80 protein-coding genes, 1 other RNA gene and 1 riboswitch (2 of these 82 running past the window's edge) are annotated in these 115,343 nt (G+C 64.3%); of the genes, 38 read left to right on the top strand and 43 right to left on the bottom strand.

Annotation, left to right across the window (positions count from 1 at the left end):
- Positions 1-1,384, bottom strand: partial view of a glycosyltransferase gene (locus NMB96_RS22590; protein ID WP_023904783.1) — the 5' portion only. It extends 719 nt beyond the left edge of the window; only the first 1,384 of its 2,103 coding nucleotides appear in the window; the start codon lies at positions 1,382-1,384; the stop codon falls past the left edge of the window.
- Positions 1,385-1,479: 95 nt separating this feature from the next.
- Between NMB96_RS22590 and mrcB the strand changes: the two genes are divergently transcribed.
- From mrcB to NMB96_RS22565, 5 genes are all read left to right on the top strand, one after another.
- Positions 1,480-3,927 carry a penicillin-binding protein 1B gene (mrcB, locus tag NMB96_RS22585; protein ID WP_183086685.1) on the top strand — a complete coding sequence of 816 codons (2,448 nt, stop codon included), beginning with the start codon at positions 1,480-1,482 and terminating at the stop codon, positions 3,925-3,927.
- 14 nt (positions 3,928-3,941) lie between these two features.
- Positions 3,942-4,469, top strand: coding sequence for a hypothetical protein (locus NMB96_RS22580; RefSeq protein ID WP_023904782.1), 528 nt, complete (start codon positions 3,942-3,944; stop codon positions 4,467-4,469).
- 278 nt (positions 4,470-4,747) lie between these two features.
- A complete protein-coding gene (yoaA, locus tag NMB96_RS22575; protein ID WP_255085778.1) occupies positions 4,748-6,754 on the top strand; it encodes a DNA repair helicase YoaA in 2,007 nt (668 codons plus the stop codon).
- Between the two features lie 28 nt (positions 6,755-6,782).
- On the top strand, positions 6,783-7,502 hold the full coding sequence (gene tsaB / locus NMB96_RS22570; RefSeq protein WP_255085777.1) for a tRNA (adenosine(37)-N6)-threonylcarbamoyltransferase complex dimerization subunit type 1 TsaB: 720 nt from the start codon (positions 6,783-6,785) through the stop codon (positions 7,500-7,502).
- Positions 7,503-7,507: 5 nt separating this feature from the next.
- On the top strand, positions 7,508-8,416 hold the full coding sequence (locus NMB96_RS22565; RefSeq protein WP_023904779.1) for an ADP-ribosylglycohydrolase family protein: 909 nt from the start codon (positions 7,508-7,510) through the stop codon (positions 8,414-8,416).
- An 81-nt stretch (positions 8,417-8,497) separates the two neighbouring features.
- Here NMB96_RS22565 and NMB96_RS22560 read toward each other — a convergent pair whose 3' ends face one another.
- Together NMB96_RS22560 and gshB are read right to left on the bottom strand one after the other, a co-directional pair.
- On the bottom strand, positions 8,498-9,373 hold the full coding sequence (locus NMB96_RS22560; protein ID WP_023904778.1) for an energy transducer TonB: 876 nt from the start codon (positions 9,371-9,373) through the stop codon (positions 8,498-8,500).
- Positions 9,370-10,320 (bottom strand): glutathione synthase, encoded by a 951-nt coding sequence (gene gshB, locus NMB96_RS22555; protein ID WP_006450733.1) that lies wholly within the window; start codon positions 10,318-10,320, stop codon positions 9,370-9,372. The genes NMB96_RS22560 and gshB overlap by 4 nt, the downstream gene beginning before the upstream one ends.
- A 236-nt stretch (positions 10,321-10,556) precedes the next feature.
- Here gshB and pilG point away from each other — a divergent pair, with 236 nt between their 5' ends.
- From pilG to NMB96_RS22515, 8 genes are all read left to right on the top strand, one after another.
- Entirely contained in the window at positions 10,557-10,958 is a 402-nt protein-coding gene (gene pilG / locus NMB96_RS22550; RefSeq protein WP_023904776.1) for a twitching motility response regulator PilG, read from the top strand.
- A 17-nt stretch (positions 10,959-10,975) separates the two neighbouring features.
- Positions 10,976-11,338: a response regulator gene (locus NMB96_RS22545; protein ID WP_006450735.1), complete on the top strand. Its 363-nt coding sequence runs from the start codon at positions 10,976-10,978 to the stop codon at positions 11,336-11,338.
- Positions 11,338-11,868, top strand: coding sequence for a chemotaxis protein CheW (locus NMB96_RS22540; RefSeq protein ID WP_006450736.1), 531 nt, complete (start codon positions 11,338-11,340; stop codon positions 11,866-11,868). The genes NMB96_RS22545 and NMB96_RS22540 overlap by 1 nt, the downstream gene beginning before the upstream one ends.
- A 39-nt stretch (positions 11,869-11,907) precedes the next feature.
- Positions 11,908-13,944, top strand: a complete 2,037-nt coding sequence (locus tag NMB96_RS22535; protein ID WP_255085774.1) for a methyl-accepting chemotaxis protein — start codon at positions 11,908-11,910, stop codon at positions 13,942-13,944.
- A gap of 115 nt (positions 13,945-14,059) precedes the next feature.
- On the top strand, positions 14,060-21,280 hold the full coding sequence (locus tag NMB96_RS22530) for an Hpt domain-containing protein (RefSeq protein WP_255085773.1): 7,221 nt from the start codon (positions 14,060-14,062) through the stop codon (positions 21,278-21,280).
- Between the two features lie 7 nt (positions 21,281-21,287).
- Positions 21,288-22,475: a chemotaxis protein CheB gene (locus tag NMB96_RS22525; RefSeq protein WP_043889361.1), complete on the top strand. Its 1,188-nt coding sequence runs from the start codon at positions 21,288-21,290 to the stop codon at positions 22,473-22,475.
- A 34-nt stretch (positions 22,476-22,509) separates the two neighbouring features.
- A complete protein-coding gene (locus NMB96_RS22520; RefSeq protein WP_006450740.1) occupies positions 22,510-22,986 on the top strand; it encodes a chemotaxis protein CheW in 477 nt (158 codons plus the stop codon).
- A 51-nt stretch (positions 22,987-23,037) separates the two neighbouring features.
- Complete coding sequence (locus tag NMB96_RS22515; RefSeq protein ID WP_023904772.1) at positions 23,038-23,610, top strand: GNAT family N-acetyltransferase; 573 nt, start codon at positions 23,038-23,040, stop codon at positions 23,608-23,610.
- A gap of 205 nt (positions 23,611-23,815) precedes the next feature.
- On the opposite strand, the gene NMB96_RS22510 is transcribed toward NMB96_RS22515, so the two are convergent.
- The 3 genes from NMB96_RS22510 to NMB96_RS22500 form a co-directional block, all read right to left on the bottom strand.
- Complete coding sequence (locus NMB96_RS22510; protein ID WP_225970116.1) at positions 23,816-24,190, bottom strand: hypothetical protein; 375 nt, start codon at positions 24,188-24,190, stop codon at positions 23,816-23,818.
- Between the two features lie 1,415 nt (positions 24,191-25,605).
- Positions 25,606-26,178: a sigma-70 family RNA polymerase sigma factor gene (locus tag NMB96_RS22505; protein WP_023904770.1), complete on the bottom strand. Its 573-nt coding sequence runs from the start codon at positions 26,176-26,178 to the stop codon at positions 25,606-25,608.
- Positions 26,179-26,207: 29 nt separating this feature from the next.
- Entirely contained in the window at positions 26,208-27,692 is a 1,485-nt protein-coding gene (locus tag NMB96_RS22500) for a vWA domain-containing protein (protein WP_374728744.1), read from the bottom strand.
- Positions 27,693-28,602: 910 nt separating this feature from the next.
- Between NMB96_RS22500 and NMB96_RS22495 the strand changes: the two genes are divergently transcribed.
- On the top strand, positions 28,603-29,667 hold the full coding sequence (locus tag NMB96_RS22495) for a glycosylasparaginase (RefSeq protein WP_255085772.1): 1,065 nt from the start codon (positions 28,603-28,605) through the stop codon (positions 29,665-29,667).
- Positions 29,664-30,395 (top strand): copper homeostasis protein CutC, encoded by a 732-nt coding sequence (locus tag NMB96_RS22490; protein WP_255085771.1) that lies wholly within the window; start codon positions 29,664-29,666, stop codon positions 30,393-30,395. Before NMB96_RS22495 ends, NMB96_RS22490 begins: the two co-directional genes overlap by 4 nt.
- A gap of 774 nt (positions 30,396-31,169) precedes the next feature.
- Here the strand turns inward: NMB96_RS22490 and NMB96_RS22485 are convergent.
- Positions 31,170-32,255, bottom strand: a complete 1,086-nt coding sequence (locus tag NMB96_RS22485; RefSeq protein ID WP_255085769.1) for a sialidase family protein — start codon at positions 32,253-32,255, stop codon at positions 31,170-31,172.
- Between the two features lie 393 nt (positions 32,256-32,648).
- On the opposite strand from NMB96_RS22485, the gene NMB96_RS22480 reads away from it, so the two are divergent.
- The gene (locus tag NMB96_RS22480) at positions 32,649-32,978 is read left to right on the top strand and encodes a RebB family R body protein (protein WP_255085767.1); all 330 of its coding nucleotides are present in this window, start codon (positions 32,649-32,651) and stop codon (positions 32,976-32,978) included.
- Between the two features lie 68 nt (positions 32,979-33,046).
- Here NMB96_RS22480 and NMB96_RS22475 read toward each other — a convergent pair whose 3' ends face one another.
- The 16 genes from NMB96_RS22475 to NMB96_RS22400 form a co-directional block, all read right to left on the bottom strand.
- Positions 33,047-33,262: a hypothetical protein gene (locus NMB96_RS22475; protein WP_255085766.1), complete on the bottom strand. Its 216-nt coding sequence runs from the start codon at positions 33,260-33,262 to the stop codon at positions 33,047-33,049.
- A gap of 518 nt (positions 33,263-33,780) precedes the next feature.
- Positions 33,781-33,856, bottom strand: a non-coding RNA gene (locus tag NMB96_RS22470) — sX9 sRNA.
- Between the two features lie 81 nt (positions 33,857-33,937).
- The gene (locus NMB96_RS22465) at positions 33,938-35,779 is read right to left on the bottom strand and encodes a glycoside hydrolase family 35 protein (protein WP_255085765.1); all 1,842 of its coding nucleotides are present in this window, start codon (positions 35,777-35,779) and stop codon (positions 33,938-33,940) included.
- A 56-nt stretch (positions 35,780-35,835) separates the two neighbouring features.
- The gene (locus NMB96_RS22460) at positions 35,836-38,181 is read right to left on the bottom strand and encodes a GH92 family glycosyl hydrolase (RefSeq protein ID WP_255085764.1); all 2,346 of its coding nucleotides are present in this window, start codon (positions 38,179-38,181) and stop codon (positions 35,836-35,838) included.
- Between the two features lie 137 nt (positions 38,182-38,318).
- Positions 38,319-39,770 carry a glycoside hydrolase family 125 protein gene (locus NMB96_RS22455; RefSeq protein WP_023904761.1) on the bottom strand — a complete coding sequence of 484 codons (1,452 nt, stop codon included), beginning with the start codon at positions 39,768-39,770 and terminating at the stop codon, positions 38,319-38,321.
- Between the two features lie 204 nt (positions 39,771-39,974).
- Positions 39,975-41,399 (bottom strand): 6-phospho-beta-glucosidase, encoded by a 1,425-nt coding sequence (locus NMB96_RS22450; RefSeq protein WP_023904760.1) that lies wholly within the window; start codon positions 41,397-41,399, stop codon positions 39,975-39,977.
- A complete protein-coding gene (locus NMB96_RS22445) occupies positions 41,396-42,313 on the bottom strand; it encodes a carbohydrate kinase family protein (RefSeq protein WP_043889359.1) in 918 nt (305 codons plus the stop codon). Before NMB96_RS22445 ends, NMB96_RS22450 begins: the two co-directional genes overlap by 4 nt.
- On the bottom strand, positions 42,310-43,677 hold the full coding sequence (locus NMB96_RS22440) for an APC family permease (protein WP_255085762.1): 1,368 nt from the start codon (positions 43,675-43,677) through the stop codon (positions 42,310-42,312). The genes NMB96_RS22445 and NMB96_RS22440 overlap by 4 nt, the downstream gene beginning before the upstream one ends.
- Positions 43,671-45,584, bottom strand: coding sequence for a beta-galactosidase (locus NMB96_RS22435; protein WP_255085761.1), 1,914 nt, complete (start codon positions 45,582-45,584; stop codon positions 43,671-43,673). The genes NMB96_RS22440 and NMB96_RS22435 overlap by 7 nt, the downstream gene beginning before the upstream one ends.
- A gap of 78 nt (positions 45,585-45,662) precedes the next feature.
- Positions 45,663-48,551 carry a TonB-dependent receptor gene (locus NMB96_RS22430; RefSeq protein WP_255087009.1) on the bottom strand — a complete coding sequence of 963 codons (2,889 nt, stop codon included), beginning with the start codon at positions 48,549-48,551 and terminating at the stop codon, positions 45,663-45,665.
- Positions 48,552-49,292: 741 nt separating this feature from the next.
- Positions 49,293-51,962, bottom strand: coding sequence for a glycoside hydrolase family 3 C-terminal domain-containing protein (locus tag NMB96_RS22425; protein ID WP_255085758.1), 2,670 nt, complete (start codon positions 51,960-51,962; stop codon positions 49,293-49,295).
- Positions 51,963-52,174: 212 nt separating this feature from the next.
- Positions 52,175-54,856, bottom strand: coding sequence for a beta-mannosidase (locus tag NMB96_RS22420; protein WP_255085757.1), 2,682 nt, complete (start codon positions 54,854-54,856; stop codon positions 52,175-52,177).
- Between the two features lie 21 nt (positions 54,857-54,877).
- On the bottom strand, positions 54,878-57,307 hold the full coding sequence (locus tag NMB96_RS22415) for a family 20 glycosylhydrolase (RefSeq protein ID WP_255085755.1): 2,430 nt from the start codon (positions 57,305-57,307) through the stop codon (positions 54,878-54,880).
- A gap of 253 nt (positions 57,308-57,560) precedes the next feature.
- Complete coding sequence (locus NMB96_RS22410) at positions 57,561-58,616, bottom strand: glycosyl hydrolase family 18 protein (RefSeq protein ID WP_023904749.1); 1,056 nt, start codon at positions 58,614-58,616, stop codon at positions 57,561-57,563.
- A 14-nt stretch (positions 58,617-58,630) separates the two neighbouring features.
- Positions 58,631-60,313, bottom strand: a complete 1,683-nt coding sequence (locus NMB96_RS22405; RefSeq protein WP_183086687.1) for an alpha-L-fucosidase — start codon at positions 60,311-60,313, stop codon at positions 58,631-58,633.
- Between the two features lie 208 nt (positions 60,314-60,521).
- Complete coding sequence (locus tag NMB96_RS22400; RefSeq protein ID WP_023904746.1) at positions 60,522-63,200, bottom strand: TonB-dependent receptor; 2,679 nt, start codon at positions 63,198-63,200, stop codon at positions 60,522-60,524.
- 720 nt (positions 63,201-63,920) lie between these two features.
- Between NMB96_RS22400 and NMB96_RS22395 the strand changes: the two genes are divergently transcribed.
- A complete protein-coding gene (locus NMB96_RS22395) occupies positions 63,921-64,919 on the top strand; it encodes a glucokinase family protein (protein WP_255087008.1) in 999 nt (332 codons plus the stop codon).
- A gap of 165 nt (positions 64,920-65,084) precedes the next feature.
- On the opposite strand, the gene NMB96_RS22390 is transcribed toward NMB96_RS22395, so the two are convergent.
- Both NMB96_RS22390 and bioA read right to left on the bottom strand, forming a co-directional pair.
- Entirely contained in the window at positions 65,085-65,819 is a 735-nt protein-coding gene (locus NMB96_RS22390; RefSeq protein ID WP_023904744.1) for a 16S rRNA (uracil(1498)-N(3))-methyltransferase, read from the bottom strand.
- Positions 65,810-67,228: an adenosylmethionine--8-amino-7-oxononanoate transaminase gene (gene bioA, locus NMB96_RS22385; protein WP_255085752.1), complete on the bottom strand. Its 1,419-nt coding sequence runs from the start codon at positions 67,226-67,228 to the stop codon at positions 65,810-65,812. Before bioA ends, NMB96_RS22390 begins: the two co-directional genes overlap by 10 nt.
- A gap of 41 nt (positions 67,229-67,269) precedes the next feature.
- On the opposite strand from bioA, the gene nudE reads away from it, so the two are divergent.
- The 8 genes from nudE to NMB96_RS22345 all read left to right on the top strand — a co-directional run bounded on the left by nudE (position 67,270) and on the right by NMB96_RS22345 (position 73,274).
- A complete protein-coding gene (nudE, locus tag NMB96_RS22380; protein WP_043889357.1) occupies positions 67,270-67,818 on the top strand; it encodes an ADP compounds hydrolase NudE in 549 nt (182 codons plus the stop codon).
- Complete coding sequence (gene cysQ / locus NMB96_RS22375; protein WP_023904741.1) at positions 67,815-68,615, top strand: 3'(2'),5'-bisphosphate nucleotidase CysQ; 801 nt, start codon at positions 67,815-67,817, stop codon at positions 68,613-68,615. The genes nudE and cysQ overlap by 4 nt, the downstream gene beginning before the upstream one ends.
- 8 nt (positions 68,616-68,623) lie before the next feature.
- Positions 68,624-69,598 (top strand): nucleoside triphosphate pyrophosphohydrolase, encoded by a 975-nt coding sequence (gene mazG / locus NMB96_RS22370; protein ID WP_023904740.1) that lies wholly within the window; start codon positions 68,624-68,626, stop codon positions 69,596-69,598.
- Positions 69,595-69,930, top strand: a complete 336-nt coding sequence (locus tag NMB96_RS22365; protein WP_023904739.1) for a YnfA family protein — start codon at positions 69,595-69,597, stop codon at positions 69,928-69,930. Before mazG ends, NMB96_RS22365 begins: the two co-directional genes overlap by 4 nt.
- Positions 69,931-70,126: 196 nt before the next feature.
- Entirely contained in the window at positions 70,127-71,236 is a 1,110-nt protein-coding gene (gene gcvT, locus NMB96_RS22360; protein WP_023904737.1) for a glycine cleavage system aminomethyltransferase GcvT, read from the top strand.
- 141 nt (positions 71,237-71,377) lie between these two features.
- Complete coding sequence (gene gcvH / locus NMB96_RS22355; protein WP_023904736.1) at positions 71,378-71,773, top strand: glycine cleavage system protein GcvH; 396 nt, start codon at positions 71,378-71,380, stop codon at positions 71,771-71,773.
- Between the two features lie 378 nt (positions 71,774-72,151).
- Positions 72,152-72,817 (top strand): hypothetical protein, encoded by a 666-nt coding sequence (locus tag NMB96_RS22350; RefSeq protein ID WP_152025572.1) that lies wholly within the window; start codon positions 72,152-72,154, stop codon positions 72,815-72,817.
- A complete protein-coding gene (locus tag NMB96_RS22345) occupies positions 72,807-73,274 on the top strand; it encodes a hypothetical protein (protein WP_023904733.1) in 468 nt (155 codons plus the stop codon). The genes NMB96_RS22350 and NMB96_RS22345 overlap by 11 nt, the downstream gene beginning before the upstream one ends.
- 153 nt (positions 73,275-73,427) lie before the next feature.
- Here the strand turns inward: NMB96_RS22345 and NMB96_RS22340 are convergent, their stop codons facing one another.
- Positions 73,428-74,807, bottom strand: coding sequence for a serine hydrolase domain-containing protein (locus tag NMB96_RS22340; protein WP_485130459.1), 1,380 nt, complete (start codon positions 74,805-74,807; stop codon positions 73,428-73,430).
- Positions 74,808-75,140: 333 nt separating this feature from the next.
- Here NMB96_RS22340 and NMB96_RS22335 point away from each other — a divergent pair, with 333 nt between their 5' ends.
- Positions 75,141-76,505 carry an NTP/NDP exchange transporter gene (locus NMB96_RS22335; protein ID WP_023904731.1) on the top strand — a complete coding sequence of 455 codons (1,365 nt, stop codon included), beginning with the start codon at positions 75,141-75,143 and terminating at the stop codon, positions 76,503-76,505.
- Between the two features lie 981 nt (positions 76,506-77,486).
- Positions 77,487-77,840, top strand: coding sequence for a DUF1304 domain-containing protein (locus NMB96_RS22330; protein WP_104549834.1), 354 nt, complete (start codon positions 77,487-77,489; stop codon positions 77,838-77,840).
- 227 nt (positions 77,841-78,067) lie between these two features.
- Here NMB96_RS22330 and NMB96_RS22325 read toward each other — a convergent pair whose 3' ends face one another.
- Both NMB96_RS22325 and NMB96_RS22320 read right to left on the bottom strand, forming a co-directional pair.
- A complete protein-coding gene (locus tag NMB96_RS22325) occupies positions 78,068-80,542 on the bottom strand; it encodes an acyl-CoA dehydrogenase (RefSeq protein ID WP_255085749.1) in 2,475 nt (824 codons plus the stop codon).
- Complete coding sequence (locus tag NMB96_RS22320) at positions 80,539-81,462, bottom strand: alpha/beta fold hydrolase (RefSeq protein WP_255085747.1); 924 nt, start codon at positions 81,460-81,462, stop codon at positions 80,539-80,541. Before NMB96_RS22320 ends, NMB96_RS22325 begins: the two co-directional genes overlap by 4 nt.
- Before the next feature lie 137 nt (positions 81,463-81,599).
- On the opposite strand from NMB96_RS22320, the gene NMB96_RS22315 reads away from it, so the two are divergent.
- Entirely contained in the window at positions 81,600-82,208 is a 609-nt protein-coding gene (locus NMB96_RS22315; protein WP_255085745.1) for a TetR/AcrR family transcriptional regulator, read from the top strand.
- 106 nt (positions 82,209-82,314) lie between these two features.
- On the opposite strand, the gene NMB96_RS22310 is transcribed toward NMB96_RS22315, so the two are convergent.
- The 3 genes from NMB96_RS22310 to hslO form a co-directional block, all read right to left on the bottom strand.
- Positions 82,315-85,086 carry a TonB-dependent receptor gene (locus tag NMB96_RS22310; protein ID WP_043889354.1) on the bottom strand — a complete coding sequence of 924 codons (2,772 nt, stop codon included), beginning with the start codon at positions 85,084-85,086 and terminating at the stop codon, positions 82,315-82,317.
- 242 nt (positions 85,087-85,328) lie between these two features.
- On the bottom strand, positions 85,329-86,168 hold the full coding sequence (locus tag NMB96_RS22305) for an XOO1806 family protein (RefSeq protein ID WP_043889850.1): 840 nt from the start codon (positions 86,166-86,168) through the stop codon (positions 85,329-85,331).
- A 153-nt stretch (positions 86,169-86,321) separates the two neighbouring features.
- Positions 86,322-87,212 (bottom strand): Hsp33 family molecular chaperone HslO, encoded by an 891-nt coding sequence (gene hslO / locus NMB96_RS22300; RefSeq protein WP_255085744.1) that lies wholly within the window; start codon positions 87,210-87,212, stop codon positions 86,322-86,324.
- A 74-nt stretch (positions 87,213-87,286) separates the two neighbouring features.
- Here hslO and mtgA point away from each other — a divergent pair, with 74 nt between their 5' ends.
- The 3 genes from mtgA to NMB96_RS22285 are packed head-to-tail and all read left to right on the top strand — an operon-like array spanning position 87,287 to position 89,464.
- A complete protein-coding gene (gene mtgA, locus NMB96_RS22295; RefSeq protein ID WP_023904724.1) occupies positions 87,287-88,027 on the top strand; it encodes a monofunctional biosynthetic peptidoglycan transglycosylase in 741 nt (246 codons plus the stop codon).
- 2 nt (positions 88,028-88,029) lie between these two features.
- Positions 88,030-89,076 (top strand): glycosyltransferase family 2 protein, encoded by a 1,047-nt coding sequence (locus tag NMB96_RS22290; RefSeq protein ID WP_023904723.1) that lies wholly within the window; start codon positions 88,030-88,032, stop codon positions 89,074-89,076.
- On the top strand, positions 89,036-89,464 hold the full coding sequence (locus tag NMB96_RS22285) for a CBS domain-containing protein (RefSeq protein ID WP_006452685.1): 429 nt from the start codon (positions 89,036-89,038) through the stop codon (positions 89,462-89,464). Before NMB96_RS22290 ends, NMB96_RS22285 begins: the two co-directional genes overlap by 41 nt.
- A gap of 388 nt (positions 89,465-89,852) precedes the next feature.
- On the opposite strand, the gene NMB96_RS22280 is transcribed toward NMB96_RS22285, so the two are convergent.
- The 5 genes from NMB96_RS22280 to NMB96_RS22260 all read right to left on the bottom strand — a co-directional run bounded on the left by NMB96_RS22280 (position 89,853) and on the right by NMB96_RS22260 (position 96,681).
- Entirely contained in the window at positions 89,853-90,833 is a 981-nt protein-coding gene (locus NMB96_RS22280) for an IS5 family transposase (RefSeq protein WP_183086603.1), read from the bottom strand.
- A 444-nt stretch (positions 90,834-91,277) separates the two neighbouring features.
- Positions 91,278-93,242: an AsmA family protein gene (locus NMB96_RS22275; RefSeq protein WP_152025571.1), complete on the bottom strand. Its 1,965-nt coding sequence runs from the start codon at positions 93,240-93,242 to the stop codon at positions 91,278-91,280.
- A gap of 67 nt (positions 93,243-93,309) precedes the next feature.
- Complete coding sequence (gene trhA, locus NMB96_RS22270) at positions 93,310-93,954, bottom strand: PAQR family membrane homeostasis protein TrhA (RefSeq protein WP_023904694.1); 645 nt, start codon at positions 93,952-93,954, stop codon at positions 93,310-93,312.
- A gap of 75 nt (positions 93,955-94,029) precedes the next feature.
- Positions 94,030-95,634 (bottom strand): peptide chain release factor 3, encoded by a 1,605-nt coding sequence (locus NMB96_RS22265; protein ID WP_023904693.1) that lies wholly within the window; start codon positions 95,632-95,634, stop codon positions 94,030-94,032.
- A gap of 135 nt (positions 95,635-95,769) precedes the next feature.
- Positions 95,770-96,681: a M23 family metallopeptidase gene (locus NMB96_RS22260; RefSeq protein ID WP_183086688.1), complete on the bottom strand. Its 912-nt coding sequence runs from the start codon at positions 96,679-96,681 to the stop codon at positions 95,770-95,772.
- A gap of 129 nt (positions 96,682-96,810) precedes the next feature.
- Positions 96,811-96,931, top strand: a riboswitch (SAM riboswitch).
- A 71-nt stretch (positions 96,932-97,002) separates the two neighbouring features.
- Here NMB96_RS22260 and metX point away from each other — a divergent pair.
- The 3 genes from metX to NMB96_RS22245 are packed head-to-tail and all read left to right on the top strand — an operon-like array spanning position 97,003 to position 100,333.
- The gene (gene metX, locus NMB96_RS22255; protein WP_043889348.1) at positions 97,003-98,034 is read left to right on the top strand and encodes a homoserine O-succinyltransferase MetX; all 1,032 of its coding nucleotides are present in this window, start codon (positions 97,003-97,005) and stop codon (positions 98,032-98,034) included.
- On the top strand, positions 98,031-99,248 hold the full coding sequence (locus NMB96_RS22250; protein WP_023904690.1) for an O-succinylhomoserine (thiol)-lyase: 1,218 nt from the start codon (positions 98,031-98,033) through the stop codon (positions 99,246-99,248). Before metX ends, NMB96_RS22250 begins: the two co-directional genes overlap by 4 nt.
- The gene (locus tag NMB96_RS22245; RefSeq protein WP_183086689.1) at positions 99,245-100,333 is read left to right on the top strand and encodes a homoserine dehydrogenase family protein; all 1,089 of its coding nucleotides are present in this window, start codon (positions 99,245-99,247) and stop codon (positions 100,331-100,333) included. Before NMB96_RS22250 ends, NMB96_RS22245 begins: the two co-directional genes overlap by 4 nt.
- Positions 100,334-100,539: 206 nt before the next feature.
- Here NMB96_RS22245 and NMB96_RS22240 read toward each other — a convergent pair whose 3' ends face one another.
- Complete coding sequence (locus NMB96_RS22240) at positions 100,540-101,535, bottom strand: alpha/beta fold hydrolase (protein WP_023904688.1); 996 nt, start codon at positions 101,533-101,535, stop codon at positions 100,540-100,542.
- A 271-nt stretch (positions 101,536-101,806) separates the two neighbouring features.
- A complete protein-coding gene (locus tag NMB96_RS22235; protein ID WP_023904687.1) occupies positions 101,807-103,189 on the bottom strand; it encodes an L-serine ammonia-lyase in 1,383 nt (460 codons plus the stop codon).
- An 85-nt stretch (positions 103,190-103,274) separates the two neighbouring features.
- Between NMB96_RS22235 and NMB96_RS22230 the strand changes: the two genes are divergently transcribed.
- Positions 103,275-103,508, top strand: a complete 234-nt coding sequence (locus NMB96_RS22230) for a glutaredoxin family protein (protein WP_023904686.1) — start codon at positions 103,275-103,277, stop codon at positions 103,506-103,508.
- Positions 103,509-104,294: 786 nt separating this feature from the next.
- On the opposite strand, the gene NMB96_RS22225 is transcribed toward NMB96_RS22230, so the two are convergent.
- The 4 genes from NMB96_RS22225 to NMB96_RS22210 form a co-directional block, all read right to left on the bottom strand.
- A complete protein-coding gene (locus NMB96_RS22225; protein WP_343237620.1) occupies positions 104,295-104,858 on the bottom strand; it encodes an excalibur calcium-binding domain-containing protein in 564 nt (187 codons plus the stop codon).
- A 150-nt stretch (positions 104,859-105,008) separates the two neighbouring features.
- Positions 105,009-105,578 carry a YceI family protein gene (locus tag NMB96_RS22220; protein ID WP_023904684.1) on the bottom strand — a complete coding sequence of 190 codons (570 nt, stop codon included), beginning with the start codon at positions 105,576-105,578 and terminating at the stop codon, positions 105,009-105,011.
- 10 nt (positions 105,579-105,588) lie between these two features.
- Entirely contained in the window at positions 105,589-106,152 is a 564-nt protein-coding gene (locus NMB96_RS22215; RefSeq protein ID WP_006450665.1) for a cytochrome b, read from the bottom strand.
- Between the two features lie 2 nt (positions 106,153-106,154).
- The gene (locus tag NMB96_RS22210) at positions 106,155-106,811 is read right to left on the bottom strand and encodes a YceI family protein (protein WP_023904683.1); all 657 of its coding nucleotides are present in this window, start codon (positions 106,809-106,811) and stop codon (positions 106,155-106,157) included.
- A gap of 95 nt (positions 106,812-106,906) precedes the next feature.
- Here NMB96_RS22210 and NMB96_RS22205 point away from each other — a divergent pair, with 95 nt between their 5' ends.
- From NMB96_RS22205 to NMB96_RS22195, 3 genes are all read left to right on the top strand, one after another.
- Positions 106,907-110,476, top strand: a complete 3,570-nt coding sequence (locus NMB96_RS22205) for an ATP-binding protein (RefSeq protein WP_255085741.1) — start codon at positions 106,907-106,909, stop codon at positions 110,474-110,476.
- Between the two features lie 85 nt (positions 110,477-110,561).
- Positions 110,562-114,116 (top strand): ligand-binding sensor domain-containing protein, encoded by a 3,555-nt coding sequence (locus NMB96_RS22200; RefSeq protein WP_425520933.1) that lies wholly within the window; start codon positions 110,562-110,564, stop codon positions 114,114-114,116.
- Positions 114,113-114,916 carry a ligand-binding sensor domain-containing protein gene (locus tag NMB96_RS22195; protein WP_255085738.1) on the top strand — a complete coding sequence of 268 codons (804 nt, stop codon included), beginning with the start codon at positions 114,113-114,115 and terminating at the stop codon, positions 114,914-114,916. Before NMB96_RS22200 ends, NMB96_RS22195 begins: the two co-directional genes overlap by 4 nt.
- Before the next feature lie 84 nt (positions 114,917-115,000).
- Here NMB96_RS22195 and NMB96_RS22190 read toward each other — a convergent pair whose 3' ends face one another.
- Positions 115,001-115,343: the final stretch of an IS5 family transposase gene (locus NMB96_RS22190; RefSeq protein WP_183086593.1), read on the bottom strand. Its footprint extends 638 nt past the window's final position; only the last 343 of its 981 coding nucleotides appear in the window; the start codon falls outside the window, past its right edge; its stop codon occupies positions 115,001-115,003.

The following is a 115,343-nucleotide window of genomic DNA, read 5'->3' as shown; positions in this document are numbered from 1 at the left end:
CGGCCAGCTCGGCGCCGCGGCGTTCGCGCAGGTAATGCAGATCGACGGTGTCGAACAGGGTGCGCGCCTGGGGGGCGTATTGTTTGAGCAACGGTAGGCAGGCATGCGCAACGTGATGGCGTACCAGCAGCACCACCGCAAAGCGCGCGCCATGTGTGCGTAGCCAGCTGCCGATGCCCTCCAGAAACGGCGCATACCAGACTTCCACCCCCAGTTGCTGCAGTGCCTGCGTATGTCGCCCGGCGTGTTCGCGGCGGGTGGGCACGAACACCACATGCGCGCCTTCTTCGCACAGCAGGCGGATCAGATTGAACTGCCGCAATGAGCCGGAATCGCGGTCCGGCTGCGGCACGCTCTCGTCCAGGATCAGTACCTGGCGTTGGCCGCGATGCAGCAGCGCAGGCGCAGGCACCGTGCCGACCGGCAACTGCATGGCCAGCGCCTGCTGCCATTTTTCGGCGAACACGGCTTGATTGCGGACCTGATACGCCTTCACTCCGGTGCGTGTGTCGGTGCCGTTGCTGGTGCCTTCGTCATGCACCACCACACTGGCCGGCTGCACCAGCACCCGATACCCGGCCGCACGCACCGCAAACGCCAGATCGGTGTCTTCGTAGTACGCAGGCATGTAACGGCGATCCAGCCCACCCAGCGTCTGCAGCAATGCGTGTGGCAGCGCGATCGCCGCGCCCGAGCAATAGTCCATCGCACGCACATACGCGTAGCGCGGATCGTCGGCCGATTCGAAGCGGCCGTAGCTCCAGGCGCTGCCATCGGCGAACACCACGCCGCCGGATTCCTGCAGGCGTCCGTCCGGATACACCAGTTGCGCGCCGACCAGGCCGGCGGTGGGATGCTGCGCGAACGTGTCGATCAGCCGATCCAGCCAGCCGGGTTGCGGAATGGTGTCGTTGTTGAGCAGCACCACGTAGTCGCCACGCGCCAGCGCGATGCCGTCGTTGCACGCCGCAATGAAGCCGCCATTGCTGGTGCGGCGGTGGTAGTGCAGGCCCTGCACCTGCAGCAGCTGCGTTTCGGTGGCATCGCTGCTGCCGTCGTCCACCACCACAATCTCCACATCCAGTTGCGGTGGATGTGCGGCCAACGCGCGCAAACAGCCAAGCGTGTGTGCGATGTGGTTGTAGACCGGAATCACCAGCGTCACGCGCGGCGTGGCGCTATGTGGCACCGCAAACGCGGCAAACGGTGCGGGGTCCGGCAACCACAGCGGCGTGCCGAGCGCGACCGGCGGCGCCTGCGTGTGCACGCGAATGCGCTGCCAGGTGGCGCGCCAGCCGCGTGTGCGCATGCTTGCCACGCTGCGGTGGATCAGCCCAAGCACGCGATTGAACAGATAGCGTGCATCGGCCAGGGACATCGACATCGCGTTGAAACTCCAGCTTAAGTCAAAGGGTCCGGCTGACCACAACCACCACAGCGCTGCGCTAGACTCGCCGGACTCTACATTCTCGCATCCCTGTGCCCCGACGCCACGACGACCACGACGCTCCCGACGATTTCGAGGACGACACCAACGAGCAAGGCTCCCGCTGGCAACGCAGGCTGATTGTCTGGGCCTTTGCGGCATTCGCGCTGGCGCTTGGTTTTCTGATTCCCTACACGGTGTATCTGAACAAGCAGGTCACCCAGCGTTTCGGTGAGCTGCGTTGGCAGATCCCGACCCGCGTGTATGGGCGGCCATTGGTGCTGGTGCCCGGCGATGCGCTGGATGCGGCCACCTTGAAGACCGAGCTGGATGCGGCCTCGTACCGTGACGATGGTCAGGCCAAACTGGCCGGTACCTATCAGCAGGACGGCAGTCGCTTCACCATCGCCAGCCGCGGCTATATCGATGTGGACGGGCGCGTGCCCGCGAAGCGCGTGGAAGTCAGCCTCTCCGGTGGGCGTGTGGCCAGCCTGCGCGATGCCGGCGACCGCAAGGCGCTGAAGAGTGCGCGGCTGGACCCGGCGCGCATCGCCACGCTGTACGGGCAGAAGCAGGAAGAACGCCGTCTGGTGCGCATGGAAGAAGTGCCCGAGCTGCTGGTCACCGGCCTGCAGGCGGTCGAGGACCGCGACTTCAACAGCCACCACGGCATCGATCTCAGCGGCATGGTGCGCGCGGCCTGGATCATGGCGCGCTCCGGCGGCCAGGTGCGACAGGGCGCCAGCACCTTGACCCAGCAGCTGGCACGCAGCGGCCTGCTCGGTATCGGCAAGGAACAGACGGTTACCCGCAAGTTCAACGAAATTCTGTATGCCGTGATCATGGAGGCGCGCTACGACAAGCGCACCATCTTGGAGGCCTATCTCAATCAGGTGTATCTGGGACAGCGCGGCGGGCAGGCGATCCACGGCGTGTCCTCCGGTGCGGAGCTGTGGTTCGGCCGCGAGCTCAACTCGATGACCACCGAGCAGATCGCGCTGCTGATCGGGTTGGTCAAGGGGCCGTCGTATTACGACCCGCGGCGTAACCCGGAACGGGCGCTGGATCGACGCAATTTCGTGCTGGGCAAACTGCACGAGAACAACCTGATCGACGCGGCCGAGTACAAGCGCGCACTGGCCGAGCCGTTGGGTGTGCCCAAGGAACCCGGTCTGGTCGCCGCCAACCGCTTCCCGGCCTACGTGGATCTGGTGCGGCGCCAGCTGGCGCACGATTACCCGGAAGGCGTGCTGCAAGGCGCCGGCATGAGCGTGCTCACCGGCATGTCGCCGTCCGCGCAGGCGTACGCCGAAGGCGCGGTGACCGGCACCATCAAGCGGCTGGACAACAAGAAGCGCCCGCCGCTGCAGGCCGGCCTGGTGCTCACCGACGTGCATAACGGCGATGTGCTGGCGGTGGTCGGCAGCCGCGATGTGGCCAAACCCGGCTTCAATCGCGCCGTCGAAGCACAGCGGCAGGTCGGCTCGTTGCTCAAGCCGTTCGTGTATTTGCTGGCATTGGCCTCGCCGGATCGCTGGGCGTTGTCCAGCTGGGTCGACGATGCGCCGGTGACGGTGCAGCTCAGCCGTGGCAAGACCTGGTCGCCGGGCAATTCCGACAACCGCAGTCACGGCACGGTGCGGCTGATCGATGCGCTGGCGCATTCCTACAACCAGGCCACGGTACGCGTGGGCATGCAGGTCGGCCCGGAGCGCATCGCGCAGCTGATCCAGGTGCTGGCCGGCATCAAGGCAGAGACCAATCCCTCGCTGATTCTGGGTGCCACCGATCAGAGTCCGTACGGCATGGCGCAGCTGTATCAGTTCCTGGCCGCCGGTGGCGAGATCCAGCCGCTGCATGCGGTGCGCGGCGTGCTTGACCCGCAGGGCAAGTTGCTCAAGCGCTACGACAAGACCCCGGCTCCTGCGCAGGAAGGTGATTCGGTGGCTGCCAACCTGATCAGCATCGCCTTGCAGCAAGTGGTGAGCGGCGGTACCGCGCGGCAACTGCTGGGCGATGGCCTGGGCCGGTTGTCGCCGGCCGGCAAGACCGGTACCTCCAACGACGGCCGCGACAGCTGGTATGCCGGCTATACCGGCGACCATCTGGCGGTGATCTGGATGGGCAACGATCAGAACGAGCAGACCGGCCTGTACGGCGCCACCGGCGCGATGCGGGTGTGGTCGAGCATCTTCGCGCGGCTGCCGAGTGCGCCGTTGAAGGTCAGCGGCAAGGGCCTGGATTGGCAGTGGGTGGATGCGGCCGGCACCGGCGTGACCGACCCCGGTTGCCCGGGCGCGCGCCAGTTCCCGTTCGTGGTCGGATTCACGCCGGCCTACGCCCCGTGTGCCGGCAGTGCACCGTCGATCGAAGGCGCGCCCGGCGATCCTGCAACGCCTGCCGAACAATCCGGCGGGGGTGGCTGGCGCCGCTTCTTCGGTCTGGACAAAAAGCCGGAAGAACCCGCGCAAGCGCCTGCCTCGCCCCCGCCCGCGCATTGAATTGGAGTGACCTCATGAACCGACTGCACCGCCTCCTTGCCCTTTTTGGCGTGCTTGCCGCGCTGTCTGCCTGCGTCAGTGCGCCGCCCGCGCCGCCGCCGCCGGCACCTGTGGACCCGACTACCCCGACACAGCGGCTGTTGCTGATCGAACGCGAGGCCGGCGTCGACGACACCGAACTGTCGGTGCAGCCGCTGCGCGACCCGCAGGTGGACGATCTGCGCGAGACCGCCAAGGCCAAGCGCCAGGCTGGCGATCTGGCCGGCGCCGCTGCAGCACTGGATCAGGCGTTGGGTCTGGTCGCCGGCGACCCGGCGGTGCTGCAGGAGCGTGCGGAAGTTTCCGTGCTGCAAGCCGATTGGCCGGCCGCCGAGCGCTTCGCCAAACAGGCCATCGAACTGGGTTCCAAGACCGGCCCGCTGTGCCGTCGTCACTGGGCCACCATCGAGCAGTCGCGGATTGCCCGTGGCGAAAAAGAAAATGCCGCCTCGGCCAAGGTGCAGATTGCCGGGTGCACGGTGCCTGGTGTGAAGCGGTACTGATTGCAGTAATCAAGCCGGCTGCGCTCACCGTCAGGCGGGCGTGGTCGGCGCTTGGTGCGGCTGGTGTCACTGGCGCGCATCGGTCTGGAAAGGCTATCCCTGCCGATGTGAATGCTGCTCGCTGCGTTATGCAGGCCGTCTGAGGTGATGCAGGCACGGGAGGGTGGCTGTTGCTGGCGCAATGGCGCTAGTCCGCACTCCATAAAGCGCAATCCAGGCAGCATCACCGCACACGCGCTAGGCTGTCGCGCTTCTGTATCCCGCATCCGTTCGATCCCATGTCCCAACTTGCCACTGCCAGCATCGAGGCGCTCAGCGAGGGCGGGGCGCTTGCGCGTCAGCTCGATGCGTTTGCGCCGCGTGCCGCGCAGTTGCGCCTGACCGGCGCCATCGCCGAGGCGTTCGAGCAGCGCGATGTGCTGTTGGCCGAGGCCGGCACCGGGACCGGCAAGACCTACGCCTATTTGGTGCCGGTGCTGCTGTCCGGGCTCAAGACCATCATCTCGACCGGTACCCGCGCGCTGCAGGACCAGTTGTTCCATCGCGATCTGCCGCGCGTACGTGCCGCGTTGGGCATCGGCCTGCGCAGCGCGCTGCTGAAAGGGCGCGCCAATTATCTGTGCAAGTACCGCACCCAGCAGGCGCGCGGCGAACCGCGTTTTTCTACGCCCGAACAGGTCTCGCAGTTCCATCGTATCGTTGCCTGGAGCGGGCGTACCCAGTTCGGCGACATGGCCGAGATGGAAGCCCTGCCAGACGACTCGCCACTGCTGCCACTGGTGACTTCCACGGTCGACAACTGCCTGGGCACCGAATGCCCGTTCTACAGCGAATGTTTTGTGGTGCAGGCGCGTCAGCGCGCGCAGGCGGCCGACCTGGTGGTGGTTAATCATCATCTGCTGCTGGCCGATCTGGCGCTCAAGCAGGAAGGCTTCGGCGAGATCCTGCCCGGCGCGCAGGCCTTCGTCATCGACGAAGCGCATCAGCTGCCGGAACTGGCGGCGAACTTCTTTGGCGAAAGTTTCGGCATGCGGCCCTGGCAGGAGCTGGCGCGCGATTGCATGGTCGAAGCGCGTCTGGTGGCCGGTGCGCAGGCCAGCCTGCAGGAACCGATTCTCGCCTTGGACGAAGCGTTGCGCGGCCTGCGCTCAGGCATGGAAGGCCTGCCGCCACGCGGCACGCAATGGCGCGCGCTGGCCAAGCCGCAGGTGCGCGAGGGCTTCGATGCGGTGCTGTCGTCGCTGGCACGGTTGGGCGAGTCCTTGCTGCCGTTGCGCGAGGCATCGCCCGGGTTCGATGGCTGCTCTGCACGCGCGCAGGAAGCACTCGCGCGGCTGTCGCGGTGGCTGGGCGAAGACGCGCCGGTGCTGGATTTTGCGCAGGATTTACCAGACACCGTCGACAACGATGTGCTGTGGTACGAGCTGAGTCCGCGCGGTTTCCGCTGCCAACGCACGCCGCTGGATGTCTCCGGCCCGCTGCGCGAACACCGCGAAAAATCGCACGCGGCGTGGGTGTTCACCTCGGCCACGTTGGCGGTGGGCGGCGAGTTCGACCACATCGCGCAGCGCCTGGGCTTGAGCGATCCGGTGACCTTGCTGCAGCCCAGTCCCTTCGATTGGGCGCGCCAGGCGCTGTGCTATCTGCCGCCGAATCTGCCCGATCCGGCAGCGCGCGGCTTCGGTACGGCGCTGATCGCCGCATTGACGCCGGTACTGGAAGCCTCCAACGGCCGCGCATTCCTGTTGTTCGCTTCGCACCGCGCGCTGCGCGAAGCCGCCGAGGCATTGCGTGGTGCGCCGTGGCCGCTGTTCGTGCAGGGCGAAGCGCCACGCGCCACGTTACTGCAGCGTTTCCGCACTTCCGGCAACGGCGTGCTGCTGGGGTCGGCCAGCTTCCGCGAGGGCGTGGACGTGGTCGGCGATGCCTTGAGCGTTGTGGTGATCGACAAGCTGCCGTTTGCCGCGCCCGACGACCCGGTGTTCGAAGCGCGCCTGGATGCGATCCGCCGCGAGGGCGGCAACCCGTTCCGCGACGAACAATTGCCGCAAGCGGTGATCACGCTCAAGCAGGGCGTGGGCCGGCTGATTCGCAGCGAGACCGATCGCGGCGTGCTGGTGCTGTGCGACCCGCGGCTGTTGAACAAGGGCTACGGCCGCACCTTCATGAATTCGCTGCCGCCGTTTGCGCGCACCCGCGAGATTGGCGATGTGCGCGCGTTTTTTGGCGTCGCCGAGCCGGTGGGCGACAATGGCGTGCTCGCGTTGCCGTTCGGCGACGCGTGAGCTTCCCCTTCCTGCCTGCGGTCCTGTCATGAAAGTCCTCGCGTTCGAGACCTCCACCGAAGCCTGTTCCGTCGCGCTGCATGTGGATGGCCGCGTGCTCGAGCGCTTCGAACTGGCGCCGCGCCGCCATGCCGAGCTGGCGCTGCCGTGGGCCGAGCAACTGCTGGCCGACGCGGGTATTGCGCGCCGCCAGCTGGATGCGATTGCGGTCGGTCGCGGCCCCGGCGCCTTCACCGGCGTGCGCCTGGCGATCGGCATCGCGCAAGGCATCGCCCTGGGCCTTGACGTACCGGTGCTTGCCGTCTCCACGTTGCAAGTATTGGCCTTGCGCGCACCCGCCGATGCGACGCAGGTACTGGCCTGCATCGATGCGCGCATGGGCGAGGTGTATGCCGGCGTGTTCGAGCGCCGCGGCGACACGCTGCTGGAACTGGCGCCGGAAGTGGTCTGTGCACCGGATGCCTTGGTTCTGTCGAATACGCTTCAACGTTTTGCCGGTGTGGGCACCGGATTCGCCGCTGCCGATGCACTGCTGCAACAGCGATTCGCAGCGCAGCTGACCAGCGTCGATGCAGCCGCGCTCCCGCACGCCGCCGATCTGCTCACACTCGCCGTGCCGGCGCTGTTGCGCGGCGAAGGCGTGGCACCGGAGCGGGTCGAACCAGCCTATCTGCGCGACAACGTTGCGCTGACCCTGGTCGAGCAGCAGGCCGCACGCGCTGCAAAGGCCGCCGGTGCAGCGCCGTGACGACAATGGATCCCCAGCGCGCACGTTTTCGTGGCTGCCTGCTCGGTCTGGCGGTGGGCGATGCGCTCGGCACCACGCTCGAATTCTGCGCGCCGGGCAGTTTCACGCCGATCGACGACATGCGCGGCGGCGGCCCGTTCGCACTGCGCGCCGGGCAATGGACCGACGACACCTCGATGGCCTTGTGCCTGGCGCACAGCCTGCTGTATCGGCAAGGCTTCGACGCCGCCGACCAGATGAATCGCTATTGCAATTGGTATCAGCACGGTTACCTCAGTAGCACTGGCGCCTGCTTCGATATCGGTGGCACCGTGCGGCAGGCGCTGGAGCGCTATCTGGATGGCGGCCCGGCCTTCAGTGGCAGTGCCGATCCGCGCTCGGCTGGCAATGGCTCGTTGATGCGGTTGGCGCCGGTGGCCATGTATTACGCGCACCACCCCGGCGAATTGGGCGAGCGCGCCGCCGACAGCTCGCGCACCACGCATGCCGCTGCCGAGGCAGTGGATGCCTGCAGGTTGTTCGCGTTCCAATTGCGTGCAGCGCTGCTCGGCGGCACGCGGCAGGCGGTGCTGCAGACGCCGTGCGCGGCATTGTCGACACCGGCAGTGCGCGCGCTGGCAACGCGCGATCATGCGGCCGTTTCGGCAGCGCAGATCCGTGGCACAGGCTATGTGGTGGATTCGCTGTCGGCGGCGTTGTGGTGCTTTGCCACCACCGACACCTTTGCCGATGCGGTGCTGCGTGCGGCCAATCTTGGCGACGATGCCGACACCACGGCGGCCATCTGCGGACAGCTGGCCGGTGCGTTCTATGGCATCGACGGGATTCCCGTGGCCTGGCGCGAGCGTGTGCAGGATGCGGGCGAGATCGTGGCGTTGGCCGATCAGCTGTATGCAGCTGCGGTGGTCGGGTAACGGTATGGGCAGCGCAGCTGTCTAACGCAGTCCGCTGAAGCAAGCCGTAGAAAAACGCGTTTCGATCAAACGCGAAACACCTCAGCGATCGTCGTGCAGCTCGCCGCCGGGCAAAAACAACCATGTGCGCGTGACCTGCAGGATATCCACATCGTCCTTGGTGCTGGGTAGCGGCGGGAACGGCTGCGCCAGCTGCACCACGCGCAGCGCCGCCGCATCCAGCGCCGGGGTGCCGCTGGAGATCAGCACGCGGCTGCTCTCCACGCTGCCGTCGCGGCGTACGCCCACGCTGATCACCACCTTGCCGCCGAGTCGGCGCCGGCGCGCTTCATCCGGGTAATTGAGATTGCCGACGCGCTCGGCGCGGTCCACCCACGCACGCAGATAGTTGGCGTACGCATATTCGCGCGTGCTGGCCGAGACGAACTTGCGATTGGGGCGCTTGGCGTATTGCTCCGAGCGCAGATGCACCTCTGCCGCGAGCCGGGCCATTTCCGCGTCGCGCTGCACGCGTTGCGCATCGGCCGGGGTGAGTGGGTCGGTCTGCGGATTCGGTTGCGGGGTCGGCACGGTCTGCTCGCCGCGGCGACTGGCGACCACGCGGGTCTGCGTTGGCTCGGGCGCCTGCACCGTGGTGGCGCGCTGCGCCTGCGCTGCCAGCCCGCTGCGGTCCTGCGGCACCACGCCGGGCTGGCTGTCGCGCGGGCGCTGCGCGGTGGCGTGATTGCCGCCGCCCTGCTGATTGGCCTGGGCCAGGAAATCGGCCTGCTTGGGCGTGAGCGGGGTGCTGGTCTGGCTGAAGATCACATCCAGCGTCGGCACCAGCGGCGCGTCTTCGCTGACCGCAAAGCCCACGCCCAGGATCAGCACCCCGTGCAGCAACAACGAGATCACCAGCGTCGTGGTCAGCCGCCGGCGCTCGTCCATGGGGGCCGGCAGTGCCGCAGCCGCGCTCATTGCGCAGCGCCGGCCTCGATCGCGTCGAACAGCAGCCCGGCGATGTTCAAACCGAACTGCGCATCCAGCTCGCGCACGCAGGTCGGGCTGGTGACGTTGACCTCGGTCAGGTAATCGCCGATCACATCCAGGCCGACGAAGCGCATGCCGCGGCGGCGCATTTCCGGGCCGACCTGCGCGGCGATCCAGCGGTCGCGCTCGGACAGCGGCCGGCCTTCGCCACGTCCGCCGGCGGCCAGGTTGCCGCGGAATTCGTCGCCTTGCGGAATCCGCGCCAGGCAGTAGTCCACCGGCACGCCATCCACCAGCAGGATGCGCTTGTCGCCAGCGGTGATGTCGGGGATGAAGCGCTGCGCCAGGGTCAGGTTGCGGTTGCCGTCGGTCAGCGTCTCCAGGATCACGTTGAGGTTGGGGTCGCCGGTGCCGCTGCGGAAGATCGAGCGCCCACCCATGCCGTCCAGCGGCTTGAGCACGGCTTGCCCATGTTCCAGCACGAAGGCCTTCAATGCCGCCGCATCGCGGCTGACCAGTGTCGGCGGGCAGCATTGCGGAAACAGCAGCGCGGCCAGCTTCTCGTTGTAATCGCGCAGCCCCTGCGGGTCGTTGACCACCTGCGCGCCAGCGCGCTGGGCGACGCTCAGCACCTGGGTGTCGTAGATGAACTCTGCATCCACCGGCGGGTCCTTGCGCATCAGCACCACCTGGCCGGGACCGAACGCCAGCTCGGCGAATTCGCCCAGCGTGAACCAGCTGGCCTTGTCTTCGCGCACGCTCAGGGGTGCGACCTGCGCCACCGCGCGTCCGTCGCGCAGGCTGAGTCCGCCGGGGCGCACATACTGCAAACGGTGGCCACGGCGCTGCGCTTCCAGCAACATGGCGAAGGTAGTGTCTTTGGCGATTTTGATGGAGGCGATGGGATCCATCACCACAACGACGTCGAGCGACATGGGACTAAACCTTTCGAACAGACTGCCGATGGTAACTTCAAGCGGTGGGCGATGGCGCGCCTGGCGGGTCGTAGTGCGCGACTAGCCGGTCTTGACGCACCCAGACGCGGTCGGAACGTCCGCCTGGCGGGGCCCCGGCGATGCGCCCTTGACAGTCAATGCGGGTCTTGGGATATACATGCAGTTTCGTAGCGACGACGGAAAGGAAGAAGCGTTGCACGTCCGGGGATATTTGCATGAGTGAACACATTGCTGCGGGTGGGGAACTCGCAGGACTGAAGGTGATGGTCATCGACGATTCGAAGACTATTCGCCGCACCGCCGAAACGCTGCTCAAGCGAGAAGGGTGTGAAGTAGTGACAGCAACGGATGGTTTCGAGGCACTGGCCAAAATTGCGGACCAGCAACCTCAGATCATTTTTGTCGACATCATGATGCCGCGCCTGGATGGGTACCAGACGTGCGCGTTGATCAAGGGCAACCAGCTCTTCAAGTCGACGCCGGTGATCATGTTGTCGTCCAAGGATGGCCTGTTCGACAAGGCACGCGGCCGCATCGTCGGCTCCGAGCAATATCTGACCAAGCCATTCACTCGTGAAGAACTACTGAGCGCGATTCGCACGTACGTCCACGCCTGACCAGGGGGAAAGGCAACATGGCTCGAATTATATTGATCGAGGACTCGCCCACCGACCGGGCAGTCTTCAGTCAATGGCTGGAAAAAGCAGGCCATACCGTCGTCGCCACCGACAACGCCGAAGCGGGACTTGAGCTGATTCGCAGCCAGGCGCCCGATCTGGTGTTGATGGATGTGGTGCTGCCCGGCATGAGCGGCTTCCAGGCAACGCGTGCACTTGCACGCGACCAGGCCACCAAGGACATCCCCGTGCTGCTGGTCAGCACCAAGGGCATGGAAACCGACAAGGCCTGGGGTTTGCGACAAGGTGCCAGCGACTACATCGTCAAGCCGCCGCGCGAAGACGATCTGATCGCCCGCATCAAACAACTGGTGCGTTGATGCGTTCTCCATTCGACATTCTTGAAGACTACGAGCGTCGTAGTCTTGCGCACGCCACGGCGCTGCCGGAACGCCAGTTCTCGGCCGATATCTGGCGCGGCGTCGGTTATCGCGTCGGTACCCGGCGCCTGGTCTCGGATTTCCGCGAAGTGGCGGAAATCGTGCCAATGCCGCCAGTTACCCCGGTGCCGGGCGCACAGCCCTGGCTGCTGGGCGTGGGCAACCTGCGCGGCAATCTGTTTCCGGTGATCGATCTGAAGCAGTTCCTGGAGGGCCGGCGCACGGTGCTGCAGGAAGGCCAGCGTGTGCTGATCATGCGCCAGAGCGGCGGCGACGTCGCACTGACCATCGATGAGTTGTACGGCCAGCGCAGCTTCGAGCAGGTCCAGGCGGTCGAACCCGGCGAGTTGGCGCAAGGCCGCTATGCCCATTTCATTGAACGTGCCTTTCGCAACGAGACGCAGGACTGGGGTGTGTTCTCCCTGGCGTTGCTGTCGCGCACTCCTGAATTCCGGCAGGCCGCGGCCTAAGCCGCGACCCCGCCACGTCATACAGATCGAGGTCGAACCATGAGTACCGCCCCGGACGCCCGCAAGACCAACAAGCTCGGCAGCGTCAGCACCAGCTTCTGGCTTGGCTTGCTGGTGTTGTCGATGATCGTGTTTGGCGCCAACACCGGCGTGGCCACCTGGCAGGGCAGTCGCCTTGCCGGCGCCGGCACCGGCGCGGCCGATCTGCAGGTGTTGTCGCAGCAGCTGGCCAACCAGGGCCGCGAAGCGGTGTCCGGTGATGCGAGGGCATTTGCCACGTTCAAGGAGACCAAGAGCCGCATCGACAGCACGGTCAGCGAACTGGATGGCCGTTACGGCCAGGAAGGCTCGGTGGCCAGTGCGATGGCGCAGCTCAAGGCGACCTGGGTGCCGCTGAGCAAGAACGCCGATCAGATCATCGCCAGCGAACCGGCGGTGCTCGGTCTGGCCGGCAACGCCGAGCGCTTCTCCGGCAGCGTGCCGCAGTTGCAGGCGCAGTTGAACGAAGTGGTGCGCGCGATGACGGTCAGCGGCGCGCCGGCCTCGCAGATCTACAACACGCTGCAGCAGGTGGTGGTCGCCGGCACCATGGCGCGTCGGGTCACCGAAATGCGCGCCGGTGGCGCCAATGCGGCGGCCTCCGGCGATGCGCTGGCCCGCGACTCGGTGGTGTTCACGCAGATGCTCGAAGGCCTGCGCACCGGCAATGACGAACTGGGTATCGCCGCAGTGCGCAACCCGGCCGCGCTGTCGGCGCTGGAGCAGTCGCAGGCGCAGTGGACGACGATGAAGAAGGACATCGACGCCATCCTCGCCACCTCGCGCAATCTGTTTGCCGCGCAGTCCTCCGCTGCCGCGCTGACCGTCGGTTCGAACAAGATGCTCGACGACAGCAAGAAGCTGTTCGACGCGTTCTCGGCGTTCGGGTCGGTGCGCGACACGCGCCTGTTCCCGAATTTCTGGCTGGGCGTGGTGTCCGGCCTGGTGGCGTTGCTGGCGATCATCGGTTTCGTCTGGAGCTCGGTGCGGGTGCGCTCGCGCGAGCAGGACGTGCGCTACCAGGCGCAGGTGGAATTCAACAGCCGCAACCAGCAGGCGATCATGCGGTTGCTGGACGAAATCAGCTCGCTCGGTGAGGGCGACCTGACCGTCAAGGCCTCGGTGACCGAGGACATGACCGGCGCGATCGCAGACGCCATCAACTACGCCGTGGACGAGCTGCGCCACCTGGTGACCACGATCAACGACACCTCGGCGAAAGTGGCCGTGTCGACCCAGGAAACCCAGGCCACGGCGATGCAGCTGGCCGACGCGGCCGGCCAGCAGGCCAACCAGATCACCACTGCCTCCGAGCGTATCAGCGAAATCGCCGCCAGCATCGAACAGGTCTCGCGCAACTCCACCGAGTCGGCCGAAGTGGCGCAGCGCTCGGTGGTGATCGCCGCCGAAGGTGCCGGCGTGGTGCGCGAGACGATCCAGGGCATGGACCAGATCCGCGACCAGATCCAGGAAACCTCCAAGCGCATCAAGCGGTTGGGCGAGTCCTCGCAGGAGATCGGCTCGATCGTGGAACTGATCAACGACATTTCCGAGCAGACCAACATCCTGGCGCTCAACGCTGCGGTGCAGGCCGCCTCGGCGGGCGAGGCCGGTCGCGGTTTCGCGGTGGTGGCCGACGAAGTGCAGCGCCTGGCCGAACGCACCTCCGGCGCGACCCGGCGGATCGAAGGCCTGGTGCAGACCATTCAGGCCGATACCAACGAGGCGGTCAGCTCGATGGAGCAGACCACCTCCGAAGTGGTGTCCGGTGCACGCCTGGCCGAAGACGCCGGCACCGCGCTGACCGAAATCGAGCGCGTGTCCAACGCCTTGAACAACCTGATCAAGAACATCTCCATCGCCGCGCACCAGCAGTCGGCCGCAGCGACGGATATCACACAGACCATGGGCGTGATCCGTCAGATCACCAGCCAGACATCGCAGGGTGCGGAGAAGACAGCCAAATCGATCGGCAACCTGGCCGAGCTCGCTGCCGATCTGCGCCGTTCGGTCGCCGACTTCAAGCTGCCGGCGTGACCACGACGCGCAACGGGAAAGGATCACAGCAGATGGCGCGTAGTCGCGTTACGTCGATGCAGGAACAGACCGGTAGCCGCGTGAGCGGTGCGTCGGTCGTAGGCAGGGGGCTGCAATGAGTGCGCTTCGCGATGCGATGAGTCACGCCGCGCTGGGCTGGGTCAAGCCGGAGTTGGACGAGACGTTGCGCCAGGCGCGCAACGAGATCGAGTATTTTGCCGAAGAACCGTCCGACACCAGTCGGATGCGCTTCTGCGCCGGCTATCTGCACCAGGTGCAGGGCACGCTGCGCATGGTGGAGTTGTACGCCCCGGCCATGGTGGCCGAGGAGCTCGAGCTGCTGGCCCAGGCCGTGCAGGTGGGCGAGGTGGCTGACCGCGACGAAGCCTGCGCCATGCTGATGCGCGGCACCGTGTTGCTGCCCGATTATCTGGAGCGCCTGCAAAACGGCCATCGCGATATTCCGATCGTGCTGCTGCCGTTGCTCAATGAAATCCGTGCCACGCGTGGTCAACCGGGCCTCAACGAGAGTGTGCTGTTCGCGTTCGATCCGCAGGCCGGTGTCGCCACCGAAGCCGAACTGGATCACGCACGCGGCAGCCTGAGCGGGCGCAATCGCGAGTTACTCGACACCGTCGGCAACGCAGTTAAGGAAGAATTGCTGCGCGTCAAGGACGCGTTGGATCTGCACCTGCGGACCGGCGGCGACATTGCCGAGCTGCAGACCCAGGTCAAGGATCTCGGCAGCGTTGCCGACACCCTGGGCATGATGGGCCTGGGCGTGGCGCGCAACGTGGTCGTGCAGCAGCGCGATGCGCTGGCACGCGTGGTCGATGGCCATGTGCAGATGGACGAAGGCGTGCTGCTGGATATCGCCGGCGCGCTGCTCTATGTGGATGCCTCGCTGGACGACCAGGTCGCCAGTCTGGGCGCCGACTTCAGCGAAAACGAAGACGGCAGCAGCGGCGCCACCTCCGCAGAAGTGCGGCGCACGGTGGACGTGCTGGCACAGGAAGCGATCGCCAATTTCGGTGCGGCGCGCGAGCATTTCGTCGCCTTCATCGAAACCAATTGGGATCACGCGCGTCTGAGCAATGTGCCGCATCTGCTGGGCGAAGTCGGCGGTGCCTTGCGCATCCTCGAATTGCCGCAGGCGGCCGATTATCTGGAAGGTGTGCGTCGTTACGTCGATCTGGAATTGATCGGCAAGCAGCGCGTGCCCAGCGGGCGTCAGCTGGACACGCTGGCCGATGCGATGGCCAGCCTGGAGTACTACCTGGAAGCCCTGCGCGAGCGCCGTCCCGGCCGCGAAGAGATTCTGGACATCACCCGCAACAGCCTGGAAACGCTGCGCTATTGGCCCCTGCCGTCAGGCCAGCCGTCCGAATTGCCGGTGGGTGCCGACCAGCCGGGCGACGTGGTCGAGCCGCAGCCGGTTGCCGCCGCGTTCGCACCGCTTGCCGCTGCGCCGGGCGTTGTGGCCGCCAACGATATTGCGCCTACGCCTTCGCTGGAATGGGCCAACGAAACCGTGACCGAGGCGCCGTTCGCGGCCAGCGTGGTGCACGACACCGGCGCTGCCGCCACCGATACGGTGTTCTCGTTCGACCCAGTCGCTGCCGAAGAAACCGTGTCCGGTCAGGCGCACGTGCCGTTTACGGTCGCGCCGCTGGACCTGTCCGACGATGGCGCACAGGCGCCTGGCGATTGGCAGCTGGAAACCACCGAGCAGGCCGCGCCGATCGCGACCTCCGCGTTCGACCCGGTGTCGGCCGAGCAGGACGGCACGGTGCCGGCCGAGCTTGCGCAGGTCAGTTACACCGTGGATCTGAGCGCGCTGGAGCAGGACGACATCGCAACGCCGGTGGTCGCCGAGCAGGCGCCGCTGCAGATCGAGCAGATCGATCTGCCGGGCGATGCGGATCAGACCGAAGTACCCTTGGACTTCATCGCCGAGGCCGAGGCCAACACCCGCCGCGCGCAGACCAGCATCGACGATGCGTTCTCGCCGCCGCCGTTGCCGCCACTGCCGCCGCAGGAACCGGACAACCCGTTCGTCGACGCCGAGCCAGAGCCGCAGGCTCCGCCGGTGGAAGACACCGCAGAGTCGAGCCCGCCGCGCGTGCAGCAGGCGGTGGTCAGCGAGTTCGAACTGGACGACGCATCGGCCGCGTTCCTGGCCCAGCTCGACGCTGCCGCTGCGCAGTTCGACGTGAATCGTCCGCAGGCGCCGTTGACGACCAAGACCACTTCCTACACTGCCGCCGACACCCACGCAGAGCCAGACACTGCGCAAACAGCGCCGGTGCAGACGCCGAGCGAACCCGTGCAGGGCACTGCGGACGCCGGCATCTTTGGCGGCTTCGGCGACAGCGATATCGACGACGATATCCGCGACGTGTTCCTGGAAGAGTTCGACGAAGAACTGGTCAATCTGGGCCAACTGTTGCCGGTGTGGCGTGCCGCCCCGAACAGCCCCGAAACCATGCGTCCGATCCGCCGCGTCTTCCACACCTTGAAGGGCAGTGGTCGGCTGGTCGGCGCGCATGTGCTGGGCGAGTTCAGCTGGAAGATCGAGAGCATGCTCAACCGCGTGCTCGACAACTCGCGGCCGGCCAGCCCGGCGGTCGTGGCGATGGTGCAACTTGCGTATGACGTGTTGCCGCAATTCAATGCGGCGCTGCGCGACCAGGGCCGCATCAGTGCAGATCTGCCTGAAATCCAAGCCGTTGCCGAGCGCGTTGCCGCCGGCGAAGAACTCTATTACGTGCCTGCGCCGGCGACGCCAGCGACGGCTGGTGTTGCAGATGTCGCAGTCATTCCAGACATTCCGGCCATTGCCGGCGTGCTGCCCGCAACCGGCGGCACACCTGCGTCGGTAGACAGCGTACTGCGCGAGATTCTGGAAGCAGAAGTCGCCACCCACCTGGAAACCGTCAACGCCTGGCTGCAGGCCACGCAGGTCGAGCCGCAGCTTGTCAGCGAAGAAGTGCTGCGCGCTGTGCACACGATGAGTGGTGCGTTCGCGATGACCGACGTGCCGGAAATCACCTTGGTGACCACGCCGGCCGAAAGTTACGTCAAGCGTCTGCTCGCCGCCTCGGTGACGCCATCGGCCGACGGCATCGATGCCATCAAGGCGACCGCCGCCGCGATTGCCACCACCGTCACTGCGTTACGCGCCGATGCGCCGCTGATTCCATCGTTTGCGCCATTGACCGAGCGCCTGCGCGCGCTGGCGGATACGCTGCCGGAAGCGCAGTGGCCACCGCAGGTGTTCCTGGAGGAGTTGGACGATCTCGACGCGACGAGCGACGAGGCTGTCGGCAACGACGTGGCGGTCGAGCTGACCGGCATGCAGGATCTGTCGCAGTATCTGGATGCGAGCGCATTGTCGTCGTATCCGGTCGATACCGCCACGCCGCCCCCTGTTGCCGATGAGGCGACGCAGGATGCCGATGCGCAGGCCGCTGTCCATGCCGATGCACCGATCGCGGTCGACGAGCTGGCCGAAGCGGAAGCCGAAGACACCTCGGCGCTCGCGTTGGAAGCGCCTGCGCCAAGCGACGCACACGAGACCGCCGATGTTGTGTCGGCAGAGCAGGGTGTTGCATCGGCAGAGCAGAGTGGCGATGTGGCCGAGACCGCGCATGCATCGAGCGATGATGCGTTCGCATCTGCGGCCGAGTCGGCGCAGGTGGTTGACGCGTTGCAGGGCGATGTTGCGCAGCACGAGCGCGCCGAGGAAGCCGCATCGCACATTGCCGACGCGCACGACACCTCGGCCGATGAGCCGGTGGTCGAAGCCGACGCCTGGGATGCGACCGAACTGCAGCACGCCCCGATTGCCGACACGACGTCGCATGACGACGAAACACGCGATGTGCCGGAAGCGACCGAGCACGTTGCGGTGGACGAGTTGGCCGACGCAGAAGCCGCGTTGGGTGATGTGCAGACGCTTGTTGCGCCGGACGCTGAGCTGGCAGATGCCGAGCGCGCAGAGGCAGCACATGCAGACGGTGAGCAGCAGGCGCTGACTGAGCACGCGGCCGTGCACGATCAGCACGCCCAGATCGATGGCGACGCACCGGCGCAGGATGCCGGCGCGCACTTGGTCGACGGCACGCCGTCTGCTGACGAAGCGCCTGTCGAGACCATCGAAGCGTTGCAGGCGGTACACGATGAGGCCCCGGTGGCCGATGAGACGCCTGCATCGACAGCCGAAGACTGGACGCCGGAAACCGCAGCGCTGAACAGCGTATCGACCGATCAGGACGAACAGGTTTCCGCAGTGCACGACCACGCTGCCGTGGCCACGGAAGACGACGCGCAGCTGGGCGAGCAGACCTATTCGGAACAACACGCCCAGTCTGGCGAACAGGTGCACTCGGAAGAGCCCGCGCCTTCGTATGAGCATGCGGAAGCTGAAACGCATGTTCACTCCGGCGCGCAGACTGACGATCAGGCGCGTTCGGAAGAACACGCCCACTCGAACGAACAAGTGCTGTCGGACGCACAGGCGCACGAGCATGCCGCCGAAGAACATGCTGGAGAAGTCGAGCAAACCGCAGAAGCCTTACCCGAGCACACCATCGAGTCGGTGCAGGCCTTCGAGATGGCGCAGGTGGCCGATCAGGTCGAAGAGACCGGCGATCCGCAGTCCGAGATCGCACCGGAGCTGCATGCCGACGCGACTGCAGATGTCGATGCGGATGCCGAAAAGGACGGCAACACCGATGCCGACGCTCGACACAGCGACGAACACGCAACGCACGACACGACCGTGGCAACGGATCATGTCGAACCCACTGAGTACTTGGATCACACTCAACAAGCCGAACACATCGAACACATCGAGCACATCGAACCGGCCAGCGAAGAGTTGGCCAGCGAACCAGAAGCCAGCGAGCAGGAAGACCCCACAACCGCAACCTTCAGCGCGCCGGTGGAAGAAGCCGCACCGGCCGACACCACTGCCAACGATGCCGGTGCTGCCTTCGATATCGGTCAGCTCAACTTCGATCAGCTCGATGGCGAATTGGTCGACATCTTCGTCGAGGAAGGCCGCGACCTGCTGGACCATTGCGATGGTCTGATCGCCCGCATGCGCGAAGTGCCGGAAGACCGCGATGTCCTCAACGGACTGCAGCGCGATCTGCACACGCTCAAGGGCGGCGCGCGCATGGCCGGCATCAACGCCATCGGCGATCTCGGCCATGCGATCGAATCGCTGCTCGAAGCGGTGGCGGCCAACCGCACCGATATCGATCGCGACGACGTGCGCCTGTTCGAGCGCGGCTTCGATCGTCTGCACCAGTTGTTGACTCGCACCGGCATGCACCGCGCCGTGGCGATGCCGACCGACCTGGTGGAAGCCTTCGAAACCCGTACCCGTGGCCGCAATGCCGCCCCGCCCAGCGACGCCGATGTGCGTGCGATCGCCAAGGCGTCGGTGGAACCGGCACCGCTGTCGGCGCCGATCCCGGTGGAGGGCCAGGTCGAGGAAGAACTGATGCCGCGCGCGCAGCAGGAACAGGTGCGCGTGCGTGCCGACCTGCTGGACCGCTTGGTCAATCACGCCGGCGAAGTGGCGATCTACCGCTCGCGGCTGGAACAGCAGATGGGCGCCTTCCGTGGCGCCATGGGCGAACTGGATCGCACCAACGCACGTTTGCGCGACCAGCTGCGGCGTCTGGACCTGGAAACCGAAGCGCAGATCGTGGCGCGTTATCAGCGCGAGCAGGACCAGGGCGATCGCACCTTCGATCCGCTGGAACTGGACCGCTTCTCCACCTTGCAGCAGCTCAGCCGCGCGCTGAACGAATCGGCGGCCGACTTGGGCGGTTTGCAGGGCGTGCTGGAAGATCTCTCGCGGCAATACGACGGCCTGCTGCAACAGCAGTCGCGCGTCAGCTCCGAGCTGCAGGACGGCCTGATGCGTGCGCGCATGGTGCCGTTCGACGGGCTGGTGCCGCGTCTGCGCCGGGTGGTGCGCCAGGCGGCCACCGATACCGGCAAGCAGGTGCACCTGGTGCTCGAAGGCACCCAGGGCGAGCTGGATCGCAACGTGCTCGATCGCATGGTCGCGCCGTTGGAACACATGCTGCGCAACTCGGTGGCGCATGGCCTGGAAACGCCGGAACAACGGCGCGAGGCGGGCAAGCCGGAAGAGGGCAGCATCGCGATCCGTCTGCGCCGCGAAGGCTCGGAAATCGTGCTGGAAGTGGCCGACGACGGCGCCGGGCTGGACCGCGAGGCGATCCGTCGCCGCGGCGAGCAGCGCGGCCTGATCGAACCCGGCCAGGAGCTCAGCGAGGTCGAACTGGATGGGCTGATCTTCGCCTCCGGGTTCAGTACCTCCGAGCAGGTCAGCCAGCTGGCCGGCCGTGGCGTGGGCATGGACGTGGTGCGCAACGAAGTACGTCAGCTCGGCGGCTCGGTGGATATCCACTCGGTGCGCGGCCAGGGCGTCACCTTCACCCTGCGCCTGCCGCAGACGTTGGCGGTCACCCAGGCGGTATTCGTGCGGATCGGCGAAACCACCTTCGCGGTGCCGGTGGGTTCGGTCAGCGGTATCGGCCGCATCTCGCGCAGCCGTTACGAATCGGGCGAGGGCGGTTACCACTACGCTGGCGAGGAGTACGTGCTGCACGATCTCGGCTCGCTGGTCGGCCAGCCGGTTGCGCGTGCCGATGGCCAGGCGCAGGTGCCGTTGTTGCTAGTGCGTGCGGGCGACCTGCGCGCGGCAGTGGCGATCGATCAGGTGCTGGGCAACCGCGAAATCGTGGTCAAGCCGGTGGGTCTGCAGATCGCCTCGGTGCCGGGTATCTACGGCGCCACCATCACCGGCGATGGCCGCGTGGTGGTGATCCTGGACGTGGCCCCGCTGGTACGTCGTTACCTCAGCCAGCCGGCGCGTCCGGCGCTGGAAACGCCGGCCGAAGCGCAGCGCCAGGTGCCGTTGGTGATGGTGGTGGACGATTCGCTGACCATGCGCAAGGTCACCAGCCGCGTGCTGGAGCGCCACAACCTGGATGTCACCACCGCCCGCGACGGCGTCGAGGCGCTGGAACTGCTCGAAGAGCGCGTGCCCGACCTGATGCTGCTGGATATCGAAATGCCGCGCATGGACGGCTACGAGTTGGCGACCGCCATGCGCGCCGACCCGCGCTTCAAGGCGGTGCCGATCGTGATGATCACCTCGCGCAGTGGCGAGAAGCATCGCCAGCGTGCCTTCGAGATCGGTGTGCAACGTTATCTGGGCAAGCCCTACCAAGAGTTGGATCTGATGCGAAACGTGTATGACCTGCTGGGGATCGCCCGTGTCCGAGAATAATGGCGCAATGGGAACGCCGGTCGCCCTGCTGGGCCGGCCCGGTCCGGCGCGCGAGCGCCTGCGTGAAGCGCTCGGTCTGGCCGGCGCGCAGGTGGTGCTGGAAGACGATCCCTCTGCGGTGGATGTGCAGATGCTGCGCGATGCCGAGCCGGTGGCGGTGCTGGTCGCGCTGGAGCCGTCGATCGAAGACGCACTCGAGGCGCTGGAGCCGGCCTTCAACATGCCGGGCATCACGGTGATCTTCGACGAGGCTGAGTTGACCGTGCGCCGCGAGGGCTGGGAAGCGCAGCGCTGGGTACGCCATCTGGCCGCCAAGCTGCACGGCCATGCCGACGTGTTGCCGCCGGGCACCGAGAGCGAGCCGTCGTTGCAGCCCGAGCCGGGCCTGGAACTGGCGCCGCGGCAGCATTCGGATCTGCAGCTCGATCAACATCTGGAAGCGGCGGCGCAGATCTTCGAACGCATTCCTGGCGATGGATTTTTCACGCGTTCCGGCAGCACTGATGCCGCTGCGGTTGTTGACGACAAACCGAGCCTTTCGCTGGGCGATTCCAGCACCTGGGGCCTGGTCGATGAGGTCGCCGTGGTGGTGCGCCCGCGTGCCGAGCTGGACGTGGCGGCGCTGTCGACCGGCGGTTTGTCGCTGGTGGAGCTGGACCACACGGGCGAGGCCGCCGGCGCGGTGCTGGTGATGGCCGGTATCGGTGGCCCGGATGCGATCCGTCGGCTGCTGGGCGCGTTGCCGCCGCAGTTTCCGCGCGCCGTGCTGGTGCGCATGACGCTGGACGGTGGGCAGTACGGCAACCTGGTGCGGCAGATGGGGCGCGTGTCTGCGCTGCCGGTCGAACTGGCTGAAGTCGGCCAGGTGATCGTGGCCGGCAAGGTGTATGTACTGCCCGAAGAAGTCGGTGTGCAGCAGCATGCGGGCGCCCTGGCCTTTATCGCGCACACCGATCCTGCCGCGCTGGTGGCCGCGTTGCCGCCGGCCGACAGTGCGGTGCTGATGCTCAGCGGTGCCAACGAGGCGCTGGTGGATGCGTCGCTGGCACTGGCGGAACAGGGCGGTTGGTTGGCGGGTCAGTCCGCCGACGGTTGCTACGACCCGGCTGCGGCAGCGCGTCTGGCACGCCAAGGCATTTTGACCGGCGACCCTGCGCAATTGGCGCAGGCGTTGGCACAGCGCTGGCCGGCGTAAGCCGGGCGCTTCCTCTCAGATCGGAACAAGTGCGATGAGCTACGCCAACAATGACGAAATCCGCGGCGTCCTGATCCAGGCCGGACAGGAGCGCGTGCTGCTGCCAAATGCCACCGTGGCAGAGGTGATGTCGCGGGTAGCGGTCGAGCCGATGGCCGACATGCCGCGCTGGGTGGTCGGGCGCATCGACTGGTACGGCTGGAAAGTGCCGTTGCTGTCGTTCGCGCGCCTCAGCGGCATGGGCGAAGAGCCCGCCGCAGTCAACAACAAGGTGATCGTGCTGAAGGCGCTCGGTGGCGATCCGGCGCTGCCGTATTTCGCGCTGCTCACCGCCTCGTTCCCGCAGTTGATCTCGGTGCCGCGCGACGGCCTGCTTGCCGACGCCTCCGAAGACGCACTGCCCGACGGCGTGCACATGCGTGTGCTGCTGGGCGAGCAGAGCGCACTGCTGCCGAACCTGGATGCGATCGAAGCGCAGGTTGCGCAGGCGCTTGCGGCGGTTGCTGCCTAAGCGCGGCTGGCTAGACGACGACGCGGCGGCATCTGTACTACGCTCACTGTCATGAGCCTTCCCGTCTTCGCGCCAGTGCATCATGCAGACGGTGTGGTGCTATGCGATCTGGCGGTGGTCGATCCAGCGGCGATGGCTGATTACCACACCCGTAACCGTGAACATCTCGCCGGTGCCATGCCACTGCGGCCGCCTGCGTTCTACACCACCGACGGCTGGCGGCGGCTGAATATCGCTTATCGCACCGCGGTGCCCGGCGAACGCGAATTGCAACTGGTGTTGTTGAGCGAGGCACAGGTGATCGGCACGGTCGGCTTCACCCAGATCCAGCGTGGCGCTTTCCAGGGCTGCCATCTGGGCTACGGCCTGGATGCGCAGCAGCAGGGACGCGGGTTGATCCAGTGGGCGGCCACGCAGGGCATCGCCTTCGCATTCGGCCCGCTCGGGCTGCATCGGGTGATGGCGCAATACGTCCCCGACAATCTGCGCAGTGCGCGTGTGCTGCAGCGGTTGGGTTTCCAGATCGAAGGTTATGCCCGGCGTTATCTGCAATTGAACGGCGTCTGGCGCGACCATGTGTTGACCAGCAAGTTGCGCGACGACGACCAGGCTGTTGGCGCTTAGTGCCTGTGGTGTACGCGTTGAGTTGCCGATGTGCGCGGTCGATTTGCTGAGTGTTTATTCGCGATGCGCTGTGCAGTGTCTGACGTTTGAGAGACGACTGATCCACCAAAAGGTCAGGGCTTACACAACTGCGCGCGTTGCCCAGTGACGCTACCTTGCGTTGATGGCTGCGTTGATTGCAGCGTTGTGCTGAAAGGGGGCGCCCTTATTGCGCAGTGTCGAATGGTTCGAGGCGAAGCTGGTCAGCGGCCAGATGCGTGTCTTGCACGATATCCACCTGCGTCGACCAGCCGCGTTGCTTGAGTTGATCGCGCAGTTGAGTGGCCCAGCTCTGCACCTCGGGCGCATCCGCTGTGGCGGCCCGGAGGCGGATCTGGGCAGGCACTCGATCGGCAGACAGTGCGTAACGCGCAAGCCAGTCGCGTGGCGAAGTGGAAAGTTTTAGCAGACCTGGCTTGCGGGCCATGCTGCCTTTTGCCTGGTAGACCGTTGCGTCCGGCGCGGCTGCGCTTGCGGCTGGTTTGGATGATGGAGATGCATCGCGATAGGCATCGAGGTGCAGTGTGGGTGCATTGCGCACGCGCAGCGGAGCAGCCTGGCCTGCGACATGCGCAGCGCGGGAGATCAGCGGTGTTTCTGCTACAGACGCATTTGTCTGTGTTCGCTCGACCAGTGAGGTTTGCGATGGCGGCGATGCAGGTGCCGATGCCGCGTCTGGTGCAATCGGTGCGGGTGCGGGTGTGCTGCGATCTGCGGTTGCGGCAAGCGAGCCACTGACGAACGCATCGGCCGGGCTTGCGGCGATGGGAGCAGGCGGCGGCGGGGACGCTGCTGGTGCCTGCGCGTCGATGGATTGCGCATCGACGCTTGGCGCAGGTTCGGCGGCGATCATGGCTGCACGTGGAGGCGCCGCAGCAGGCGCAGGCACAGCAGCAGGTGCAGGTGCCGCAGCAGGAGTGAGCGGTGACGCACTAACTGGTTCCGGAGCGAGGGCCGGAGCTGGCGATGGCGATGGCGATGGCTGCGCTGGGGGCAATGGTGGCAATGGCGACCGCGATGGCAACGCCGCTATCGAAGGCGCGGCCGCATTGGGTGCCTCGGCATACGCCGGTGCCGGCAGTGCAGGCAGGTCGGATGTGCTGTCTGCTGTGCGATCCACCTGGGGGGCGTCGCGCGTTGCCTGTTGAGTCTTTTGCGGTTCTGCCAATGCCGTATCAGGCGTCGTAGCCGTCGGCAGCTCCAGCGTGGGTTGACTGGCCTGCCACTGCAGGCCAATGCCAACGGCCAGCGTGATCGATGCAGCGAAGGCGAGCGTCGGCACCCAGCGCGGGCGACGGCTGCTGCGCCGGGAGGCGGCTGCGTGGCTGGTTTGATTAGAGGTTGTGCTTGATTCGAGTGCTGGCAGTGTTGATGCCTGAGCCTGAGCCTGAGCAGCAGATGCAGACGTAGATGGGGAGCGCGATGCAGCTCCAGATGTATCTACCGCTTCATTCGAAGAAGCCGACATATCCGCAGCTATCGATGCATCTTTAGCTAGAGATAAATCCGCAGCCATCGAAGTGTCTTTAGCTAGCAATACCTCTGCAGCTATCGACACATCTGCAGCGGAGGGCACATCCACACTCGGCCGCATAGCTGCCTTGTCGATGCGCGCTTGCTGCTCGATCCACGCACGCGCAGATGCGCTCAACGCCGTCCCCAATGCCTGATCGGCACGTTCGCCCTGCGCAAGACGCGCCTGTACGGCAGCGCGCTGTGCTGCCTGCGCTTGTTCGGCTTGCGCTGCGGCGGCGGCAAACACGGCTGCCATCGTGGAGGGTGCTTCGAATTGCAATCCGTCCTGTGCGGGAGTCGCTGCATTGCGTTCGGCATCTGCAGTGCGCGCGGCCTGCGCAAACCATGCATCCATGGACGCAGGCGGTGCATGCGACGGCAGGGCACGCAGCAATGCGGCAAGGCCATCGCTGCCCGCGAGAAAGCGGTCGAATGCGCTACTCATTGCGTCGCATCCAGGCTACCGCGCAGTTTTGCGAATGCATAGCGCAGCCGGCTTTTGACGGTCTCGAAGCCTTCGCCGATCACCTGGGCGATTTCTTCCAGGCTGAGTTCGGCAAAGAAGCGCAGCACCACCACTTCGCGCTGTGCGTCGGGCAATGCCATCACTGCGGCGCGCACGCGCTGCTGCTGCTGGCCGAGCATGGCCAACTGCTCGGTGCTCAGATCGTCGTCGGGCAGCTGCAGATGTGCATCGTCCAGCGCAACCGAGGTGGTGTGATAGGCGCTGCGGCGGATGTCGATCCAGCCGTTGCGCGCGATCTGAAACAGGAAGCTGGTGAACGTCGCTTGCCCGGGGCGATAGTCGCTGCAGCGTGTCATCAGCTTGACCCAGGTCTTCTGCGCGAGGTCTTCGGCTTCGCTTAGGTTGCCTTCGCACAACCAGGCCAAAAAATTGAACAGGGCGCGGTTGTGGCGCATGAACAACTCGGTGGCCGGTTGTTCGACAAACCCATTGGCGACGAGGAGCATGAGCTCCTCGTCGGGAAGATGCGCAAGATCGGCAGGTTGCATGCGCGCAGTATAGGCAAGCGCCGCGTGCATCAGTCGGTGTTGGCGAGTGGCCGGGTGCTCAGCTTGTCGGCCTGCTGCACCATATGCAGAAAGTCGGCGCGATAGCCGAAGCGGTCGCTGCCCAAGCTGCCGGCAGCCAAGGCGCCTACCTGCGGATAATCCCAGCCACGCAACTGACTGCCGCCACGCAGGCGCTGGCCGAACCCGGCCACTGCGGCGGAAAAGCGGAAGGCATCGCTGGTGGCGTTCAAGGCGCGGCGTTGATTGCTGCGAACCACCGTGTCGAGCAGCTGGCTACGCTGTGCGTCGGGCAGTTTGTAGCGCAATTTGACGTGCGCCAGTTCGCTGTCGACCGCACGCTGCTGTCGAGGCGCGGTGGTGGTGGCATAGCGTAGCGGGTCCACCGATGCGTGGCCGTCGGTCGGAGTGATTTCATACAACGCGGTGACGGTGTGGCCTGCGCCGATCTCGCCTGCATCGACCTGGTCGTTGTTGAAATCCTCGTCGCGCAACGCACGGTTTTCGTAGCCGATCAGGCGGTATTCCTTGACGGTTTCCGGATTGAATTCGACCTGGATCTTGACGTCGCGCGCGATGGTGGCAAGCGTTGCGCCCAGCTCGTGCGTGAGCACCTTGCGTGCTTCCAGTGCCGAGTCGATGTAGGCATAGGCACCGTCGCCGGCATCGGCCAGCTGTTCCATCAGCGTGTCGTTGTAGTTGCCGGTACCGAAGCCGAGCGTGGACAACGCCACACCGGAGCGCCGCTTCTCGGCGACCATGCCCTTGAGCTGATCGAAGTCGGTGACGCCGACATTGAAGTCGCCGTCGGTGGCGAGCAGGATGCGGTTGATGCCGCCGCGCAGATAGCCTTGCCGCGCCGCCTTGTAGGCCAGTTCGATACCGCTGGCACCGGCAGTGGAACCGCCCGACTGCAGGGCGTCGATCGCTTCGATGATGCGGCCTTGCTGGTCGCCGGGCGTGGGCGGCAGTACGACCGCGGTGTTGCCGGCGTAGGTCACCAGGGTGATGCGATCTTTCGCACGCAACTGGCGTACCAGCAGTTTGAGCGAGGACTGCAGCAGCGGCAGTTTGTCGGGCGATTCCATCGAGCCGGAGATATCGACCAGAAACACCAGATTGGCCGGCGGCAAATCAGTCGTTGCGATAGCGCGACCGGCGATGCCGACGCGCAGCAGCAGGCTGTCGTTGTTCCAGGGGGTGGGCGCCAGTTCGGTGCGCACCGCGAAGGGTTTGCCGTCGGCCGGTGCGGGATCGTCGTAGCGGAAGTAGTTGATCAATTCTTCCACGCGCACTGCGTCGACCGGCGGCAGCGTGCCTGCACTCAGGAAGCGCCGCACATTGCTGTAGCTGCCGGTGTCCACATCGATGCTGAAGGTGGACACCGGATTCGCTGCGGTCTGCACGATCGGGTTGTCGCTTAGCGTTTGGTAGGTTTCGCGGTTGTCGGCGGGTGCCGGCAGGATCGGCGGCATCGGCATGAGGTTGTCGAGCATTGGGCGACGCGCGACCAGTTTGGCGGCCGGTGCGCGTTGTGCCACGAAGGACTCGAGCGCTGCCGGCATCGGCGATGGCATCACTGATGGCGATGATGGCGGAGGTGGTGGGCTCGGCGTGGAAAGCTGCTCCATTGCGTGTGCAGGGGCAGGCACTGCGAGCTGGCCTTTGGCGTGCGGCGTCGTCGATGCGGTGGGTTGCGAAGGCTGCGCGGTGGCAGGCAAGGCGGTGGTGCGCGACCTGTCGCTGTTCGGCTCGGTCGGCTCGTGCGAGCAGGCGCTCAGCAGCAGGGCGAGCGCAAGAAGGCTATGACGTGGCATGGGAATCCTTTTTTGCGTGGCGAAGGTGGGATGGGTGAACAACTGGACAGCCCGAGGTCGCCGTGCACTGCGCCTCTGTTGAGTAAACGGGCCAGTGCGGCGAATGGGGTTAAGTGGGTTGAAGATTTTTTTGTAGCGGGTGGGCGCTGCTGTGTGCAGTGTCAGATGAAGGGTTGGCTGGGCGAAGTGGCATTACTTGCTTCCGTACCTTCACCCCAACCCCCGCTCCGCGCCCCAACCCGCGCTAGCAGCGCGAGCGCTCCAAGACATGCGCGCCAATGGCGCGTATGCCGTGCCTTCTCGCCCCGATGTGAGAGGGCCTTGATTCCTCCCTTCTCCCATCGGGAGAAGGTGGCGCGTAGCGCCGGATGAGGGTACGGCTGGGCAGGGCGCTGTCGGTCGCCCCGTACTCTCACCCCAACCCCTCTCCCGATGGGAGAGGGGCTCTACAGCCTTCACGGTGCGTTATGCGCGGATCCGCATTGCTGGGGGCCGCAATACGGTTTATCCGCACGCGGCGCTGCCGCATGATGGAAGGCTGTTGCCGCGTCCTGCGGCTGCCTGTTTTCTTCATTCATGGAGTTCCCGGATGATCCAACGTCGTCACTTCCTCAAGAGCGCCACGCTTGGTGCGATCGCTTCCGGTCTGGCCGGGTGGGGCGCACGTGCGCAGGCGGCGGTCGGTGCCGGCACCGGCGGGCGCGTTGCGGTGTTGCCGCGCGGCGCGGCGCGGGTGATTTCCACCTGGGATTTCGGTATCGCCGCCAATCAGGAGGCCTGGAAAATTCTCAGTACCGGCGGCATCGCACTGGATGCAGTGGAAGCCGGCGTGCGCGTACCCGAAGCGGACCCGAGCAATCCCACCGTGGGGCTGGGCGGTTACCCGGATCGCGATGGGCGGGTGACGCTGGACGCCTGCATCATGGATCACCTGGGCAATTGTGGCTCGGTGGCCGCACTGGAAGATGTGGTGCATGCGATCTCGGTGGCGCGCGCGGTGATGGAGAAAACCCCGCATGTGATGCTGGTCGGTGACGGTGCGCGTCAGTTCGCGCTGGAGCAGGGCTTTCCGAAGACCAAGCTGCTCACGCCGAGCTCGGAAGCGGCGTGGAAGGAGTGGTTGAAGACCTCGAAGTATTCGCCGGAAGCCAATATCGAAAACCGCGCCTGGCGCGATGCCAAATTGCCGGGCGGCAAGGACAATCACGACACCATCGGCATGCTGGCGCTGGATGCGCACGGCAACTTGTCGGGCGCGTGCACCACCAGCGGCATGGCGTGGAAGATGCATGGCCGGGTGGGCGACAGCCCGATTATCGGCGCCGGCCTGTATGTGGACAACGAGGTCGGTGGTGCAACCTCCACCGGCGTTGGCGAAGAAGTGATCCGCAATGTCGGCAGTTTTGCGGTGGTTGAAATGATGCGCCAGGGCAAGTCGCCGGCAGAGGCGTGCCGCGAGGTCGTCATGCGGCTGATACGGCGCAAGCCCGAGCTCACTCGCACACTGCAGGTGGGGTTTCTGGCAATGAACAAGCAGGGTGAGGTGGGTGCATTCGCGATCCAGAAGGGTTTCAGCTACGCGGTCTGCGATGCGCAACGACAGGATCTGCTGGTGCCCGGTGAAAGCCACTACACCACTGAGCCTGCGGCATGAGTGCATTGGGGCTGGAAGTGGCTGCCGATTCGGTGGGTTCGGCATTGGCTGCGCAGGAAGGCGGTGCGATGCGGGTGGAGCTCTGCGGTGGTCTGGATGGCGGCGGGCTGACGCCATCGTTCGGCACGCTGGCGGTGGTGCGTGAGTGTTTACAGATTCCGCTGTATGTGTTGATCCGTCCGCGCGTGGGCGATTTCGTCTTCGATGCGGACGAGGTCGAGGTGATGCGGCGCGATGTGGAGCTGTGTGTGCGGCTGGGCTGCGATGGCGTGGTGTTGGGCGCGCTGGATCCGCATGGGCAGGTCGACATGCGCACAATGCTGGTGTTGATCGAGGCGGCGGGATCGCTGGGTGTGACCTTCCATCGTGCGATCGATGTCAGTGCCGATCCGGGGCGCGCGCTGGAAGATGCGATCACGCTGGGTTGCGAGCGAGTGCTGACGTCGGGTGCGCGTGCGAGCGCGCTTGAAGGTGTGGACACCATTGCGGCACTGGTGCGTCAGGCCGGCGATCGGATCAGCGTGATGCCGGGCGCTGGTGTGTCCGAAAACAATGTACTTACGCTGCGTGCCAATACCGGTGCGCGCGAGTTTCATGCCTCCTCACGTGGGCCGGTTGCGGCACAGGTGCATGCGCGGCATGCGTATATCACCGATCTGGGCGGCGATTACCAGCGCACCGATGTGGCACGTGTGCGGCGGATAGTGGGGTTGTTGCAGGGGGCATGAGTTTGGAAGCTGCTCAGTTGCAGAGCGGGTGATCTGTGGGTTTGCTGCAGGGCCCTTGCCCGCCCACCCTCGCGGGACACGCCGCAAGTACGTCCGTGTAGGCTCTTACGCGGCATCCATGCCGCGTAAGGTCCCGCGACGGTGAGCGGGCAAGGACCAGTCGGGATGGTCGGTGTGCATGTTTTCAACAAAGCAACCGACTAATTTTCTGGTGCGGTGAAGGCACCGTGCACTCGACCGGCAAGGCTTTTTACCTGAGCTTCTGATTGCATCTAAACGACGCTATTACTCAAGTCTCAGTGTGTCGAAGTGATTGCTTAGCGCGGGTAGATCAGTTGCAGAGCGGGTGATCTGTGGGTTTGCTGCAGGGCCCTTGCCCGCCCACCGTCGCGGGACACGCCGCAAGTACATCCATGTAGGCTCTTACGCGGCATCCATGCCGCGTAAGGTCCCGCGACGGTGGGCGGGCAAGGACCAGTCGAGATGGTCGGTGCGCAGGGTTTTCAGCAAAGCAACCTGTAAATTCCCTGGTGCGGTGTCCTTGCCGATTGCGGGACCGTGTGGCGGCATGGATGCCGCCACCGAGCCTACATGGACGTACTTGTGGCGTGTCCCGCGAGCGGTGAGGGCACCGCACCCTCGATTAACTGAGCTTTTGACCGCATCTAAACAACGCTTCGATTCGAAATTTCGGTTGTCTTGTGTCCTTCCTGCGTGTCCTGCGAGCAGTGAGGACACCGCGCCCTCGACCTATACCTGACTATGCAGCAGTGGCTATGGCGTCGTGCTATCCGCGTTGCCGTCAAGTCGCGCCGGATCGATCACTACATGCTTGATGCGTTGACGTTTCCAGGTGTAGCTGATGTGCACCAAACCATCGCGGGTCTGGATCACGGCAGGATAGGAAAACTCGTCTTTTGCGCTATTTTCCAGTGTGAGTACGCGCTGCCAGTGCACGCCATCAGTCGATAGCGCCACCGCAAGTGTGCCTCGGCCGTCCCACCAGTCCTTGCCGGCGATGCCCGGGTTGTAGACCAGCAGGGCGCGGCCGTCGCGCAGCATCACGGCGTCGGTGCCGGAGTTGGGATTTTCTACGTCCAGCAATTGCATCGGTTGCCAGTGCAGGCCGCCATCATTGGAGAACGTACTGAAAAGCTTGTTCTGCTGGCTTCGGCCCAATATCTGCACGCGGCCGTCTGCATGCAGCAACACGCTGGGCTGGATCGCGCCGATCACTGTCGGATCATTGAGCGGCATGCCGCGTTGCCAATGTGCGCCGTCGTCGTCGCTCCATTCCAGATGCGCGCGCCAGCCACGGTCTTCGCTGCTGCTGGGTGCGAGGATGCGGCCGCTCGGTAATTGCACCGGCTTGTTCTTAATCGGGCCGAGAATGCCGTCGGGCAGGCGCTGCTGTGGCGACCAGTGCGCACCGTTGTCGCTGGAGGTGATGCGCAGGCCCCACCAATCGCGCGGATTCGGGCCGAGCTTGTAGTACAGCTGCACCGGCCCGGTGCGGGACTGAAACAGCACCGGATTCCAGGCCGGCAGTGCGGCGCCATCTAGGCCTGCGTGCGCGCCGTCGGCGATGCGGCGCGGTGTCTGCCAGTGCTGCGGGCCGCGTTGGGCGAGCCAGATACCGACATCGGCGGCACCCTCGTGTGCGCCGCCGAACCAGGCCGCCAGCAGGGTGCCGTCGCGGGTTTCCAACAGCGTAGAGGCGTGCGCCTGCGGCGTCGGTGCCGGATCGGCGATGAACTCGCTGAGCACGATCGGTGAGGGCGGCGATGCCCGTGATTCAGCGTTGGCGGCGAAGCCCGCGAGGCTCGCAACAAGGCAGGTCAGCAGGCGTGACAGAGGCATCGTGGTCCAGTCCTGTGCGGATTTTAAAGATACCTATTTATTATCTATTAAATACCATGTGCTTTGGTTGTCGCGGGCGGCCGTGGTCGCCGACCACTGCGAGGACCTGCGATGTCATCACACCCGCTCTTCCCGTTGCGCTGGCTGGCCGCATTTGGCCTGACCGCCATCGCGCAGAACTTAGCTGCGCCTGCGCCTGCGATGTGCATTGCGTAGTGGTATCGCGGGGATTCATTCGCATGCGCGCAGGCCGTTATCGAGATGACACGGTGTGCGGTTGGCTGCTGCATGGTCGGCGTACCGCGCGTGGTAGGCAGGTGCGATCGGCTTTCAGTGCCGATGGGCCTGCAACAACGCGCAGCGCCGTGTATTTGTCCACTCAGGAGCGCGCATATGGCTTTTCCAACCGCAGTCAACGATCAGATCACCGATGCCGTCACGCAGACCAACGTCAAGGTGATCGGCGAAGCGCCCGCCATGGCGATGGGCACGATCTACCAGAGCATGGCCCAGTCGAGCGGGATTCTCTTCGCTAACGCGGTGGCCGCACAGCAGCAACAAAACACGCTAGCGCAGGCCGCCACGAATCAGGGCGTAATGCAGATCTACAGTCTCGATACCACCGCTTCGGCGGCGGACGTCGAGAAGGTTGCGCAAGCGGGCGTGGCCGACAATCTGACCAGTCTGCTCACCGTGCTCAAGGCGTTCAACACCGGCAAGTAAGGGTAATTGGCGACAGCTGCAGCGCTGTCGCCAATGTTGCTGTTGCTGACGCGAGCGCGTCGTCTCGCTCAGGCCGCGTCGTCGTCGCGCGCTTGCGGCGGCAGCAGGATCTGCGGTTGTTTGGCCGAGTGGGTCTGGCACAGGAACGTCATCAGGTGCGCCGCTTCGGTGCTGCCGATCGGCTGGCTGGGCACGGGCTTGCTGTGGACGTGTTCGGCAAAGGCGTGCTGGGTCTGCTCCGGAACCGCGGAGACAGGGTCTTGCGTAACGGTGGACGACGACATGAAACGCTCCTGGAACTCACCAACCGACCGTCGCTCGATGGAACGACGGGAATGCGCCACTGACTTCCACAACGGCGTGAGCCGGTGATCTTGCCTGGAATGCGATCTGTTCGATACTGCACAGGTCGCAGACGCTGCGTGGGCAGTGGACGTCCAGATAACGGCGTGGGCGCGGCAGTCTGAAGGGTGTAGATCCAGGGGGGCGCTATTGGGGTTGCCTGGCAGTTGGTTTTACCGCCTGCCAGCTGTCACGCAGCTCATCAGACACCCGCGCAACGCGCACTGCTCTCAACCATGCACACCGACCATCTTGACTGGTCCTTGCCCGCCCACCGTCGCGGGACCTTATGCGGCAGGGATGCCGCAGAAGAGCCTACACGGACGTACTTGCGGCGTGTCCTGCGATGGTAGGCGGGCAAGGACCTCGCAGCCAAGCCGCAGATCAGCCGCTCTGCAACCGACGCATCCACACCCATCCAACCCTCCCAAGACAAGCAAGATCTCGCAGTCTTGAAAGTAGCCGACACAACGTAGCGAACCGTCGGCAGCTGGGGATGGACGGCGCACTTGGAGCGACATGTACAAGCAGTACATGCCGCACCGAGGATCTACCTGGATGTCGTTGACAACAGCCGCGCCCGCCTCACGGCCGCAAAGTAGTATGGAGAGCTGCTCTTATTCCTTCGGCGTAATCCACACCTGCTGCTGCAGCCCGCGCACGCTGGGCTTGGCGGTGCTGTCCAGATCGAACACCACCACGGCGTTGTCGCCCTTGCGCTGGAACGGCGCCGGGAAATACAGCGCACGTTGCGGGCCGATGGTCCAGTGGCGGCCGAGGTTGACGCCGTTGGCCCAGGTCACGCCCTTGCCGAAGGCGCGCATGTCCAGATAGGTATCGGTGGGTGTGCCGATGCGCAGGGTGCCGCGATGGAAGGCCGGGCCGTCGACGTGATTGCGGGTCCAGCCGCGCAGGCTGTCGGGCGAGCGCATCGGCAGCGGGAAGGCCTGCCAGCCGGTGAGTTGCCGGTTGTCCAGCAGCACCGGGTCGACCAGGCCGGCGCGGCCGTCGGCCATGCGTGGGCCATAGTTGATGCGGCCGCTGTTTTCCACCAGCACATCGAGCGTGTGTTCGCCGGCCGGAATATCCACGTTGGTGGAGACCTGCTGCAGCCGACGTTCGACGCTGCCGACCGGCTTCTTGTCCATATACACGCGTGCTACGTCGCGCACCTCGCCCAGGTACAGCGCGCCCTTGCGCGGGCCGGTGACGGTGGTGCGGTAGAGGATGTAGCCGTAATCCTGGCCGAAATGTTCCATCGGCTGCGGGGTGTCGATGGCGATCGGCGCGGGCAGGTTGTCCCACAGCGAGGCCGATTCGCGCAGTTGCGTTTCCGGCAGTGCGGCGATGGCGATCGGCGCCGGCAGCGCGGGCGTTTGCACGCCGGTAACGCGAGTGATGGCGTCGCGCATCAATGCGAACTTGGGCGTGGGGCGACCGGCCTCGTCGAGGATGGCGTCGTAGTCGTAGCTGGTGGTCTGCGGTGCGTAATGGTCGCTGGGATTGCCCTGGAAATTGGCACCATTCATGAAGCCGAAACTGGTGCCGCCGATGAACATGTAGAGATTGGCCGAGTGGCCCTGGCGCAGGATCCACTCCAGTTCTTCGGTCTGTTGCTTGGCATCGGTGCTGGCGTGCGGCTTGCCCCAGTGATCGAACCAGCCGGCCCAGTATTCGCCGACCATGCGCGGTTGGTCGGGACGGAACTTGATCAGTTTTTCGAAGGCGCTCTTGGCTTCGCCCGGCGCGAAATTCACCACCGCCAAGGTATCCGGCAAGGTGCCGTTGGCGAGCATGTCGGCGCCGTCGGAAGTAAACAGTAAGGCGTCGTCGAAGCCGGCCTTGACGTACATGGCGCGGTTGTCGGCCATGTAGGCATGGTCGTCGTCGTAGGAGCCGTATTCGTTCTCGACCTGCACGGCGATGATCGGCCCACCGTTGTGGTTGAGCAGCGGATGTACCTGTTTGGACACGGCATCCAGATAGGCCTGGCTGGCCGCAAGAAAGCGCGGGTCGCGGCTACGCACACGGATGTTGTCCTTGCCGAACAACCACGCGGGGTAGCCGCCGGCTTCCCACTCGGCGCAGGTATAGGGGCCGGGGCGCAGGATCACGTTGAGGCCCTGCGCGGCGGCTTCGCGCACGAATGCGGCCACATCGTTGTTGCCGGCAAAATCGAACTGGCCTTGTTGCGGTTCGACCAGATTCCAGAACACGTAGGTCTCCACCGTGTTCAGGCCGAGTGCGCGTGCCTTCTGCAGGCGGTCCTTCCAGTATTCGCGCGGAATGCGCTGGAAATGGATGGCGCCGGAGAGAATCTGATACGGCTTGCCGTCGCGCACGAACTGCGTGCCTTGGGTGCCGAAGCTGGGCCAGGTGTCGGTAGTAGCGGCAATCGCGGTGACGGGAAGTGCGAACGCGAGGGCCAGAACGAGCGGTGCAAGGGTGGTGCGCAACATGGGAAGTTCTCGGCGGAAACGAGTGACGAATGACGAATGACGCGTAAGAACAAGCATCAATTAAACGACGGCGGCAGATCCTGCTTGTTCGCACCGAAGGCCAGGTTTGGTTTGGCACCCATGCTGAATTCCAGCGTGCCGCCAGCAGCCAGATCGGCATGGCGCATCCAGCTGCGGTTGATCGGTTTGCCGTTCCAGGTCAGCGATTGCACGTACACGTTTTGCGCGCTGCTGTTGTTGGCCACGATGCGCAAGGTGCGGCCGTTGCCGACATCCAGTTCTGCGCGCTTGAACAGCGGGCTGCCGAGGATGTAGTTGCCGCTGACCGGATCCACCGCATACAACCCCAGCGCACTGAGCACGAACCAGGCGCTCATCTGCCCGCAGTCTTCATTGCCGGACAGGCCATTGCGCGCGTCGTGGTACTGCTCGCGCAGCAGCCGGCGCACCATCGCCTGGGTCTTGTATGGCTGGCCGGCGTAGGCGAACAGATAGGCCACGTGATGGCTGGGTTCGTTGCCGTGCGCGTACTGGCCGACCAGGCCATCGATATCCGGCGGTGCATCGGCAGGCAGTTCGGAGCTGGTGGAAAACAGTTCGTCCAGCTTGGCGACGAAGCCGCCGCGGCCGCCGTACAGGTCCATGTAGCCGTACAGATCGTGCTGGTTGAGGAAGGTGGCCTGCCAGGCATTGGATTCGGTGAAATCGCGCCATTGTGTGAGGTGGCCCATGCCACGGGGGTCGAACGGTGTGGCCCAGCTGCCGTCTTCCAGGCGCGCTTGTACGAAGCCACTGTCGCGATTGAACACGTTGCGGTAATTGCGCGAGCGCTCGCGCAGTGCGCGTGCATCGTCGGTGGCACCGGCGGCCTGCGCCAGATGCGCACAGGCCCAGTCGTCGTAGGCGTATTCCAGCGTGCGGCTGACCGCTTCGTCCACCTTGTCGGCGGGGATGTAACCGAGCTTGCGGTAGTACGCCAGGCCGTGGGTGGTGTCGTCCATCGCGCGCTTGCGGTACGCCGGCCAGGCGGCTTTGTAGTCGATGCCGGTGAAGCCCTTGGCATGCGCTTCGGCCAGCACCACCGCCGAGTGGTAGCCGATCATGCAGCCGGTTTCCACGCCTTGCAGCGGCCAGATGCCCACGCCGTCCGGGCATTCGTTGGCGCCGCGCACCAGGCATTGCACCAGGTCCGGCACGCGCTCGGGCTGCACCAGGGTGAGCAGCGGATGCGCGGCGCGGTAGGTGTCCCACAGCGAGTAGGTGCTGTAGTTGTGATAGCCCTTGGGCGCGGTGTGGATCTTAAGATCCATGCCGCGGTAACGGCCATCCACGTCGCTGAAGAGCGTAGGCGCGAGCAGACTGTGATACAGGCTGGTGTAGAAGATGCGGCGTTGCGCGTCGTCGTCGCTGTCGATACGGACGCGTGCGAGTTCCTTTTCCCAGGCGGCTACGGCTTGCGCGTGCACGCGGGCGAAGTCGAAGTCGGGCAGTTCGGCGTCCAGGTTGGCCAGCGCATTGTCGGCGCTCACCGCCGAGATGCCGACCTTGATCAGCAGCGGTGCGTCGGCTGCATCCGGGTAATGCAAGGCGGCCTTGAGATGCGTGCCATCGGCGCTGCGCGTGCCTGCGGCCAGCGGCTGGTCTTCGTTGTACAGCTGCACCTGTTTGAACGGCCGTGACAGGCGCATGGCGAAATAGATGTAGCGGCCCTGTGCCCATTGATAGACGCGCCGGCCACCGGTGAGGGTGCGTTCGTCCACCACGCGCAGCTGTGCGTCGGTGATGCGGGTGGGGATGCCGGGTTTGTCCTGCATGCCATGGCACAGGTCCAGCAGCACGTGCGCCGGCTTGCCCTTGGGGAAGTGATAGCGATGCAGGCCGGCGCGCGCGGTGGCGGTGAGTTCGGCATGCACGCCGCTGTCCTTGAGCCGCACGCGGTAGTAACCGGGGGATGCGGCTTCATCGGCATGGTCGTAGCGCGAGCGGTAGCCGCTGTCCGGTGCGTCGAGCGCGCCGGGCACCAGCTTCACCTCGCCGGTGGCGGGCACCAGCAGGAAATCCAGCATGTCGCCGATGCCGGTGCCGGACAGATGCGTGTGCGAGAAGCCCATGATCGAGCCGTCGGATTCGTGGTAGCCAGAGCACGAATCCCACACGGCGTTGTAGGTGTCCGGGCTCAGTTGCACCATGCCGAACGGCAGCGTCGCGCCGGGAAAGGTGTGGCCATGGCCGCCGGTGCCGATGAAGACATCGACGTGACGGGTGAGGTCGGCGCGGGTGCGCGCATCGGCCGGCAGTGCGTAGTTGCCGGCGCGTGCGCGGGCGAGGCCTGTTGCCAGGGCGCCACTACCGAACAGTGCCGCTGCGATGGCGCCTTGGAGAAAACCGCGTCGTGTTGCCATGTGGTGTGGTCTCTGATGTCACGAGGTGGGTGCGCCGTACCCTCATCCGCCCTTCGGGCACCTTCTCCCGGCGGGAGAAGGGAAGATCAAGCGCTCTGCAGTTCCGCGTTGGAAGGGCGGTCGGGCCCTTCGCAAACTCAGGCGCTGCGCAGCAGCTGGGGTTTGCGTTGGTGCAGGTCGATGATCAGTTCGCCGAACAAGGTGTTGGCCCAGGCGAACCAGTCGCGGGTGAAGGTGCTCGGGTTGTCCTTGTCGAAGGCTTCGTGCATGAAGCCGGTGCCGGCATGGGTGGTTTTGAGCCACTGCAGGCATTGGCGCAGTTGTGCGTCGTCGTCGCTGACCAGCGCGTACTGGATGATCGACATCGGCCAGATCGTGCCCATGCCGCTGTGCGGGCTGCCGACGCCTTCGGCCGCCGTGCCGCGCGAGAAATACGGGTTGCGTTCGCTCCAGGCCAGCTGGCGGGTGCGCAGGAACACCGGGTCGGCGCGGTCGCAGCAGCCCAGGTAGGCCAGGCTGAGCAGGCCGGGGGCGTTGGCGTCGTCGATGAACAGCTGGTTGCCGTAACCGTCCACTTCGAATGCCCAGTACGCCTGCCCATCGGCGTCGCGTTGCTGACCAAACTTGCGTGTCGCCGCTTCCACTTCATCGGCCAGTGCGGTGCAGTCGGCGGCAAACTCGGTATCGCGGTGCAAGGCCGTGCTCATCGTCGCCAGCTGACGCAGCGAGGCCACCGCGAACAGGTTGGCCGGCACGAACAGCGGATACACGCAGGCATCGTCGGAGGGGCGGAACATCGAGTGGATCATGCCGTTGGGTCTGGTCGGCTGGCCGTAGCCTTCCAGCACCAGGGTTTCGGTCGCCAGCGGCGAGGGCCGCTGGAACACGTACGGGCCGCGATTCTCTTTGCGCTGCTGCTCGCGGAAGGTCTTGACCACCACGTGCATCGCCGCGCGCCAGTCGTCGTCGAACGGGGCGGCATCGCCGGTGGCGCGCCAGTATTCGTGCGCGATGCGGATCGGGTAGCACAGCGAATCGATTTCCCACTTGCGCTCGCCCACGCCGGGCTTCATCTCGGTGATGTCGTTGAGCGACCACTTCAGGCGCTGGGTCTGGCCATCGGGCAGGAAGGCATTCGCATACGGGTCGAGCCGGATGCACGCGGCCTGGCGCTGGATCAGGCCATGGAACATGCGCCGTAAGGCGGGGTCGCGCCTGGCCAGCGGCACATACGGGTGCACCTGTGCGGAGGAGTCGCGCAGCCACATCGCGTGGATGTCGCCGGTGATGACGAAGGTGTCCGGCTTGCCGTTGCGGGTGCCGGTTTCCACCGTAGTGTCGAGTGTGTTGGGGTAGCAGTTCTCGAACAGCCAGGCCAGTTCCGGGTCGGCGATGCGCGCCTTGATCTGCACGATCTGTTGCTCGACCGCCTTGCTGACGAAGCGGCGCTGCGCCTTGGGCGGGCGCTTGCTGACGAAGTTGCCGGCGGCCGTGGAGGTACCGGCGGCGAGGGCGGGCAGTGCACCGGCCAGCAGGCCGGCGCCTGCGCTGGCGCCCAGCAACTGAAGGATGTCGCGGCGGGTGTGCATGACCTGGAGGCTCCTTGGATTCTGCAAGCGGTCTGCACAGCGGCACCTCCGCATCAGCGGCGTGGCGCGCCGGACCGACGATGAGACCTATGCAGGACCAATTCCCGACGACCATACAACGTGTCCGCCGAATGTGCATAGTGCGTTCGCACAATTCGGCGCCGTACGCGTTGGGTTGCGGCCAACAGCAGACACGGCTCCCCATCAACCAGCCGCATGCGCACGCCAATGCGCCGGCCCCGCGCAGTGGCCATCGTCGTGCTCATGCCCGAACAGCTCCTCCAGCATGCGCCGCGACGGGCTCCACTCGCCGATCGCCGGGTGGATCAGCATCGCCTTGCAGGCGTCCAGGTGGCTGCCGCTGAGCGCTGCCTCGATCGCGGCGTGTTCGTAGGCCTTGAACGAGCGCACCAGCCCTTGCACGGCGCTGGGCAGCGGTGCGGCCGGGATCGGCACGATGCGGTCGCGGTCGATGTCGGCGGCGATTTCCACGATGTCGTCGTCGGCCAGCTCGGCCATTGCGCCCTGGTTGCGCACGTTGACCACGTGCCGGCTGGGCCGGGCGCCGGTCAGCGCGCTCATCACGTCTACGGCGATGCGGTGATAGCCGGTGCTGGCGCGGAACGGGTCCGGCTGCGGCGCCAGGTCCGGGGCGAAGGCCGAGCCGGCCTCGGCCTCCAGCTTCATGTACGAGCCGGAGCGCTGCGCCAGGTAGGCCGCATAGGTCTGCACCGCGCCGGTGGTGTCGCCGGCCTCCAGGCGGCTGCGCAGGTCGCCGATCAGGCTGCGGTTGAGCCGCTCGATCTCGCCACCGCGGCTGGCCCCGCTGGCACGCTGGTTGTCCAGGGCGCGGCGGCGTTCGTAGAAGAAATACAGGTACTCGGTGGGGATCAGCCGCAGCGCACGCAGCATGTCGAAGTCGAACAACGGCGCCAGGTACAGCTGACGCAGGATGGCGTCGTCGGCCAGCACGCGGTCGATGATGTCCACGCCGCGCAGGCGCACCGCGCGGATCCAGCCCAGGTGGTTGAGGCCGACGTACTCGCATTCCACATCTTCGGCCGGCTCGCCGAGCGCGCGCGCGATGTTGTGGAACAGCTCCACCGGCGTGTCGCAGATGCCGACCACGCGTGCGCGGGTGTGGGCGCTGATGGCCTGGGTGATCAGCCCGGCCGGGTTGGTGAAGCTGACCAGCCAGGCGTCCGGGCTCAGGCGCTCGATCATGCGCGCCTGTTCGATCGCCACCGGCACCGTGCGCAAGGCCTTGGCCACGCCGCCGGGGCCGGTGGTTTCCTGGCCGGAATAGCCGTGGCCGATGATGGTTTTCTCGTCGGAGGCGCGCTGGGCGATGCCACCGACGCGGATACTGTTGAGCACGAAGTGCGCGCCTTCGATCGCCGCTTCCAGCGATGGCGCGGCGTGCACCTGCAACGCGCCCCCGGACTCGGCGACGATGGCGCGGCCCATCGCCACCATCAGCGCCAGGCGCTCCTGGTCGGGGTCGTACAGCACGATCTCGCGCGCGCCCAGCGCTTCGGCGGCTTCGTTGACGCCGTACACCACCAACGGCGTGCGTACGCCGCCGCCGCCGATCAGGGTCAGTTTGCGATTGTCGACAGAACTGCTCATGGAACGTCCTCGTGTGTGGGGGGGAAGAGTTGAAACAGACCGTCTAGCGCGCCGAGCGCGCTGCAGCACGCCGCGCCGCTAAGGCAGCCTTGTTGCCCGCAGGCATCCAGCGGCTGGCCGTGCGTGTACGCGGCGATGAAGCCGGCATCGAAGGCATCGCCTGCACCGGTGGTGTCGCGTACCTGCACGGAGGGTGCGGCGATCGGGCGCGCGCCTGCGTCATCGACGACCATTGCGCCGGCGGCGCCGAGCTTGATCACCGTCTGGCCCAGGCCCAGCGCACGTGCCCAGGCCAGGCAGGCATCGGCGCCGTCGCCGCAGCCCATTAGCGCGGCTTCTTTCTGGTTGGGCAGGAACCAGGTCACCGCGCGGCAAGTTGCGTGGTTGGCCGGATCGGTGAGCCATGCCGGGCTGAAGCCGACGTCGAGCGAGGTGGTACAGCCGGCGCGGGCAAGTAGCGGCAACAACGTGGCTGCCGATGCAGCCGGCAACGGCATCGCAAAGTGCACATGCGCGGCCGCCGACATCGCGGCGATGCAGTCCTCGCGCAGTAGCAGCGCGCCCAACTCGGCGTTGGCGCCGATATAGGTGAAGAACGAGCGGTCCTCCTGCAGCGACACGCTGGTGGTCACGCCAGTGCCGGCAGTCGAGTCGATCAAGCCATCGGCCGAGACACCGAACTCGCCCAAACGCTGTTCGAACAACCCGCGGTCCTGCGCACCGATCGCGCCGATCACGCGCACGTTGCAACCCAGCTGCGCCAACGCGCAGGCGGTGATGAGGGTGCCGCCGCCCAGTTCTCGCTTGTAATGGCGTGCAAGCGCTTCTTCGCCTGGTGCCGGCCAGCGTTCGAAGCCGCTGAAGATATGGTCCAGATAGACCTCGCCGACCACCACGAGTTGCGCGGCGCTCATTGCAGCTGGAACGGCCATGCGCGCTGCCTCCGTGCCTGGATCAGATACAAGGCGCTGCCCACGCACAGCGCCACCACGGCGGCGAGCAGGCGTCGCCCCGGGCTGGTCGCCAGCAGATACAGCCAGCCGAACACGCTGATCAGCAGCGGCCACGGATACAGCGGCATTGCGAATGCCCGCCGACGTCGCTTGCGTCGCAACAGCACCACCGCCAGGCATTGCGCCAGAAACTGGAACAGGATCTGGATGATCATCAAAGTGGCGATCAGATCGTCCAGTGACAGCAGACAGGCCAGCGCCGAGGTCGCACCGACGAACAGCAGCGACACGGTGGGAAACCCGCCGCGCGGATGCAGCCGTGCAAACACGCCGAAGAACTGCCCGGCCGCCGCGGCTGCATACGGCACCCGCGAATACCCCAACTGCACCACCAGCGCCGAGCCCCAACTGGCGACGACGATCAGCGCCACCGCCACGGTGCTGCCGATGGGCCCGTAGATGGCCTGCATGAAGTCGGCCATTACCGCTTTGGATTGCGCCGCCTGCTGCCACGGCAGTACACCGAGCAAGGTGATGTTGAGGCCCAGGTACAGCAGCGCCACGATCGGGATCGAGATCAGCACCGCGCGTGGAATCGTGCGCCGCGGCTTGCGGATTTCCCCACCCAGCATGCACACGTTGTTGTAGCCGCCGTAGTCGTAGACCGCGATCAACGCCACCGCACCAAAGCCCAGCCAGAAGCCATGCGGCGACGCGGGGCGCGCGTGCAAGAACGCCGATGCAATGCCGAAATCGAAATGCAGCACGCCGCTGAGAATGATCCACACGCAGGCGCCGATCACCACCGCACTGACCAGCAGCGACAGCACCTGCACCGAGCGCACCTTGCGATAGAGCAGCAAGGTATTGAACGCGCACAGCGCCATCGCGATCGCGGTGAGCTGGGTATGGCCCAGCCCCGGCATCAGGAACGCCAGGTATTGCACGCAGCCCACTGCGGCAGAACCCACTGACAGCGGTGCGGTCAGCAGGGTTTGCCACAGATACAGAAAGCCGAACAAGCGCCCCCAACGTTCGCGGCCGTAAGCCTCGCGCAGATAGTGGTACGGCCCGCCCGAGCGCGGAATCGCCGCGCCCAACTCGGCCCACACCAACCCGTCGCATAGACACAACAGTGCGCCTGCGACCCAACCGACCAGCACCGCCGGCCCGGCCAGCGCCGACAGCGCCAGCGGAATGGTGATGAACGGCCCGATGCCGATCATGTTGAGCAGGTTGGCCGACAGCGCGCTCCAGAAACCGAGCGTGCGCGGCGGTGCCGAGGCCTGCGTGGTCGATGGCAGCAAGGTGGGTGCGGTCAGCATGCGCAGTGCTCTGCGTGCGTGACTGCCGATATGGTGTTCGCGTTGCGCGTGGAGGTAAGTCCTTCTGCGCTGTGAATTGCGGTGGGTTCCAGCCGATGCAGATCCAGCACCAGCACTGCGTTGTTGCCTTTCTTCAGCCACGCGCCCGGGCAGAACAGACACTGCTGCGGGCCGATCTCCCAGTAACGCCCCAGCAGCCGTCCGTTGATCCACAGATAGCCTTTGCGCCACAGGCTCATGTCGAGGTATATGTCGCCGACTGTTTCCAGCGCGATGTTGGCTGCAAAGAACAGGCCGGGCCGTGTGGATGGCCCTTGCAGCGCACTTAGCGTGGGCGCGTTGTCGCTATCCAGCGGCACGCCATAGACCTGCCAATCGCGCAGTTCCTTGCCATCCAGCTGCACCGGGCCGAGCAGGCCCTTCGCATCGCCCAGGGACGGGCCGAAATTGATATGGCCGAAGCTGTCGATCAGCACGTCCAGTGTGCGCTCGCCGGATGTGGTGCTCGGTAATGCTAGCTGCGGCGCGCTGTTGAGACGCGCGTGCCGCACGCGCGAGACGTGCCCGATCTCGTCATCGTCGAGGTGCACCGCCGCGTAGTCGTGCACCTTGCCAAGATCCAGCTGCGTGCCGGCCACGATGCGGCGCCGGTACACCACCAGCCCCAGGTTCTGCTTGAGCAGGGTCTGGTTATCGGTGGGCCGCTCGGTGTGTACAGGCCCGGTGCTCAGGTTGTCCCAAAGCGTGGCGACCGGGCGTGCAAGGACCGATGCAAAGCGCGCGCGCGGTGGTGCGTCCGGGATCGCTGGCAGCGCAGTGCTGGTGTGCTGGGCGATGATCTTGCGCAGCGCCATGTACGCAGGCGTGGCGCGGCCGCCTTCGTCGATCGGTGCGCTGTAGTCGTAGCTGGTAAGTGCGGGCTGGAAGTGAGAGCCGTCGTCTTCGGCATTGGCACCGGCGCTCAAGCCGAAATTGCTGCCGCCGTGCACCACGTAGAGATTGAACGAGTAACCGGCGGCCATCAGCTGTTGCAGCATCGGCGCGTAATCGCGCTGCGCAAACGCGTCTTCGCCCCAGTGTGTCAGCCAACCGGGATAACCTTCGGCCACCCACACCGGTGCATCGCTTGCGATCTGTTTTGCTTCCTGCAGTTCAGCCAGATCGGCGCCATCCAGTCCCAGCGCGGCGTCGGGCAGATAGGCCTTGCGCCGGCGCAGATCCTTCATGCCTTCGGCCAATGAGAACGGACCATCGATACCGTGCTGGCGCCACAGCGCGGCCAATGCCTGCAGATAGCCCACATCGCTGCCCTGCATGCTGTATTCGTTTTCGATCTGCAGCATCAGCACCGGCCCGCCGGCGCTGGCCATCAGCGGTGCGATACGCGGCGCCACGGCGGCGATATAGCGCTGCACTGCTGCCATGTAGCGGGCATCGTTACCGTCGCGCAGGCGCATGCCCGGCTCGCGCAACAGATACGGCGGCAGCCCGCCCAGCGTCCACTCGGCGCACACGTACGGGCCGGGGCGCAGATACACCCACAGCCCTTCCTGTTGGCACAGCCGGATGAAGGCAACGAAATCGCGTTCGCCGGTGTCGAAATCGAACTGCCCCGGCTCGCGTTCGTACGCATTCCACATCAGATACAGCGCGATGGTGTTCAAGCCCATCGCCTTGGCCATGCAGATGCGCTGCAGCCAATCCGCACGGGCGATGCGCAGCGGATGCATCTCGCCGCTGCGCAATTGCCACGGTTGCTGATCCAGCACGAACTGGCCACGCTCGAATCCAAACGTATGCGGGCGGCCATCCGGCAGCGGTGCATGCAGCGACGACAGCACCGCCGGCGCGGCCGCCAGACCGAACGGTGCGAGCAGGCCGAATGTACACAGGCTTCTGCGTTTCATCGCTTCTCCAGGGAAATGGAAGGAGTCGTCGCACTGCGCAGCGAGTGGCAGTGAAAGGCGGCGCGTAGTGCGGCGGCGTTAGAACGCGTACTTGACCGTGAACAACGCAGTACTGCCGGCATCGACGATGTCGGAGATCGCCAGATTGTTGCGACCCACATGCGCCCAGTAGCTGTATTCCTTGGTCAGGTTGGAGATCGACAGATCCATGCTCACGCCGTTGTCGAAGCGGTAGCCGGTGTGCAGATCCACGCGCCGGGTCGGGCGCGCCCACAGGTCGTTCCACGGCGCGCCTTCGTGCAGAAAGTCGTAGCCCAGCAGGTACGAACTGCTGAAGTGGTAGCTCAGGTTCAACGAGAACCCGTTGTGTTCGTAGAACAGCTCCAGGTTGGCCATCGCCGACGGCGCCGATTGCATGTGCTCGTTGTCGAAGCCGTCCAGCCCCAGGTCGGCGCGCGCATGCTGGCGGGTGGCGTTGGCGCTCACGCCCAGGCCGTCGAACGGCGCGGGCAGATCCTGAAACTTCTGCCGCGCGCTGAGTTCCACTCCGTAGATCTTGCCGTCGCCGCCATTGGTGGGCATGTGGTACAGCACCGTGCCGCTGCCGCTGGTGTTGCCATTGGCCTGGGCCGAGCCGGCGTCGTAGATGTAGTTGCGCAGTTGCTTGTAGAAACCGGCCAGCGAAAAGAACCCGCCGCGTTCGGTGGACCATTCTCCGGACAGATCCAGGTTGGTGGATTCGATCGGCTTCAGATCGGGGTTGCCTTGCGTGATCGTGGTGACGCCGTTGGAAATATCGATCTGGCTGCCGCCACCCAGTTGCACGAAGGCCGGGCGGGTGTAGCTGGTCCACAGCGATGCGCGATATGCGGTGCGCAGATCCGGCCGCCAGGTCAGGAACACGCTGGGAAGCGGTTCGTTGTAGGAAGTGCTGTTGTGATCGAAGTAGCCCACGATCTCGTTGCCGTCCGCATCCACCGGACTCACCCAAAAGGTGTTGTCGATGGCGGTGTGCTCGAAGCGCACGCCGGGCACGATATCCAGGTTGCCCATGGTGAAGGTGGCAGTGGCATAGGCGGCGCTGACCGCCTCGGTGCCGCGCATGGTGTTGCAGTTGTAGTTGTTGACGTAGAACGTGCTACCGCAGGTATCAAGATCTTCGTCGGTGAGGTGTTGGGCGATCACGCCGGCCACTGCGGCTTCGCTCACGCGCGGGGTATTCCAGTCGTATTTGCCGGGAAAGATCGAGGCATAGGTGCCGGTGAAGATGCCCAGATCGCCCAGCGTGGTGGTGCCGTCCACGCCACCGGTATACCAGTCGCGATTGGTGTAGCGGCGGCTGCTCTTGCTGTACTTCACCCCGAACTGCACTGACCGCAGCGCACCATCTTCGAAGTCGTAGCGGGTATCGAAACGCGCGCCGCCTTTCTTCTGGCCGGAGTAGATCTTGGTCTGCTCGCCATAGCTGCTGGCAAACAACGCCGGGATGTTGTTGACCTGCGCCAGCAGTGCAGGCGTGAGCTGTGGATACGGGAATGCACCGCCGCCGTAGCGCACAAACGTGTTGCCGGAATAGGCGTAGTTATCCTGGGTGAATTTATCTTCGCGCCCGTCGATTTCGACATGGTCGGGGCGGTCGTTGTTGCCGAAGCTGTAGAACAGGTTGGGCATGAAGGTCCAGCCGCCCGCGGTCTTTTTCGCGCCGATCTGGAAGGTCGCCAGGTCGGCGATTTCCGGGTTGGTCTCGTACCAGAAGCGCGAAGCGATGCGGCCGATGTTCGGTGTAAACACACCCGGTGTGCCGGTTGGCACGTAGCTCACATCCTGCGGCAGCAGCTGCACGAAGGTGGTGCCTTGCTCGGTCTTGGCATAGGCGTAGGTCATGCGCGCGTACAGCGACAGGCTATCGTCCACATGCCAGTCGAACGAGGCATTGCCGCCGTAGCGGCGCTCCCAACCGGCAGCGATGCCCACGTTCATTCCGGTACTGGTGAGGTTGTGTTGCGGATCGAAACCGGCGGCGTTGCGGCCATCGGCATCGGTGTTCAAGTATTCCCACGAGCCGTCGTTGAGCGCGCTGGTGGCGGCGGCCACTTCGCTGTTGGTGGTGGTGCGGTAGTCGTAATACGCGCTGGCATACACGCCAAACTGTTGCGCATCGCCGAACTTGTGCTGGAACTCGCCACCGAAGCCGCCACCAAGACCATCGCCGCCGTAATCGCGCGCACGGCTTTCCACCCGGCCGCTGCCGGTGATGCTGCCGCTGGTGGTGTCCTTGTAGTCGTAGGCGGTGGGCGTGCGGAAATCCAGTGTGCCGCCGATCGCATCGCCATCCATGTCGGCAGTGGAGGTCTTGTTGGCGACGATGGTCTGCAGGCCGCTTGGCGGCAACAGGCTGAGCTGCACGCTGCGGCTGTACGGCATGCCTTGCGCCACGGTGACGCCGTCGATCATGTTGACGTTGTATTCGGACGGCAGCCCGCGCACCGAGGCGAACATGCCTTCGCCGCGCGCGGCGCCATCGATGCCGCCGAAATAGCCCGAGCCGGTGCTGGTGATGTTGATGCCGGCGATCAGGCCCAGCGCTTCGGCCACGTTGTGCACGGCGGTGCGTTGCAGGTCGTTGGCCGACAGCACGTCCACCGTGTTGGCAGCGTTGATCTTCAGGTCGCTGGCGTCGTAGCGATTGCTCACCACGCTGACCGCTTTCAGTTGTTTGACCTCCTCTAACGCGATGGCCACCGATGCGGTGCCGCTGTCGCCGACTTGCACGCTGGTTTCGGCGGCGCTGAAGCCGGGGTAGTCCAGATTCAGTGCGTACTGCCCGGCAGGCACATCGCGGATGACGAAGTGCCCGCGCGCATCGGCGACCGCGCTGTAGGCGGTACCGGCGATGCGCACCTTCGCATTGGCTGCGGGTTTGCCGCTGCTGCTTTCTTTCAGGTCTCCCTCCACGGTGCCGGCCATTGCGGCTGCGGCCGAGGCCATGCCGGTCACGGTCAGGATTGCCACGATCCATTGCTTGCCGTTCGTACGCTCGCGCTTTTCCACGTGCCACCTCGCCAGATGCTGGGCAACGTTGCCGATGGCAACGCCCTCCGATGCCTTGCTCTTGGGCAGACGGTCTGCACGGCGATGTGCGCGCACGGCATGGCACAGCACGCGATCAACGCGTGTGCGAGTTACCGAACGGGATTGCGCCGGAGCGTCTGCCAGCTTGGACAGCTATGCAGGCGTCAGTGGCGAGGCGGGGAGTACCCGGCGATGCACTTGGAGCGCGAGCGCATCGCGCTCAATTTGTAATGCTTGGTCATGACGGCTGCACAAGCGTGACGGCAGCGTGGCATGCGTGAGTGCGATGCACTGCAAGAGCTGCAACACGCAAGCGCTGGTCGATACGACGATGCTGCATCCAACCATCTCCCAGTGCAGGTGCTGCGTGGAAACGCTGTTGCCATCAAGGTGAGTCGAGCGCATCGCCGATGGCGCGTGTTGCCGACTGCGGTCAGTGATAGACCTCGTTTTCGCGTCTGTCAAGCAGGTGTGAAGTGTGTGCGAAGATCATCGTATTGCCTGCGGATAGATCACCAATTGGATGGTGCGCAGGCGCGATGGCTGCATCTTGCGATGCACTGCAACACAGATGCATAACGCAACAGGCGCCGGCCATGACAGCCGACGCCTGTTGATGTCCTGCAGTCGAACTCTTTACTTTGGCAAGGGCGAACGCCCCGAAATCGAAAACGACGCCGCTTCACCAACCGCGCCGGTGCCCGGCTGGCCACCACCGACAAACAGCGTGTAATCGCCGGCTTCCACCGCACGCTGTCCCGTGCGATCCACATCGCTCAGGGCGCGCGCATCCAGGGTGAAGGTGAGCGTGCGCTGCTCACCTGGTTTTAGATGCACACGCTGGAATCCGACCAGACTGCGCAAGGGAGATTGCGGCCGATCCGGATACTGCAGATACACCTGCGCCACTTCATCGCCGGCGCGCGTGCCGGTGTTGCGCACTGTGGTGGTCACCTGCATGGTGCTGCCGGCTTGCAGCGTTGTGCTGGACAACTTAGGCGCTGCGTAGGCAAAGCTGGTGTAGCTCAAGCCGTAGCCGAACGGAAACAGCGGCTCGCCCTTGAAGTAGCGGTAGGTGCGGCCCTTCATGTCGTAGCTGACGTACGGCGGCAGGTCCTTGGTGGAGCGATAGAACGTCACCGGCAAGCGCCCGCCGGGGTTGTCGTCGCCGGCCAGCATGCGCGCAATGGCGGTGCCGCCGGACTGCCCCGGGTACCACGCCGCCACGATTGCGTCGGCATGTGTCTTGGCCCAGTTCAAGGCCACCGCACTGCCGCTCATCAACACCACCACCAGCGGCTTGCCGGAGGCCTTGGCGCGCTCGAGCAGCGCTTGCTGCGGGGCGGGCAGGGCGATGTCATTACGGTCGCCGCCGTCGAAGCCGGGCACGTCGATACGCAGTTCTTCGCCTTCCACATCCGGCGACAGACCGACGAAGGCCACCACCGCATCGGCCTGCGCCACCGCCTGTTCGGCTTCGGCCAACTGCGCGGCGGCCGGTGCCAGCCACTCCAGGCGCACACCTTGATCCTGGCCGCGGTGTTCCATTTCCAGCCGGATCTTGCGCGGGCGGGTGTCGTCGAAATGCAGCACGGTTTCCACGCTGCGCCCATCGGCGTTATGCATGCCGGTCGGCACGTGCTTATCTTCGGCATTGCCTGCGACCACCAGCTTGTCGTCGATGTACAGGCGCACCGGATCGTGGCCGGCGCAGTCGAAACAGCGCGCCACCCTTACCGCCAGCGTGTAATCGCCAGCGCTTGGCGGCAGCAACTCGCCGCTCCAGCGCACTGCGTAACGATCGGCCGGCACGCCCTTGGCCGGGCTAACCTGGTCCCAGTTGAAGCTGATGGCGCGGTCCTGTCGCACTACGCGCGCCGCACCTTCCATGTCCACATTGTCGAAATACTCGCCACGCAATCCCGGCTTGCCATCGCTGCGCAGCGCGGTTTCCGGAATCATGCCGGGCACGCCCGCCGCCAGCGGTGCACCTTGTGCGTAAATCACCTGCTGCACGCCGAAGCGCTGGCGCAGGCCGAGCAACGGGGTGACCGGCGTGGACGAGGTGCCTTGATAATTTGCTTCCAATGCCGCCAACGCATCGGCATTCGGGCCGATCACCGCCAGCCGCGCGCCGGCTTTCAACGGCAGGGTGTTGGCGTCGTTCTTGAGCAACACGATCGATTCGGCGGCCGCTTTCAGCGCCAGCGCACGGTTGGTGGCGTTGTCGATGTCCTTGGCGCCGAGCTTTGCATACGGATCCTTGCGCGGCGCTTCCAGTTCGCCCAGGCGATAGCGCGCGGCAAACAGGCGCACCAGCGATTGGTCGAGCAAGGCTTCGTCCACTTCGCCGCGTTCGATCGCCGTGCCGAGTTCGCGATAGGCATGCCCGCAATTGAGATCGTGACCTGCCTTGAGCGATGCAGCCGACGAGCCGGCGTTGTCGGGGCGGAAGTAATGGAACTGGGTCATGTCGTCCACCGCATCGCAGTCGGACACCACAAAGCCCTTGAAGCCCCAATCGCCACGCACGCGGCCGTTGAGCAACCAATCGGCCGCGCAGGCCGGTGTGCCGTGCAGCGAGTTGTACGCACACATCACCGAGCCGGCCTGGCCGTCGATCAATGCAGCGCGGAAGGCGGGTGTATAGGTCGCTTCCACATCGCGCGGCGACACATCCACATCAAAGCTGTGCCGGCCCGGTTCCGGCCCGCTGTGCACGGCGATGTGCTTGGGCGTAGCGATGGTGCGCGGGTGATCGAGATTGTCGCCCTGCAGCCCGCGAATGAAGCCGACTGCGAGCTGCCCGGTGAGGAAGGGATCCTCGCCATAGGTTTCCATGCCGCGGCCCCAACGCGGGTCGCGGAAGATGTTGATGTTGGGCGACCAGATGGTCAGGCCCGCATAACGCTTGTGGTCCTTGCCCGGGCCGCCGGCCTGATTGAACTTGGCGCGCGCCTCGGTGGAGACCACCGTGCCTACCTGTTGCATCAGCTGCGTATTCCAGCTGGCGGCCAGGCCGATCGCCTGCGGAAACACCGTGGCGTAGCCATTACGCGCAATGCCGTGCAGGCCCTCGCTCCACCATTCGTAGGCGGGGATGCCCAGGCGTGGAATCGCCGGTGCATCGTTCATCGCCTGCGCGACTTTTTCCTCTCGGCTCATTTGCGCCACCAACGCGGCGGCGCGTTGTTCCGGCGCTTCATTGGTTGATTTTGCGGCAAATGCCGGCGCGCCAATCAGCGGCAGGCCCAGACCCAGACTCAGCGCAACGGCCAGGCGGCATGGAAATACGGACAACGACATCGATTCACTCCTGCGCCACGGTACTGGCCGTCACGCGTTGTTCTTGGATTGCCCGCAGTGACATTGCGGGCAGCGGTGATTGCTGAGCTGTTGCTGGATCGTGGGCGATAGGCGTTGCAGCACGCAGACGATGCGCAACGCGCTGTCTTCGCGGATAGCGCAGCGCCCTGATGTGAGCGCTGCGCCATCATTTGACGCCTTCTCCGAGCGGCTTACTTCGTCTCGGCAGGCTCTGGCGGTGCACCGGCCAGCGTGCTCGCAAGGTCGCGCACCTGCAGCGTGGACTGCAACTGCGCCAGCGCAGCTTTGCTGCTCACGTGCACGGTCAACGGCTCGCCCGGCAACAGGTCGAAGGCGTTGTCCGACAACGTGGCATCCACATCGCCGAACGACAGCCACACCTCGCGCGCCAGCGTAGGGCTGGACAGCGTCAGTGCATAGCCATCGCCATCGGCGCGCCACTGGCTGTCGATCTTCGCGCTCGGCAAGGCCACTTGTTTGGCGGGTGCGAAGAACACCACTTCGCGCGACAACAGCGTCTCGCCGTCCAACAATTCGAACACCGCATAGCTGCGCTTAGGATCGGCGCTGCCGAGCAATTGCTTGTCGCTGAAGTTGCCCACCTGCAGGCTGCTCAGCGGCTTGACCGTGGTCTTTTCTTCGCGCTTGCTCAGCAGCTTGCCATCCATGCTCATGACGCGCATGCGCCAGCGTGCGGCCAGCGGGGTGGTGCGGTCGGACACCAGTGACACCTCGGTCTGGCCCTTGTCGTTACGCAGTGCGGCGATCAGTTCCGGCGCGTAGAAGCGGCGGGCGTGGTAGTGCAGCGCCTTCCAGCGGCCATAATAATCCACGCTGGACCACGAGGCACCCGGCCACACATCGTTGAGCTGCCAGTACAACGAGCCCATCGATTGCGGACGCGAGGCGCGCAGATGCGAGGCAGCCAGGTTGATGCCCTCGGCCTGCATCAGCTGGCTCAGGTAGACGAAGCTCTCGAAATCCTTGGGCTCGCCGAATTCGCGGCGGATATACAGCATCAGCCGCTTGTTGCCGTTGCCCTTGTCGAACTTCTGATGCACGCGCATCACCGGCGATTCCGGATCCATGTCGCCGGGTTCGGCGAACGCGCGCACGGTGCGCATGTCCGGGAACGACTGCAGGCCGTATTCGGACATGAAGCGCGGGGTGACGTTGAGATACTCGGTCACCGGCAGCGCGGGGCCGCCCCAGACCTTCCAGTAGTGCATGTCGCCATCGTTGGCCTGATCGGCGGCGCCATCGAAGTTGGTGCCCGGCGAGGTGGACCAGTACGGCACGTCGCTATCGTAGGTGGCCACCACTTCGCGGAACACGGTGCCGAACAAGGTGGTCATGCCGCGCTCGATACGCGTGCGTTCTTCCGGGTCCACCGACTGCTTGAATTTGACTCGGTCGCCCCAGTTTTCCCAACCGGTCTGCACTTCGTTGTTGCCGCACCAGAGAACAATACTGGGATGGTCGCGCAGCCGCTTGACCTGTTCGATCGCCTCCTGCCGGGTGTTCTCGCGGAACTCCACGTCGTACGGCGGCACCGCGCCGCCGAACATGAAGTCCTGCCAGATCATGATGCCCAGCTCGTCGGCCACCTCATAGAAGCGGTCGTCCTGATAGTGCCCGCCGCCCCACATGCGCAGCATGTTCATGTTGGCATCGCGCGCGTCCTGCAAGGTGCTGCGCATGCGCTCGGGGCTCACGCGCGCGGGAAACGCATCCAGCGGAATCAGGTTGGCGCCCTTGGCGAAGATCGGGATGCCGTTGATCACGATCTCCATGCTCTTGCCGTACTTGTCCTTTTCGCGACGCAACTCCACCGAACGCAGGCCGGTGATGCGCTTGATCTGCTGGCTGTCGCCATCGGCATCGCGCACGCTGGCCACGAAGGTGTAGCGGTCCTGCGCACCATAGCCGGCCGGAAACCAGCGCTTGGGTTTGGCGATGCGCACCGGCAAATCGATACGGTTCTGGCCCGGGTCGACCACCGCCTGCTGGGTGAACTGGCCGACACTCTTCCCATCCGGCCCAAGCACATCCAGCGTCACCTGCACCGGCCCGCTACGGCCGGCCTGCAGTTCCAGCTGCGCCTGCAGTTGCGCACTGTCGGCGTCCACACGTTGCTGGGCGATATGCAGCCCGTCCACGCGCACCGCATCCCAGGCTTCCACGCGCACGTCTTTCCAGATGCCGGCATTGACCATGCGCGGGCCCCAGTCCCAACCGAAGTTGTACGGCGCCTTGCGCACGTAGGTGGAGCTGTGCCGCGACTCGGGTTCGTCGCCGAATGCCGAATCGTAGGCGCCCGGCAGCGCGTACGGCTGCTTGGCCAGCCACGGCTGGATCTTCTTGATCGGCGAGAACAGCTTGACCTCGAGCACGTTGTCGCCGCGCTTGAGCAGGGATTTCGCATCCACCCACCACTGCCGGAACATGTTGTCGGCGCTGAGCAGCGGCTTGCCGTTGAGGGTGACCTCGGCAAAGGTATCCAGGCCATCGAACACCAGTTCGACATGCGCGCGCTTGAGCGTGGCCGCATCGACGTTGAAGCGGGTCTGGTACTGCCAATCGCTCAGGCCCGCCCACTGGATCTTGCCTTCGTTGTCGCGATAGAACGGGTCTGGCACCACCTTGGCGGCGATCAGATCGGTCTGCACCGCACCCGGCACCTGCGCCGGCAACCATGCCGCCGCTTTCGGATAAGTCTTGGCCTGTTCCTGACCCGGCACCAGCCGCACCTGCCAGCCGGTGTCCAGGGTCGTTGCCGTGGGCGGCGCGGCCCAGGCCTGCGAGATGGCGAAGGCCAGGGCAAGCCCGAGACGGGCGGGTGCGGGGACGAAACGATGACGGGACAGGGGCATGGATGACTCTCCTTGGATAAATCAGCGCGTGGCGGCGGGGGGCGCCTGCGCGGTGGTTTCAATCAACTGGACGGCGCCGATGGCATACAACGGGCCGCGAATCGGTGCGGTGAAACGCAGACACAGATCATGGACGCCGGTGCGTGCAGGCAATGGGGTTTCCAGCGTGAGCTGCTCGCCCACGCTGTCGCCCTGGGGCAGACGTACGCTGGCCAGCAGTTCGCCCTCGCAGCCTTGTCGCACTTCCAGCTCACCGCCGCGCGATTTGGCCGGGTACTGCACGACCTTGGATTGCTCGTGGGCCAGACCGAAGTTGTTCGGCAGACGTGCGGCCTCGACCCTGATCGCACCGATGCCGTCCAGGCGCGTTTGCGGATAGAGGCGGCAGGCATGGAACAGATCGACGTTGTAGACCGGCGTATCGGCAGCGGTCATCTCCGGTAGCAGCGGCAAGCGCAGGCCGAGTGCCCCTGTTTCGACGCAATCGCGCAGGCCTTGCGTATCCACGCGTAACAACCCGGCACGATCAAAGCTGCGGCTGCGCGTGGCGGCCAGCGCCGTGCCATCGGCATCGAAGGCAGTGGCCTTGACCGTGGTCGGCAGCTGGATCGTAAACGGCGCCTCATAGCGCGGCGATGCCGGCGTGGGATCGCTGCCGTCGGTGGTGTAGTGCAGCGTGCCCGCGCCAGTCTGGGTGCGGAGCGCCACCTTGGCCGGGCCACCGGCCAGCACCGGATTGGGGCCGGATTCCAGCGCGATATCGGCAGCGAATGCACCGTCGCTGTAGTCGATGCCCAATGCCTTATAGCGCTGCAATTGCGCCGGCAGGCGCGCCAGAAAATCCTTCCAGTTGCGCGCAGCCACCGGCGACCACGTCACTTCCGCAACGGCAGACAGACGCGGGAACAACGCGTGATCGATATGCCACTTCGATGGAATGTATTCGGACCACAACGCGCCCTGCGCACCGAGTACATGCGTGGCCTGCTCGGCGCTGAGTTCTTTTGGTACCGGGTCGAACGCGTAGACCTTCGACAGCGGCAGAATCGTCAGGCGGCCGTTGGGCTCGTCGCTGCGCGTGGTCTGCAGATTGTCCAGATACAGCCAGTCGCCTGGTGCAAGCACCACATCGTGACCTTGCTTTGCCGCCACCACCGCGCCTTCGACGCCGCGCCACGACATCACCGATGCACTGGCCGGCACGCCGCCTTCCAGAATTTCATCCCAGCCGATCATGCGCCGGCCATGTTGGGTGAGGTACTGCGCCAGCTGCGCGTTGAACCAGCCCTGCATCGCGTGCGCATCCTTGACCCCGAGCTTGCGCATCTGCGCGCGCACCGCAGGCGAGGCTTCCCATTGGTCCTTGACCGCCTCATCGCCACCGATGTGGATATACGCCGACGGGAACAATGTCAGCACTTCATCCAGCACGTTGGTGATGAAGCTCAGGCTGCGCTCGCTGGTGTTGAACAGATAGGGGTTGACGCCCCAGTTCACACCGACCTGCGTGCGCTGGCCGGGCACGCCCACCTCTTCCGGATACGCCGCCACCGCGGCCTGCGCATGCCCGGGCATGTCCAGCTCGGGCAGCACGGTGATGTGCAGACGCGCCGCATAGGCAACGATCTCGCTGATCTGTTCCTGCGTATAGAAACCGCCGTAACGCTCGGGTGTGCCGTGCCGTCCGGCACCGGGCGGGGTGCGCCATGCACCGACCTCGGTGAGCTTGGGATAGCGCTTGATTTCGATGCGCCAGCCCTGGTCGTCGGTGAGATGCCAATGCAGCACATTGAGCTTGTGCGCGGCCATTGCATCCAGCACATGCTTGACCGTGGCCACATCATGGAAATGGCGGGCCACATCCAGATGCTGACCACGCCAGCTGAAACGCGGCCAGTCGCGGATCGCCACCGACGGCACCTCGACCTCGCCCTTGCGCGCGTCCGGTGTCATCAGTTGCCAGGCGCTGATCGCGCCATAGAACAAGCCGGCACCATCGCGTGCGGCAATGCGGATGCCCTTGGCATCCACGTCCAGGCTATAGCCTTCCTTGTGCGCCACCGGTGCCTGCGGTGTGCGCTCCAGGCGGATGCTGTGCGGCGAGGCGCTGGTTTCGGTGCGCACTTCCAGGGTCAGGCCGCGCGTGCGTTGCAGCAGGCTGGCCAGCGTCTCGGCGCTGCGGCGCACTTCGGCGTTGCCGGTGGGAATCGAGATCACCGTGCCGGTGCCGACGCGAAAACTGCCACTGCCGCGCCTGGCTTCGGCCGGGGCGGGAATCAAGGGCAGCGGTGCATTGGTGGCAGGCAGTGTCGAGGCGCTGCCGGGACTGGCCGCAGCCGGCATGCTTGCTGCGTCGCGTTGGCCGCAACCAGCTACCACCATCGCAGCAAACGCCAGCGCAAGCAGGCGCGATAACGACAAGCGCAAGCCAGGTGCGGAGTTCGACTTCATGCAATCACATCCCGATGTGGCGGCGAGAACACGGCAGCCACGCACAGTAGCAAAGCCATGCCGGATGACGCAGGGACTGGCGCACGCTTCGTTGGGGTGCGCGCAGTGTGCGTGCTGCGTTGTGGAGAGGCGCATGCACTCTCGTCAGCAGCTGCAACGCGGGCGCGGGCGATGCAGGAATCGTATGTCTGTCCCGATTCAAGCACCGAACCGCGCCCGCCTGGCGGTGAGCGCAGTAGGTTTGTTGCTGCTCTTAGCGCTGCGCGCTCGGCAACTCGTCCCACACCTTCGGATCTTCGGCGCCCAGCACCCAGCAGCTGAAACCTTCCAGACCATACTGCTTCACCATGTCGTAGCGCGCCTTGAAGCTGCGCGCATCCGGGCGGAACACCCACTCGCGCATATCGTCGCGATAGAAGTAGAACCACGATTCCTGCTCGACCGGATCCCACTGCACGGTGGCGTTCTGTTCGATCGCCAACGGGAACGATTCGTCGGCATCGATGTAGGTGGCCGCGATGTTCGACGCTTCGGTGCCGTCTTCCTTCACCGGGTTGCCGGTGTACCAGCGGTAGCCGTAGGTGGCGATGCCGAGCGAAAGCTTCTCTTTCGGCACCTGGGTGATGGCGTAATCCAGATGCTTCTTCATCCACACCATGCCATCCACCGGGCCGGGCGTGGTCCAGCGGGTGTGCTGGTCGTAGGTCATGATGCTGACCAGATCCGCGGCCTGGCCCAGCGCCTTGAGATCATACGCACCGCGCCAGTATTCCCACATCCACTTGGAGAACTGGCCGCCTTCGGCATGGCCCGGCGCATTCGGCACCACCGCCACCGACATCTTGAAACCTGCCTTGTGCAGCGCATCGGCGGTCTGCTTGACCATCAGCGTGTAGGCGTCGCGGTCGGTCCAGGCGATGTTTTCGAAATCGAACTGAAAGCCGTAGTACTTGTGCTGCTTGCCGTGGATCAGCAGCGACTCGATCATGCGCTTCTTGGCTGCTTCGTCGTGCATCAGCTTGTGGAAGCCGTCGCGGCCGGTGGTCATCGACAGGATCGGCATCACCCGCAGCTTGTTCTGCTTGGCGATGTCGTACAGATAGGTGTTGGGCGTGCCGTTGACCAGGCCGTTCTGATCCACGCCGTACCAGGTCGGCACCACCACATCGATCTTGTCGACGTTGGCGATGAACGAGTTGGTCGATTTCTGCGTGTTCATCAGATAGAACAACGCCGTGGGGTTTTTGGCCAAGGCAGGCGCGCAGGCTAACGCCAGCGCGAGCAGTATCCAGGTCAATCGCTTGCTCATGAAAACAGCATCCGTCAGGGAGTGGAAGAAGAAAGGTCGATGCGGAAAACGTAGGCGTGTTCGCCCACCGGCTTGGCAGGCAGGCTCAGATGCAGGCCGTCGGCTTGCTGCTCGAACGGCACCTTCTTGCCGTTGGCCAGCAGCGTCACACCGCGCACGCCATCGGTGGGGGTGAGCGAGCGGATCACCGCCTTGCCGCCGGCCGGCCAGCCGAGTTCGATCGCATACAGCGCACCATCGCGCGTGGTGAAACGGAAATCTTCGGCGGTATACGGCTTGGTCTTGACGTCCTGGAAGGTGCCGCCCACCACTTCAGTCGGGCCTTCGCCATACACGCGCCACGGCTTGCTGTCGTAGATCGCGCCGCCGTTGGTCTTGAGCCACTTGCCGATCGAAAGCAGAATGCCGCGCTCGGTCTCGGGGATCGAACCATCCGCACGCGGGCCGATGTTGAGCATCAGGTTGCCGTTCTTGGCCACCACATCGGCCAGCATGTGGATGATGAAGGTCGGTGATTTATAGGTGTCGTTTTCGATGTAGCCCCACGAGGCATTGCTCACCGAGGTATCGGTCTGCCAATGGGTGGGATGGATGCCGGTGAGCTGGCCGCGCTCGATATCCAGCGTGCCGGCGCCTTCCGGAAACGCGCCTAGCTTGTAGTTCACCACCACGCCGCGATCGGCCTCTGTACGCGCCGCGCCCTGGTTGTAGTAATACGCCAGCATGGTCGGCAGGCTGCTGCGGAAGGTGGGGTGGGCGATCCACCAATCGAAATAGATCAGGTCCGGCTGATAGGTATCGATCAACTCGGTGGTGCGTGCCAACCAGTCGTCCAGCCAGGCCTGCGACACCGGCGTCCAGTCGTTGGCCACATCGGCATCGTCCTTGCCCGGCAGGCGCACCTGCGCCGGGCCGTACAGCGCCGCATAGCGCGGGTCGTTAACGTCCGAATCGAATTTACGCCCGCCGTCGAAGAACCAGTTGTGCTCTGCGCGATGCGAGGAAAGCCCGAAGTGCAATCCCTGCGCGCGGATCGACTTGGACAACTCGCCCAGCAGATCGCGCTTGGGCCCCATCTTCACCGCGGTCCAATCGGAGAGCTTGGAGTCGTACAGCGCGAAGCCGTCATGGTGTTCGGCCACCGGCACCACATAACGCGCGCCGGACTCGCGGAACAGTTTGGCCCAGCCATTCGGGTCGAACTTGGGCGCGGTGAACTTGGGAATCAGATCCTTGTAGCCGGAACTCGCCTGCGGGCCATAGGTCGCTACGTGGTGCGCGAACTCCTTGGAACCTTGCAGATACATGTTGCGCGAGTACCACTCGCTGCCGAACGCTGGCACCGAGAAAACGCCCCAATGGATGAAGATGCCGAACTTGGCGTTGTCGTACCACGCCGGCGATTGATAGGCCTTGAGTGCGGCCCAATCGGGACGGAACGGGCCCTTGCGTGCGCCTTGTTCTGCCTCATGCACCAGCCGCTCGCGCTCGGGTGCGTATTTGGCGGTGGCGCTGAGCCACTGCTGGTCGATCTGTTCGGGGCTGAGCGTGGTGGCGGTAGGCGCGGTGGGCGATTGCGCGCTGAGTGTGGCAGCAGGCAACGCGAGCAGCAGACCGAGCGCGAGCATTCGCGTTCTGGGTGCAGCTCCGGCGTGGCGGCGGGATGGAGCCGCGTAGTGGCGGCTATCGGTCGTCATGGGAACTGCACTCCTTCAAGCGAGACATGTCGGTTGCAGCGCAGCCGGCACGTGGATGGCAAAAGCGGGCCTGGCCATGCTCCCTCAACCGCGAAGGGGCGTGGCCAGTACCACTCCTTGGTACAACATCGAGCTGTGCGCTGCATGCAACGCACAGCTCAAAAAAAAGCGCGCCACCGTGGAGGGACGGTGGCGCGCCGGGACTACATCAGAACTTGAAGTTCAACTGGGCCTGGTAGCCGCGGCCGTTCTTGTAGAACGCCGTTGGCGTATCACGCGTGTTGCTGAAGACCCGGTAGGTGGAATCCAGCAGATTGGTTGCGCCGAAGGTGATGCCCATGTAATCGGTGATCTGATACGAGGCATTCAGATCCAGCTGCTTGTAGGCATCTGCAAAGTCACGCGACTGCAGGCGACCGATCTGGGTGAAGTACTTCGAGCGGTAGCTGTAATTCACGCGCACCGTCCAGTCGCCGTGTTCCCAGTACGGGATCACGTTGTAGGTATCGCGCGACAGGTACGGCAGGTTCAAGCCGGAGCTGGAATCGGATTCGGCAAAGGTGTAGTTGGCCTGCAAGCCAAAACCCAGACCGAAGGTCTGCTGGTAGTTGACCGACACGCCGGTGACCTTGGCGTCCGACACGTTGACCGGCGTGGTGACCTGATACAGGCCGGCAATGGCCGGCGGTGCCGGATTCAGCTGCTGGCTGGTGGTGGTGCTGACGATGTAGGAGCTGATGTCGCGATAGAACACTTCACCGGACAACATGCTGGACGGGGCGAAATACCACTCGGCCGCCAGATCGTAGTTGGTGGATTCGTACGGCTTCAGATCCGGGTTGCCGCCGTTGGCAGTCAGATCGCCGGTACCGCTGTTGATGGTGAAGGTGCCGGCCAGATCGGCGTAGCGCGGACGCGCGATGACCTTGGCTGCCGAGAAGCGCAGCACGGTGTCGTCGGTGATGTCGTAGGCGATGTTGAAGCTCGGCAGCGCCTTGCGATAGTCGTTGGTCTCGGCCACACGGTCGAAGTTGGTGCCGCCATCGTTGCTCTGCCAGAACTCGGACTTGTCGGTGGTGTCGACCAGGCGCACACCCACGTTACCGCGCCACTGGCCGGATTCGAAGTTCAACTGCGTGTAGACGTTCTGGGTGATTTCCTTGACCTGGAACGAGGCGCCGAAATCGGTGCGGTACGGGCCCTGCGGCTGCGACAACAGATAGTTGCGCACCGAGTTCAGGCTGGCGGTCGGCCAGGTGGTCAGGTCGCCGCTGGCGCCGAGGCCGTCGTACAGGCTGCTCGGCGTGCTACCCGGATTGAACTGCGTCAGCGAGACCGCATCGGTGGAGTTGATGCGGTTGCCGCGTGCGTCCACGCCGTTGTTGTGGTTGATGTACTTGTAGCCGAACTGCAGCTTGGTGAACGGGCCCAGTTCCAGGTCGCGCGAGGCATCCCACTGGAAGTACTTTTCCTCGTCCTTGCTCTTCTGGTACGCGATACCGCCGGCCTGCATGATGCCGGTGTTGGTGCCGGGGACATTGCCCTGCTGGCCGGGAGCCAGGCCCGCCGGATTGCCCGGCAACACCCAGTTCGAGGCGCCGCCGTTGTCGTAGTTCACTGCGGTGTTCTGACCATCGAAGGCGTAGTTGTAACCGCCGTCCTGCATCAGGAACTTCATCAGGTATTCGGGGTTCTTGCCGCCGGTCGCTTCGGTGTTGCCGACCTGGGTGGTGAACACCCACTTTTCACCGGACCAGTCGTGACGCAGGTTCAGGCTCTTGGTGGTGACGGTGCTCTCGCGGTAGTTGGCATCCAGCTGTGCGTACGGCTGACCGGCTGCACCATCGCTGACGGTGGCCGAGGTCACGACGCCGTTTTCCACATTGGCGCTGGTGATCTTCTGGCGGTCGTCATTACATGCCGGGCACACATAACGCGCCTGGCTGAAGTTGTTGTACTTGCCCTTGATGTACAGGCCGGTCAGGTTGAATTCGTTCTGCTCGTTGGGCTTCCACTGCAATGCGCCCTGCAGGCCGCTGCGTTCGCGGGTCTGCTGGAAGAACGCGCTGCTGATGCCGGCCGGCACGCGTGCGGTGGCCACATCGCTGCCGTCGCCGGTGATGGTGGCAGTCGGCGGAATGCCCTGGCCGGTGGTGTAGCCGAAGTACTCGATACCGGCGCGCGCCAGGTCCTGCTTGTCATGCGTGGCGGAGATCAACGCGCCGAAGGTTTCGTCGTCGTTCTTCCAGCTCCACAGCGCCGAGCCGCGCGGGTTGCCTTCTTCCGAACGGTCGTTGTAGTTGTAGCCGATCGAGCCGCGGATGGTGTTCTTGGGCAGGTCCAGCGGCTTGCGGGTGTGCACGATCACGGTGCCGCCGATCGAGCCTTCGTCGATGCGTGCCTCGGGGGTCTTGTAGACCTCCATCAGGCCGATGATTTCCGGCGACAGCAGGGTGTAGTTGAAGGTACGGCCGCTGGTGTCGGTCGGGTTGCCGCCCCAGTCGCCCGAGGCGATGGTCTGGCCGTTGAGCAGCACGCGGTTCAACGCCGGATCGGTGCCGTTGATGCTGACCTTTTCGCCTTCGCCGAACTGGCGGTCGACGCTGATGCCCGGCAGGTGCGACAACGATTCGGCCGCATTGATGTCCGGGAACTTGCCGATGTCTTCGGCGCTGATCGCATCGACGATCGAGTTGGCCGAGCGCTTGACCGCCTGGCTCTTCTCAAGCGAGGCGCGGTAGCCTGTGACGGTGATGGTGTCCAGCTCGGTGGTGGCCGAGGGCGCACTGGGAGTGGCCTGCTGTTCTTGTCCGGCAGCCATGGCAGAGCCGGAGCAGTACAGAGCGGCGGTGATACAGAGTGCTAACGTCGTGGTGCGGCTGTGCATGGCTAAACCTCATTGGTTAGTGCTTTGAGCGCGTCTGGCCCGTAGTGGGGCGCAACGCCCTCGGCGTGGCCGGCAAAACAACACGCCCTGACCGATCGCGGTGATTGCGCTGGCGCGCGTCGTGAGAAGCGGGTCCAGGCGATTCGCGTGGTAGAGGAGGTGTCCCCCGTGTGGTGAAGCGGTGTGGCGAATGCGACTTCAGCGAGTCGAACGTCGGGTGACGCACCACTCACGAATCCGGAATCGGCAGGCGAGGGAATGGCCCGATGTTCAGTCCCGAACAGTCCATGGCCCCTCCTGCCAGAACCCTGATTTGGATCGAGTCTCGCGTAGCGTTGACAGCGTTGTCAACACATCGTCACAGATCTCTGAAGCGCTTGCGATTGCGCTGCAATGCAGCAAATTTGCGACAGGGTTCCGTTTGCGTCGATGCAGTTGCGCAGCACGGCGTGAGAACGTGCGCATCGCGATTCGCTGTTTCTATGGTGAATTCGCAATGCAATGCGTCCCGACGCTGATTTGTGCGGAAATCGCTGCCACAGATGCGGATTTTTGGTGGATGATGAAATCAACAGCGCCCTGCATAAATCGTGATCGCGACGGTTGCGTTACAGGGCGATTGCTGACAACGTTGTCTACCCGTTACCGTTCGTCGGCTAACGGGACACGACACCGGCCCGCTGCCATTTATCAGGAGAACGCGTGAGCGCAAGCAGCCCAATGGACGCGGTGTCTTTTCCGCGCACCGAAACCTTCGTTGCCGCAGATGTGGGCGGGACGCATGTGCGCCTGGCGCTGGTGTGCGAAAGCATCGATCCACGCAAGCCGGTCACTGTGCTGGACTACCGCAAGTACCGCTGCGCCGATTACCCGGGCCTGGCCGAGATCATGTCGGCATTCTTCGCGGAGCTGGGCTGTGCGCCGGTGAAGCGCGGCGTCATCGCCAGCGCCGGGTACGCATTGGAAGACGGCAGCGTGATCACCGCCAATCTGCCGTGGGTGCTGGCACCGGGGCAGATCCGCAGCCAGCTCGGCATGCAGGCCTTGCATCTGGTCAACGATTTCGAAGCGGTTGCCTATGCGGCCAATTACATGGTCGGCAATCAGGTCCTGCAGTTGTCTGGCCCGCCGCAAGGTGCAGCGGGTCCGGCGCTGATCCTGGGCCCCGGCACCGGGTTGGGCGCAGCGTTGTGGATTCCCAACGGCACCAACGCGGTGGTGTTGCCGACCGAAGCCGGCCACGCCGCACTCGCGGCAGCCAGCGATCTGGAAGTGGCGTTACTGCAGCAACTGCGCCGCACGCGCACGCACGTGGCCACCGAACATCTGCTTTCCGGCCCGGGCTTGTTGAATCTCTATACCGCGCTGGCCGCACTGCGCGGCGAGCCGGCCGTGCACGCCAGCCCGTCCGATGTCACCGCCGCCGCATTGGCCGGTAACGACACGTTGGCACGCGATGCCTTGCAGGCGTTCTGCGGTTTCATGGGGAGCGTGGTCGGCGACATGATCCTGCTGTACGGCGTGCGCAGCGGTGTGTATCTGGCTGGCGGCTTCCTGCCGCAGATCGCCACCTTCATTGCCGAAAGCGACTTCGTCGCACGCCTGCTCGACAAGGGCGCCTTGCGTCCGGCGCTGGAGCAGGTGCCGGTCAGCATCGTCGAACATGGCCAGCTCGGTGTGATCGGCGCGGCCAGCTGGTTTTTGCAGCACGGGCGCTGAGCCTCGCGCATCGCTCGGTCCAGCAATCTGTCTGCACCGAGCCGACCAATTCCGCAGTCCCGTAGGAGCGCCCTTGGGCGCGATGGGCTTTATCGATAACGCTTCATCGCGCCCAAGGGCGCTCCTACGATGTAGGGCGAGCGTCAGATGACCCGCAGCATCGCCCTATAGATCCCCAAACCGCGACTGCAGCGCCGCAATCGCCGCCAGCCCCGCCGTTTCGGTGCGCAAAATGCGCGGCCCCAATTGCAACCCGCTGAAACCGGCCTCGCCGAGGATTGCGCGGTCGCGCGGCGACCAGCCGCCTTCCGGCCCGATCGCCGCGATCACAGCCTGTTGCGCGGCGACCGACAGCGTGGCCAGGCGATGCTCGCCATGCGGGTCCAGCGTCAGCCGTAGCGCATGCGGGTCGCTGGCCTGCGCCGCGTCCTGCAGGCCCAGTGGCGCAGCGACCGTGGGCACGCGTGCACGCCCGGATTGTTCGCAGGCCGAGATCACCACGCTGCGCCAGTGCGCCACGCGTTTTTCCATCCGCGCCGGGTCGAGCTTGACCTCGGTTCGCTCGGCGTTGACCGGCACGATCGCCGCAACCCCCAGCTCGGTCGCCTTCTGCAGGATCAGGTCCATCTTCTCGCCGCGCGCGATGCCCTGGATCAGCGTGATCGACAGCGGCGATTCGTTGCACAGCGGCTGCGCACGTTCCACCAGTGCGCGCGCTTCACGCTTGCCTGCCAGCGTGATACGCGCGTGGTAGTCGCTGCCGTCGCCGTTGAACAGGATGCAGGCATCGCCCTCGCGCAGTCGCAGCACACGCAGCAGGTGATTGGCCGACTCCTCCGGCAGCGTCACTTCCTGGTCGCAGTGCAGCGGCAGTGCGACATGCGAGCGGGTCAGGCGCATGCAACCGCCTCCTCGATGGCATGGCGGGTGGTGGCAGCCAGCAGCGCAAGTTGCGCTTCGTCCACGCAATACGGCGGCATCCAGTACAGCACATCGCCGAGCGGGCGCAGCACCACGCCCTTGTCGAGGGCCGCGCGATAGGCCTTCAGGCCCACCCGCGCCGCTGCCGGGAACGGCGTGCGCTTGTCGCCGCCCTGGGTGAGCTCGAACGCCACGATCATGCCGGCCTGGCGCACGTCCGCCACGGCGGGGTGTTCGCCGATCTGCGCGGCCAGTGCGCGCATGTGCGCGGCCGTGTGCTGATTGCGCGCAATCACATCGTCGCCTGCAAAAATCTGCAAGGTGGCCAGTGCCGCCGCACACGCCAGCGGATTGCCGGTGTAACTATGCGAATGCAGAAACGCACGTTCGCGCGAATCATCGAGAAAGGCGTCGTACAACTGCTGCGTGGCCAGCACCGCCGACAACGGCAGAAAGCCACCGGTCAATCCCTTGGACAGACACAGCAGGTCCGGCATGACACCGGCCTGCTCGCAGGCGAACAAGGTGCCGGTGCGGCCGAAGCCGGTGGCGATCTCGTCTGCGATCAAGAACGCGCCATGCGCATCGCACAGTTCGCGCGCACGCCGTAAGTAAGCCGGGTGATACATGCGCATGCCGCCTGCGCATTGCACGCGCGGCTCCAGGATCAGTGCGCAGATTTCGCCTGGCGATTGTTCGAACACCGCCTGCAACGCGTCGGCAGCCTGCAGCGCATAGTCTTCTGCGCTCTGTCCGGGCTCGGCCAGATACGCATCCGGCGATGGCGCAAAGATCGATTCCAGCAGCAGCGGCGCATACACGCGCCGGTACAGCGGAATGTCGCCGACCGACAGCGCGCCGATGGTCTCGCCGTGGTAGCCGTTTTCCAGCGCCACGAAGCGGGTGCGGCGATGCTCGCCGCGGTTGTGGAAATAATGGAAGGCCATCTTCAACGCCACTTCCACGCCGGCCGACCCATTGTCGGCATAGAACACTTTAGATAGCGGCGCGCGGCCGGCCTGACGTGGCGCGATCGCCAACAGGCGCTCGGCCAGTTGCACTGCCGGCGCATGCGTGAAGCCGGCCAGCATCACCTGCTCCAGCTCGCCGGCCTGGCGCGCGATGGCCGCGCCGATGCGCGGTTCGGTGTGGCCGAACAGGTTGGTCCACCAACTGCTGACCGCATCCAGATAGTGGCGGCCGTCGTAACCGACCAGCCACGCACCGTCGCCACGCGCGATCGGCACCAGTGGAAGTGTGTGCGGGTGCTCGCGCATCTGCGTGCAGGGGTGCCACAGCACCTCAAGATCGCGTTGCCGCCAATGTTCGGCAGCTTGAGAGGCTGCCGGGTCTGCTAGGATTTCGGGCTCATGAACATGTCGATGCATACGCCTATTCTATCGGTCGCCCCCGCCCCTGCGTGTCACGCATGAGCCCGCGTCTGCCGACCATCCACAAGATCACCGATCTCGGTGACGGGCCGTTCCGTCGCCAGCAACTGGATCTGGAATTTTCCAACGGCGAGCGCCGCTTGTACGAACGCCAACTCAGCCAGGGCCACGGCGCGGTGGTGGTGGTGCCAATGCTGGATGCGCAGACCGTGCTGCTGGTGCGCGAGTACGCCGCCGGCGTGCATCGCTACGAGCTGGGTCTGGTCAAGGGCCGCATCGATGCAGGCGAGACGCCGGAGCAGGCGGCCGACCGCGAACTCAAGGAAGAAGCCGGTTACGGCGCGCGCCAGGTGCAGGTGCTGCGCGCGATGACGCTCGCTCCTACTTATATGAGTCACCAATCCTGGTTGGTGCTGGCGCGCGATCTCTACCCCGAACGGCTGGTTGGCGACGAGCCCGAAGAGATGGAAGTGATTCCCTGGCCGATTGCCCGTCTGGACGACTTGATGCTGCGCGACGATTTCTCCGAAGGCCGTTCGTTGGCTGCCCTGTTCATTGCGCGCGAGTGGCTGGAGCGCAATCCATGATTCGCATTCCGATGGAACTGCGCGAAACCGTGATCGCCATCGCCCGCGAGGCGGGTGATGCGATCATGCAGGTGTACGCGCAGGACTTCGCGGTGCAGATCAAGGACGACGCCAGTCCGCTGACCCAGGCCGACCTGGCCGCCAACCGCGTCATCGTCGATGCGTTGCGGCGGGTCACGCCGGACGTGCCGGTGCTCTCGGAAGAATCCGCGCACATCGCCTGGGAAGAACGCCAGTTCTGGACCAGTTACTGGTTGGTCGACCCGCTCGACGGCACCCGCGAGTTCGTCAAGCGCAACGGCGAGTTCAGCGTCAACATCGCGTTGATCCACATGGGCGCGCCGGTGCTCGGCGTGGTGCAGGCACCGGTCGATGGCCGGGTCTGGTACGCGGCGCGCGGCGAGAACGCCTACCGCCGCGATGGCCATCGCGACGAAATGCTGCAGACGCGCACGCCCGCCGCCACGCCATTGCGGGTGGCCGCCAGCCGCTCGCATCGCGACGCGCGCACCGCGGCCGCACTGGAGCGCATGGGCGAGATCGATGTGGTGGCGCAGGGCTCGTCGTTGAAGTTCTGCCGCATCGCCGAAGGCGATCTCGACGTCTATCCACGCTTCGGCCCCACGTCCGAGTGGGACACCGCTGCCGGCCAGTGTGTGCTGCATGCCGCCGGCGGCGTGTTGCTGGCGGGGGGCTCCGGCAAACCGTTCCGCTACAACCGCCGCGACACCTTGCTCAACGGTGATTTCATCGCGCTGGGCGATCCGAATCTGCCGTGGCGCAGTTGGCTGGTATGAGCGTCGCTATGCCCCAGACCCCGCCGACCGGCGACATCCAGCGCCTGCTGCAGTTGATGGCGCGTCTGCGTGATCGCGAGCACGGCTGTCCCTGGGATGTGGAGCAGACCTTCGCCAGCATTGCGCCGTACACGATCGAAGAAGCCTACGAAGTCGCCGACGCCATCGATCGCACCGACCTGCCGGGCTTGCGCGACGAGTTGGGCGACCTGCTGCTGCAGGTTGTCTTCCATGCACAGATGGCAGCAGAGCAGGGCGCATTCGACTTTGCCGACGTGGTCGCCACACTCAGCGACAAGCTGGTGCGCCGCCACCCGCATGTCTTCGCCGATCAACAGGTCGACGGCGCGCAGGCAGTGAGCGCCAACTGGGAGCAGATCAAGCGCGAAGAACGTCGCGCAGCCGGCCATCAGGACGACTCCGCACTTGCCGGCATCGCACGCGGCCTGCCGGAGTGGCAGCGCTCCACCAAGCTGCAGTCGCGCGCGGCGCGGGTCGGCTTCGACTGGCCCGGCCCGGCACCGGTGCTGGAAAAACTGCAGGAAGAAATCGAAGAGTTGCGCGTGGAGTTCGCACGCGGCCCGGTCACCGACAACCAGGCACGGCTGGAAGACGAGCTTGGCGATGTGTTGTTTGTCTGCGCCAACCTGGCGCGGCACGCCAAGGTCGATGTGGGCGCCGCACTGCGCCATGCCAATCTCAAATTCGAGCGCCGCTTTCGCGCCATGGAAGCGCTCGCGCAGACCGCAGACACCAATCTGGCAGCACTGTCCCTGGACCAACAGGAAGCGCTGTGGCAACAGGTCAAGCGCGGCGAGCGAGGTGAGGATCCGGCTGCTTTCGACCCGCTGGTCGCTGGCAAACCTGCCATCTATCAGTCAGTCGTCGGCGAGCAAGGTCTCGATGCCTCCGACCCGCATCAGGCAAACCGCGACCGGCAAGATTTGAACAAGCAAGATTTCGACAAGCCAGACCGCGCATGAATTCCGCACCGACCACGCTGCTGCTGTTCGCAGCTACCGCGGTCGCCGAACTGGTCGGTTGCTACCTTCCTTATCTATGGCTGCGCAAAGGCGGCAGTGCGTGGTTGTTGCTGCCGACGGCGTTGAGCCTCGCCATCTTCGTATGGTTGTTGAGCCTGCATCCCGAGGCCAGCGGGCGCGTGTATGCGGCCTATGGCGGCGTCTACATCGCCAGCGCCTTGTTGTGGTTGTGGTGGGTGGACCGGGTGACGCCGACGCGTTGGGATCTGTTGGGCGCCGCCTGTTGCCTGCTTGGCATGGCCATCATCATGTTTTCGCCGCGCAGCGTCTGAGCGCGCGCATGGCGAGTTCGTGCGGCTGACGCAGCGCCACGCTTGCGACGCGCCGAGCATCGCAACGTGTGAATGCAGGGACTCGATGGCAGCTCACAGGAGCGGCTAAGCAAATTGCTGCGGCGCGGCGAACACGCCGTTCCCGCAAGCACGGCCGGGCGGCGATAATGGTCCTCTTTCCCTTGGACCGGCGCGCATGACCCAGAAGACCATCCTCAACGACACCCATCGTGCGCTCGGCGCCAAGATGGTCGACTTCGGCGGTTGGGACATGCCGATCCATTACGGCTCGCAGCTGGACGAGCACCATCAGGTGCGTCGCGACGCCGGCATGTTCGACGTCAGCCACATGACCGTGGTCGATCTGCACGGCGCGCGCGTGCGCGAATTTCTGCGCTACCTGCTGGCCAACTCGGTGGACAAGCTCAAGGTCTCCGGCAAGGCGCTGTACACCTGCATGCTCAATCCGCAGGGCGGGGTGATCGACGACCTGATCGTCTACTTCATGAGCGAAGAGTTCTTCCGCCTGGTGGTCAACGCCGCCACCCGCGAAAAGGATCTGCAGTGGATCGGCGAGCAGGCCGCGCGCTTCGATGTGCGCGTGGAAGAGCGCAGCGACTTTGCGATGATCGCGGTGCAAGGTCCCAACGCACGCGCCAAGGTCATCGAGCTGGTGGATCCTGCCGACAGCACTGCAGCCAGCAAGCTCGGCCGTTTCGCTGCACTGCAGACACATTCGCGCGATGGCATCGCACTGTTCCTCGCACGCACTGGCTACACCGGCGAAGACGGTTTCGAAATCGTGTTGCCGCAGGACGCGGCGGTTGCGTTCTGGAACGCCCTGCTCGCGCAAGGCGTCAAGCCGGCCGGTCTGGGCGCGCGCGATACCTTGCGTCTGGAGGCAGGGATGAATCTCTACGGGCAAGACATGGACGACGCGGTCACTCCCTATGAGGCTGCGTTGGCCTGGACGATCACATTGGACGAAGGCCGCGACTTCATCGGTCGCGCCGTGCTCGAAGCGCAAAAGGCGCAGGGCGCGCCGCGTCAACTCATCGGTGTGGTGATGGATGAGAAGGGCGTGCTGCGGCACGGCCAGAGCGTGTTCACCGCCAGCGGCGAAGGCGAGATCCTGTCCGGCACCTTCTCGCCCACGCTCGGCAAGGCAATCGCATTCGCGCGCGTGCCGGCCGGCAGCATCGACGACCTGCGTGTGGACATCCGCGGCAAGCAGGTGCCGTTGCGCGCGGTGAAGTTTCCGTTCGTGCGCGATGGCCAGGCACAGCCCGGCGTGCTTGGGCAATGAGTCAAACGCTGCCGGGCGTGCAGACGTTCGGCAGCGCGCAACATCGGTAGCAACCAAGCAGTCCTGCACGCGCGTGCACCTGTCTTGTCGCGCGGTCTAAACTAGCCACCTGTCCCTAACCCCAGTTTCCCCGGAGCACACATGAGCGAGATCCCTGGCGACCTCAAGTTCCTCAAATCCCACGAGTGGGCCCGCGTCGAAAACAGCGGCCGTGTGACCGTCGGTATCTCCGACCACGCGCAGGGCTTGCTGGGTGACCTGGTCTACGTCGAACTGCCGGGCGTCGGCGACACCGTGCAGGCCGGCAACGGCGCGGCAGTGGTGGAGTCGGTCAAGGCCGCCTCCGACGTCTACAGCCCGGTCAGCGGTACCGTCGTCGAGGTCAATAGCGCACTTAGCGACAAGCCGGAAACCATCAACGAAGACGCTTACGGCGACGGCTGGATCTTCGTGGTCGAACTCGACGACAAGGAAGAGCTCAACGATCTGCTGTCGCCGGACGACTATGCCGAGCTGCTGGAAGAAGACGCGCACTGATCGCGCCTGGCACATCGCAACCTCGGATGGCCGCTCCTGGAGCGGCCATTTTTTTGCACGCCAGGCTGCGCCGGCGCGCCGGTATCGATTGCAGTGGCCAGCGAACTGCCGCGTTGCCGAGTTCTCGAACGATGCCTGCATGCCAGGTCCCGGTCTCCATCGCCGCGCTCGGCGACCGATCGAAAAACACCGCACGCGCCAGGCACGCACCACCGCCACCGCGTCGAAGGATGTCCGCATGCAGGTGCGTCGGATTTCTGGCGTGAGCCAATCGTGAGGACGCGGCGTGTGCGTGGTGAAAAAAAACTGGCGCTCGCATGCGTCGATGGTCGATCGTTGGACGCGATGCAACGCATGCATGCATGCGTCGAGTCGTCCATGCAGACGCATGCAAGGCGATCGAAGAGCGCAATAAGTTTGCGCATTTGTGCTGATGCGACGCCCCAAGCGCAGTCGTTGGATAAAAAATTTTCAGCTGGCGGACAGGCGACGAAAGACATCACTGCCTTGTACCTTGCGACGCGTCCGTCATGCCGATCCAGTCGCTGCATTTTTGACCGCTTCAAAAAAACAGCACAAAAGAAGTGGTTTTCTGAAAACCCGATTGTACGAATGCGCGCGTCGCTCGCACGCGCATGCCAGTGCAAGGCCTGTCTGGATCACCTCGGCGCGCTGTATTGCGATGGCTGGCTGAAAAAAAATTGCAAAAGAGTGTTGACAGTAAAAAAAAGCGTGATTAGGTTTCGCCCAGCAGACGTTGCTGCGAAAGAGAGTGAGCAGAATCGACATCAAGCCGACACGCTTGTTCCAGATGTCCACCGAAGCGCTATCCACGGTGGAGTCGGGTCCGCTTCTCTCCAAGAAAGCAGCAGTCGTTCCGATCACGCACCCGTGTCGCCGTTCGATGCGGGTGTTTCTGTATCCGTCCCGTCGCGCATCACCTGCGGATGGTTCCCGACGATGGCATGCCGTCGCGGGGTTTGGTTCAACTGGGCGTTTCACCTCCATAGTTCACTGACGAGGAGCCAATTACATGGCCACTAAAAAAGCTGCAAAAAAGAAACCCACCGCCAAGAAGGCAGTGAAGAAGACTGCCGCCAAGAAGGCAGTCAAGAAGGTCGCCAAGAAGGCAACCGCTAAGAAGGCAGTGAAGAAGGCTGCTGCCAAGAAGGCCGTCAAGAAGACTGCCAAGAAGGCAACCGCCAAGAAAGCAGTGAAGAAGACTGCCAAGAAGGCAACCAAGAAGACTGCCGCCAAGAAGGCAGTGAAGAAGACCGCAAAGAAGGCAGTGAAGAAGACTGCCAAGAAGGCGACCAAGAAGACGGCCGCCAAGAAAGCAGTCAAGAAGACCGCCAAAAAGGCAGCAGCTCCGAAGAAGGCGACCAAGAAGTCCGCCACCAAGAAGACTGCCGTAAAGAAGGTCGCCAAGAAGAAGCCGGCCGTTCGCAAGAAGAAGGCCGCTCCGGTCGCGCTGCCCGCAACTCCGGCGCCGCTGATCTGATCTGCAACACCCGATCGCCGTAAACATCGAGCTCTCTCCCCGACGCCCAGCGGGGAGGGAGCTTTTTTATTGGGTCGCTCTCAACAATCGCGAATGCCAAAAACAATAAAGGCGACCGAAGCCGCCTCTGTCTTGAATCGCTGCGACGCCAACTCAGCGCGGCGATGCCACCGACTTGCCGGACGAGGCACCCTTGCCGGCAGGATCGGGACGCTCGGCCAGCATGTTCTCGCTGCCGAAGTCGCCATCCACATCGATGTCCAGCCAACGCTTGGCCGGCAGGCCGAGTGCGCGATCCAGGATGGTCGGCAGCATGCCCGACGGCAGACCACTCTCGCCGTTCCACATGATCGCGATGCCAAGGTCGCGCTCGGGCAGCAGCGCGACCAGGCCGCGATAGCCCTGCACCGCGCCGGCATGGAAGATGACTTGATGGCCGGCGTAATCGAACACGCGCCAGCCCAGCGCGTAGCTGGCAGCGTCCACACGCTCGTGGCGCCAACCCGAGCGCATCTCGCCCGGTGTGGAGATCAACGGCGCATGCAGCGTCGCCAGCAGCGGCGCAGGCAGCACGTCGGTGCGGTGACCGGTGTGTGCAAGTAACCACTGTGCCATGTCGCTGGCGCTGGCGTTGACGCCGGCAGCGGGCGCCAGGCGGTAGTAGGTCGGCTTGGGCGTCAGTGCCACCCAACCGCCGCGGCTGCGCACATGCGGGCGTGCCGCGTGCGGGCTGGCCTGGATACCGGCCAGGCCCATGCTCGCGTCATTCATGCCCAACGGCTTGAAGATGCGGCGCTCCACCGACTGCTCATAGAAGCTGCCGGAAGCGGCGAACACCACATCGCCGACCAGACTGAAGGCCACGTTCTGATACGCATAGCAATCGCCCGGCGCGCAGCGCAAGGGTGCAGCGGCGAGCTTGTGGCTGAGCGAGTAGTAGTCGACGTTGGATTCGATATCGCGGTCGTAGGCGTTGCGGGTCAGGCCAACGCGGTGGCTGAGCACCTCGGCGACGGTGAGCTGATGGGTGGCGACGTTATCGCTGAGCTGGAAGCCGGGCACGTAATCGACCACCTTGCTGTCCCAACGCAGCACGCCGTCGTTGACCAGCAGGCCGGCCAGGGTGCTTGCGAACGCCTTGGACAGCGAAGCAAGACGGAACACGGTGTGGCCATCGACCGGCTGCGGATGATTGACGTCGGTGACGCCATAGCCGCGCGCGCTGAGCACCTTGCCACCCTGCACGATCGCCATCGCAATGCCGGGCACGCGGTTGCCGTAGGTCAACTGATTGGCCATGGACTCAAACGCGGCCACATCGAATCCGGCCGCCGGTGGCAGCACACTGCTGGCCGGAAGCGAGGCGCGATACTGCAGCGGAGCGGTGGGCGACTGTGCGGCGGTGGCCGGCTGCAGCGCAGAGGCAGCTGGCGCGGGCGTCTGCGCGGTGGAAGAGAGGGCCAGGGGAAATAACGCCCCGAGCAGCCCGATGGCCAACGGACGAAACCGTCGGGGCCTGCGCATTTCAGTCATGGTTGTCCCGCCTGTTCCACTGCCTCCGGCGATTCTAGCGCCGCGCTTCGCAATAGCACAAACTGCCAGAAGATGAATGGGCATCATATTGATCCTATTGATGATTTTAGGTTCAGAAATCGGGCGGCGCGGAGCGCTTCGAGTGCGCCTCGGCACCTTTGCAGATGTGGCTGCAAGCGGCGTGCCGTCTGGATGCAGGATCAGTCCGTTGTGTTCTGCACCGCGCCGCTGGTGGTGCTGCGCCGCATCGGCTAACTTGCGCGCTTCCTTCGCGGGTGCCGCCGCTGCCATGTCTACGCTGTCGGGCCCGTTTGTGCAGGCGATTTGTTCACCATGACCAGCCGATTTTCTTCGTCGCAGGCTGCGGCTGGCCGTTTGAGCGGCGCGTTGCGCAGCTCGCCGCCGCTGGCGTGGAGTTTTCTGTATTTCTTCTGCCTGCTCAGCGGGTATTACGTGCTGCGCCCGGTGCGCGAGGCGATGAGCGCCTCGGCGGATGTGGAAGCGATCTTTCCCACCGGCATGATCGCCTTCTTCGCCGCGCATGGCATGCCGCTCAAGGACTTCACCCTGCAGGTGCTGTTTACCTGCACCTTCCTGATCATGGTGTTGCTGCAGCCGGTCTACGGCGCACTTGTCAGCCGTTATCCGCGCCGGGTGTTCCTGCCGGTGGTGTATGGCTTCTTCATCGCGACCCTGCTGCTGTTCTACGTGTTGTTCGATAGCGGCGTGCCAGGGCGCGGCATGGCGTTCTTTTTGTGGGTGACCGTCTTCAACCTGTTTGCGGTGGCGGTGTTCTGGAGCTTCATGGCCGACGTCTTCAGCAATGCCGAAGCGCGCAATTACTACGGTTACATCGGTGCGGCGGGCACGCTGGGTGCGTTTCTCGGGCCGATCCTCACCCGCACGTTGGTCGAGCGTATCGGCATCGCGCATCTGATGCTGGTGTCGGCCGGGTTTCTGACGGTGTGCGTGGTCTGCGTGCTGCGTCTGCGCTTGTGGGCGGTTGCGCGCGAGCAGGAGCGACAGCTGAGCTCCGGCGAAGTGCCGATGGGCGGCGATGTGCTCGGCGGGCTCAAGTTGATCGTGCGCGAGCCGTTGCTGCGCTGGTTGGCCTTCATGGTGTTGTTCGCCGTTGGCGTCGGCACCTTGCTCTACAACGAGCAGGCAGCGCTGGTACGGCGGCTATACACGGACGCAGCGGCAGCCACCGCCTATTACGCGAGCATCGATCTGGCGATCAATGCGCTCACCCTGGTGTTGCAGCTGCTGGTGACGCGCGCGCTGTTGTCGCGTTTCGGTATCGCACCGGCGCTGTTGATTCCGGGCGTGGCGATCACGCTGGGCTATGCCGTGCTGACGGCCTCGCCGTTGCCGATGATGATCGCGATCGTGCAGGTGATCACGCGCTCCAGCGAGTTCGCACTCGCCAAGCCGGCGCGCGAGACCTTGTACACGCGCGTCGACCGGGAATGGCGTTACAAGGCCGGCGCGGCGATCGACACCGTGATCTACCGCGGTGGCGACCTCACCTTCGTGTGGGTGCACAAGCTGGTGTCGGCATTCGGCTCCAGCGCCGTGTTCGGCGTCGGTCTGCTGGTGGCCTCGGGCATGACACTGGGCGCATTCGGTCTGCTGCGCGAGGCGCGCAAGCTGCCTGCCGAGCGCGATGCGCAGACCGCCAGGCAGACCTCCGACTAAGAGGGGCTGGCAAAACTACTTGCCGCCATCAAACGGGCGCGACTGTTGATGGGTACGACATGTACCACTGATACAGCTGGTTCTGAGCGCGCCGTGCATATCTGCCTGCTTATTACTCGCGATGTTTTTTGTCAGCCAGTTCAAGGCAGCGACATCTCTGTTGCCTTGGAGTAGTTGGACAGTGTTGATAGCTCTTTTGCAGAGCGGATGATCTCAGGGCTGGAGCGGTTGATCTGCGGCCTGGCTGCAGGGCCCTTGCCCGCCCACCATCGCAGGACACGCCGCAAGTACGTCCGTGTAGGCTCTTACGCGGCATCCATGCCGCGTAAGGTCCCGCGACGGTGGGCGGGCAAGGACCAATCAATAGTGTCGGTGTGTAGGGTGCAAGCAGTGCATGACGTGCTTCCAATTCGCTAACTCTCGTGTAGATGCGGCCTGCATCAGCAGGCCGATGTAGCCGGAGAGATGGCCCGTTTTCACAAAGCTAGCGATCAGCTCCCTGGTGCGGTGTCCTCACCGCTTGTGGGACCGTGTGGCGGCATGGATGCCGCCACCGAGCCTACATGGACGTACTTGCGGCGTGTCCCGCGAGCGGCGAGGGCATCGCGCCCTCGACCAACGCGGCTTGGAACCATCCAGATGACGCGAAGAGCGGCAACAGAACGCCGTGCTCACTTTCAGGCTGTCGCGGATGGTGTTCGGCGAGGCATGTAGTACGGGGCACTCCGATCCCGAGCGCGCTCTGCGTGCTACCGGTGGAGTGCTCGCGATCTTCTATCAGCCACTCCAGGAGCCGGCAGCAAGCGATTGCGCGACTGTCAAACAGACGTAGCCGGTGCGCGCAATCACAACGTTCTACTGGCGCGTGCAGATCTTGCATCTCTTACGCCCATCTTGCGGCAGCATGAGGTTTGATCAGCTGCTTCGGACCGACTGCAATCGCGACTATGCTGGCTGCCACGTTCATTACGCCAATCTGCCATGTCCCTGTTCGCCATCGTCGCCGGCCTGTGCGTCGCTCTGCTGCACGTCTACATCCTGGTATTGGAAATGGTGCTGTGGACGCACCCGCTGGGCTTGAAGACCTTCCGCAACACGCTCGAGAAGGCTCAGGCCACCCGCGTGCTGGCCGCCAACCAGGGCCTCTACAACGGCTTCCTGGCCGCCGGTCTGTTGTGGGGCGCGTTGCAGGCCCGCACCGACGTGCTGAGCTTCTTTCTCGGCTGTGTGGTCGTGGCGGGTTGCTACGGCGCCTATAGCGTCAACCGTCGCATCTTCTTTGTGCAGGCGTTGCCCGCGCTGATTGCGTTGGCGTTGGTGTGGTTGCCGCGCTGAGGTTCTGCCGGCAGCGTCTTCGCTTCTCGTAGGAGCAGGCTTGCCCGCGATGAAGCATGACCGGTAACGCTTCATCGCGGGCAAGCCCGCTCCTACGAAGGTGTAGCCGCTGGGAACTGGTCGACAGACCAAGGCCGCTGGCAGCGTATTCGCGAGCTAGCCGGTCCCCACAAACAACGACGGCGGGCCGAAGCCCGCCGTCGTCTACTGTCACCTTGGCCTGCGTTTTACGCCGCTTCGCGCGGCTGCTGTGCCTGCGGCTTGTCGTAGTAGCTGGCCGCACGCAACTCATGCGGATCGAAGTCGTCGACGGTGATGGTATCCATCATGATCGCGCGCAACTCTTCCAGCTGCTTGCGCTCGTCGATGGTGATCACGGCCTCGGCCACGGCCTCGTCCAGCTGCGCGGGGAAATCCAATGCCTCAATGCCCTTGGTCTTGAGCGCCTTGAGGAACTTGCGTTCCACCGGTTCGGCCAACACGGCCTTGGCCAGGTAGCTGGCGATACGGCCGCCGGGGTTGTTGGCACACGGGGTCAGAAACACACCCTGGCCCAGACGGTCGCGTGCTTCGTTCGGCGTCATCAGGATCGATGCCACGCGGTGCCCCAGACGGTCGCCCGGTGCTTCGGCACGACGGCCCAGCGGGAAGATCAGCACCCACATCAGCCAACCCACTGGACGGATCGGGAAGTTGCGCAACGCAGCCGACAGCGCGGTTTCGATCTTATGCACGCTGTCGTGGAAGGCCCAGGCCAGCAGCGGCTGATCGGCTGCCGGTGCGCCTTCGTCGTGATAGCGCTTGAGCATCGCGCTGGTCAGGTAGATGTGGCTCAGCACATCGCCCAGGCGACCGGACAGCGATTCCTTGAACTTGAGCTTGCCGCCCAGCATCAGCATCGACACGTCGGCCATCAGCGCCAGGTTGGCGGAATAGCGATCCAGCTTGCGGAAGAAACGACGCGTATATGCATCGCCCGGTGCAGCGCCGATACGTGCGCCGGTCAGGCCGAACCAGAACGAGCGCACCGCGTTGGAAATGCCGAAGCGGATGTGACCGAACAGGCTCTGGTCGAAGTCTTCCAGACCACGGCGCGTATCCGGATCCTGCGCGGCCTTCATTTCCTTCATCACCCACGGGTGGCACAGGATTGCGCCCTGGCCGAAGATCAGCAGGCTACGGGTCATGATGTTGGCGCCTTCCACGGTCACGCCGATCGGCGCCGACTGCCAGGCACGGCCGGCGAAATTGCGCGGCCCCAGGATGATGCCCTTGCCGCCGATCACATCCATCATGTCGCTGACCACTTCGCGGCCCATGGTGGTGCAGTGGTACTTGGCGATCGCCGACGGCACCGATGGCACATCGCCACGGTCCACCGCCGCCGCAGTAGCCTGCGACAGCGCGCTGATCGCATAGGCCTTGCCGCCGATCCGTGCGAGCGCTTCTTCCACGCCCTCGAAGCGACCGATCGACAGACCAAACTGCTTGCGGATGCGCGCATATGCACCGGTCACCACCGCTGCGTATTTGCCGCCGCCGCTAGCTGTGGAGGGCAGGGTGATCGAACGACCCACTGCAAGACATTCGTTGAGCATGTTCCAGCCCTTGCCGACCATGTCAACGCCACCGATCAACTGGCTGAGCGGGATGAACACCTCATTGCCACGGATCGGGCCGTTCTGGAAAGTAGAATTCAGCGGGAAATGCCGGCGGCCGATTTCCACTCCCGGCGTCTCGCGCGGCAACAGCGCCAGGGTGATGCCGATGTCCTTGTTATCGCCGATCAAGCCTTCCGGGTCATACATGCGGAACGCCAGGCCGATCAGCGACGCCACCGGCGCCAGAGTGATGTAACGCTTATCGAAGGTGAGCTTGACGCCAAGCACGTTGGCGCCATTCCACTCGCCCTTGCAGACGATGCCGTAGTCCGGGATCGAGGTCGCATCGGAGCCGGCGAACGGGCCGGTCAGACCGAAACACGGCACTTCGGCGCCGATGGCCAGACGCGGCAGGTAATAGTCCTTCTGTTCCGGCGTGCCGTAATGCAGCAGCAACTCGCCCGGCCCGAGCGAATTGGGCACACCGACGGTGGAGCTGACCACGCTGGAGATCGAGGAGAGCTTCTGGATCACCTTGTGGTGCGCCAGCGCGCTGAAGCCCAGGCCGCCGTATTGCTTCGGAATGATCATGCCGAAGAATTTCTGCTTCTTGATGTAGTCCCACAGCTCTGGCGGCAGATCGGCATGGACGTGGGTGATCTCCCAGTCGTTGACCATCTTGCACAGCTCTTCGACCGGGCCATCCAGAAACGCCTGCTCTTCGGCGGTGAGTTGCGGCTTGGGATAATTGAGCAGCTTCTGCCAATCCGGATCGCCGGTGAACAGCTCGCCTTCGAAGCCCACCGAGCCGGTTTCGAGCGCAATGCGTTCGGTCTGCGACAGCGGCGGAAGCACCTTGCGGAAGAAGCCCATCAGCGGCGTGGTCAGCAGCGGCTTGCGCAGGAACGGCAGCAAGACAGGCGCCGACACCAGCACCACCAGTACGGCAGCGACGATGGTTGCGGTGAGATTGGCACCCAGCAACCAGCACGCCACCAGCACGCAGGCGCTCAGCGCGACCCAGGTGGCAAGGCGCATGCGGTGGTAGGCAGCGATGCCCGCCGCCAGGATGACGAGGAGGAACGGTGCAACGATGCTCATGGTCTTGCTCCAGTGACATGCTCGGTAATGTTGGACGCTGCGATGGTGCCAACCGAGGGCAGTGCATCCAGATAATGCAACACGGTGGCGGTAAATGTGGTGTTGTCGTCGCCGGCCAGCATGTGCGTGGCATCGGGCAACTGCACGTGCTGCGCATGCGGTGCGATCGACAGGAATTCGCTGATGGTGTCCGGTGTGACCAGATCGCTACGTCCGCCGCTGATCAGCAGCATCGGGCAACGCACCTGTGACGCGGCGTCCAGCAATGCCTGCTGCTGCGTATGCGGATCCTGCCCTGTCAGTTCGTCGACCAGGCGCGGATCCCAATGCCAGTGCCAACGCCCGTCGGCACGCTGCCGCAACAAGGCCTGCAACTGGTCTGCGGTCTTGCGCGGACGATGCGGCAAATATGCGGCAATCGCGTCTGCCGCCGCATCCAGCGATGCGAATCCGCCCGGATGTGCAGTCATGAAACGCAGGATGCGCTCCACGCCCCGCGTATCCCAGCGCGGCGTGATGTCGACCAGCACGATCGCCCGAAACAAACCCGGCCAGCGCGCCTCTGCCAGCAGACCAAACAGCCCGCCCATCGAGGCGGCGACCAGCACCGGCGGCTCGGATTGCTCACCGGCGAGCACGATCAGATCGTCGGTGAATTGCGTGGCCGAGTAGGGCACCTCAGCATCGTTGACGCTGGAATCGCCATGCCCGCGTGCGTCGTAAGACAGCGCCCGGTAGCCGGCTTCCGCCAAGGCGGTGGCCGTGCCTTCCCATGCGTGTCGTGTCTGGCCGAATCCATGCGCAAACAGCACGGTCGGTGCGCGTTCTGCGCCCTGCGCCGACACCGCAAGCAACGTCTCACCAATACGGATGTTGGTGACAGACGTAATGCAGGCGAGGCTAGAGGAAGAGGTGACCATACCTAATGGTATGGATCTAGTGCGCTCACTGTCAATACTCAGTGGTATGGATGGTTAAGCCATTGAACCCTGGCAGTTGTGCCTGCATTTTCTGCCGCATACTGCAATCGACCCGAGCGTATGGTTAAATCGTCACAATGAACGACACCACCGATTCCAGCCCCACCACGCCCCGCGCCAGTTCCGGTCGCGGTCAGCGCCTCAGCGCAGACGATTGGGCACAGGCCGCGCTGGACCTGATCGCCGAACAAGGTGTCGGTGCAGTCGCCGTAGAACCACTGGCGCGCCGGCTCGGCGTCACCAAAGGCAGCTTCTACTGGCACTTTCCCTCGCGTGATGCGCTGCTGCAGGCAGCCCTCGAACGCTGGGAGATATTCGAACAAAAAGAAGTGTTCGGCAGCCTGGAAGACGTCCCGGATCCCAGTGCACGCTTACGCGCGCTGTTCCAACTGGTCGCGCATGAAGTCAAACCGCATGTCATCTACAGCGAACTGCTCAAGGCACTCGACCACCCGGCCGTGCGCCCGGTCATCGACCGCGTCTCGCAACGCCGCCTCGACTACCTGATCGCCTCGTTCCGCCAGGCCGGCCTCACCCGCACCGACGCCCAACACCGCGCTCGCCTGGCCTACGCCGCCTATGTCGGTTTCTTGCAGCTGTCGCTGCAACTACAGCAACCCAAGCAGGCCCGCGAAGACTTCGAAGCCTACGTCGAGCATGTAATTCATACGTTGATTCCTGGGTGAGCAAACAGTAGATAGCGAGTTGCTCGCTTCTTGAAATCCAGACATGACTACGGCCCCGATTGGGGCCGTAGTTACTTTACGCAGCTGGTTTTATCAGCCGCTTCGATCAGAAGCGCTGACGGTACTGCATGTACATATAGCGGCCCGGCACGTCGTACTGCGGGTCGAACCTGTTGGCCGACGTGCTGTACGAAACCGGCGGATCCTTGTCGAACGCGTTGTTCAAGCCAAGCGATACGGTCGCATTCCAAGGCGTGCTGTAACGGAACTGGATGTCGTGATACGTCGTCGCGCCAATGTGGTTGCGCGGTTCAGCACCATCGGCCGTGACACGATCAGGATCGGAGCAGTAAGCCTGCGCCAATGCCGCTGACAAGGGGCAGGACTCCGCCATACCGGACTTGTAACGCAGGCCCCAGTTGATACCGAAGTCACCCAACGACCAGTCGACATACAGGTTGGAACGGATGCGCCAGTAAGGATCCTGGTTCAGGTAACGACCCTGGAACTGTTCGAGTTCGGAATCGGCAGTTGCCTTGGTTTCCCAGCTCGACAGATAGGTCGAATCCCAGCTGATGGTGAACTGGCCGAATGCCGTTTCCGGCAAGCGGTAATTGATGGCCAGATCCCAACCTTCCACCTTGTACGACGACAAATTCAACAGTGGCATGTTGATGTTGGTGACGGTGTAGGCGCCATCGGCATAGTTCGGGTCGCGCGTGATGAGCGCGCAGTACTCGGCCTGCTCACCCGCACTGCCGCCGTAGCACTTGTCCAGGATGAACTGGGATTCCGGACGTGTGATCGCGTTTTCGATCTCGATCTGCCACCAATCCAGGCTCACATTCAGGCCTTGCGCGAAGCTCGGACTGAACACAAAGCCCAGCGTGCGGCTGGTCGAAGTTTCAGGCTGCAGCTGATCGTTGGAGGTCCAGGTGAACGGCTCAAGGGTCTGCTTGGCACCATTGCCTGCACCAGGCTGCACGAAGTTCGCAGGCACGCCTGCCGCTGCACAGTTCTGCGCCACCACCGGGTTGCTCAGCTGGCCGGACTGGCTCGAGCACGGATCGGCGTAGGTCTCGAACGAATCGGAATTGCCTGCGAACAGATTGTTGATGCTCGGGGCACGGAAGCCTTCGCTGTAGTTACCGCGGATCATCAAGTCCTGAATCGGCTTCCAGCGGAAGCCGAACTTGTTGTTCACGGTATCGCCGAAGTTGCTGTAGTCCGAGTAGCGGGTCGCCAGGCTGAAGTCCAGCAACTGTGCACCCGGCAGATCGGCCAGAACCGGAACCGACAGTTCGAGGTAGAACTCGTCGAGGCTGTAGGAGCCGGCCGTCGGGCGCGCGCCATTGCCCGTACTCAGGCCTGCGGCAATGAAGGCGTCCGGATCGAACTGGCCACTTTCCTTACGGTATTCGTAACCAGCAGCGAAGGCCAGCGGGCCTGCCGGCAGGTCGACGATATCGCCGCTGATGTTTGCGGTATAACCCTTCGATTCGACCATCGACGAATCATGCGCAGTGAAACTGGTGTAATCCAGCGCATCCTGAGTGATCGAGCCGCGCGGTCCCAGTGGATTGACCGGCACGCAGCCCGGAATCACGTCGCCGCCCGGACCGGAAACGCAGACCGGCACGCCATTGCGCAGCTCAGACGGCCCGTAGGCATTGTTTAGATTGGACAGGTTGAACAAGCCATAGGTCAGGACATTTTCATCCGACTTGTCGTAGCGATAGCCCACGTCCCAGTCGAAGCTGCGATCGGCAAATTCAAAGAAGCCTTCAAGGCCACCATAGAAGTGCCAGTTCTTCACATTCTGATTGAAAGAGCGGCCACCGGACTCGATGAAGCGACGATTGACGCCGGTCAGATCCTGACCAAACGGGTTGTAAAGACTATCTGCACTGAGCGTCAGGCCAGTGATTGGCATTGCTGCGAGCAGCTGCTCAGACTTGCGCTCGTTGTACATCGCCTCGGTGCGGAACGTCACGTTGTCGGTGAAGTTGAAGCTACCTTGGGCAAACAGCGAGGTGCGCTCCTGCGGAGTGAGCAGATAGTTGTCCGGTGCAGTGTTGTAACCGTGAACATTGGCAACGTACGGAGTTTCGACGCCATTGATCAGAATGTTGCGTGAGCCATTCCGGATATACGAACCCGGGAAGCCGGTGCCGCTCTGGCCGCTGAAGAACGGCGGGCCGCCGGCAGAGATCTCCCGATCGCCCGCCATCACCGACTCTTCCTGGACATAGGAAGCGCCGATCAACAGGCTTGCGCGATCGGTGGTGGTGCCGATGGTGAAGTCGTATGCCTGACGCTGGCCGTCGCCATCGCTGTACTGACCGACGTTGACGCCAGCTTCGGCGCCGTCGAAGTTCTTGCGGGTAATGATATTCACCACACCGGCAATGGCGTCGGAACCGTAAATCGTGGAAGCGCCATCCTTCAGGATGTCAATGCGCTCGACCATCGCAGTCGGAATGGTGTTGAGGTCGACGCTGCCGTCCAGGCCGGTGGTCCAGCGGCGGCCGTTGACCAATACCAGCGTACGCGCGCTGCCCAGGTTACGCAGCGCAATGCCGGAACTGCCGTCGCCGCCGTTGTTGAAGGTGCGATTCAGGGCTGCGCCGTTGGCCGCGACACGCTGCAGCACATCTGCAACAGAGGTGACGCCCTGCTTATCGATGTCCTGGCGAGTCAACGTCAGAACCGGCTGCGAGGTTTCAACGTCTGCGCTCTTGATGCGCGAACCGGTCACTTCGATCTTGTCGAGGTTGGTGGTGCCGGCTTCCTGCGCGACGGCGGTACCGGTACCGGCCACGCCCACGACAAGCGCGAGGACAACTGCATCGCGCAGCTTGTTGGACTTGCAATTCATTAGCTCTCTCTCCAAGTGATCTTGGGTACTGCCAAGGGTTGTTTGCCTGTCGGGGGTTCCGAAAGAAGCGGATCCAAAACGTCAGGGTGAACCGATGGTATATGCGTTGCGCGAAGAATTAAAGTCCCGTTAACGAAAAAGAAGAAAGACGTGAAACGGAGATACGCGGCAACATCCAGAACGAAAAACGCCACCGGCGACGAACCGGTGACGTTCTGGGAAAGTGCTTTTGAATCAGTGGCTTACAAGTCTTGTTCGTACCGAACGTACGGAATCGTGCCGTCGTTGTTGCTTTCGTTGTTCGGGGCGAAGGGATTTTTGCCGCGGGAGATGACATTTTCCGCGCCGACTGTCAACTGCCCGCTCCAGGGGGTGCGCCAGGTCAGACCGAGCCCTAAGCCTTCCCATTTTTCCGGCTGGCCGGGAACGTCGACCACGCGGCCGATGACGTTGGCGCTGAAGGCACCATAGCCGCCGCCGACGCTGAGGGTCTTTGTGTCCCACTGGTCTGCGATGGCCGGGGAGACGTCTGCCAAGGGCACCAGCCGCGCGCGGGCATAGGTGCCGCCGATCGAGACAAAGCCTTCGCGGCCGATGTTCTTCTGGCCGAACACGGTCAGGTCGTTCTGTTCGACGCGGGTCAGCGGTGCCTTGCCGGCGCCGATCAACCAGGCGGGCAAGGTGTCGCGGCCGGTGCCGGCGGTGACGCCAGCACGTGCGCCAGCGCGATTGAAACCCAGCGTCGCCGAGACCCGGCGCGATGCGGCAGCGCTGTCGTCTTCTTCGTCGCCGATGCCGGCAAGCAGGCAATGGCTGGCCAGACCGTTGATGTTGGTGCCACGGCTGCTGTTGCAGATCAGGCCCAGCGAATCGCCCGAGGTCAGGCCGAAGGCCGCATCCAGCGAATTGCGTCCGAAGTGCCAGCGTGCGCCGGCCTTCTGCTCACCGGTCGGCTCCAGATACAGAAAGGCTTCCACCTTGCCGCTGCCCTTGTTCCACACCGGCAGGATGGTGCTTTCGCGCAGCTGCTGGGAGGCCGCCGACTGCGCGTGCACACCCGTGGCTGCCGCAAGGGCAACCAGCAAAGCAAGCGGAAGGCGCAGGAGGTGTCGCATACCAGAGTTCAGACCCAGGAGGAGTTGTTAAGTTCCCGAGAGCGGGCGACGAGAATGCTAGGGTGTTTATGATTATTTAACAAGTGGGTGCCTTCCCCAGAACGCACCCGTCAAACCTTTCTACTGCAACCTTTCCGGCGCTTCCAGCGAAGGTTGCGCTGCGCTGAAAAGTACGTCGAGGGCGGTCAACGGAAAGTGATACTCACGCCCGCAGAACTCGCAGCGCACCTCGACTTCGCCAGTCGCCTCCGCCGCTGCGCGGGCTTCCTCTTCGCCCAGGGACTGCAGCATCGAAGCGACCCGCTCGCGCGAGCAGGAGCAGCCGAAGCTGAGCGGCTTGTCGCCGAGCAACTGCGGCTCTTCTTCGTGGAACAGGCGGTGCAGCAGGTCTTCGCCAGCCACCGACAGCAGTTCCGGGGCACCCAGGGTGTCGAATAGCGCGCCGATGCGGGTCCAGCCGTCGTTGTCGCCCTCGTCGCCGGGCAGTTTTTGCAGCAACAGGCCGGCCGCCTGGTCCGGGCCTGCGGCCAGCAACAGGCGGGTCGGCAACTGTTCGGACTGGTGGAAATAGGTCTCGAAGGCTTCGGCCAGATCCGGGGCCTGCATACCGACCAGGCTCTGGTAGCGCTGCGGTTCGCGCGGGTCCAGGCCGGGATTTTCGATGGTGATCGCCAGTAGTGCGGCTTCGCCCAGTTCGCGCAGGTCGGCGGGTGCATCGGCGCCGTCGCCCAGTTGCACGATGCCGCGCAAGGTACCGGCCGCGGTGCATTCGGCGAACAAGGTGCGCAGTGTTTCATTGCCGCGCAGCTGTACCGACAGACGTCCGTCGACCTTGGTATGGCCGGTGAACAATGCCGCGGCCACCGCCGCTTCGCCGAGCAGCTGGCGGGCGGCCGGCGGGTACTCGGCTGCGCCCTGGATGTCGTGCCAGGCCTGGGTCAGGCGTACGTGGACGCCGCGCACGCCGGCGGCAGGCAGCAGGAAACGGGAAAGCTGATCGTGATCGGTCATGGGAACATCGGACGTAAGGGACGCCGGTTGCCGGATAATGCGGCAGGCATCGGGATGATAGGTCGTAGCAAACAATGGGGACGGATGCATTGGATGGCAAGCAGGTAGCGCCACCGCGGCGCGCTCGGCGCTGGCTGCGCTGGGTGTTGGCGGCACCGTTGTTGTTCGCCGCCGCGAGCGTGTTGCAGGTGCTGGTGCTGCGGGTGGTCGATCCGCCGATCAGCAGCATGATGGTGGGGCGCTATCTGGAAGCCTGGGGCGAGGGCGACTGGGATTTTTCGCTGCATCAGCAATGGCGCGACTACGACAAGATTGCTGCCAGCCTGCCGATTTCGGTGGTGGCTGCGGAGGATCAGCAGTTTCCGGTGCATCACGGTTTCGATCTGCAGGCCATCGAGAAGGCGCGCGATCACAATGCGCGCGGTGGGCGTGTGCGTGGGGCGAGCACGATCAGTCAGCAGGTCGCCAAGAACGTGTTCCTGTGGCAGGGCCGCAGTTGGGTGCGCAAGGGCCTGGAGGCCTGGTATACGGTGCTGATCGAGCTGTTGTGGCCGAAGCAGCGCATTCTGGAGATGTATCTCAACGTGGCCGAATTCGGCGATGGGGTGTATGGCGCGCAGGCCGCTGCCCGGCAGTTCTGGGGCAAGGATGCGGCAGGGTTGTCGCCGACCGAATCGGCGCGTCTGGCGGCGGTGCTGCCCTCGCCACGGCGCTATGACGCACGGCGCCCCGGGGCCTATGTGCAGCGGCGCACCGCGTGGATCCAGCGGCAGGCGCGCCAGTTGGGCGGTCCTGCTTATCTGCGGGCGCCATGAGCATGAGCGCGTTCGAAACAGCGCAGTTGCCGGTTGCAGCAGATCGCCTGACGGTGGTGATTGCCGCCTATAACGAGGAGACCAGTATTCCGTTGCTGCATCCGCGTCTGTGCGCGGTGCTCGCGGGATTGAGCGGATTGCACACGCACGTGCTGTATGTCGACGATGGCAGCAGCGATGGCACCTGGACTGTGTTGCAGGCACTTGCCGATGCCGATGCGCAGGTGAGTGCGGTGCGGTTGTCGCGCAATTTCGGCAAGGAAGTGGCCATTTCTGCGGGGCTGGATCATGTATTGCCCGGCGCGGTGGTGCTGCTCGATGCCGATGGGCAGGACCCGCCGGAGTTGATCCCGGAGTTCGTTGCGCTGTGGCGTGCCGGTTACGACAACATTTTCGGCACGCGGATTTTCCGAGAGGGCGAGAGCTGGTTGAAGCGCAGTGCGGCGCATGCGTTCTATCGGGTGATCCGGCAGTTGTCGCGCACGCCGATTCCGGCCGATACGGGGGATTTCCGGTTGTTGTCGCCGCGTGTGGTGCAGGCCTTGCAGCAGCTGCGCGAGCGCCACCGTTTCATGAAAGGCCTGTTCGGCTGGGTCGGGTTTCGCCAGGTGGCATTGCCATACCGGCGTGCGCCGAGGCTGTCGGGACGCAGCAAGTTCACGGTGTGGCGGTTGTGGAATTTCGCGCTGGATGGCATCACCAGTTTTTCCACGGTGCCGTTGCGCGCGGCGACCTATCTCGGTTTGCTGACCGCGTTGGTGGCGTTCCTGTTCGGTGGCTGGGTGGTGATCAAGGCGGCCTTGCTGGGCGACCCGGTGGCGGGTTGGCCGACCATGATGTCGGTGATCCTGTTTCTGGGCGGGATCCAGCTGATTGCGTTGGGCTTGATCGGTGAATACCTGGGCCGGTTGTATGACGAGGCCAAGCAGCGCCCGTTGTATCTGGTCGATACCCACTGCGGCGCGGTGGGAGTAGTCTGCGATCACCAGACCAAGCGCGGAGCGGGCCATGCAGACCGTACGACAGCTGTTGGGGACCAAACAGGTTGAGGTATTTGCGGTTGCGGCCGATGCCGCGGTGATCGAGGCGATCCGCTTGATGGCCGAGAAGGGCATCGGTGCGGTGTTGGTGATGGACGGGCCGCGCCTGATTGGCATCGTTTCCGAGCGCGATTACGCGCGCAAAGTGGTATTGCGCGATCGCGCCTCATCGACCACCAGCGTTGCCGAGATCATGAGTACCGAAGTGGTGACAGTATCGCCATCGGACACGGTGGAGCGTTGCATGCAATTGATGACCGATGGACGCTTCCGGCATCTGCCGGTGGTGGAAAATGGCCGCGTGCATGGGGTGATTTCCATCGGCGATCTGGTCAAGGCGGTGATCGAGAACCAGCAGCGCGATATCGATCAGTTGCAGCGTTATATCGCGAGCTGACGCCGCGGTGGCTGAAGCCTTGCTAGCTAAGAGTGGCTACAAATTTACTGCGCCCACCGTTAGGTTGGTGCGGCCGACTTTTTGGTTAAACACGACCACATTGCGAGGTGCGATGTTCTCAGCGCTTGCGGTACCTTGTGGCGGCATGAATGCCTTTACGGAGCTCCATGGATGGATGCATCGGGTGTTCCGGAAGCGGTGAGAGCATCACGCCCGCAATCCGCTTGGTTTGGGAACATTCAACTGCACCGAAGCTGTTGGCCGTCTTGCTAGGGATGGTCTGATCAACGGCATCGGAGGATGAGCCTAACCACATCGACCAGGCTGACGGCGCTCAGATCCTCGATTTTTTTGCCGTTTCCGGCGCGTTTGCAGGGTGTTGCCCGGGTTACAGGCGCACGCTCCCCATCGTCGGCAGTAACTGCTTTCGCTTCATCCACAGGTTCGATAGCGCAAACAAGGTCAGCACCTGCGCGGTGTTCTTGGCCAGGCCGCGATAGCGGACCTTGGTGTAGCCGAACTGGCGCTTGATCACCCGGAATGGATGCTCCACCTTCGCGCGCACGCTGGCCTTGAAGTGTTCCCAACGTCTTTCCCGAGCACGCTCGCGTTTGTTGCCGAGGGCTTGCATCGTCGAGGGCCTGGCGGCGATGAAGAATGCAGCCTTGCAGGCCTGCAGTTCTTCGCGTTTGTCCGCACCGGTGTAGCCGCTATCGCCGAACACGCTGTCTTCTTTGCCATGCAGCAACGTGTGCATCACCGTGACATCGGCGACGTTGGCGGCTGTGCAATGGACGTGGTGCACCAACCCGGAAAATTCATCCACGCCGATGTGCGCCTTCATCCCGAAATACCACTGATTGCCCTTCTTGGTCTGATGCATCTCAGGGTCGCGCGCGTTGTCGGCATTCTTGGTCGAACTGGGCGCCGCGATCAGCGTCGCATCGACGATCGTGCCCGACCGCAGGCTCTGGCCCTTGCGCGCCAGATGCGCGTTGACCGCTTCCAGCATCCGCGCGGCAAGGCCATGGGTCTCCAGCAGGCGCCGAAAGTTGAGAATCGTGGTCTCGTCCGGAACGTTGTCCAAGCCACCGAGCTGGGCAAACCGCCGCAAGGTCGGGATCTCGTGCAGTGCTTCTTCCATCGCCGGATCGCTCAGCGCATACCACTGCTGCAGCAGATGAATCCGCAACATCGTCGCCAGTGCGTACGGCTGCCGACCTGGCCGGCCCGATACCGGATAGTGCGGCGCGATCAGACCGAGCAGTTGCTGCCACGGAACCACCTGCTCCATCTCGGCCAGAAAGATCTCGCGCCGGGTCTGCTTGCGCTTGCCCAGGCCCTCAGCGTCACCGAACGTCAGTTGCATGGATCACTCCTCAACATCAGGCGGGTAGTGTCGCGTATCTGTGGTGCGTTGTTCAGAGGTTCCCTAGGGGATTGAACTGGGCGGATGGGTCGGTTCTTGAGCGGCTGATTTGCGGTTTGACTGCAGGGCCCTTGCCCGCCCACCCTCGCGGGACACGCCGCAAGTACGTCCGTGTAGGCTCTTACGCGGCATCCATGCCGCGTAAGGTCCCGCGAGGGTGGGCGGGCAAGGGCCAGTGGAGATGATCGGTGTGCGCGGTTGAGTAGTGCCCGCTGCGCGTGCGTCCGATGATGGTGCTGTCTGATCAGCTCAGTTCGATTCCGCCGACGTCAGTACTATTTCCGACACTTCACTGTTCAGCGAAGGCGAGTGCGGCGAAGATTCTGCCGCACTGCATACAGCGCTCGAGCTGTTTTGTTAGCCACTTCAAGTCGCGCAGTTGGACTACTTTGCGAACTTGCCGCCGCAGTCGCTGTCCTTGCCGGGGCCCGGTTCGAAGGTCGCGAGCAATGCTGCGGGCGGGGCGATCATGCCCAGGCCGACGGCAAGCGCGCCACGTAGTCCCAATGCTTTGAAGTCCGGCCGGAAGCTGGGGTCTTTGAAGGTGCCGCCGATTCGCAGCGGCGAGCGCAGGCTCAGGATGCTGCGGTCCTTCGGACGTGGACGAAGCAGCAGATCCAGCGTTTCGTCTTTGAGGCTGATGCTGCCTTCGCCAATGATGATGGTGTCGGTGCTATCGAAGGCCAGGGCGCGCGATTGCATCAGGCCGTCTTGCACACCGAAGTCGCCGAAAATGCAGCGCACCGGAATCTGACGATCCTTGGTGAACAGATATTTGAGCGACTCGGCAATGTCCAGGCCGGCCAGCTCCATGATCAGATTGCCCACATGACCCCGGCCCATGCCAACGCCGATCGTGCCATCGGCGGTGCCGAGCATCGCGGCGATCGAGTTGCCGCGACCACGCAGATCGAATTCGCCCCCGATGGCGCCCGAGGCTTGTTTTGCGAGCGCGGTGTCGGGGAATAGCTGATCCAGCCGAATCCCGCGAAGGCCGGCCTTGAGTTGCGTGGTGATCACTTCGTTGCGCGCATCCATGCGGATGGTGGAGCGGATATCGCCGCCGGCAACGCCGAAATTGAGCGGATCTAGTTGCAACAGGCCGTCCTTCAACGTCAGCGAGGCATCCATGTCGTCCAGCGGCCACGATGGTGCGTTGATGCGCTGTGCGCGCCAACGCACCTGCGCATCCATCGCGCGCAGTTTGGACAAGTCATAGGGCGTGCTGGGCAACACACGCGCACTGGCGGCAAGTTGTGCAGCCTGTTTTTTCTGTTCGGCATTTGCCGATTCATTCGTGCCGGTCTTCGGTGGCGCGCCGATGAAGCCGGCCAGATCGTCGAAATCCAGGCGTTTCGAGGCCAGATCTGCACGCAGAAACGGACGCTTGTTGCGCAGGTCCACCTCGGCAGTGCCGGCAAGATCGCTGTCGCCAGCGGTGCCGGTGAACTTTTCGTAGCGCCAGATCTCGCCGTTGCGGCGCAGATGTCCGTCGAGTTTGTACGGCGGCGTCGACGGCATGGCGACACCGGTCAGCGGATACAGGTCCTGCATGTCCTGGCCGCTGAGCGCCATCTGCAGATCGAAGACCTGGAACTGGAAGGGGTTCGTCAGCGTGCCGCGGACGTGCGTACGGGTGGCGCCAGCGCTGCCGCGCAGATCGATGCGGAAAGGATGCTCGCTCTGGCTCAGCTCCAACGGCGACGCGGTGTCGCCCTTGAGCGTGAAGGGGTAGCCCTTCCAGCGGCCTTTGCCGTCGATGCCGATCGGTGCTGCACGCTGATCGCTGCTGGGCGGTGCGAGACTGTTGATCGCCACATCCACATCCGAGCGGTTGGCGGCATCGATATATTGCAGCCGCCCGTTGTGGACCAGCAGGCGCCCAAGCGGTGGCAGCGTGCCGTCGCCATCGTCCTGGTCGAACACCCAGTTGCCCGGATGCGTGTCGTCGCCCGCTTCCAGCAGTACTTTCGGGTGGTCCAGGCGAATTTCCGGCAAGCGCACATTGCCGCGCAGCAATGGCCACAACTCGACATCGATCTCGGCCGAATTCAGTTCGGCCATCGGGCCGCGCTTGGACCACTGCGCATTGGCAAGGCTCAGCCGGTTACCACGCACGGTGGTGGTGCGGCCCAGTTTCACATCTAGATAGCCCAGATGAAATTCGCGACCGGTCTTGGCGCTGACCACGCGCTCGACCGGGCCACGTAGCCAGTTCCACTCGAACAGCAGCACGAAGATCACCACAAGCACGGCGACGATGCCGAACCCGATCAACCAGCGTCGACGACGTGATGTGCGGGGAGGAGGAGTCGCAGAGGTGTTGGTCACAGTGTTCACGCGGGCCATGGTTGGCGATGCGTCGTGCACGGCGCGCGAACGCGCCATCAATCGTCCATCACAGCACCTGCACAGGTCACACCACTTGCGCGATCACCGCGACAAAGTGGCAAGCGCTGCCGGCAAGCACGAACAGATGCCAGATCGCATGGAAATAGCGTTGGGTGTCGCGCTGATAGAAATACGTACCCAAGGTATAGAAGAGCCCGCCGGCCAGTAGCCAGCACAGCGACCAGGTATCGACCGAGCGTAACAGGGGCTGGATCGCGACCAGGATCAGCCAGCCCATCGCCAGATACAGCACCGTGGACAGCAAGCGAAAGCGTCCGGTGAAAAACAGTTTGAAGATCACCCCGGCGGCGGCAATCGTCCAGATGGCGGCGAACAATCCCCAACCCCAGGAGTCGCGCAGATTGATCAGCGTAAACGGCGTATAGGTGCCGGCGATCAATAGATAGATCGCGCAGTGATCCAGTATCTGCAGCCGTGCTTTGGCACCCGGATGCGGGATGGCATGGAACAAGGTAGAGGCGACGTAGAGCAGCACCAGGGTCGCACTGAAGACGATGGAAGTGGCCAACTGCCAGCCGTCTCCATAAATGGCGGCCAGCGTGATCAGCACCGAACCGCCGGCCAATGCGGCAATTGCGCCCAAGCCGTGGGTCACGGCACTGGCTATCTCGTCGCGCAGGTCGGTCGAGGGGGAGGCGTCTGCGTTCATGCCAAAAATGTACCGTAACTGCGAGCAATTCGCATCGCCAGCAGTTGCATTTTCATGCGTCGGTTCAAGCAGCGGTCAATCGATCGCCTTGGCATGCGCATGTTCGCGCGTTGCGGAAAAGCGCACGTCCGGCGCGCGTTCCTGGGCCAGCTGCAGATTCACCCGGGTCGGTGCCAGATAGACCAGCTGGCCGGCCGCATCGATGCCCAGATTGCCGGCATTTTTCTCGCGGAACTCTTCCAGCTTCTTCGGGTTGTCGCAATGTACCCAGCGCGCGGTGGTGACGCCCACCGGTTCGAAGATCGCATCCACGCCGTACTCGTCCTTGAGCCGGTAGGCCACCACGTCGAACTGCAGCACGCCCACCGCACCAAGAATCAGGTCGTTGCTCATCAGCGGGCGGAAGAACTGCGTGGCGCCTTCTTCGGACAGCTGCGCCAGACCCTTTTGCAACTGCTTGAGCTTGAGCGGGTCGCGCAGGCGCGCGCGGCGGAACAGCTCCGGTGCGAAGTTGGGGATGCCGGTAAACGACAGTGATTCGCCCTCGGTAAAGGTGTCGCCGATGGAGATGGTGCCGTGGTTATGGATACCGATGACATCGCCCGGCCAGGCTTCGGCAGCGATCTCGCGGTCGGAGGCCATGAAGGTCAGCGCGTTGGCCAGCTTGACGTCCTTGCCGCTACGCACGTGCAGGGTTTTCATGCCGGCAGTGAACTTGCCCGAGCACACGCGCATGAACGCCACACGGTCGCGATGCTGCGGGTCCATGTTGGCCTGGATCTTGAAGACGAAGCCGCTGAGCTTGGGCTCTGTTGCCTCGACGCGGCGGCCGGTGGTGTCGCGCGCCTGCGGCGGCGGTGCGTGTTCGATGAAGAAATCCAGCAGCGGCTGCACGCCGAAGTTGTTGACGCCCGAGCCGAAGAACACCGGGGTCTGCTGGCCGGCGCGATACGCGTCCAGATCGAACGGATTGCTGGCGCCTTGCACCAGCTCCAGTTCGTCGCGCAGCTCGGCCAGCATTTGTTCGCCAATCTTTTCGACGAGGCCCGGCGCGTCGAGCGACGGGAAGATGGTGGAATCCTGGCGGGTGAAGTTGCGGCCCTGTTCGTACAAGTGCACCTCGCCGGTGATCAGATGCACCACGCCCTTCAGGCGCTGGCCCATGCCGATCGGCCAGGTGACCGGGGCGCACTGGATGCCGAGCACGGTTTCCACTTCATCCAGCAGGTCGATCGGGTTCTTGCCCTCGCGATCGAGCTTGTTGATGAAAGTCATGATGGGGGTGTCGCGCAGCCGGCAGACTTCCATCAACTTGATGGTGCGTTCTTCCACGCCCTTGGCGACGTCGATGACCATCAGCGCCGAGTCCACCGCCGTCAGCACCCGATAAGTGTCCTCGCCGAAATCGGCGTGGCCGGGAGTGTCGAGCAGGTTGATCACCTTGCCTTCGTACGGGAACTGCATCACCGAAGAGGTGACCGAGATGCCGCGCTCCTTTTCCAGCGCCATCCAGTCCGAGGTGGCATGGCGGGCGGCCTTGCGGCCCTTGACCGAGCCGGCCATCTGGATCGCACCGCCGAACAGCAACAGCTTTTCGGTCAGCGTGGTCTTGCCCGCATCGGGGTGGGAAATGATGGCGAAGGTGCGGCGGCGCGCGGCTTCGTTGGAGACGTCGGACATGGGCTGAGCGCGCCCGGTCGGACGCCTGCGGAAACTGAGGAAGCCGGTGATTATAGCGGCTTCGCTCCGGCACGCCTTTCATGACCGGGTCGAGCCAGTCGGCTCTGGCGACGCCACCATCCTGGCGCCTGCGGGTCAGGGCGCCGGCGATGGAAACTGCAGCTCGCCCTGCGGGCCCATCATCCGGAACGGCAGCGAGATCAGCTGCATCCCGGCATTGCGCTGAAGCGCGAAATGCAGGTGCGGGGCGGTGCTGAAACCGGTGTTGCCCGAGCTGCCCAGCCGCTCGCCGGCAGCCACGACCTGACCGGCACGCACTGCCACGCCATCGGGTGCCAGGTGCGCGTACACCGCCATGCTGCCGTCGGCATGCAGCACCCGCACCAGGTTGCCGCCGCCGGCCGCCGGACCATGCGGGCCGTCTTCGGTGCTGTCGCGCTGCACCTGCATGGCCACGCCCTCACGCGCTGCCAGTACCGGCGTGCCGTGCGGCAGCGCGAAGTCCACCGCATACCAGTTGGGCGCATCGGTGTGGCTGAAGTGCCCACCGAAGCCTTGATCTACCTGCACCGGCACATCGCGGAACGGGAGTTGGTAGCGCACGGGCTGTGGGCGTGCCTGTGGGTCGCCGGGCACGACGTCGAGCTTGAGTCCAAGCCCGCCCAGGGCGCGCTGATTGCTGGCTGGATACAGCCGGGTGAGCAGGCGGCGTTCGTGTGCGGCCAGTTCTAACGTCAACGGTAACTGCGGCACGGCGCGGTAGTCCTCGCTGGGCGGTGCGCTCAGTCGCACCTGCACAGGTCCGGCCAGCGGGTTGCTGACCCAGGTCAGATAGGCCGGCGCCTGCCATTCGAGCTGCAGCAATGGGCCTGTGTCGCCGACGTCGAGTACAGACGGGGTTGCCGAAGTTCCAGGCCCGGTTGCCGCCGCAGCGCCGGGCCAGTGCCAGCGCTGCTGGGCGCGGGCAGGTGCAGCGCAGGCCAACAGCAGGGTCATCAAGACCGATGCAAATACGCGCAGGGCGGTGCGAGACACCTGGTGGGGCACGCGATCGGCTCGAACGGGAAAGACCTCAAGTATGCGGCCCATCACAGGGGGCAGTGGTATCGGATGAAAATATATCTTTCCATCCGCATGAAGAGATTGACATCGCAAAAAGGCGGTGGCATCTTAGCCTCACCATCGAGACCGGCGGAGGGACAGGCCCTTTGATGCCGGGGCAGCCAGCGGAGCGCGCAAGCGCCCGCGTTTGGTGCCAAATCCTGCGGGGACCTGCGCGTCCGCCGAAAGATGGTTCGATTTGTGCCTTGTGCACGTCGAACGCGAGCTCCCGCGAAGCTCGATGGCCGATCCACCCCGGATATCGCCATGAGCCTCGTGAATACAGCATCGCCCTCTACTACTGACTACGCCTATACGCCCGCCGCCACCGATGACGGCTCGATTTCCGTGCGCGGCGATCTTGTCATCGCGCTGCCGATGCGGCATGCCGGCATGCGCGAGCTGCGGCTGCGCTATGAGCTGGTTGGCGCGGCCAATGCGCCGGTGGTGTTCGTGGCGGGCGGAATTTCTGCGCACCGCCATCTGGCCGCCAGTGCGCTGTTTCCCGAGAAAGGCTGGGTGGATGGCTTGGTCGGTACTGGCCGCGCGCTGGATCCGGCATCGCGCCGGCTGTTGGCATTCGACTTTCTCGGCGCCGACGGCACGCTGGATGCGCCGATCGATACCGCCGACCAGGCCGATGCGATCGCCGCGCTGTTAGATGCGCTGGGCATCGCGCGCCTGCATGGTTTTGTCGGTTATTCGTATGGCGCTTTGGTCGGTCTGCAATTCGCCACCCGCCATGCCGCCCGTGTCGGCACGTTGGTGGCAGTGAGCGGTGCGCATCGCGCGCATCCGTATGCCGCAGCGTGGCGCGCATTGCAGCGCCGCGCGGTGGCGCTAGGCCAGCTGCAATGCGCGGAACATCATGGGCTGGCGCTGGCACGGCAGTTCGCCATGCTCAGCTACCGCACGCCGGAAGAATTCAGCGAGCGCTTCGACGCGCCGCCCGAAGTGATCAACGGCCGCGTGCGTGTGGCGGCCGAAGACTATCTGGACGCCGCTGGCGCGCAATACGTGGCGCGCACGCCGGTGAATGCCTATTTGCGGTTGTCCGAATCCATCGACCTGCATCGCATCGACCCCGCGCAAGTGCGTGTGCCCACCGTTGTCGTTGCGGTGGAGGGCGACCGCCTGGTGCCGCTGGCCGACCTGGTCACGCTGGTCGAAGGCTTGGGCCAGCGCGGCAGTCTGCGCGTGCTGCGCTCACCGTATGGCCATGACGCCTTCCTGAAAGAAATCGATCGCATCGACGCGATCCTCACCACTGCCCTTCGCATCACCGGAGAAACCGCATGAGCTTTCGTGACCCCACCGACGCCCCCTGTACCGCTGCCACTGCCGCTGTCCGCGCCGGTATCGATCGCGACACTGCCTATGGCGCGGTAACGCCGCCGATCGTGCTGTCGTCGAACTTTTCCTTCGATGGTTTTGGCAACAAGCGCCAGTACGACTACACGCGCAGCGGCAATCCCACCCGCGATCTGCTCGGCGAAGCGCTGGCCGAACTGGAAGGTGGCGCCGGCGGGGTGATCACCTCCACCGGCATGGGCGCGATCAATCTGGTGCTCAATGCGCTGCTGCAGCCGGGCGATACGCTGGTGGTGCCGCACGATGCATACGGCGGCAGCTGGCGCCTGTTCAATGCGCTGGCCAAGAAAGGCCACTTCGCGCTGATCACCGCCGACCTCACCGACCCGCGTTCGCTGGCCGATGCATTGGCGCACTCGCCCAAGCTGGTGCTGATCGAAACCCCGTCCAATCCGCTGCTGCGCATCACCGACCTGCGCTTCGTCATCGAAGCGGCGAAAAAGGTCGGCGCGTTGACGGTGGTGGACAACACCTTCCTGTCGCCGGCACTGCAGAAGCCGCTGGAATTCGGTGCGGATCTGGTGCTGCATTCCACCACCAAGTACATCAACGGCCATAGCGATGTGGTGGGCGGTGCGGTGGTCGCGCGCGATGCCGAGTTACACCAGCAGCTGGTGTGGTGGGCCAATGCGCTGGGCCTGACCGGTTCGCCGTTCGATGCCTTCCTCACCTTGCGCGGTTTGCGCACGCTGGATGCGCGACTGCGCGTGCATCAGGAAAACGCCGACGCGATCGCTGCGTTGCTGGACGGGCATGCGGCGGTCAATCAGGTGTATTTCCCCGGCCTGGCGTCGCATCCGGGGCACGCGCTGGCCGCGCGTCAGCAGAAGGGCTTCGGCGCGATGATGAGCTTCGAGCTGGAAGGTGGCGAAGCGGCAGTGCGTGCGTTTGTGGATGGCTTGCGCTACTTCACCCTGGCAGAGTCGTTGGGCGGTGTGGAGAGCCTGATCGCGCATCCGGCCTCAATGACGCATGCGGCCATGACGGCCGAAGCACGTGCTGCCGCCGGCATTTCCGATGGCTTGCTGCGGTTGTCGATCGGGATCGAATCGGCCGAAGATCTGCTGATCGATCTGCGCGCCGGCCTGGCACGTGCCGAAGCGACGCTGACCACCGCAAACCGCAAACAGGTCGACGCGTGAGCACTGTGCTACCTGCTTCGCGCCGCGCTTCGGCGGTCGCGGTGACACCGACGCCACGTCTGGCCTTGCTGGGCACCGGCACCGTGGGGCGCGCGTTCGTGACGCGCTACACCGCGCTGCAGGAACGTCAATTGCGCCTGCCGCGCTTCGATTGGCTGGCCAATTCGCGCATTGCGCACGACTGCGGCACCAGTGCGGAGCAGGCATTGCGGCAGGCCAATGCAGCGCCGCGCGGCCAGGCTGTGTTGCAGCCGTGGGCCGAGACCACTGCGCTGCGTGCCGGTGATGTGCTGGTGGACGCCACTGCCAGCGACGTGGTGGCCGATTGGCATGTGGAATGGTTGCTGCGTGGTGTGCATGTGGTCACCGCCAACAAGTTGGGCCAGGGCACCGCGTTGTCGCGTGCGCAGGCGCTGCACGCGGCGCGTCACGCCAGCGGTGCGCACTATGGCGATAGCGCGACCGTGGGGGCGGGGCTGCCCGTGCTCAGCAGCGTGCGTGCGCTGGTGGCGGGCGGCGACCATATCCATTCGATCGAAGGCGTGTTGTCCGGATCGCTGGCGTGGCTATTTGATCGCTACGACGGCAGCGGCGCGTTTTCCGATTGCGTGCGCGAGGCGATGGCGGCCGGTTACACCGAGCCGGATCCGCGCATCGATCTGTCCGGTGAGGACGTGCGGCGCAAATTGCTGATCCTGGCGCGTGCGGCGGGCTGGCAGCTGGAGGCCGAGCAGGTGCATGTGGAATCGCTGGTGCCCGCAAGCATTGCGCGGCTGCCGCTTGACGCCTTGGATGCGCAGCTGGGCGCGCTGGACGAGGTCGTGGGCGCGCGTTGGCAGCAGGCGCGTGCCGCAGGGCGTTGCCTACGTTTCGTGGGGCGTGTGGATGCGCATGGCGCCAGCGTCGGCCTGCGCGAGTTGGCGCTGGATCATCCGCTTGCCGGTGGTGTTGGCACCGATAACCGCGTTGCGATCAGCAGCGATCGCTATCGCGAGCAGCCGTTGTTGATCCAGGGCCCGGGCGCGGGTGCGGAAGTGACTGCGGCGGCGTTGCTGGATGATGTGCTGCGGATTGTGGCGGGTTGATCGAGTGATTGTTGTTGTTTGAAGCATCGCACAGGCCAAGCCTCTGGCTTGATCAGGTTGCAGCAGGCCAACTGCCTGGCAATCGTGTGCTGAGAGACGCGGCATCAGATACGCATCGATGCGCATCCAGCCGCAGCTTGCATGTCAGCGAGCTGCGGCTTTCAGATCAGCGTAGGACAGTCGACACCGTGCCGCCGGCCCGCCGCTTACTGCGCAATCGCCTTCAATAACGCAGCATTGAAGCGCTTCGGGTCCTGCATCTGCGGCGAATGTCCGAGGTCGGCGAACTCGATCAGCTTCGCATTCGGAATCGTCTCGGCCGCACGTTTCCCCAGCTTGGTGTAATCGCCGACGCGTGCCTTGACCTCGGGCGGTGCGGTGTCCTTGCCGATCGCGGTGCGGTCCTTGAGGCCGATGAATAATGTGGTCGGCACGGCGAGCTTGGGCAGCTCGTAGACCACCGGTTGGTTGAAGACCATGTCGTAGGTCAGCGCCTGGTTCCAGGCGACGGCTTGCTTGCCGTTGCCCAGCGACATGCCGGCCTGCATGCGCGCCCAGCGTTCGAACTCAGGCTTCCACTGGCCGGCGTAGTAGACCTCCATCTGATACTTCTTGATCCGCTCGAAACTGATCTTCAGTTCGTTGTCGTACCAGGCATCGACGCTACGCCACGGGATGCCTTCGGCCTTCCAGTCTTCCAGGCCGATCGGGTCGACCAATGCCAACTGCTCGGTGGCCTTCGGATACATCAGCGCATAGCGGATGGCGAGCATGCCGCCCATCGAATGACCGACCACCACGGCACGTTCGATGCCCAATTTTTTCAGCAGCGCCTGCGTGTTGTCGGCCAGTTGTGCGAAGGAAAATTGATAAGCCGCCGGCTTGCTGGATTTGCAAAAACCCACCTGGTCCGGCGCGATGACGCGGTAGCCTGACTTGCTCAACGCGACGATGGTCTGCTCCCAGGTGGCGGCGCAGAAGTTCTTGCCATGCAGCAGCACGGCGGTGCGTCCGTTGGGCTTGCCGGTGGGTGCGACATCCAGGTACGCCATTTCCAGCGGCTGCTGTTGCGAAGTGAACGCGAAGGTCTTGACCGGATACGGGTAGTCGAAGCCTTCCAGGCGCGGGCCATAGCTGGTTTCCTGCGCCATCAATGGGCCGCAGCCAAGAGCCAGGGCGAGAGTGCTGACAAGCTGTCGCATCGCGATCTCCGTGGGAATTCAGCCCTGGACGGTACACGCGTGGGTGTGGTGATCGTGTCCAGCACGGCACTGCGCGTGCCGGAGCGCGCGGTCTGTCGGATCAGGTCGTTGCGTGCGTGTTCGCGACGACGATGGCCTGCGAACTGCACCCTGTGCGCGCAGCAGGCAATCTGACATCAGGCCATGCGGCTAGTGGCCCGACCGCAGCCGTGGACGTCGCCGCGACGGGCGCGCTTGTCGCAACCTCAATCGCGTCACTACCCGCCATCGTTCAGCACTCGATGACGTTGACCGCCAGGCCGCCGCGGCTGGTTTCCTTGTACTTGTCCTGCATGTCGCGGCCAGTGTCGCGCATGGTCTTGATGACCTTGTCCAGCGAGACCTTGTGCTTGCCGTCGCCGCGCATGGCCATGCGGCTGGCATTGATCGCCTTCACCGCGCCCATCGCATTACGTTCGATGCACGGGATCTGCACCAGGCCGCCGATCGGGTCGCAGGTCAGGCCGAGGTTGTGTTCCATGCCGATTTCCGCAGCGTTTTCGATCTGCCCCGGGTTGCCGCCGAGCGCGGCAACCAGGCCGCCAGCGGCCATAGAACACGCCACGCCCACTTCGCCCTGGCAACCGACTTCGGCGCCGGAAATGGAGGCGTTTTCCTTGTAAAGAATGCCGATGGCCGCAGCGGTGAGCAGGAAGTCGAAGATGCGCTGCTCGGATGCGCCGGGGCAGAAGCGATCGAAGTAATGCAGCACCGAGGGAATGATGCCGGCCGCACCGTTGGTGGGTGCGGTAACGACGCGGCCGCCAGCAGCGTTTTCTTCGTTGACCGCGAGCGCGTACAGATTGACCCAGTCCAGCGTGGTCAACGGATCGCGCATCGCCGCTTCCGGTTTGGACGACAGTTCGCGATACAGCGCCGGTGCGCGACGCGAGACGTTCAGGCCACCCGGTAGCGTGCCTTCCTGGCGAATCCCGCGTTCCACGCATGACTGCATCGCCGCCCATAGTTCGCGCAGGCCGGCGCGAATTTCGTCTTCGCTGCGCCAGCTCTTTTCGTTTTCGAACATCAGCGCGGCAATGCTCAGACCGCTGCGTGCGCATTGCGCCAGCAGTTCGTCGCCACTGAGGAACGGGTAGGGCAGTGGCGTCTCGTCGGCGACGATGCGGTCGTCGGCAGCATCGTCCTGGTTGACCACAAAACCGCCACCGACCGAGTAGTAATCGCGCGTGGCGATCACGGCGTCATTGGCGTCGTAGGCAGTGAAACGCATGCCATTGGTGTGGTACGGGAGCTTCTGCCGTTTGTTCATCGGCAGATCGCGTTTTTCATCGAAGGCGATGGTGTGCTGGCCCATCAAATTGATGCGCTTGCTGGCGCGAATGCGCTCGAGCGTAGCGGGGATGATGTCAGGGTCGATCAGGTTGGGGCGGTTGCCTTCCAGGCCGAGCAGCACGGCCTTGTCAGTACCATGGCCGCGACCGGTCAACGCCAGCGAGCCGAAGACCTCGGCGCGGATGCGAACCACGTCCTGCAGGCGTCCGGCGTCGAGCAGCCAGCGGTGCACGAAGCGTTCGGCGGCGCGCATCGGCCCCACGGTATGGGAGGAACTCGGACCGATGCCGATCTTGAACAGGTCGAACGTGCTGACAGCCATGCTTGCCGGAGAGGTGAGCGTAAAGGCGGCTATTCTAGTCTTTCGGCGATTGCGGCACGGCTGCAGCGCAGCATGAGACCTCCCAATGGGCCTGATCCTTTACCAGCGCGACGAGTGCCACCTGTGCGACCAGGCCGTGGAGGTGCTGGCGCAGGCGCGCGCGGGCGAGTTCAGCAGCGTGTTTATCGATGGCGATGCGGCGCTTGAGTCCGCTTATGGTGAGCGTGTGCCGGTATTGCGCGATGCGGTTGGGCGCGAGTTGGGTTGGCCGTTCGATAGCCGGCGTTTGCGGAAGTGGTTGAATGCCGGCACGCGCTGATGAGGCGCCGTGCGCGCCCGATACGCGCCAGATTGTGCACTTGGAGCGACTACTAAAACGACTTCACGTTGGTCTATTGCAGAGCTGCAGAGCTGCAGAGCTGCTCATCTGCGGGTTTGCTGCAGGGCCCTTGCCCGCCCACCCTCGCGGGACACGCCGCAAGTACGTCCATGTAGGCTCTTACGCGGCATCCATGCCGCGTAAGGTCCCGCGACGGTGGGCGGGCAAGGACCAGTCGAGATGGTTGGTACGCATGGTTTTTAACAAAGCAGCCTGCGAACTTTCTGGTGCGGTGTCTTCACCGCTTGCGGGACCGTGTGGCGGCATGGATGCCGCCACCGAGCCCCAGGGACGGGTTCACGGCGTATCCCGCGAGCGGTGAGGGCACCGCGCCCTCGACGCTGCGAGTTGGCTGCAGGACCCTTGCCCGCCCACCATCGCGGGACACGCCGCAAGTACGTCCATGTAGGCTCTTACGCGGCATCCATGCCGCGTAAGGTCACGCGACGGTGGGCGGGCAAGGACCAGTCGAGATGGTTGGTACGCATGGTTTTTAACAGAGCAGCCAGCAAACTTTCTGGTGCGGTGTCCTCGCCGCTTGCGGGACCGTGTGGCGGCATGGATGCCGCCACACGGTCCCCAGGGACGGGTTCATGGCGTGTCCCGCGAGCGGTGAGGGCACCGCGCGCTCGACCGACTCAGCGTTTGACCCGGGCGTGCATCTAACAAGATGCGGCTAACAAAATATTCTTGTCGGCCGTCCGTTCAAGGGGGAAGCCGCTTTGATCAACGGCACCATTGCTGCTCGCAGGGCACGCCATCGTGGTCGCCGTCCATTTCGGTATTTGGGCAATGCTGCAACACGTAAGTGGCATCGTCGCAGGAGGTCATCTGCGAGCAGTGCGTGCGTCCGCCACAGCTGTAGTGCGCGGTGGGCGCAGACGCAGGAGTTGCTACGGGCCGCGTTGGCGACGACATTTGCTCTAGTGCCGATGCCGGGGTGAATACATCGATCAAGTAATCGCGCTGCTGATAGGCGAACGCCCCGCCACCGAGCACCAGCATCATGAGCAAGACCTTTCCAAGCCCGATCTGTCTTTTTGCCGGCGCCATGCGTGCCGTGTTGCGTCGCACAGGCGCGTCATGCGTGGGCGCGTGCGCTCCGGCGCGCATCACGCGCACCGCTTGCTGTCGCCCATCCTTGCCTGGTTCGATCTCGAAGGAAATCAGCTCGCCGATACGCGGCGCATCTGCGCTTCTGGGAAACGCTGAAATATGCACGAACACCTCATCGCCCGGCTGAGCAGGGGTAATGAAGCCGAAGCCGCGATCGGGGTTCCAGCGGGTCAACGTTCCGTGTGTGCGCATCGTCGGCGTCCTTTGGATGAGTGCCGAGTCTAACTGTCGCGCGGTGTCATCCAATCGCCAGACACAAAAAAACGGCGGACCCGACGAGGTAGTCCGCCGTTTAGTGGCCGCGTCCGGTTGCGGCCGGTGGCGTTACTTCGCCTTGAACACGACCTTGGTGCTGATCGCGGTTTCGTTGGGGATGGTCTTGGTGTCGGCCCAGTCGCCGCCGCCCACGCCGAAGTCCAGGCGCTTCACCACCGCCTTGCCGGCCAGCACCGGCTGCGCGCCGGGTGTCCAGGTGAAGGTCAGCGTGACCGGCTTGCTGATGCCGCGCAATTCCAGCGTGCCGTCGGCGGCGTACTGGTTGCCGCCGAGTGCGCGAAACTTGTCGGCGCGGTAGCGCGCGGTGGCGAACTTGGCCACGTTGAAGAAGTCCGGCCCCTGTAGGGTCGAATCACGGTCGCCATTGCCGCTGACGGCACCTGCCAGCGGGATGCGCACGTCGAGCTTGGCACCGGCCAGATTGGCCGGATCGAAACTCAGCGTGGTGTCGAAACCGGGGAACTTGCCGGTGAAGACTTCGCCGTCGTACTTGCTGGCAAACACCAGCGACGAACCGGGCGCCTGCACGTAATCGGCAGCGAGGACCGGGGCGGCAGCGAACGTGGCCACCAATGAGGCGGCGACCAGCAGGGGAGAGGCGAACAACCTGGACGACATGGGGAATCCTTTAGGGTTTGGAGGAGAGCCAACCGCGCGGCAACATCCGCACCAAGGTGGCGTCACGCTGGAACAGGTGGTGATAGAGCGCAGCGCCGGCATGCGCCAGCACTACCGCAATCAACAACCAGAAGCCCCACTCGTGGATGAAATGCGCAATTGCGCGCAGTTGTTCGTCAGGCGGGCTGAGCTTGGGGACGGCAAACAAGCCGAACCAACGGAACGGGCGCAGGCCGCTGGTGGAGTCGTACAGCCAGCCGGACAACGGCATGGCGAAGATCATGGCGTACAGCAGCCAGTGGGTGAGCCCGGCGATGCGTTCCTGCCAGCGCGGCGTGCCGCTTACCGGCGGCGGCGCGCCTGCATAAATGCGCCAGCCCAGCCGCACGATCACCAGTGCCAGCACGGTCAGGCCCACCGACTTGTGCGCGGTGTAGACCCAGAAATATTTCGGGGTCTTGGGCAGGTCGCCCATGATCAGGCCAACCACGCCCAACGCCAGAATCAGCAGTGCGATCAGCCAATGCAGGGTCTGGCTGACACCGCCCCAACGTTCGATGTTCTTCAGGCTCATGCTCAGGATTCCGGGCTGGTGGCAGCGTCAGGGGCGGCGGGTGTGTTCTGCGGTTGCGGTGCGTCGTCTTCGGCGCGGCCCTCGCGCACGGCTTCGGCTTCGATGCGCAGTTCCACCGAGTCGCCGATCATCGACTTCCACGCATCGATTCCGAACTCGGCACGGCTCAGCGTGGCGGTGGCCGAGAAACCGGCAGTGCGTCGGAACGGCGGCAGCGGATGACGTTTGAGCGCGTTGAGGGTGACGTCCAGGGTGACCGGGCGGGTGACGCCATGCAGGGTCAGATTTCCAGTGACCTTGGCGTGGTTTTCGCCGCTTGCGACCACCTGCGTGGAGACGAAATGCGCGTCGGGAAACCGCTCGGCGTCGAGCAGGTTGCGCGCCAGCGTGGCCTCGTTCCACTTGGCATCGCCCAGGTCGGCGCGGTGCAGCGGCACATTGACATCCAGCCGTGCGGAGGCCCAGTCGTCCGGGTCGAACACCAGCGTGCCGCTACTTCCCGAAACGGTGCCCAACGCCTTGGAAAACCCGGCATGTTCGACTGCGAACAGCACCCGCGTGTGCACCGGATCCAGCGCGTAACGCACCGGCGCGGCGGTTGCGGCAAGGCTGGTCGCGACCAGGGCGGGAAGCAGCAACAGGCGGGCGAGGATTGTCATGGGCGGATTCTAGGCATTCCCGCTGCGCTCCGCTTGGCTTGCGCTCGCAACGATCCGTTGCGAGCATGCGGGCTGGACGTGGAAAGGATGCCCACATGCGTGCGCTCATCGTTGTGCTTGTCTTGCTGCTTGGCGCTTTGCCATGTGCGGCGAAGATTCCCGAGATTCCCCGTTTCCGCATTGTAGGGCCCAGCGATGGACTTCCATCGACCATGGTGGTTGCGATCCACCAGGATCGTGCCGGTTATCTGTGGCTTGGCACCCTGGATGGCCTGGTGCGTTACGACGGCGCGGGATTCAGGACCTGGAGACACGATCCGAACGACCCTGCGTCGTTGCCCTGCAATGCGGTCCAGGCGCTGCATATCGATGCGCTGGACAGGATATGGATCGGCTGCGGCAAGACGTTGAGCGTCATGGATGCCGGACGACGCCAGTTTCGCCACTATCGCACTGTGGACTATCCTTTGTTGAAGGACGGCGAGATCTACAGCATCGCTGCGTTCGACGGCTATATCTGGGCCGGGACCACGTCCGGCGCGCTGGTCCGCATCGATGCTGGTGGGACGATGTCGTCGGTGGATCTGGGTGCGGTCGATGGCGATCTTGACCAGGCCATGGTCATGAATCTTGCGGCGGACAACCGGCAGCGGCTCTGGATCGCAACCAGTAATGGACTGGCTTATTACGACGGGAAACATCTGCGTCGCGAATATGTCCCGGACGAGCCGAACCGGCAGTCGGCCATTTTCGGTCTGCAATGGACCGGCGACCGTCTGTGGCTGGGCAGCGAGTCTGGATTGCATGTCATGGGGTCCAACGATCAATGGCAGCCGCTTCCCTGGGGAACGATGTTCGGTAGCGGCAACGAGTTCTGGGGCGCAGTGGCTGCTCAGGACGGCGAGTTCTGGCTAGGGAGCGGACGCGGTCTATGGCGGACGCGTGGCGAGCGTCCACCGGTCCCTGCCTTCAGCGGTGAGGGTCCGTTGTCGCGCCGTAATGTGGTCGGTCTGCTGGGAGCGGCCGATGGGGGGCTTTGGGTTCCGATGCATGGCACTGGCCTGGGGTATTTGCCGGCGGATTGGAAGCGCAGTGCCGTGCTCAAGCCCGCCGCGCCGACCGGCGATGCCATTTATTGCAATCTGGCACCCGCCACACGGTCTGGTGGTTTGTGGCAGGTGGATACAGACGGTCGCTTGTTGCGCGTTGATCCGAGCACGGGCGACACGTTTCAGACAGGATTGCAGTCGCCGCATCTCAAGGGCATGGAGCTGGTGTCGGCGTTGGAGGATCGTCTGCAGCGTGTCTGGCTGGGCAATTTGAGCTTTGGTCTCTCGCGGATGGATCTGCGCACTGGTGAGTTCATCCACTGGCCGTCTGATGGTCCCGAACCGGCATCCGCGCTGTCGGCGCCGGACTGGATCATCGAGCAGGGCGACACGGTGTGGATGGCATTCCTCGACATGGTGCAGCAGCGCGATTTACGTAGCGGCCGCGTCTTGCAGCGCATCACTCAGCAGGACCTGCATGGCCTCAGCGACATCGCTGTACAGCAGCTTGAACAAGGCCCCGACGGGCGTGTCTGGGCTGCGGGCGAGGGCGGCATGTTTGCCTGGGACGACACCTCTCGCCGCTTTGTGCCGGTTGCAGGTCTCGAAGGAACCCCGATCCAGGCGTTTGCCAGCCAATCGCCGGAGACGGTGTGGGTATACCGGGCCACCGGTGCGGAACAATGGAAAAAAACCGCAACAGGCTGGACGCGTGTGCGCCACGTGGGCGAAGCCGACGGGCTGGCCGGGTTCGACGCCTCTGCAATGCAGATCGACCCGCATGGCAGGGTCTGGATTTCCAGCTTACGTGGGCTCTGGCGGATCGATCCCTCGGTGACGCCGGCACGGCTGCGCAATATCGGCACGCGCGATGGGTTGACCAGTCAGGAATTCGTCCAGCATTGCCTGCTGATGGCGGGCGACACCTTGATCGGGGCGACCAGCGATGGCTCCACCGTGTTGCTGGATACCGCAATGCCCGATATCGCACCGTCTGTGCCCGCATTGCAGTTGGAACATCTCAGCGTGCTGCGTAATGGTGCACGCATCGCGTTGCCGATGGATCGCCCGTTTCAGCTGGGTCCCGGGGACCGGCAGTTGCAGATCGTCAGTCGCCTGCTGTCGTATAGCGATCCGCTTTCCAATCGTTATCGCAGTTTCTTGAAAGGCTTCGATACGGAGTGGCAGACCTCGGGCAACGCGGGGATCCGCGAATTTGCCAGTTTGCCTGCCGGCAACTACGAGCTCGCGCTGCAGGGTGTAGATCCCTTGGGTAATCGCTCGCCAGTGCGCACTCTGCGATTTACGGTCAATCCACCCTGGTGGCGCAGCGACGTCGGCATCGCGCTGATCTGCCTGCTTGGCTTGCTGCTGAGCGCATTGCTTGCCGCCGCCTATCGTCGGCGTGTGCGCATGCGTGCGCAATGGCAACTTGCGCAGCACAAACGCGAGCTTGCCGAGCAGGCGTCGCAGGCCAAGACGCGGTTTCTTGCGACATTGGGGCACGAGGTGCGTACGCCGATGACCGGTGTGCTGGGGATGAGCGAGTTGCTGCTGCAGACGCCGTTGGATGGACGTCAGCAGGGCTATGCCAGCGCCATCCAGTCGGCGGGCAAGCATCTGTTGCGGCTGGTCAACGATGCGTTGGATCTGGCGCGGATCGAGGCCGGCAAGCTGCCATTGGATTACCGCGATTTCGATTTGCGCCAGCTGATCAGGCAAGTGGCCGAGCTGGTGCGCCCGACTGCCGAGCAGAAGCAGTTGGTCTTCGAGTGCGAACTGGAGGATGCGCTGCCGCCGGCACTGCACGGCGATGCCAGCCGGGTGCAGCAGATCCTGCTCAATCTGTTGTTCAACGCGGTCAAGTTCACTGAGCGCGGCAGTGTGAGTTTGCGTGTCTCAGTGCTGCCGCAAGGCCACAAGCAAGGCATCCGGATGGAGGTGCGCGATACCGGCCCCGGCATGAGTGCAGAACAGCGCGGGCGCTTGTTCCAGCGCTTCGAGCAGGCCGAAGGCGCGCTCACGCTTGCGCGGCATGGCGGCAGCGGCCTGGGGCTGGCGATCTGCCGCGAATTGGCAGCGGCCATGGGCGGTGAAGTGACGGTCAGCAGCGAACTGGGGCAGGGCGCGTGTTTCGTGGTCGAGCTGCCATTGCGCTGGGTGGCTGCGTTACCCGCAGTGACGCCGAATGTGGCACGCACAACGCCGCTTCACGATCAGGCGCCACTGCAGCTGCTGCTGGTCGAAGACGACCCCACCGTGGCGCAAGTGATTGTCGGCCTGCTGCAGACGCGAGGGCATCAGGTCACGCATGTGTTGCATGGTCTTGCGGCACTGGCCGAGGTGAGTACGCGCAGCTTCGATGCCGGCCTGTGCGACCTGGACCTGCCCGGCATCGACGGCGCGGCACTGGTGGCGCAGTTGCGCGCGCGCGGCGTGCGTTTTCCGATCGTTGCGGTGACCGCACGCGCCGACGCCGATGCAGAACCGCAGGCGATGGCGGCCGGATGCAATGGATTCTTGCGCAAGCCGGTCACCGGCGACTTGCTCGCGCAGGCACTGGCGCGCGCGCTTGCTGACGCCAGCGACGCACAGGAAGACCCCGTTGCCGACTAGGGGCCGCCGTAGCGAAGCAGGTACAGTGCAGTCCCGCCAGGGAGCGCGCGCAAGCGTGCAGGTGGCGATGGGGACAAGGATGAAGATGAAGAAGGTGCTGCTGTCGTTGCTTGCGGTCTTGTTGCTGCTGATCGGTGTGGATGCGTTGGCGGTGAACCAGATCGAGACCCCGCGCATGCGCCGGTTCGGGCCGGTCGAAGGCCTGCCTTCGCGCATGGTGCTGGCCTTGGCGCAGGACCGGCAGGGTTATATCTGGGCGGCCACTAGCGACGGTCTGGCGCGCTACGACGGCATCGGCTTGCAGGTGTGGCGGCATGATCCGGCCGATCCGCGATCGATTCCCGGCAACCAGGTGGAAACGCTGCTTGTCGATGATCGCGACCGGGTCTGGATCGGCGCCAATGGCTCGCCGGTGGGTATGCTGGACGCAGGGCGCAAGGATTTCGTGCAGTTTCCGGAGATCACCGAAACCTGCGTAGGGCAGGTGTGGTCGTTGGCGCAGGCGCAAGGGGCGATCTGGATCGGCACCAGCGATGGCGGCTTATGCCGCCGCGAAGAAAACGGCCGGGTCACCGCGTTCCGCGCAACGCCCGACGCGCCGGACGGTCTGCCCAGCGATACCATTCTGAGCATGGTGACCGACGCGCGCGGCCGGCTCTGGATTGCCACGGCCAGTGGTCTGGTGATGCGCGACGGCGAGCGCTTCGTGCGCATTGCGCCGACGCAATTGAGCACGGCCGTGCTCAAGCTGAGCAAGGATCCCGACGGCACCCTGTGGGTAGGCAGCAGCAAGGGTTTGTACCGCGTGACAACGGCAGGTGTGCTGGAGCCGTCGCCCTGGGCCGGGTCGGCCGCCGTACGTGCCGGCACTGTGGTGCACGATGTCCATGGCGGTTACTGGGTCGGCGCAGCCGATGGCTTTTTTCGAGTGGCGCCCGGCGAAACTGCGCTGAGAGTGATGGAAGGCGATCGTGGTAGTGGGTTTCTTACCGCGCACAGCGGTGTGCTCGATGTCATGCAGGACCGCCAAGGCGGCCTGTGGCTAGGGATGATCTCGCAAGGCATGGCGTACCTGCCGCCGGATTGGCAGCGCTTCTCGACATTCTTCGAAACACAGGGAAAACCTCTGGAAAGCCTGTATCTGGTGAACGTTGCCGCAGATGGTGAGCGTTTTCTGGTGACCACGGGCGAGGGGGTGTATCGGGTCAGCGAAGACGGTGCAGTAGTGCCGGTGGTGCATAGCGATGCGCTGGGTGGCGGTTCGGTGCAATCGGTGCTGCCGGCAGGCGATGGCAGTCTGTGGATCGCAATGCGCGAGGGCATCACGCGCTATACCCCTGCCACGGGCGCGCGCCGCGACTTTCCTGTGGATGTCGGCACGCCCGATATCCACCGCGTGGAGCTGATGGCAGCCGGTATCGATGGCGAGTTCTGGCTATCGATCGTGCAGGGCGGCGTGCAGCGACGTGCGGCGGATGGCCGTGTGCTGGCGACATTCCGTTTCGGCACCGATCTGGGCATGGACGACGACATGGTGCAGCAGCTGTTGGTGCGACCGGATGGGAGTGCATGGGCGGCGACCGGCTATGGACTGTGGGTCTGGCAGGGCGAACGCTTTCGCAAAGTAATCGGCGATGGACATGAGGTCTATGCACTGGCCTTTGTATCGCCACACGAGTTCTGGGCGGGGCGCTCTGGCGCGTTGGAGCGCTACAGCTGGGATGGATCGCAGGCGCGGCTACTGGAGCGCATCGGGCGCGCGCAGGGGATTCCGGCAACCGATATCCGTGGCTTGGCATTGGGCGGTACGGACACAGTGTGGGCCACTACCTCACGTGGCCTGCTCGCCTATCGGCGCGGGCAGCCGCGGATCCACATGTTCGGCCAACGCGATGGTCTGCCCGACAGCGAATTCTCGATGCGTCCACCGGTCACCGGCCCCACGGGACAAGTGTTGGCGCTGACCACCAGCGGCATCGTGCTGTTCGACCCATCGCGGCCGTTTTCCGCTGCGCCATCGGCACGGCTGGTGATCGAATCGGTGCAGGTGCGCCGTAACGATGCCGAGCGCTCGCAGCCGGTCTCTCACAAGGTGCCGATGGTGCTGCAGGCGCGTGATCGCGATCTGCGTATCAGTGCGCGATTGCTGTCGTTCGTCGATCCGGCCTCTGCGCATTATCGTTACCGCATCGACGGCTACGACGAACGTTGGGTGGAGCAGGGCGCCGGCGGCGAACGCGTGATTTCGCGCTTGCCGCCCGGCGACTACCGTATCGAAGTGCAGGCGCGTGCCGGCGAAGGCGACTGGGTCGCTGCGCCCACGTTGCAGCTGGAAGTGCGCCCGCCGTGGTGGCTGAGCACACCGGCGCAGCTGGTGGCCGCGTTGCTGTGCGTGTTGCTGTCATGCCTGGGTGTGTGGGCCTGGCGGCGCCGGGTGCGACGCCAGCAGGAATGGGTGCTGGCACAACAACGCCAACAGCTTGCCGAGCAGGCCTCGGTGGCCAAATCGAACTTTCTTGCCAACCTGGGACATGAAGTACGCACGCCGATGACCGGTGTGCTCGGCATGAGCGAACTGCTACTGGCCACGCCACTGGATGCCAAGCAGCGCAGTCACGTCGACGCAATCCGCAAGGCCGGTGCGCATCTGCTGCGGTTGGTCAACGATGCACTGGATCTGGCGCGTATCGAAGCCGGCAAACTGGAGCTGGTGCAGCAGCCGTTCGACCCGGCGCAACTGACCCAGGAACTGGCCGATTTCATGCATCCGATCAGCGAAGCGCGCGGATTGCGCTTTCACTATCGCAATCAATTGCCTGCGCAGTTGGTGGTGCTGGGCGACGCGACGCGGGTACGCCAGATCCTGATCAATCTGCTCGGCAACGCGATCAAGTTTTCCGAACGCGGCGAGGTCTCTCTCATGGTCAGTCAGCATGGCGAGGTGCTGCGTTTCAAGGTGCGCGATTCCGGGCCGGGCATCGGCCCGGAGCAGCAGAAGCGCTTGTTTCAGCGATTCGAACAAGCCGATGGCGCACGCACCAGCGCTCGCTACGGCGGCAGCGGGCTGGGGCTGGCGATCTGCCAGGAACTCACCGTGGCGATGAAGGGCACGATTCGCGTGCGCAGCAGGCTTGGCGTCGGCACCCAGTTCAGCGTGGACCTGCCGTTGCCGATCGATCGCTCCGGCGTGCGCATCGCTTCTGGCGAGCTGCGCGCGGTGGCCGGTGAATCGTTGCGCATCTTGCTGGTGGAAGACGACCCGACCGTGGCCGAGGTGATCTCCGGCCTGCTGATGGGCCGCGGTCATCGCGTGGTGCATGCTGCGCACGAGTTGGCGGCGCTGTCGGAGGCGGTCGATGGCGGCTTCGACATCGCGCTGCTGGATCTGGATCTCCCCGGTCTGGATGGATTTGCGCTGGCATCGCAACTGCGCCGGCTCGGGCATGGGTTCCCACTGCTCGCGGTCACCGCGCGTGCCGACGGCGATGCGGAGCGCCAGGCGCAGGCCGCAGGTTTCGATGGATTCCTGCGCAAGCCGGTCACCGCCGATATGTTGGTTGAGGCGATCGCGGCGGCGCGTAAAGCGCAGAGATCGCGCGCGCGATCGGACGATAGCGCAGCATTAGGAGTACCGATGTGAACCGCAGCAGGCTTGCCCGTGTGTGGCGCGGCCCGCACTATGCGGCAAACTGCAGTGAAATGTTCATGTCGCGCCAACGTCTTCTTCCCAATTTCCGACGGATTTTCGCCGGACTGTGTTTTTGGCTGCTGATCGCGGTCTTGCCTGCGCTCGCCTTCGCGGATGTGCCAATCACTCCGGTGCCTGTCCAGCTCACTGTGGCCGACGGCCTGCCTTCCAATACGATCAATGATTTTGCCGAAGACAAATACGGTTACCTGTGGCTGGCAAGTGCCGATGGTCTGGCCAGATTCGATGGACGTACTTACCGCATTTGGCGAATGGAGGAAGGGCTTACTGATAACTTTGTCTGGTCTATTAGCGTAGATTCAAACGACGGGGTATGGGTTGGTTTCGAAAATGGTGGCGCAGGTTTACTAGACGCCAAGAAGCGGGCATTCAAGCGTTTGGCAGATCCGCGCTTTCCTGAGTTTTCACACAGTTCCGTATGGGCGATTGCGCAGACGCCTGAACACGATACTTGGTTTGGTACATCCAGGGATGGACTTTATCGATTGCGGGCAGATGGCAGTATGCAGCGCTTTACTTTTGCGGAGGATGATGTTCATAGCCTGCCTGGCAATAGTATCAGCGCGTTGCGTGTCACTCCCGACGGCTCGTTGTGGGTTGGCGGCAGCTCAGGTATTGCACGTTGGGCAGGTAATAAATTTGAACGTGTGCTACTGCCGGGTGATACTCAGTCGTCAAACGGATTGAGGTTAGACTCTAGGGATGGTCTGATCAACGGCATCGGAGGATGAGCCTAACCACATCGACCAGGCTGACGGCGCTCAGATCCTCGATTTTTTTGCCGTTTCCGGCGCGTTTGCAGGGTGTTGCCCGGGTTACAGGCGCACGTTCCCCATCGTCGGCAGTAACTGCTTTCGCTTCATCCACAGGTTCGATAGCGCAAACAAGGTCAGCACCTGCGCGGTGTTCTTGGCCAGGCCGCGATAGCGGACCTTGGTGTAGCCGAACTGGCGCTTGATCACCCGGAATGGATGCTCCACCTTCGCGCGCACGCTGGCCTTGAAGTGTTCCCAACGTCTTTCCCGAGCACGCTCGCGTTTGTTGCCGAGGGCTTGCATCGTCGAGGGCCTGGCGGCGATGAAGAATGCAGCCTTGCAGGCCTGCAGTTCTTCGCGTTTGTCCGCACCGGTGTAGCCGCTATCGCCGAACACGCTGTCT

Origin of the sequence: Xanthomonas hortorum (assembly GCF_024339125.1) — a bacterium.
Lineage (GTDB): Bacteria > Pseudomonadota > Gammaproteobacteria > Xanthomonadales > Xanthomonadaceae > Xanthomonas > Xanthomonas hortorum.
This window is presented reverse-complemented; position numbering and strand designations above follow the sequence as displayed.

Excerpts from the sequence above, each read along its gene's own strand:
- NMB96_RS22580 (WP_023904782.1), top strand. The coding sequence starts at position 3,942 with ATGAACCGACTGCACCGCCTCCTTGCCCTTTTTGGCGTGCTTGCCGCG.
- yoaA (WP_255085778.1), top strand. The coding sequence starts at position 4,748 with ATGTCCCAACTTGCCACTGCCAGCATCGAGGCGCTCAGCGAGGGCGGG.
- tsaB (WP_255085777.1), top strand. The coding sequence starts at position 6,783 with ATGAAAGTCCTCGCGTTCGAGACCTCCACCGAAGCCTGTTCCGTCGCG.
- NMB96_RS22565 (WP_023904779.1), top strand. The coding sequence starts at position 7,508 with ATGGATCCCCAGCGCGCACGTTTTCGTGGCTGCCTGCTCGGTCTGGCG.
- NMB96_RS22560 (WP_023904778.1), bottom strand. The coding sequence starts at position 9,373 with ATGAGCGCGGCTGCGGCACTGCCGGCCCCCATGGACGAGCGCCGGCGG.
- gshB (WP_006450733.1), bottom strand. The coding sequence starts at position 10,320 with ATGTCGCTCGACGTCGTTGTGGTGATGGATCCCATCGCCTCCATCAAA.
- pilG (WP_023904776.1), top strand. The coding sequence starts at position 10,557 with ATGAGTGAACACATTGCTGCGGGTGGGGAACTCGCAGGACTGAAGGTG.
- NMB96_RS22545 (WP_006450735.1), top strand. The coding sequence starts at position 10,976 with ATGGCTCGAATTATATTGATCGAGGACTCGCCCACCGACCGGGCAGTC.
- NMB96_RS22540 (WP_006450736.1), top strand. The coding sequence starts at position 11,338 with ATGCGTTCTCCATTCGACATTCTTGAAGACTACGAGCGTCGTAGTCTT.
- NMB96_RS22535 (WP_255085774.1), top strand. The coding sequence starts at position 11,908 with ATGAGTACCGCCCCGGACGCCCGCAAGACCAACAAGCTCGGCAGCGTC.
- NMB96_RS22530 (WP_255085773.1), top strand. The coding sequence starts at position 14,060 with ATGAGTGCGCTTCGCGATGCGATGAGTCACGCCGCGCTGGGCTGGGTC.
- NMB96_RS22525 (WP_043889361.1), top strand. The coding sequence starts at position 21,288 with ATGGGAACGCCGGTCGCCCTGCTGGGCCGGCCCGGTCCGGCGCGCGAG.
- NMB96_RS22520 (WP_006450740.1), top strand. The coding sequence starts at position 22,510 with ATGAGCTACGCCAACAATGACGAAATCCGCGGCGTCCTGATCCAGGCC.
- NMB96_RS22515 (WP_023904772.1), top strand. The coding sequence starts at position 23,038 with ATGAGCCTTCCCGTCTTCGCGCCAGTGCATCATGCAGACGGTGTGGTG.
- NMB96_RS22505 (WP_023904770.1), bottom strand. The coding sequence starts at position 26,178 with ATGCAACCTGCCGATCTTGCGCATCTTCCCGACGAGGAGCTCATGCTC.
- NMB96_RS22500 (WP_374728744.1), bottom strand. The coding sequence starts at position 27,692 with ATGCTCGACAACCTCATGCCGATGCCGCCGATCCTGCCGGCACCCGCC.
- NMB96_RS22495 (WP_255085772.1), top strand. The coding sequence starts at position 28,603 with ATGATCCAACGTCGTCACTTCCTCAAGAGCGCCACGCTTGGTGCGATC.
- NMB96_RS22490 (WP_255085771.1), top strand. The coding sequence starts at position 29,664 with ATGAGTGCATTGGGGCTGGAAGTGGCTGCCGATTCGGTGGGTTCGGCA.
- NMB96_RS22485 (WP_255085769.1), bottom strand. The coding sequence starts at position 32,255 with ATGCCTCTGTCACGCCTGCTGACCTGCCTTGTTGCGAGCCTCGCGGGC.
- NMB96_RS22480 (WP_255085767.1), top strand. The coding sequence starts at position 32,649 with ATGGCTTTTCCAACCGCAGTCAACGATCAGATCACCGATGCCGTCACG.
- NMB96_RS22475 (WP_255085766.1), bottom strand. The coding sequence starts at position 33,262 with ATGTCGTCGTCCACCGTTACGCAAGACCCTGTCTCCGCGGTTCCGGAG.
- NMB96_RS22465 (WP_255085765.1), bottom strand. The coding sequence starts at position 35,779 with ATGTTGCGCACCACCCTTGCACCGCTCGTTCTGGCCCTCGCGTTCGCA.
- NMB96_RS22460 (WP_255085764.1), bottom strand. The coding sequence starts at position 38,181 with ATGGCAACACGACGCGGTTTTCTCCAAGGCGCCATCGCAGCGGCACTG.
- NMB96_RS22455 (WP_023904761.1), bottom strand. The coding sequence starts at position 39,770 with ATGCACACCCGCCGCGACATCCTTCAGTTGCTGGGCGCCAGCGCAGGC.
- NMB96_RS22450 (WP_023904760.1), bottom strand. The coding sequence starts at position 41,399 with ATGAGCAGTTCTGTCGACAATCGCAAACTGACCCTGATCGGCGGCGGC.
- NMB96_RS22445 (WP_043889359.1), bottom strand. The coding sequence starts at position 42,313 with ATGAGCGCCGCGCAACTCGTGGTGGTCGGCGAGGTCTATCTGGACCAT.
- NMB96_RS22440 (WP_255085762.1), bottom strand. The coding sequence starts at position 43,677 with ATGCTGACCGCACCCACCTTGCTGCCATCGACCACGCAGGCCTCGGCA.
- NMB96_RS22435 (WP_255085761.1), bottom strand. The coding sequence starts at position 45,584 with ATGAAACGCAGAAGCCTGTGTACATTCGGCCTGCTCGCACCGTTCGGT.
- NMB96_RS22430 (WP_255087009.1), bottom strand. The coding sequence starts at position 48,551 with ATGGCCGGCACCGTGGAGGGAGACCTGAAAGAAAGCAGCAGCGGCAAA.
- NMB96_RS22425 (WP_255085758.1), bottom strand. The coding sequence starts at position 51,962 with ATGTCGTTGTCCGTATTTCCATGCCGCCTGGCCGTTGCGCTGAGTCTG.
- NMB96_RS22420 (WP_255085757.1), bottom strand. The coding sequence starts at position 54,856 with ATGCCCCTGTCCCGTCATCGTTTCGTCCCCGCACCCGCCCGTCTCGGG.
- NMB96_RS22415 (WP_255085755.1), bottom strand. The coding sequence starts at position 57,307 with ATGAAGTCGAACTCCGCACCTGGCTTGCGCTTGTCGTTATCGCGCCTG.
- NMB96_RS22410 (WP_023904749.1), bottom strand. The coding sequence starts at position 58,616 with ATGAGCAAGCGATTGACCTGGATACTGCTCGCGCTGGCGTTAGCCTGC.
- NMB96_RS22405 (WP_183086687.1), bottom strand. The coding sequence starts at position 60,313 with ATGACGACCGATAGCCGCCACTACGCGGCTCCATCCCGCCGCCACGCC.
- NMB96_RS22400 (WP_023904746.1), bottom strand. The coding sequence starts at position 63,200 with ATGCACAGCCGCACCACGACGTTAGCACTCTGTATCACCGCCGCTCTG.
- NMB96_RS22395 (WP_255087008.1), top strand. The coding sequence starts at position 63,921 with ATGGACGCGGTGTCTTTTCCGCGCACCGAAACCTTCGTTGCCGCAGAT.
- NMB96_RS22390 (WP_023904744.1), bottom strand. The coding sequence starts at position 65,819 with ATGCGCCTGACCCGCTCGCATGTCGCACTGCCGCTGCACTGCGACCAG.
- bioA (WP_255085752.1), bottom strand. The coding sequence starts at position 67,228 with ATGCATCGACATGTTCATGAGCCCGAAATCCTAGCAGACCCGGCAGCC.
- nudE (WP_043889357.1), top strand. The coding sequence starts at position 67,270 with ATGAGCCCGCGTCTGCCGACCATCCACAAGATCACCGATCTCGGTGAC.
- cysQ (WP_023904741.1), top strand. The coding sequence starts at position 67,815 with ATGATTCGCATTCCGATGGAACTGCGCGAAACCGTGATCGCCATCGCC.
- mazG (WP_023904740.1), top strand. The coding sequence starts at position 68,624 with ATGCCCCAGACCCCGCCGACCGGCGACATCCAGCGCCTGCTGCAGTTG.
- NMB96_RS22365 (WP_023904739.1), top strand. The coding sequence starts at position 69,595 with ATGAATTCCGCACCGACCACGCTGCTGCTGTTCGCAGCTACCGCGGTC.
- gcvT (WP_023904737.1), top strand. The coding sequence starts at position 70,127 with ATGACCCAGAAGACCATCCTCAACGACACCCATCGTGCGCTCGGCGCC.
- gcvH (WP_023904736.1), top strand. The coding sequence starts at position 71,378 with ATGAGCGAGATCCCTGGCGACCTCAAGTTCCTCAAATCCCACGAGTGG.
- NMB96_RS22350 (WP_152025572.1), top strand. The coding sequence starts at position 72,152 with ATGCAGACGCATGCAAGGCGATCGAAGAGCGCAATAAGTTTGCGCATT.
- NMB96_RS22345 (WP_023904733.1), top strand. The coding sequence starts at position 72,807 with ATGGCCACTAAAAAAGCTGCAAAAAAGAAACCCACCGCCAAGAAGGCA.
- NMB96_RS22340 (WP_485130459.1), bottom strand. The coding sequence starts at position 74,807 with ATGACTGAAATGCGCAGGCCCCGACGGTTTCGTCCGTTGGCCATCGGG.
- NMB96_RS22335 (WP_023904731.1), top strand. The coding sequence starts at position 75,141 with ATGACCAGCCGATTTTCTTCGTCGCAGGCTGCGGCTGGCCGTTTGAGC.
- NMB96_RS22330 (WP_104549834.1), top strand. The coding sequence starts at position 77,487 with ATGTCCCTGTTCGCCATCGTCGCCGGCCTGTGCGTCGCTCTGCTGCAC.
- NMB96_RS22325 (WP_255085749.1), bottom strand. The coding sequence starts at position 80,542 with ATGAGCATCGTTGCACCGTTCCTCCTCGTCATCCTGGCGGCGGGCATC.
- NMB96_RS22320 (WP_255085747.1), bottom strand. The coding sequence starts at position 81,462 with ATGGTCACCTCTTCCTCTAGCCTCGCCTGCATTACGTCTGTCACCAAC.
- NMB96_RS22315 (WP_255085745.1), top strand. The coding sequence starts at position 81,600 with ATGAACGACACCACCGATTCCAGCCCCACCACGCCCCGCGCCAGTTCC.
- NMB96_RS22310 (WP_043889354.1), bottom strand. The coding sequence starts at position 85,086 with ATGAATTGCAAGTCCAACAAGCTGCGCGATGCAGTTGTCCTCGCGCTT.
- hslO (WP_255085744.1), bottom strand. The coding sequence starts at position 87,212 with ATGACCGATCACGATCAGCTTTCCCGTTTCCTGCTGCCTGCCGCCGGC.
- mtgA (WP_023904724.1), top strand. The coding sequence starts at position 87,287 with ATGGGGACGGATGCATTGGATGGCAAGCAGGTAGCGCCACCGCGGCGC.
- NMB96_RS22290 (WP_023904723.1), top strand. The coding sequence starts at position 88,030 with ATGAGCGCGTTCGAAACAGCGCAGTTGCCGGTTGCAGCAGATCGCCTG.
- NMB96_RS22285 (WP_006452685.1), top strand. The coding sequence starts at position 89,036 with ATGCAGACCGTACGACAGCTGTTGGGGACCAAACAGGTTGAGGTATTT.
- NMB96_RS22280 (WP_183086603.1), bottom strand. The coding sequence starts at position 90,833 with ATGCAACTGACGTTCGGTGACGCTGAGGGCCTGGGCAAGCGCAAGCAG.
- NMB96_RS22275 (WP_152025571.1), bottom strand. The coding sequence starts at position 93,242 with ATGGCCCGCGTGAACACTGTGACCAACACCTCTGCGACTCCTCCTCCC.
- trhA (WP_023904694.1), bottom strand. The coding sequence starts at position 93,954 with ATGAACGCAGACGCCTCCCCCTCGACCGACCTGCGCGACGAGATAGCC.
- NMB96_RS22265 (WP_023904693.1), bottom strand. The coding sequence starts at position 95,634 with ATGTCCGACGTCTCCAACGAAGCCGCGCGCCGCCGCACCTTCGCCATC.
- metX (WP_043889348.1), top strand. The coding sequence starts at position 97,003 with ATGAGCCTCGTGAATACAGCATCGCCCTCTACTACTGACTACGCCTAT.
- NMB96_RS22250 (WP_023904690.1), top strand. The coding sequence starts at position 98,031 with ATGAGCTTTCGTGACCCCACCGACGCCCCCTGTACCGCTGCCACTGCC.
- NMB96_RS22240 (WP_023904688.1), bottom strand. The coding sequence starts at position 101,535 with ATGCGACAGCTTGTCAGCACTCTCGCCCTGGCTCTTGGCTGCGGCCCA.
- NMB96_RS22235 (WP_023904687.1), bottom strand. The coding sequence starts at position 103,189 with ATGGCTGTCAGCACGTTCGACCTGTTCAAGATCGGCATCGGTCCGAGT.
- NMB96_RS22230 (WP_023904686.1), top strand. The coding sequence starts at position 103,275 with ATGGGCCTGATCCTTTACCAGCGCGACGAGTGCCACCTGTGCGACCAG.
- NMB96_RS22220 (WP_023904684.1), bottom strand. The coding sequence starts at position 105,578 with ATGTCGTCCAGGTTGTTCGCCTCTCCCCTGCTGGTCGCCGCCTCATTG.
- NMB96_RS22215 (WP_006450665.1), bottom strand. The coding sequence starts at position 106,152 with ATGAGCCTGAAGAACATCGAACGTTGGGGCGGTGTCAGCCAGACCCTG.
- NMB96_RS22210 (WP_023904683.1), bottom strand. The coding sequence starts at position 106,811 with ATGACAATCCTCGCCCGCCTGTTGCTGCTTCCCGCCCTGGTCGCGACC.
- NMB96_RS22205 (WP_255085741.1), top strand. The coding sequence starts at position 106,907 with ATGCGTGCGCTCATCGTTGTGCTTGTCTTGCTGCTTGGCGCTTTGCCA.
- NMB96_RS22200 (WP_425520933.1), top strand. The coding sequence starts at position 110,562 with ATGAAGAAGGTGCTGCTGTCGTTGCTTGCGGTCTTGTTGCTGCTGATC.